Source organism: Nonlabens sp. Hel1_33_55 (assembly GCF_900101765.1).
Lineage (GTDB): Bacteria > Bacteroidota > Bacteroidia > Flavobacteriales > Flavobacteriaceae > Nonlabens.
Genome location: NZ_LT627735.1, coordinates 1,441,060 through 1,556,402 on the forward strand (window position 1 = coordinate 1,441,060; position 115,343 = coordinate 1,556,402).

Annotated in this window: 117 protein-coding genes (2 of these 117 only partly in view); 56 read left to right on the forward strand and 61 right to left on the reverse strand. The window is 39.5% G+C overall.

Features of this window, described 5'->3' with window-relative positions:
• From BLO34_RS06350 to BLO34_RS06405, 12 genes are all read right to left on the reverse strand, one after another.
• A protein-coding gene (locus BLO34_RS06350; protein ID WP_317039259.1) for a HAMP domain-containing sensor histidine kinase crosses the window boundary here: on the reverse strand, positions 1 to 1,173 show its 5' portion. 390 nt of this gene lie to the left of the window's left edge; 1,173 of the gene's 1,563 nt are visible here — the first part of the coding sequence; it begins with the start codon at positions 1,171 to 1,173; its stop codon lies beyond the left edge, outside the window.
• Positions 1,174 to 1,253: 80 nt separating this feature from the next.
• Positions 1,254 to 1,850: a dephospho-CoA kinase gene (coaE, locus tag BLO34_RS06355; RefSeq protein ID WP_090753614.1), complete on the reverse strand. Its 597-nt coding sequence runs from the start codon at positions 1,848 to 1,850 to the stop codon at positions 1,254 to 1,256.
• Entirely contained in the window at positions 1,847 to 2,782 is a 936-nt protein-coding gene (locus BLO34_RS06360) for a CdaR family protein (RefSeq protein ID WP_090753616.1), read from the reverse strand. Before BLO34_RS06360 ends, coaE begins: the two co-directional genes overlap by 4 nt.
• Positions 2,782 to 3,783 (reverse strand): glycosyltransferase, encoded by a 1,002-nt coding sequence (locus BLO34_RS06365; protein WP_090753619.1) that lies wholly within the window; start codon positions 3,781 to 3,783, stop codon positions 2,782 to 2,784. Before BLO34_RS06365 ends, BLO34_RS06360 begins: the two co-directional genes overlap by 1 nt.
• Before the next feature lie 57 nt (positions 3,784 to 3,840).
• Positions 3,841 to 4,647 (reverse strand): enoyl-ACP reductase, encoded by an 807-nt coding sequence (locus BLO34_RS06370; RefSeq protein WP_090753621.1) that lies wholly within the window; start codon positions 4,645 to 4,647, stop codon positions 3,841 to 3,843.
• Positions 4,648 to 4,679: 32 nt separating this feature from the next.
• Entirely contained in the window at positions 4,680 to 6,359 is a 1,680-nt protein-coding gene (gene recN, locus BLO34_RS06375; RefSeq protein ID WP_090753624.1) for a DNA repair protein RecN, read from the reverse strand.
• 85 nt (positions 6,360 to 6,444) lie between these two features.
• Positions 6,445 to 7,356 (reverse strand): DUF4835 family protein, encoded by a 912-nt coding sequence (locus tag BLO34_RS06380; RefSeq protein ID WP_231959580.1) that lies wholly within the window; start codon positions 7,354 to 7,356, stop codon positions 6,445 to 6,447.
• Positions 7,331 to 8,539, reverse strand: a complete 1,209-nt coding sequence (coaBC, locus tag BLO34_RS06385) for a bifunctional phosphopantothenoylcysteine decarboxylase/phosphopantothenate--cysteine ligase CoaBC (protein ID WP_090756504.1) — start codon at positions 8,537 to 8,539, stop codon at positions 7,331 to 7,333. Before coaBC ends, BLO34_RS06380 begins: the two co-directional genes overlap by 26 nt.
• 5 nt (positions 8,540 to 8,544) lie before the next feature.
• Entirely contained in the window at positions 8,545 to 8,868 is a 324-nt protein-coding gene (locus tag BLO34_RS06390; protein WP_090753627.1) for a DNA-directed RNA polymerase subunit omega, read from the reverse strand.
• A gap of 13 nt (positions 8,869 to 8,881) precedes the next feature.
• On the reverse strand, positions 8,882 to 9,679 hold the full coding sequence (locus BLO34_RS06395) for an outer membrane protein assembly factor BamD (RefSeq protein ID WP_090753630.1): 798 nt from the start codon (positions 9,677 to 9,679) through the stop codon (positions 8,882 to 8,884).
• Positions 9,680 to 9,749: 70 nt separating this feature from the next.
• A complete protein-coding gene (dapA, locus tag BLO34_RS06400; RefSeq protein WP_090753632.1) occupies positions 9,750 to 10,625 on the reverse strand; it encodes a 4-hydroxy-tetrahydrodipicolinate synthase in 876 nt (291 codons plus the stop codon).
• 1 nt (position 10,626) lies between these two features.
• On the reverse strand, positions 10,627 to 11,133 hold the full coding sequence (locus BLO34_RS06405; protein WP_090753635.1) for a DUF6913 domain-containing protein: 507 nt from the start codon (positions 11,131 to 11,133) through the stop codon (positions 10,627 to 10,629).
• Positions 11,134 to 11,170: 37 nt separating this feature from the next.
• On the opposite strand from BLO34_RS06405, the gene BLO34_RS06410 reads away from it, so the two are divergent.
• The 3 genes from BLO34_RS06410 to BLO34_RS06420 all read left to right on the forward strand — a co-directional run bounded on the left by BLO34_RS06410 (position 11,171) and on the right by BLO34_RS06420 (position 13,436).
• Complete coding sequence (locus BLO34_RS06410; RefSeq protein WP_090753638.1) at positions 11,171 to 11,953, forward strand: 5'-nucleotidase C-terminal domain-containing protein; 783 nt, start codon at positions 11,171 to 11,173, stop codon at positions 11,951 to 11,953.
• Between the two features lie 2 nt (positions 11,954 to 11,955).
• A complete protein-coding gene (locus BLO34_RS06415; RefSeq protein WP_090753641.1) occupies positions 11,956 to 12,885 on the forward strand; it encodes a bifunctional metallophosphatase/5'-nucleotidase in 930 nt (309 codons plus the stop codon).
• A 137-nt stretch (positions 12,886 to 13,022) separates the two neighbouring features.
• Positions 13,023 to 13,436: a hypothetical protein gene (locus BLO34_RS06420; RefSeq protein ID WP_090753643.1), complete on the forward strand. Its 414-nt coding sequence runs from the start codon at positions 13,023 to 13,025 to the stop codon at positions 13,434 to 13,436.
• Here BLO34_RS06420 and ligA read toward each other — a convergent pair.
• Genes ligA through BLO34_RS06445 form a run of 5 tightly spaced genes read right to left on the reverse strand, consistent with a single transcriptional unit; the run spans position 13,405 to position 17,530 of the window.
• Positions 13,405 to 15,492, reverse strand: coding sequence for an NAD-dependent DNA ligase LigA (gene ligA, locus BLO34_RS06425; RefSeq protein WP_090753645.1), 2,088 nt, complete (start codon positions 15,490 to 15,492; stop codon positions 13,405 to 13,407). The genes BLO34_RS06420 and ligA overlap by 32 nt on opposite strands.
• The gene (locus tag BLO34_RS06430) at positions 15,493 to 15,945 is read right to left on the reverse strand and encodes a PIN domain-containing protein (RefSeq protein WP_172823960.1); all 453 of its coding nucleotides are present in this window, start codon (positions 15,943 to 15,945) and stop codon (positions 15,493 to 15,495) included. It lies immediately after the preceding gene.
• Positions 15,899 to 16,135: a DUF6364 family protein gene (locus BLO34_RS06435; protein ID WP_090753650.1), complete on the reverse strand. Its 237-nt coding sequence runs from the start codon at positions 16,133 to 16,135 to the stop codon at positions 15,899 to 15,901. Before BLO34_RS06435 ends, BLO34_RS06430 begins: the two co-directional genes overlap by 47 nt.
• 53 nt (positions 16,136 to 16,188) lie before the next feature.
• A complete protein-coding gene (locus tag BLO34_RS06440; protein ID WP_090753652.1) occupies positions 16,189 to 17,049 on the reverse strand; it encodes a N5-glutamine methyltransferase family protein in 861 nt (286 codons plus the stop codon).
• The gene (locus BLO34_RS06445; RefSeq protein ID WP_090753654.1) at positions 17,039 to 17,530 is read right to left on the reverse strand and encodes a GNAT family N-acetyltransferase; all 492 of its coding nucleotides are present in this window, start codon (positions 17,528 to 17,530) and stop codon (positions 17,039 to 17,041) included. Before BLO34_RS06445 ends, BLO34_RS06440 begins: the two co-directional genes overlap by 11 nt.
• 90 nt (positions 17,531 to 17,620) lie before the next feature.
• Between BLO34_RS06445 and ribD the strand changes: the two genes are divergently transcribed.
• From ribD to BLO34_RS06460, 3 genes are read left to right on the forward strand one after another with little or no spacing between them, the layout of a single operon-like run.
• Positions 17,621 to 18,634 (forward strand): bifunctional diaminohydroxyphosphoribosylaminopyrimidine deaminase/5-amino-6-(5-phosphoribosylamino)uracil reductase RibD, encoded by a 1,014-nt coding sequence (ribD, locus tag BLO34_RS06450; RefSeq protein ID WP_090753657.1) that lies wholly within the window; start codon positions 17,621 to 17,623, stop codon positions 18,632 to 18,634.
• The gene (locus BLO34_RS06455) at positions 18,631 to 19,497 is read left to right on the forward strand and encodes a hypothetical protein (RefSeq protein ID WP_090753660.1); all 867 of its coding nucleotides are present in this window, start codon (positions 18,631 to 18,633) and stop codon (positions 19,495 to 19,497) included. Before ribD ends, BLO34_RS06455 begins: the two co-directional genes overlap by 4 nt.
• 5 nt (positions 19,498 to 19,502) lie before the next feature.
• The gene (locus BLO34_RS06460; RefSeq protein ID WP_090753662.1) at positions 19,503 to 20,102 is read left to right on the forward strand and encodes an IMPACT family protein; all 600 of its coding nucleotides are present in this window, start codon (positions 19,503 to 19,505) and stop codon (positions 20,100 to 20,102) included.
• On the opposite strand, the gene BLO34_RS06465 is transcribed toward BLO34_RS06460, so the two are convergent.
• Positions 20,099 to 20,647 (reverse strand): pyridoxamine 5'-phosphate oxidase family protein, encoded by a 549-nt coding sequence (locus BLO34_RS06465; protein WP_090753665.1) that lies wholly within the window; start codon positions 20,645 to 20,647, stop codon positions 20,099 to 20,101. The two genes, BLO34_RS06460 and BLO34_RS06465, sit on opposite strands and share 4 nt — an antisense overlap.
• A gap of 28 nt (positions 20,648 to 20,675) precedes the next feature.
• Complete coding sequence (locus BLO34_RS06470) at positions 20,676 to 21,080, reverse strand: acyl-CoA thioesterase (protein ID WP_090753667.1); 405 nt, start codon at positions 21,078 to 21,080, stop codon at positions 20,676 to 20,678.
• A 191-nt stretch (positions 21,081 to 21,271) separates the two neighbouring features.
• Between BLO34_RS06470 and dnaA the strand changes: the two genes are divergently transcribed.
• Together dnaA and BLO34_RS06480 are read left to right on the forward strand one after the other, a co-directional pair.
• Positions 21,272 to 22,699 (forward strand): chromosomal replication initiator protein DnaA, encoded by a 1,428-nt coding sequence (dnaA, locus tag BLO34_RS06475; RefSeq protein WP_090753669.1) that lies wholly within the window; start codon positions 21,272 to 21,274, stop codon positions 22,697 to 22,699.
• A gap of 1 nt (position 22,700) precedes the next feature.
• Positions 22,701 to 23,168 (forward strand): low molecular weight protein-tyrosine-phosphatase, encoded by a 468-nt coding sequence (locus BLO34_RS06480; RefSeq protein WP_231959581.1) that lies wholly within the window; start codon positions 22,701 to 22,703, stop codon positions 23,166 to 23,168.
• Between the two features lie 10 nt (positions 23,169 to 23,178).
• Here BLO34_RS06480 and BLO34_RS06485 read toward each other — a convergent pair whose 3' ends face one another.
• From BLO34_RS06485 to BLO34_RS06500, 4 genes are all read right to left on the reverse strand, one after another.
• Complete coding sequence (locus tag BLO34_RS06485; protein WP_090753670.1) at positions 23,179 to 24,234, reverse strand: AMP-binding protein; 1,056 nt, start codon at positions 24,232 to 24,234, stop codon at positions 23,179 to 23,181.
• 9 nt (positions 24,235 to 24,243) lie between these two features.
• Positions 24,244 to 25,194 (reverse strand): CPBP family intramembrane glutamic endopeptidase, encoded by a 951-nt coding sequence (locus tag BLO34_RS06490; protein ID WP_090753672.1) that lies wholly within the window; start codon positions 25,192 to 25,194, stop codon positions 24,244 to 24,246.
• 1 nt (position 25,195) lies between these two features.
• Positions 25,196 to 26,239 (reverse strand): o-succinylbenzoate synthase, encoded by a 1,044-nt coding sequence (locus tag BLO34_RS06495; RefSeq protein WP_090753674.1) that lies wholly within the window; start codon positions 26,237 to 26,239, stop codon positions 25,196 to 25,198.
• 63 nt (positions 26,240 to 26,302) lie between these two features.
• Positions 26,303 to 26,755, reverse strand: a complete 453-nt coding sequence (locus BLO34_RS06500) for a DUF4442 domain-containing protein (protein ID WP_090753677.1) — start codon at positions 26,753 to 26,755, stop codon at positions 26,303 to 26,305.
• Positions 26,756 to 27,518: 763 nt separating this feature from the next.
• Between BLO34_RS06500 and BLO34_RS06510 the strand changes: the two genes are divergently transcribed.
• The 4 genes from BLO34_RS06510 (at position 27,519) to BLO34_RS06525 (ending at position 30,998) form a co-directional block, all read left to right on the forward strand.
• Positions 27,519 to 28,016 carry a DUF4870 domain-containing protein gene (locus BLO34_RS06510; RefSeq protein ID WP_090753682.1) on the forward strand — a complete coding sequence of 166 codons (498 nt, stop codon included), beginning with the start codon at positions 27,519 to 27,521 and terminating at the stop codon, positions 28,014 to 28,016.
• Between the two features lies 1 nt (position 28,017).
• Entirely contained in the window at positions 28,018 to 28,359 is a 342-nt protein-coding gene (locus BLO34_RS06515; RefSeq protein WP_090753685.1) for a PadR family transcriptional regulator, read from the forward strand.
• Positions 28,356 to 30,065, forward strand: coding sequence for a PspC domain-containing protein (locus tag BLO34_RS06520; protein WP_090753688.1), 1,710 nt, complete (start codon positions 28,356 to 28,358; stop codon positions 30,063 to 30,065). Before BLO34_RS06515 ends, BLO34_RS06520 begins: the two co-directional genes overlap by 4 nt.
• A gap of 114 nt (positions 30,066 to 30,179) precedes the next feature.
• The gene (locus tag BLO34_RS06525; RefSeq protein WP_090753690.1) at positions 30,180 to 30,998 is read left to right on the forward strand and encodes a GIN domain-containing protein; all 819 of its coding nucleotides are present in this window, start codon (positions 30,180 to 30,182) and stop codon (positions 30,996 to 30,998) included.
• 126 nt (positions 30,999 to 31,124) lie between these two features.
• Here the strand turns inward: BLO34_RS06525 and trxB are convergent, their stop codons facing one another.
• Complete coding sequence (trxB, locus tag BLO34_RS06530) at positions 31,125 to 32,111, reverse strand: thioredoxin-disulfide reductase (RefSeq protein WP_090753692.1); 987 nt, start codon at positions 32,109 to 32,111, stop codon at positions 31,125 to 31,127.
• Between the two features lie 116 nt (positions 32,112 to 32,227).
• Between trxB and BLO34_RS06535 the strand changes: the two genes are divergently transcribed.
• The 12 genes from BLO34_RS06535 to BLO34_RS06595 all read left to right on the forward strand — a co-directional run bounded on the left by BLO34_RS06535 (position 32,228) and on the right by BLO34_RS06595 (position 41,716).
• On the forward strand, positions 32,228 to 32,779 hold the full coding sequence (locus BLO34_RS06535) for a cupin domain-containing protein (RefSeq protein ID WP_090753695.1): 552 nt from the start codon (positions 32,228 to 32,230) through the stop codon (positions 32,777 to 32,779).
• Positions 32,780 to 32,831: 52 nt separating this feature from the next.
• Positions 32,832 to 34,352, forward strand: coding sequence for a Na+/H+ antiporter NhaC (gene nhaC, locus BLO34_RS06540; protein WP_090753698.1), 1,521 nt, complete (start codon positions 32,832 to 32,834; stop codon positions 34,350 to 34,352).
• Between the two features lie 57 nt (positions 34,353 to 34,409).
• Entirely contained in the window at positions 34,410 to 34,712 is a 303-nt protein-coding gene (locus BLO34_RS06545) for a nucleotidyltransferase family protein (protein ID WP_090753701.1), read from the forward strand.
• The gene (locus BLO34_RS06550; RefSeq protein ID WP_090753704.1) at positions 34,702 to 35,043 is read left to right on the forward strand and encodes a DUF86 domain-containing protein; all 342 of its coding nucleotides are present in this window, start codon (positions 34,702 to 34,704) and stop codon (positions 35,041 to 35,043) included. Before BLO34_RS06545 ends, BLO34_RS06550 begins: the two co-directional genes overlap by 11 nt.
• 133 nt (positions 35,044 to 35,176) lie before the next feature.
• A complete protein-coding gene (locus BLO34_RS06555; RefSeq protein WP_090753706.1) occupies positions 35,177 to 36,460 on the forward strand; it encodes a PQQ-dependent sugar dehydrogenase in 1,284 nt (427 codons plus the stop codon).
• A gap of 47 nt (positions 36,461 to 36,507) precedes the next feature.
• Positions 36,508 to 36,897 carry a DUF6368 family protein gene (locus BLO34_RS06560; RefSeq protein WP_090753709.1) on the forward strand — a complete coding sequence of 130 codons (390 nt, stop codon included), beginning with the start codon at positions 36,508 to 36,510 and terminating at the stop codon, positions 36,895 to 36,897.
• Positions 36,898 to 37,174: 277 nt separating this feature from the next.
• Positions 37,175 to 37,693, forward strand: a complete 519-nt coding sequence (locus BLO34_RS06565) for a hypothetical protein (protein WP_090753711.1) — start codon at positions 37,175 to 37,177, stop codon at positions 37,691 to 37,693.
• Positions 37,694 to 38,326: 633 nt separating this feature from the next.
• Positions 38,327 to 39,211: an MBL fold metallo-hydrolase gene (locus tag BLO34_RS06575; protein WP_090753716.1), complete on the forward strand. Its 885-nt coding sequence runs from the start codon at positions 38,327 to 38,329 to the stop codon at positions 39,209 to 39,211.
• Between the two features lie 6 nt (positions 39,212 to 39,217).
• Entirely contained in the window at positions 39,218 to 40,132 is a 915-nt protein-coding gene (locus BLO34_RS06580) for a patatin family protein (RefSeq protein WP_090753717.1), read from the forward strand.
• Between the two features lie 136 nt (positions 40,133 to 40,268).
• Entirely contained in the window at positions 40,269 to 40,904 is a 636-nt protein-coding gene (locus BLO34_RS06585) for a peroxiredoxin (protein WP_090753720.1), read from the forward strand.
• Positions 40,905 to 41,175: 271 nt separating this feature from the next.
• Complete coding sequence (locus BLO34_RS06590) at positions 41,176 to 41,487, forward strand: thioredoxin family protein (protein WP_090753722.1); 312 nt, start codon at positions 41,176 to 41,178, stop codon at positions 41,485 to 41,487.
• Complete coding sequence (locus BLO34_RS06595; protein WP_090753724.1) at positions 41,468 to 41,716, forward strand: DUF6952 family protein; 249 nt, start codon at positions 41,468 to 41,470, stop codon at positions 41,714 to 41,716. Before BLO34_RS06590 ends, BLO34_RS06595 begins: the two co-directional genes overlap by 20 nt.
• Before the next feature lie 169 nt (positions 41,717 to 41,885).
• Here BLO34_RS06595 and BLO34_RS06600 read toward each other — a convergent pair whose 3' ends face one another.
• Positions 41,886 to 42,419 (reverse strand): hypothetical protein, encoded by a 534-nt coding sequence (locus BLO34_RS06600; protein WP_090753727.1) that lies wholly within the window; start codon positions 42,417 to 42,419, stop codon positions 41,886 to 41,888.
• A gap of 108 nt (positions 42,420 to 42,527) precedes the next feature.
• Here BLO34_RS06600 and BLO34_RS06605 point away from each other — a divergent pair, with 108 nt between their 5' ends.
• The gene (locus tag BLO34_RS06605) at positions 42,528 to 43,232 is read left to right on the forward strand and encodes a DUF4197 domain-containing protein (protein WP_090753730.1); all 705 of its coding nucleotides are present in this window, start codon (positions 42,528 to 42,530) and stop codon (positions 43,230 to 43,232) included.
• Positions 43,233 to 43,339: 107 nt separating this feature from the next.
• Complete coding sequence (locus BLO34_RS06610; RefSeq protein WP_090753732.1) at positions 43,340 to 43,534, forward strand: hypothetical protein; 195 nt, start codon at positions 43,340 to 43,342, stop codon at positions 43,532 to 43,534.
• Between the two features lie 8 nt (positions 43,535 to 43,542).
• Here the strand turns inward: BLO34_RS06610 and BLO34_RS06615 are convergent, their stop codons facing one another.
• From BLO34_RS06615 to BLO34_RS06640, 6 genes are read right to left on the reverse strand one after another with little or no spacing between them, the layout of a single operon-like run.
• Positions 43,543 to 44,877 carry a DUF58 domain-containing protein gene (locus tag BLO34_RS06615; RefSeq protein WP_172823961.1) on the reverse strand — a complete coding sequence of 445 codons (1,335 nt, stop codon included), beginning with the start codon at positions 44,875 to 44,877 and terminating at the stop codon, positions 43,543 to 43,545.
• Positions 44,877 to 46,007: an AAA family ATPase gene (locus BLO34_RS06620; RefSeq protein WP_090753740.1), complete on the reverse strand. Its 1,131-nt coding sequence runs from the start codon at positions 46,005 to 46,007 to the stop codon at positions 44,877 to 44,879. Before BLO34_RS06620 ends, BLO34_RS06615 begins: the two co-directional genes overlap by 1 nt.
• The gene (locus tag BLO34_RS06625; protein ID WP_090753742.1) at positions 46,004 to 47,317 is read right to left on the reverse strand and encodes a DUF4350 domain-containing protein; all 1,314 of its coding nucleotides are present in this window, start codon (positions 47,315 to 47,317) and stop codon (positions 46,004 to 46,006) included. Before BLO34_RS06625 ends, BLO34_RS06620 begins: the two co-directional genes overlap by 4 nt.
• Positions 47,317 to 48,075 (reverse strand): hypothetical protein, encoded by a 759-nt coding sequence (locus tag BLO34_RS06630; RefSeq protein WP_090753745.1) that lies wholly within the window; start codon positions 48,073 to 48,075, stop codon positions 47,317 to 47,319. Before BLO34_RS06630 ends, BLO34_RS06625 begins: the two co-directional genes overlap by 1 nt.
• Positions 48,072 to 49,004 carry a hypothetical protein gene (locus BLO34_RS06635; protein ID WP_090753747.1) on the reverse strand — a complete coding sequence of 311 codons (933 nt, stop codon included), beginning with the start codon at positions 49,002 to 49,004 and terminating at the stop codon, positions 48,072 to 48,074. Before BLO34_RS06635 ends, BLO34_RS06630 begins: the two co-directional genes overlap by 4 nt.
• A complete protein-coding gene (locus tag BLO34_RS06640) occupies positions 48,982 to 49,953 on the reverse strand; it encodes a stage II sporulation protein M (protein ID WP_090753749.1) in 972 nt (323 codons plus the stop codon). The genes BLO34_RS06635 and BLO34_RS06640 overlap by 23 nt, the downstream gene beginning before the upstream one ends.
• Before the next feature lie 38 nt (positions 49,954 to 49,991).
• Between BLO34_RS06640 and BLO34_RS06645 the strand changes: the two genes are divergently transcribed.
• Complete coding sequence (locus tag BLO34_RS06645; protein WP_090753752.1) at positions 49,992 to 50,723, forward strand: RDD family protein; 732 nt, start codon at positions 49,992 to 49,994, stop codon at positions 50,721 to 50,723.
• Positions 50,724 to 51,356 (forward strand): trimeric intracellular cation channel family protein, encoded by a 633-nt coding sequence (locus tag BLO34_RS06650; protein ID WP_090753755.1) that lies wholly within the window; start codon positions 50,724 to 50,726, stop codon positions 51,354 to 51,356. It begins immediately after the preceding gene.
• A 104-nt stretch (positions 51,357 to 51,460) separates the two neighbouring features.
• Here BLO34_RS06650 and BLO34_RS06655 read toward each other — a convergent pair whose 3' ends face one another.
• The 6 genes from BLO34_RS06655 to BLO34_RS06680 all read right to left on the reverse strand — a co-directional run bounded on the left by BLO34_RS06655 (position 51,461) and on the right by BLO34_RS06680 (position 57,423).
• Complete coding sequence (locus BLO34_RS06655) at positions 51,461 to 51,823, reverse strand: hypothetical protein (protein ID WP_090756508.1); 363 nt, start codon at positions 51,821 to 51,823, stop codon at positions 51,461 to 51,463.
• Positions 51,824 to 52,001: 178 nt separating this feature from the next.
• Positions 52,002 to 52,895 (reverse strand): rhomboid family intramembrane serine protease, encoded by an 894-nt coding sequence (locus BLO34_RS06660; protein ID WP_090753757.1) that lies wholly within the window; start codon positions 52,893 to 52,895, stop codon positions 52,002 to 52,004.
• Positions 52,895 to 53,587, reverse strand: a complete 693-nt coding sequence (locus tag BLO34_RS06665; protein WP_090753759.1) for a rhomboid family intramembrane serine protease — start codon at positions 53,585 to 53,587, stop codon at positions 52,895 to 52,897. Before BLO34_RS06665 ends, BLO34_RS06660 begins: the two co-directional genes overlap by 1 nt.
• 3 nt (positions 53,588 to 53,590) lie before the next feature.
• A complete protein-coding gene (gene mutL, locus BLO34_RS06670) occupies positions 53,591 to 55,429 on the reverse strand; it encodes a DNA mismatch repair endonuclease MutL (RefSeq protein ID WP_090753762.1) in 1,839 nt (612 codons plus the stop codon).
• A gap of 8 nt (positions 55,430 to 55,437) precedes the next feature.
• Positions 55,438 to 55,722 carry a riboflavin synthase subunit beta gene (locus BLO34_RS06675; protein ID WP_090753764.1) on the reverse strand — a complete coding sequence of 95 codons (285 nt, stop codon included), beginning with the start codon at positions 55,720 to 55,722 and terminating at the stop codon, positions 55,438 to 55,440.
• A gap of 81 nt (positions 55,723 to 55,803) precedes the next feature.
• Positions 55,804 to 57,423 (reverse strand): ABC-F family ATP-binding cassette domain-containing protein, encoded by a 1,620-nt coding sequence (locus tag BLO34_RS06680; RefSeq protein ID WP_090753767.1) that lies wholly within the window; start codon positions 57,421 to 57,423, stop codon positions 55,804 to 55,806.
• 148 nt (positions 57,424 to 57,571) lie between these two features.
• Here BLO34_RS06680 and BLO34_RS06685 point away from each other — a divergent pair, with 148 nt between their 5' ends.
• On the forward strand, positions 57,572 to 59,020 hold the full coding sequence (locus BLO34_RS06685; RefSeq protein ID WP_090753769.1) for a TlpA family protein disulfide reductase: 1,449 nt from the start codon (positions 57,572 to 57,574) through the stop codon (positions 59,018 to 59,020).
• A gap of 118 nt (positions 59,021 to 59,138) precedes the next feature.
• On the opposite strand, the gene fsa is transcribed toward BLO34_RS06685, so the two are convergent.
• The gene (gene fsa, locus BLO34_RS06690; RefSeq protein ID WP_090753772.1) at positions 59,139 to 59,795 is read right to left on the reverse strand and encodes a fructose-6-phosphate aldolase; all 657 of its coding nucleotides are present in this window, start codon (positions 59,793 to 59,795) and stop codon (positions 59,139 to 59,141) included.
• Positions 59,796 to 59,908: 113 nt separating this feature from the next.
• Between fsa and BLO34_RS06695 the strand changes: the two genes are divergently transcribed.
• The 11 genes from BLO34_RS06695 to BLO34_RS06745 all read left to right on the forward strand — a co-directional run bounded on the left by BLO34_RS06695 (position 59,909) and on the right by BLO34_RS06745 (position 75,384).
• On the forward strand, positions 59,909 to 60,718 hold the full coding sequence (locus tag BLO34_RS06695; RefSeq protein WP_090753775.1) for an SUMF1/EgtB/PvdO family nonheme iron enzyme: 810 nt from the start codon (positions 59,909 to 59,911) through the stop codon (positions 60,716 to 60,718).
• Positions 60,719 to 60,844: 126 nt separating this feature from the next.
• Positions 60,845 to 61,336 (forward strand): DUF421 domain-containing protein, encoded by a 492-nt coding sequence (locus tag BLO34_RS06700; RefSeq protein WP_231959582.1) that lies wholly within the window; start codon positions 60,845 to 60,847, stop codon positions 61,334 to 61,336.
• Positions 61,337 to 62,305 carry a calcium/sodium antiporter gene (locus tag BLO34_RS06705; RefSeq protein WP_090753780.1) on the forward strand — a complete coding sequence of 323 codons (969 nt, stop codon included), beginning with the start codon at positions 61,337 to 61,339 and terminating at the stop codon, positions 62,303 to 62,305.
• Positions 62,306 to 62,419: 114 nt separating this feature from the next.
• The gene (locus BLO34_RS06710) at positions 62,420 to 64,606 is read left to right on the forward strand and encodes a glutamine synthetase III (protein WP_090753783.1); all 2,187 of its coding nucleotides are present in this window, start codon (positions 62,420 to 62,422) and stop codon (positions 64,604 to 64,606) included.
• Positions 64,607 to 64,786: 180 nt separating this feature from the next.
• Positions 64,787 to 66,232: a T9SS type A sorting domain-containing protein gene (locus tag BLO34_RS06715; protein ID WP_090753785.1), complete on the forward strand. Its 1,446-nt coding sequence runs from the start codon at positions 64,787 to 64,789 to the stop codon at positions 66,230 to 66,232.
• 79 nt (positions 66,233 to 66,311) lie between these two features.
• Complete coding sequence (locus BLO34_RS06720) at positions 66,312 to 69,326, forward strand: SusC/RagA family TonB-linked outer membrane protein (RefSeq protein WP_090753788.1); 3,015 nt, start codon at positions 66,312 to 66,314, stop codon at positions 69,324 to 69,326.
• Positions 69,326 to 70,777, forward strand: a complete 1,452-nt coding sequence (locus BLO34_RS06725) for a RagB/SusD family nutrient uptake outer membrane protein (protein ID WP_090753790.1) — start codon at positions 69,326 to 69,328, stop codon at positions 70,775 to 70,777. Before BLO34_RS06720 ends, BLO34_RS06725 begins: the two co-directional genes overlap by 1 nt.
• Positions 70,764 to 72,254 carry a hypothetical protein gene (locus BLO34_RS06730; protein ID WP_090753792.1) on the forward strand — a complete coding sequence of 497 codons (1,491 nt, stop codon included), beginning with the start codon at positions 70,764 to 70,766 and terminating at the stop codon, positions 72,252 to 72,254. Before BLO34_RS06725 ends, BLO34_RS06730 begins: the two co-directional genes overlap by 14 nt.
• Before the next feature lie 63 nt (positions 72,255 to 72,317).
• Positions 72,318 to 73,484, forward strand: coding sequence for a cytochrome-c peroxidase (locus BLO34_RS06735; RefSeq protein ID WP_090753794.1), 1,167 nt, complete (start codon positions 72,318 to 72,320; stop codon positions 73,482 to 73,484).
• Positions 73,481 to 74,107: a hypothetical protein gene (locus tag BLO34_RS06740; RefSeq protein ID WP_090753797.1), complete on the forward strand. Its 627-nt coding sequence runs from the start codon at positions 73,481 to 73,483 to the stop codon at positions 74,105 to 74,107. The genes BLO34_RS06735 and BLO34_RS06740 overlap by 4 nt, the downstream gene beginning before the upstream one ends.
• A 98-nt stretch (positions 74,108 to 74,205) precedes the next feature.
• On the forward strand, positions 74,206 to 75,384 hold the full coding sequence (locus BLO34_RS06745) for an AIR synthase related protein (RefSeq protein WP_090753800.1): 1,179 nt from the start codon (positions 74,206 to 74,208) through the stop codon (positions 75,382 to 75,384).
• 28 nt (positions 75,385 to 75,412) lie between these two features.
• On the opposite strand, the gene BLO34_RS06750 is transcribed toward BLO34_RS06745, so the two are convergent.
• A complete protein-coding gene (locus tag BLO34_RS06750) occupies positions 75,413 to 75,883 on the reverse strand; it encodes a peptide-methionine (S)-S-oxide reductase (RefSeq protein ID WP_090753803.1) in 471 nt (156 codons plus the stop codon).
• A 6-nt stretch (positions 75,884 to 75,889) separates the two neighbouring features.
• A complete protein-coding gene (locus BLO34_RS06755) occupies positions 75,890 to 76,495 on the reverse strand; it encodes a hypothetical protein (RefSeq protein WP_157686707.1) in 606 nt (201 codons plus the stop codon).
• A gap of 90 nt (positions 76,496 to 76,585) precedes the next feature.
• On the opposite strand from BLO34_RS06755, the gene prfA reads away from it, so the two are divergent.
• The 4 genes from prfA (at position 76,586) to pyrF (ending at position 79,905) form a co-directional block, all read left to right on the forward strand.
• Entirely contained in the window at positions 76,586 to 77,662 is a 1,077-nt protein-coding gene (prfA, locus tag BLO34_RS06760) for a peptide chain release factor 1 (RefSeq protein ID WP_090753809.1), read from the forward strand.
• 156 nt (positions 77,663 to 77,818) lie between these two features.
• Positions 77,819 to 78,430 (forward strand): hypothetical protein, encoded by a 612-nt coding sequence (locus BLO34_RS06765; RefSeq protein ID WP_090753812.1) that lies wholly within the window; start codon positions 77,819 to 77,821, stop codon positions 78,428 to 78,430.
• A gap of 29 nt (positions 78,431 to 78,459) precedes the next feature.
• Complete coding sequence (locus BLO34_RS06770) at positions 78,460 to 79,089, forward strand: hypothetical protein (protein ID WP_090753814.1); 630 nt, start codon at positions 78,460 to 78,462, stop codon at positions 79,087 to 79,089.
• The gene (gene pyrF, locus BLO34_RS06775; protein ID WP_090753817.1) at positions 79,090 to 79,905 is read left to right on the forward strand and encodes an orotidine-5'-phosphate decarboxylase; all 816 of its coding nucleotides are present in this window, start codon (positions 79,090 to 79,092) and stop codon (positions 79,903 to 79,905) included.
• Here pyrF and BLO34_RS06780 read toward each other — a convergent pair.
• From BLO34_RS06780 to BLO34_RS14715, 3 genes are all read right to left on the reverse strand, one after another.
• The gene (locus tag BLO34_RS06780) at positions 79,902 to 81,899 is read right to left on the reverse strand and encodes a DUF3352 domain-containing protein (RefSeq protein ID WP_090753820.1); all 1,998 of its coding nucleotides are present in this window, start codon (positions 81,897 to 81,899) and stop codon (positions 79,902 to 79,904) included. The genes pyrF and BLO34_RS06780 overlap by 4 nt on opposite strands.
• A gap of 12 nt (positions 81,900 to 81,911) precedes the next feature.
• Positions 81,912 to 83,540, reverse strand: a complete 1,629-nt coding sequence (locus tag BLO34_RS06785) for an acyl-CoA carboxylase subunit beta (RefSeq protein ID WP_090753823.1) — start codon at positions 83,538 to 83,540, stop codon at positions 81,912 to 81,914.
• Between the two features lie 147 nt (positions 83,541 to 83,687).
• Positions 83,688 to 84,488, reverse strand: coding sequence for a M23 family metallopeptidase (locus BLO34_RS14715; protein ID WP_090753825.1), 801 nt, complete (start codon positions 84,486 to 84,488; stop codon positions 83,688 to 83,690).
• A 369-nt stretch (positions 84,489 to 84,857) separates the two neighbouring features.
• Here BLO34_RS14715 and BLO34_RS06795 point away from each other — a divergent pair, with 369 nt between their 5' ends.
• Both BLO34_RS06795 and BLO34_RS06800 read left to right on the forward strand, forming a co-directional pair.
• Positions 84,858 to 85,589 (forward strand): SIMPL domain-containing protein, encoded by a 732-nt coding sequence (locus tag BLO34_RS06795; protein ID WP_090756510.1) that lies wholly within the window; start codon positions 84,858 to 84,860, stop codon positions 85,587 to 85,589.
• Positions 85,576 to 86,787, forward strand: coding sequence for a retropepsin-like aspartic protease (locus BLO34_RS06800; RefSeq protein ID WP_090753829.1), 1,212 nt, complete (start codon positions 85,576 to 85,578; stop codon positions 86,785 to 86,787). The genes BLO34_RS06795 and BLO34_RS06800 overlap by 14 nt, the downstream gene beginning before the upstream one ends.
• 3 nt (positions 86,788 to 86,790) lie before the next feature.
• Here the strand turns inward: BLO34_RS06800 and BLO34_RS06805 are convergent, their stop codons facing one another.
• Positions 86,791 to 88,401 carry a SulP family inorganic anion transporter gene (locus BLO34_RS06805; RefSeq protein ID WP_090753831.1) on the reverse strand — a complete coding sequence of 537 codons (1,611 nt, stop codon included), beginning with the start codon at positions 88,399 to 88,401 and terminating at the stop codon, positions 86,791 to 86,793.
• A gap of 312 nt (positions 88,402 to 88,713) precedes the next feature.
• On the opposite strand from BLO34_RS06805, the gene BLO34_RS06810 reads away from it, so the two are divergent.
• The gene (locus BLO34_RS06810; protein ID WP_090753834.1) at positions 88,714 to 89,235 is read left to right on the forward strand and encodes a GNAT family N-acetyltransferase; all 522 of its coding nucleotides are present in this window, start codon (positions 88,714 to 88,716) and stop codon (positions 89,233 to 89,235) included.
• Positions 89,236 to 89,343: 108 nt separating this feature from the next.
• Here the strand turns inward: BLO34_RS06810 and BLO34_RS06815 are convergent, their stop codons facing one another.
• From BLO34_RS06815 to BLO34_RS06865, 11 genes are all read right to left on the reverse strand, one after another.
• The gene (locus BLO34_RS06815; protein ID WP_090753838.1) at positions 89,344 to 90,627 is read right to left on the reverse strand and encodes a DEAD/DEAH box helicase; all 1,284 of its coding nucleotides are present in this window, start codon (positions 90,625 to 90,627) and stop codon (positions 89,344 to 89,346) included.
• Between the two features lie 64 nt (positions 90,628 to 90,691).
• Positions 90,692 to 91,111: a hypothetical protein gene (locus BLO34_RS06820; RefSeq protein ID WP_090753840.1), complete on the reverse strand. Its 420-nt coding sequence runs from the start codon at positions 91,109 to 91,111 to the stop codon at positions 90,692 to 90,694.
• Positions 91,112 to 91,337: 226 nt separating this feature from the next.
• Positions 91,338 to 92,141 (reverse strand): TPM domain-containing protein, encoded by an 804-nt coding sequence (locus BLO34_RS06825; RefSeq protein ID WP_410503927.1) that lies wholly within the window; start codon positions 92,139 to 92,141, stop codon positions 91,338 to 91,340.
• Positions 92,138 to 92,578, reverse strand: a complete 441-nt coding sequence (locus tag BLO34_RS06830) for a TPM domain-containing protein (protein WP_090753846.1) — start codon at positions 92,576 to 92,578, stop codon at positions 92,138 to 92,140. The genes BLO34_RS06825 and BLO34_RS06830 overlap by 4 nt, the downstream gene beginning before the upstream one ends.
• Positions 92,579 to 92,581: 3 nt before the next feature.
• Positions 92,582 to 93,208 (reverse strand): LemA family protein, encoded by a 627-nt coding sequence (locus BLO34_RS06835; protein ID WP_090753848.1) that lies wholly within the window; start codon positions 93,206 to 93,208, stop codon positions 92,582 to 92,584.
• A 73-nt stretch (positions 93,209 to 93,281) separates the two neighbouring features.
• Positions 93,282 to 94,091, reverse strand: a complete 810-nt coding sequence (locus tag BLO34_RS06840; protein ID WP_090753851.1) for an ABC transporter substrate-binding protein — start codon at positions 94,089 to 94,091, stop codon at positions 93,282 to 93,284.
• The gene (locus tag BLO34_RS06845; protein ID WP_090753853.1) at positions 94,092 to 94,247 is read right to left on the reverse strand and encodes an SsrA-binding protein; all 156 of its coding nucleotides are present in this window, start codon (positions 94,245 to 94,247) and stop codon (positions 94,092 to 94,094) included. It abuts the gene before it with no gap.
• A gap of 104 nt (positions 94,248 to 94,351) precedes the next feature.
• Entirely contained in the window at positions 94,352 to 96,853 is a 2,502-nt protein-coding gene (locus BLO34_RS06850) for a M56 family metallopeptidase (protein WP_090753856.1), read from the reverse strand.
• A 2-nt stretch (positions 96,854 to 96,855) separates the two neighbouring features.
• Positions 96,856 to 97,215, reverse strand: a complete 360-nt coding sequence (locus BLO34_RS06855) for a BlaI/MecI/CopY family transcriptional regulator (RefSeq protein WP_090753858.1) — start codon at positions 97,213 to 97,215, stop codon at positions 96,856 to 96,858.
• Positions 97,216 to 97,456: 241 nt separating this feature from the next.
• Positions 97,457 to 99,040: a hypothetical protein gene (locus BLO34_RS06860; RefSeq protein WP_090753860.1), complete on the reverse strand. Its 1,584-nt coding sequence runs from the start codon at positions 99,038 to 99,040 to the stop codon at positions 97,457 to 97,459.
• Between the two features lie 77 nt (positions 99,041 to 99,117).
• Positions 99,118 to 100,323: a hypothetical protein gene (locus BLO34_RS06865; RefSeq protein WP_090753863.1), complete on the reverse strand. Its 1,206-nt coding sequence runs from the start codon at positions 100,321 to 100,323 to the stop codon at positions 99,118 to 99,120.
• 122 nt (positions 100,324 to 100,445) lie between these two features.
• Here BLO34_RS06865 and thrS point away from each other — a divergent pair, with 122 nt between their 5' ends.
• From thrS to BLO34_RS06890, 5 genes are all read left to right on the forward strand, one after another.
• Complete coding sequence (gene thrS / locus BLO34_RS06870) at positions 100,446 to 102,392, forward strand: threonine--tRNA ligase (RefSeq protein WP_090753866.1); 1,947 nt, start codon at positions 100,446 to 100,448, stop codon at positions 102,390 to 102,392.
• A gap of 58 nt (positions 102,393 to 102,450) precedes the next feature.
• The gene (infC, locus tag BLO34_RS06875) at positions 102,451 to 102,963 is read left to right on the forward strand and encodes a translation initiation factor IF-3 (protein WP_262491894.1); all 513 of its coding nucleotides are present in this window, start codon (positions 102,451 to 102,453) and stop codon (positions 102,961 to 102,963) included.
• A 220-nt stretch (positions 102,964 to 103,183) separates the two neighbouring features.
• Entirely contained in the window at positions 103,184 to 103,381 is a 198-nt protein-coding gene (gene rpmI / locus BLO34_RS06880) for a 50S ribosomal protein L35 (protein WP_041496324.1), read from the forward strand.
• A 102-nt stretch (positions 103,382 to 103,483) separates the two neighbouring features.
• Entirely contained in the window at positions 103,484 to 103,828 is a 345-nt protein-coding gene (gene rplT / locus BLO34_RS06885; protein ID WP_090753869.1) for a 50S ribosomal protein L20, read from the forward strand.
• A gap of 196 nt (positions 103,829 to 104,024) precedes the next feature.
• Positions 104,025 to 105,200, forward strand: coding sequence for an acyloxyacyl hydrolase (locus BLO34_RS06890; RefSeq protein WP_172823962.1), 1,176 nt, complete (start codon positions 104,025 to 104,027; stop codon positions 105,198 to 105,200).
• Between the two features lie 46 nt (positions 105,201 to 105,246).
• On the opposite strand, the gene BLO34_RS06895 is transcribed toward BLO34_RS06890, so the two are convergent.
• Positions 105,247 to 106,458 carry a hypothetical protein gene (locus BLO34_RS06895; protein ID WP_157686709.1) on the reverse strand — a complete coding sequence of 404 codons (1,212 nt, stop codon included), beginning with the start codon at positions 106,456 to 106,458 and terminating at the stop codon, positions 105,247 to 105,249.
• A gap of 211 nt (positions 106,459 to 106,669) precedes the next feature.
• Between BLO34_RS06895 and BLO34_RS06900 the strand changes: the two genes are divergently transcribed.
• Complete coding sequence (locus BLO34_RS06900) at positions 106,670 to 107,590, forward strand: 2-hydroxyacid dehydrogenase (protein ID WP_090753877.1); 921 nt, start codon at positions 106,670 to 106,672, stop codon at positions 107,588 to 107,590.
• Between the two features lie 123 nt (positions 107,591 to 107,713).
• Here BLO34_RS06900 and BLO34_RS06905 read toward each other — a convergent pair whose 3' ends face one another.
• The 3 genes from BLO34_RS06905 to BLO34_RS06915 all read right to left on the reverse strand — a co-directional run bounded on the left by BLO34_RS06905 (position 107,714) and on the right by BLO34_RS06915 (position 109,305).
• The gene (locus BLO34_RS06905; RefSeq protein WP_090753880.1) at positions 107,714 to 108,070 is read right to left on the reverse strand and encodes a hypothetical protein; all 357 of its coding nucleotides are present in this window, start codon (positions 108,068 to 108,070) and stop codon (positions 107,714 to 107,716) included.
• A gap of 180 nt (positions 108,071 to 108,250) precedes the next feature.
• The gene (locus BLO34_RS06910; protein WP_090753883.1) at positions 108,251 to 108,676 is read right to left on the reverse strand and encodes a hypothetical protein; all 426 of its coding nucleotides are present in this window, start codon (positions 108,674 to 108,676) and stop codon (positions 108,251 to 108,253) included.
• A 149-nt stretch (positions 108,677 to 108,825) separates the two neighbouring features.
• The gene (locus tag BLO34_RS06915) at positions 108,826 to 109,305 is read right to left on the reverse strand and encodes a hypothetical protein (protein WP_157686711.1); all 480 of its coding nucleotides are present in this window, start codon (positions 109,303 to 109,305) and stop codon (positions 108,826 to 108,828) included.
• 284 nt (positions 109,306 to 109,589) lie between these two features.
• Between BLO34_RS06915 and BLO34_RS06920 the strand changes: the two genes are divergently transcribed.
• Both BLO34_RS06920 and rluF read left to right on the forward strand, forming a co-directional pair.
• Positions 109,590 to 109,928 carry a single-stranded DNA-binding protein gene (locus tag BLO34_RS06920; protein ID WP_090753888.1) on the forward strand — a complete coding sequence of 113 codons (339 nt, stop codon included), beginning with the start codon at positions 109,590 to 109,592 and terminating at the stop codon, positions 109,926 to 109,928.
• Between the two features lie 583 nt (positions 109,929 to 110,511).
• Positions 110,512 to 111,264 carry a 23S rRNA pseudouridine(2604) synthase RluF gene (gene rluF, locus BLO34_RS06925; RefSeq protein WP_090753890.1) on the forward strand — a complete coding sequence of 251 codons (753 nt, stop codon included), beginning with the start codon at positions 110,512 to 110,514 and terminating at the stop codon, positions 111,262 to 111,264.
• 380 nt (positions 111,265 to 111,644) lie between these two features.
• On the opposite strand, the gene BLO34_RS06930 is transcribed toward rluF, so the two are convergent.
• Both BLO34_RS06930 and recG read right to left on the reverse strand, forming a co-directional pair.
• Positions 111,645 to 111,950: a GIY-YIG nuclease family protein gene (locus tag BLO34_RS06930; protein ID WP_090753893.1), complete on the reverse strand. Its 306-nt coding sequence runs from the start codon at positions 111,948 to 111,950 to the stop codon at positions 111,645 to 111,647.
• A 241-nt stretch (positions 111,951 to 112,191) separates the two neighbouring features.
• Positions 112,192 to 114,297, reverse strand: a complete 2,106-nt coding sequence (gene recG / locus BLO34_RS06935) for an ATP-dependent DNA helicase RecG (RefSeq protein ID WP_090753895.1) — start codon at positions 114,295 to 114,297, stop codon at positions 112,192 to 112,194.
• Between the two features lie 112 nt (positions 114,298 to 114,409).
• On the opposite strand from recG, the gene BLO34_RS06940 reads away from it, so the two are divergent.
• On the forward strand, positions 114,410 to 115,343 hold the start of the coding sequence (locus tag BLO34_RS06940; RefSeq protein ID WP_157686713.1) for a M1 family metallopeptidase. It continues 1,163 nt past the right edge of the window; 934 of the gene's 2,097 nt are visible here — the first part of the coding sequence; its start codon is at positions 114,410 to 114,412; the stop codon falls past the right edge of the window.

The following is a 115,343-nucleotide window of genomic DNA, read 5'->3' on the forward strand; positions in this document are numbered from 1 at the left end:
TTTCTCTTCAAGTAGTAATTGAACATGAGAAATACTTTCATCGATGAGCAAATTCATATCGATGCGCTCCTTTTCTATATTCAAATCATTTTTATCCAATTTCGAAATTTGCAGAACATTTTCTACTTGTCCATGCATACGCTTATTTTCCTCGCGTATCATTCTAAGATAATTCTTAACCTTTTCTGGGTCAGAGGCTATTTTTGGATGTTTTAAAGAGTCTAATGCCAGGTTTATGGTTGCGATAGGAGTTTTAAACTCATGGGTCATGTTATTGATAAAATCAGTCTTGATTTGTGAAATCTGTCGCTGTTTGAATATCTGACTCACCGCACTGGAATAAGCTACAACAATAACTGTTGTGAATATGAGAGACAATAAAGCCATACCCATAATTGATGACAAGATGAACTTCTTGCGGCCTGGAAGACTCAAATACAAATAATATGGTTCCACGCTATCATTTGAAGTTCTGAAGATTGGATAGTCCCATGTTCCTTCCGGTAAAAATTCAAAGTTCTCTGATTGTACTCTTGTCGCAAAACCATCTTGATAGATCGCAAACTCAAATTTTGATTCGATTTGCATTTTTTCAAGTTCTTCTGCAATGAGCCTAGAAACTTCTTCTGTAGTGACGCGCTGCGGTATGGGAAGTATACTATAATATTCACTTGCTCTCTCACCAGTAACTTTTCTAGCAAAATTGTCGAATTCGGAGTATTTGAATTGACTGTTTTCAAAAGTGTTCGTACTTCTGTTGGGCTCTATAAGACCATATTTGTTATCAAATAGCCTCCTGAAAGTAATGCTATCTAAATCAATATCAGTAAGCTGAGGATCTATCTTATAATCATCACTTAACGGATTATTATTAAGTCTAGAGTTTTCAAGTAGTGCTTTACTTTGCTGAGCCAGCATAATTTGTCTGAGCTGTGCATCATTGATATCGCCACCTAAAGTATCCTTTAAAGCTTGCTTTGCGATTTGGTAATTGGCAATCTCACGATTTTCCAAATCAGTTGCTACAGCCACCATAGTCTGTTTAACCAAAAATGAAAATTGCTCATCATTGTACTGGATACTATTCGTGATCCAATAGATTTGAACAACTATAATTCCGATTAGGGACAAACTCATTAAGCTTATGAGAATGTAGAGTAACTTTTTCTGCACCCTGCAAATTTAACATTTAGAAAAACTGTTAAATACGGTTTAACCCAATATTAACTTAGCTTAAAATGAATAAAACCATCTTATTTTAACATAATTTCTTGTATATTTTTTACAAACTGCTCAATTAATTGAATATCATCATTAATTATTATGAAATCTGCTTTACTCAAACGCTGATCATCATTCCATTGATTTTGTAGCCGTTGCCTTACTTCTGACTCTGTAACCTGATCTCTCTCAACTACTCTAGCAATTCTTTCCTCTTCTTTTGACCATACAACAAGTACTTTATCACAGAGCTCATCGCCTCCACTTTCAAATAAAATGGCTGCCTCATAAATAATGTAGTCGTGAGCTTGGTTTTCAACAAGCCACTTTTGTAAATCCTCTCTAACTAAGGGATGCAAAATGCCGTTAAGATCAACCAATAACTTTTTATCTGTAAACACCTTAGAAGCAATCCATTTTCTGTTAGGCACTTTATGCTGATCTTCATTTAAAACATAGGCAGACTCTCCAAGCAATGAAGTCACTTGGCTAATGGCATTGGGATGTTCTGAAAGAATTCTTTTTGAGGCTTCATCGGCAATATAAACAGGCACTCCTAACTTTTGAAAAGCGCGCGCTACGGTACTTTTACCACTACCTATACCGCCGGTAAGACCAATCACTCTCATTGAATGACTAGAATTTGTACAAATTGAGGTTGTACTCTTGCTGTATTAATTTTTTCATTATCATATTCAAGAATAGGAACTACGGTAGCCTCACCATTGTCTATTTCAGAAATATCTACAGATACTTTAAAATCATTTTTATTGATACTGTCGTAATCTACTAGCTTGCTAATAAACACAACCGTCACCATATCAGGGATGATTTTTACAGTTCCATCTATAGGCCTATTTTTTATGGTGACAGGGATTTTAAAACTTCCTTCAGTCATTTCAGCTGCTCTGACCGTATAAGTAACTTTATTGGGTTCAATTTTTAGATTGGGGTAAAGAGCATTTAAATCTACCTCTAAGGAAACAATACTATCGCTTACAGTAACATCATCCATATCAATAGCAAGAGCTTCTAATTCTTTAATGATCGCATTATTTCCAGTGATTTTAACCTGGTCAACATCAAAACTACTGGTTCCAAGCTCTTTATAGCTTCCCGTAAAATCAACTTTAAAATTCTTTTCAATTGGAACAATTTTAGAATCAAATCGTTGATACTCTAATGTTATTGGGTTTGCTTCAATTTCTAGGATATCTATACCATCACCCATCGCTCTATCTATTGCTGTTCGAGCAGATTCTGGATTAAAAACTAAAGCATTACTATTCGTATTAACCATAGTTTTAAAATCTAGAGGCACTTTCAAATCTTCATAGTGTAACCATAGTAATCTAAAACCGCTCGATCTAATTTTAATTGGGACTTTCACTTCCCTGGAAGAATCTGCCAGCTCCACATCTACTGGAACATTGCTCCATTCAATGGATACATCTGTATATTCTTCATAAGTGTTATTGTATCTAAACAAGAACCACAGTACCGCAGCGGCAATTGTAAATGCAATAAATAACAAGAAAGTACGGTAATTAGATCTAGCCATTATTTAAAAAATAAATTGGGAAAGGCATCACGTTCCTCTTTTTTCAAAATGCCAATTTGAATATAACTATTTAAAAATCCTAAACCATATCCCGTAAACTGAATCAACATGGCTGCAATGCTCATGCACCCAACTATAAATCCGTTTTTCAAAGTTGAAAAAGAAAAAATCAAAAGCACATATACAAGCAGCGGAACCATAAAAATCGAATTACCAAACAAAGCACATGTAAAGGAAAAGAACATATAAAGTACAAAAAGCGAAGGCAGCCAATAAGTGATCTTCTTGCTGGTAGGATGCCACTTATTTAAAATGACACGTACCTTTCCAAATTTATTTACCTGTTTATAAAACAAACTCCATGAGATACGACGTTCATGGTACACAAACGCGTTGCTAAACAGCGCCGTCTGGAAGCCTAATTCCCATAGTCGCAATGTGAGATCAGGATCTTCACCAGGATGAATTGTACTAAAACCGCCCGTAGTCTCAAAAGCCTTTTTGCTCAATCCCATATTAAAACTTCGTGGTTGGAATTTACCAGCCATCTCACCACCACCACGTATACCGCCTGTGGTTAATGTAGATGTCATGGAATAATTAATGGCTTTTTGAAGATTAGTAAAACTCTCGTGCGCCGCATCTGGACCTCCATAACAATCAACGAAATTGTTTTTTAGATGTCGGTGGACTTTTTCCAGAAGATCTGCTGGTACGATACAATCGCTATCCAGGATAATAAAATAGTTTCCGCTGGCTCGTTGCATGCCATAATTACGGCTATCTCCTGGGCCCGTATTTTGTTTACTTAGATATGTAATGTTTACGCTTTCGCGAAAGCGAGAACAAACAACATCGCTCTTTAAGGTGGAGCCATCCTCTATCACAACGACTTCAAATTCACGCGGGAATTGTACACGACTGAAACTTTGCAACAGTTTTTCTAACTCTGCAGGTCTATTGAAAACGGGAACGATAAAAGAAAAACGCAGCTCTTCCATAGAATTAAAAAAGGCTGTGTGAAACAGCCTTTGATTTATTAATATTCAATCGATGTACTAGAATTTCTCGATCACTTCTTGACTCACGCCGGTGTTTGAGAAACCACCATCGTGAAATAGATTTTGCATGGTGACTTTTTTAGTATAGTCTGAAAATAAAGTCATCGTGTATTCTGCACAGTCTTGAGCCGTAGCATTACCCAGCGGACTCATCTTTTCTGCATAGCTCAAGAATCCTTCAAATCCTTTGACACCGCTTCCTGCAGTTGTAGGAGTTGGTGATTGTGAAATAGTATTCACACGTACTTTTTTATCCTTCCCGAAGAAGTATCCAAAGCTGCGTGCAATACTTTCCAAATAGGCCTTATTATCTGCCATATCATTATAGTCTGGAAACGTGCGTTGTGCTGCCATGTAGGTCAACGCAACAATGCTGCCCCATTCATTCATCGCATCATTCTTGTGCAACGTCTGCATCACTTTATGAAAAGAAACAGCACTCACGTCCCATCCTTTTTCAGTCCAGGTATAGTTCTGATCTGTATAGTGCTTGCCTTTTCTAACATTGACAGACATACCAATGGAGTGCAGAACGAAGTCTAATTTCCCACCAAGAATCTCAACAGATTTTGTGACTAGGTTTTCAAGATCTTCAATACTTGTAGCATCTGCTGGGATGATCTCGCTTCCTGTTTCTTCAGCAAGTTTGTTGATTTCTCCCATGCGCATTGCTACTGGAGCATTTGTCAAAACGAAGGTCGCACCTTCATCATGAGCTAGTTTTGCTGTTTTCCAAGCGATGGAGTTTTCATCCAGTGCGCCAAAAATAATTCCGCGTTTTCCTTTAAGTAAGTTGTAAGCCATAAGTTGATTATATAGGACAAATATAAAATTATCTATTGAAGTAAGATGCGTGCATTTTCACGTGCCGCATCTGATATGCTGCCGCCACTCAACATCTGCGCAATCTCTTCTACTCTAGCGCTTTCACTGAGTCTCTCGATTACCGAAACGGTGCGGTCTTCTTGATTTCTTTTTCTAACGATCAAATGATCATCTCCAGCACTGGCAATTTGCGGTAGGTGCGTGATGGTAATCACCTGCATGGCTGTTGCCATTTGTTTCATGATGATGGCCATCTTCTCTGCAATCGAACCACTAACACCGGTGTCAATCTCGTCAAAAATGATGGTAGGCATTTGCTTGCATCGCGAGAGCAATGCTTTTATGGATAGCATCAATCGTGAAAGTTCTCCACCTGAAGCTGCTTTATCCAATGCCAGCAACGGAGTACCGCGGTTTGCCGTGAAGGCAAATTCCACTTGATCCTTACCATTATTATTAAATGTTTCTGTAGGCAATAAACGGACTTCAAATTGGGCATCTTTCATTCCCAGCGATCTTACCGTTTCGGCAATCTGTTCTTCTAATTCCGTTTTATGATTTGCTCTCAAGTCGTGTAGCTCTTTTGCTAATTGATCAAGCTCTTTGGTTTTGGAAGCTATTTGCGACTCCATGTTTTTAATCTTACCGTCAATGTTTTGAGAGGACAGTACTTTATCTGCGAGATCATCTCTCAATTTGATTAGGTCTTCAACACTATCCAATTGATGCTTGCGATACAAATTATCCAGCTGTGCCAGTTTTGTATTGATAAACTCCAAACGTTCTGGATCTAGTTCTACTTGATCTTTCAACGATTCCGCTTCTGTGGACATATCTTCCAACTCTACCAATACTGAAGTCAGTCGTTCGTTCAATTCTTGATATTTAGGTGAGAAACCTTTGATGGATTTTAGTTGGGTGTTCACCTCTCTCAATTCGTCTAGGATGCCATTATCTTCTTCACTTATCTTGTGTTCCAACATGCTTAGAGCTTCCGTTATTTGCTCTACATTACTAAGTTGCTCGTTTTCTTGCTCTAATTCTTCCTGATTGAGCCCGTCTATTTGAGCTTCTTCCAGTTCATTTAGCAAAAAGGTGTTGTAATCCAACTCTCTAGAGAGTTCGGCTTGATTGTCGCGCAGGGAAGTGAGCTGTTTAGTGAGTGCCTTATATTCTTTGAGTTGGTTTTGATAATTCTGTAGAACCACGTTTCCAGAACGATCGCTTTTTTTCGTTTGTTCATTAACAAAGGCATTCATCGTCTCCATCTGGAATTGGTCTGTTGCCAATTGTAGTGTTTGATGTTGGGAATGAATATCGATTAATTGTGAGCCAATTGTACTCACAACATTCAATGTTACCGGTGTATCATTTACAAAAGAACGACTCTTACCTGATGGCAGGATTTCTCGTCTTATGATGGTGATATCTTGATAATCCAAGTCTTCCTTAACAAAGAAATCTTTCAAGCCCAATCGCGAAATATCAAAGTGAACCTCAACCACACACTTTGTAGAAGTATCTCTTATCGCAGATAAATCGGCACGTTTACCAGTCACCAATCCTAAAGCTCCCAAAATTATGGATTTACCAGCACCGGTTTCTCCAGTGATCATGGTAAGTCCACGACTCATCTCGAGATCTAGCTGATCAATCAACGCGTAATTTTGTATGTGGATTTCTTTAAGCAATTAAAAAACAGCAGTTTAAAAAATTAAAAAGGCAACCTCAACGGTTGCCTAAATCTAGTGAAAATGGGTTCCTTGAACAAAGTGATTATACTTTAATCGTACGCCATTTTGTATTCTGGTTGGGCGCCAATTTCTGGAGCGATTCTTTGAGGTTTGCAATATTGACAGCCGGACCGTCACTGTAGATATCCTTTATCTCATCTGACTTGGCATCAAAAAAGGTACGTTGTAGTAAACTATTAGGCCTACGCTGATTCATGTCTTCAAATTTCAAGATATAGGTTTGAAGATTTTGCTTGGTTTCCTTAGCATTTAGTGCAAATTGATCCAATCCATTCAAATGATAGTCATACATGACCTCACGATATTCCTTGAAGGTATCTGAAAGTAAATCTGCATTCAATCGGTATCTGGAAACACGACCGTTTCCATCACCTGGATTCCAGCCTATGTTACGTGATGATTGGGCAAGATTGACAATATCTTGAGCCTTTTCATGGAACTCTTGACCACCTTTGAGTTCAAAGGTATCTGCATGGATTCCCAAAACAGTATATACATAGAATGTAATCAATGAATTGAGGTTGCTCTCAAATTGGTTCGCATTATAAAATAGTGGAGCATTTTCAATGTACTCAAAGTTGATATCGTTATCCTTATAATTGAAGATCGTTGAAGTATATGTTGAATTATAGACGGGTCTAGAAACCGACAATTGAAAATTCCCCTGAAATCTGTTGTTATCAAAGTTATTCACCACAAAGATCAAAGCGCCATCGATGCGCTCCTCATCTGCTACTTCACGGTCTGTCCATTTCGTATTGTTTATGAATTCCTGTAGCGAAGTCTCAAGGGTTCTAAAGATTGATCTATCCGGTTGCGCTATATTTTGAGCATTCACTTGAACGGTCATATTGAATTCTTGAGCACTGGCAGCAAAAGCTAAGAACAGCATCAAAAAAGTAAATAAACTAGGAAGTACGTTTGACAATTTCATCCACAATATCTTTAGCAACCAATGTTTTCGACTTTACCGGAAACTCTTGAGCGTTTCCCTGATTGTCGATAATGGTAATTTTATTAGTATCAATCCCAAATCCCGCTCCGTTATCGTTCATGGAGTTTAATATGAGTAAATCGGTGTTTTTCTTTTTCGCTTTCGCGAAAGCGTGCTCCATTTCATTTTCTGTCTCCAGTGCAAAACCAACCAAAAACGGATGACTTTCCATCGCGCCAACACTTGCCAAAATATCAGGGTTTTTGACCAGTTCCAAAGTTAACGTTTCAGAGCTCTTTTTTATTTTCTGATGGGCAGGAATCGCAGGTTTATAATCTGCAACGGCTGCGCTAAATATAGCGTAATCCTGATTGTTGATATTTGCATGAACAGCCTCATACATCTCTTGAGCACTAATAACATTTATACGCTCAATCAATACATTGTCTGTTTTGACCGAACTAGGCCCCATAATTAAAGTCACTAACACACCACGATTCGCTAGGTCAGTTGCAAGTGCCATGCCCATTTTACCAGTACTGTGATTACCTATAAATCTCACGGGATCGATTGACTCGTGTGTAGGTCCAGCTGTAATGAGACACTTTTTACCTCGCAGCGGCTGTTCTTTGAGAAGTTGCTGTTCTATGAAGGAGACAATTTCTTCAGGTTCTGCCATGCGTCCTTTTCCAGAAAGGCCACTGGCAAGCTCTCCATCACCGGCAGGTATCATGAAATTACCATAACTCGCTAACTTCTCAAAATTTTGAGTGGTAGATGGATGTTTGTACATATCCAGATCCATGGCCGGCGCAAAATAAACAGGACATTTTGCACTGGTATAAACCGCAAGTAGCAGGTTGTCTACCGTACCATTGACCATCTTGCTCATGGTATTTGCCGTGCACGGCGCAATGATCATCAAGTCAGCCCACAAACCCAAATCTACATGGTTATTCCACATATCATTATCATCATCTTCATTTGTGAAAGTCGATAAAACAGGATTCTTTGAAAGCGTACTCAAAGTAAGCGGCGTGACAAAATCTTTTGCAGACGGAGTCATAACCACCTTAACAGAAACGCCTGCTTTTACAAGCAGGCGTGTCAAATAAGTTGTTTTGTAAGCAGCAATACCACCAGTGATTCCCAGCAATACCTTTTTACCACTCAATATATTCATGGAATCTATTCTGAAATTCCAGTATCTCTGTGGTAGATCTTTCCATCCATCCATTCCTGTACGGCAATAGAATGTGGCTTAGGCAAACGCTCATAGAACTTAGAAACCTCAATTTGCTCCTTGTTCTCAAAAATCTCTTCAAGAGAATCGTTATAGGTAGCAAACTCTTCAAGTTTCTCAATCAATTCTTCCTTAATGTCAGTATTGATTTGCTCTGCGCGTTTAGCAATGATAGAAATCGCTTCATACATGTTACCTGTTGGAGCCGTCAAGAGGTCTCTATCATAGGTAATACTTGTATTGGGTGCTTTTAGATTTTTAGTATCCATAAATAATTGATTCTTAATTGTTATAACTGTTGATCTTCTCCATCAAATCATCAGCCTGTTCCTTGTATTCACTGTTTGGGAAACGGGTTGCAAAGGTATCATAATATTCTTTAGCAACCTCAAGTCTTTCAGGAATTAAGCTGCTGAAACTCTTAATAGCATAAGAATATTGAGAGTCAATAAGATGATAAGCCGCATCGTCTTGAAATTCAGATCCTGGATGGTCTACAATGAAGTTCTCAAAAGAAGCTATGGCAGCTGTGTAACCACCTCTGGAAAAAGGTGCACGCTTGAAATAATTCTCTGCGATTTCATAAGCCTTTTTGTCTAGCTTGAATTGCATCTCATCGACTAGCATGTTAGCTTCTGCTAGGTATTCTCCATTAGGATAGATGTTGATGTAATCCTGAAACTTTGCTAAAGCTTTTTCCGTTGGCTCTTGATCCTTGGAATAGATAGGCGCCATTTCATAAAGGCTTTTTCCTATCATGAAAGTGGCATATTCCCTATTGGGATCTGATACGTAGCTTTTTCTATATGTTTCAAACTGGTAACCACTTTCAGGATAACGGCCATCCTGATATAGTGCATTTGCATATTTCAAGGCAACTGGTGCAGCACTATCCGTACCTCTATATGCTGGCACGACTTGTTCCAGAAGGTTGATGGCTTTGGAATACTTTTCAGCAGCTAGTAAGGAATCTGCTGTGCGTACTTTAAGTTTTGCATCAGATGATTTCAGTGCTTTTTGATAATTAGAGCAACCTACTACCGCAAAGACGATTAATAAAAGAACCGTAATTTGTTTCATTATTATAATTTATACCGGCTAAAAGAAACGTTTTTCAACGTCCCTATTGCCTTTATTCTTAATTTAAAATTTAATAAGACTCTAAAAAAGCCTTCATTCTTTCGTTCAGATCCTCATCTGCAGCTACTAACGGTAATCTCACGTGAGGCTCACAGATACCCATTTGATGTAATAACGCTTTCACACCAGGTGGATTGCCTTGTTCAAAGATCATATCGATGGAAGGTGATATCTTATAATGTAATTCATATGCTTCAGCGACATCACCGTTAAGCGCATACCTGATCATATCACTAAAATCCTGAGCTATGGCTTGACCTATTACAGATATTACTCCAGCACCGCCGGCTAGTGTCATAGGTAACGCTATCGCGTCATCACCAGATATGACTAGAAAACCTGGAGGCGTATACTGCACCATTTTCATGGCTACGATCATATCGCCATCTGCCTCTTTAATTCCTACAATATTTTCAAAGTCGTGAGCCAATCTCACAATAGTATTAACGGTAACATATGTTCCCGTACGACTTGGTACGTTATAAACAATGATAGGTTTGTCCGTGGCCTCTGCTATGGCTTTGAAGTGCTGATAGATTCCTTCTTGAGAAGGTTTGTTATAGGCTGGAGAGACAGATAAAATCGCTACATAGTCTGATAGATCTGTGTTCTTGATTTGCTCCACCACTACTCTAGTATCATTACTAGCGATTCCTATAACCATAGGCAAGCGGTTATCATTACGCTTTTTGATAGCCTGGATCACTGATTTTTTCTCTTCGTCTGTCAGCGTGACGTTTTCACCTGTGGTTCCCATAATGACAAGATAATCTACACCATTGTCCACCTGGAAATCAACTAATCTATCCAACGCTGGATAGTCAACGCTTCCATCTGCCTTAAACGGAGTAATTAACGCGACTCCTGTTCCTATCAATTCCTGCATGCTACTTTGTTATAATATTTAGGTACTTGCTCAATTCTTTAATAAATAGTTCTTTTTGGCTTGGCTTCACATCTACTGCAATATCATAATGATCCTCTGGTTGTGAAGCTAGTCCTGCCTTTATTTTGGCATCCAATGCCAGTGCCATGTAAGATTTTAAATCATCCTTATTCTCAAAAAGGTTGATCTGTAAATCATAACTAGCTTCCAGCAACTGCTTCAAAGCAGAATCTGCAATGCCGCCAGACCACTTTATGCTTTTCATACTTATCAAAAGCTGATCATTGACAGCCTGCTTTTTAGGATCTGCCGTACAACCTACTACGCTGTATTTTTCTATTCCCAACTCTCGCGACCATTGTTCTATAAAAAGGGTCGATTTCTCAACATCTGCATCATAAATGATAATCATTGATGACAGCTTTGACGATGTGCCATTCCTGCGTCGTGCAGACAATTTTTCCTGCTGTTTGCGCAGCCATCGCTTCTTTAAAACGTCAAAAATCATTTACTTTTACTAAGCCGCAAAGGTATAACAATCGCCTATGAAAATACGTATGACCCTAGGTTGTAGGAAAGGTTTAATGGCTCTCGCTTTCGCGAAAGCGATACTAATCACAACATCCTGCAAGACAGAAAATTACACTGCTCAAAAGCTATCTGCTAGCCAGACCCAAATTAATTCTACCATCAATGGAGTTGCCAGCATACAGAGCTTTATCGCTCCCTACAAAGAAAGTCTGGACGAACAAATGGGAACGCCGCTGAGCTATAATCCCACAGACATGACCAAAACGGATACGCCGCTCAATACACGCATAGGAAATATGATGGCGGCGATCGCTCGCACCCAAGGAGCACCAATTTTCAAATCCAGAACCGGTAAAGAAATCGACATGGTTTTGCTGAATCATGGCGGCATAAGAGCTGGCATTCCTGCAGGTTATGTGACTACAAGAACTGCTTATGAAGTAATGCCTTTTGAGAACGAGATGGTGGTCGCAGAACTGGCACCGGAACAAATGAAAGAATTGACAGATTACCTCGTTGAAAAGCAACGCGCACATCCATTTGACGCTCTCAAAATCACTACCGCTGATGCAGATGTAGAATTATCACTGGAAGGTCAACCCATCACTTTTGACCGTAATTATTACATTCTTACCAATGATTACCTAATGACTGGCGGTGATAATATGGAATTCTTCAAGAAAGCTGTTAGCAGTACGGTACTTGATTATAAAATCAGAAATGCGATGATCGACTACTTCACTAAAACGGACACTTTAGGTTTCCAGGCAGACGACAGATTTACCAAAACAAACTAATCATGGAACGTAGAAAATTTATCCAAAATACTGCAACGGCCAGCCTGATCGCTGGTACTGGTTTGTGGAGTAATACAGCTTTGGCTTCTGGTCTTTTTCCATTAGATGATACCGTAGAGGATTTCAAGAAGATCACGATCCTGCATACTAACGACACGCACTCGCATATTGAGCCCATCAATGGCGGTAGAAATGATGGTCGCGGTGGCGTCGCTAGACGTGCTGCACTCATCAACAAGGTGCGCAAGGAAAACCCGAATACGATTCTGCTGGACTGCGGTGATATTTTTCAGGGAACTCCATACTTCAATTTTTATGGTGGTGAGCTGGAAATCAAGCTCATGAGCATGATGGGTTATGATGCGGCAACCATTGGTAACCATGATTTTGATAATGGTATCGACGGACTTTACGCTCAACTTCCCAATGCTGATTTTGACTTTGTTATCTCCAACTATGATTTTTCAAATACGATCATGGATGGACAAACCAAACCCTACAAGGTAATGATCAAGGATGGCGTGCGCATTGGAATGTTCGGGCTTGGGATTGAATTGGATGGACTGGTATCGCCGTTGATGTTTAAAGAAACCCAATATCAGGATCCATTGATGGTGGCTCAAGATATGGTGATCGCTTTACGCGAAAAAGAAAAATGTGATATCGTCATTTGCATGTCGCACCTAGGATATGCCTACGATGGCGGCAAAATCAGCGACATTTCATTAGCAAAACAGACTTCTGGAATTGATTTGATCATCGGTGGTCACACGCATACGTTTCTAGACAAACCAGAATTGGTTATGAATGCAGCTGGAGAAACCGTCATGGTCAATCAAGTGGGTTGCTATGGTATCAATGTGGGTCGCATTGATTTCTATATGAAACAAGGCAAGCTGGCTGGTGGTCGTGAAGTGGTTTATGAGGTATAGAAAATAAGAAACAAGAAGTAAGAAACTAGATCTTTTGATTGGTCGCTCATAAGGTGCGGAATTAATTCCGCACCTTGTGAAATTATAATTCTAGTAATGTTGATCATCTAAAAGCTTAACTTACCTAAAAATCAAACATGACCAACTCAACAATTTCCAAAGGATTTATCGCGGCAGGTTTGATGAACACGGTTGGACTTTTGATTTTCTCCAAGGGTTTTACCAACGAAGTGATCCCAGCTACAGATCCCAATGTCATGTCTTATTTTGGATTGATTATGATTACGGTTTGGGGACTAGGTTACATTGCGGTTGCTAAAACATTTATGAAAGTCAAGTGGCTCATTGGTGTATTTGTGATCGAGAAATTAGCTTATGTAATTGCCTATATTATATGGTTTAGCAATCACCAACTGAGCGATGTATATGATCAAGATTTGCTTGCGGGAATTTTCTACACACTCTATGGATGGAACGATTTCATTTTCATGATTTTCTTCGCCTACGTATTTTTTAAAATCAAACCATCGCCAGAAACTCCTGTTCGCTAATCATTTTGATTTCTAGCTTTTCTGCCTTTTCTAGTTTGGAAGGTCCCATATTCTCGCCACGAATCAGGTAATCTGTTTTTGAAGAAAGACTGCTGCTCACTTTGCCTCCATTGTCTTCAATCATCTTTTTTAGATCATTACGAGACATCTCAAAAACTCCCGAAATCACAAAACTCTTACCTGCTAATGCATCTGATGTATTGGAGAGTTGTTCTTCACTCAATGAAAACTGCAATCCTGCAGCTTTCAAGCGTTCTATTACTTCTAAGTGCAATGGATCTGTAATAAATTCTACGACTGACTCTGCGATGCGTTCCCCAATTTCTGGAATGGCGCTTAATTGTTGAAGCTTTTCCGCTTTCACACTTCGACTGCGCTCAGTGTTATTATCAGCGGACTCGTTGGAATCATTATTAAACAAATCCTGCTCTTGGTTTTCGAGTTCCGGCATCGTCATTAAGGCGTCCATAGACTTGTAATGACGAGCCAATTTTTTTGCAACCGTCTCACCTACATACCGAATTCCCAATCCAAACAATACTCTCTCAAACGGAATTTTTTTGCTCGCCTCAATACCAGCGATCATATTCTTAGCGCTTTTCTCTGCCATGCGCTCCAGCGGGATGATTTGTTCAAATTGTAAATCGTAAAGATCTGCGTAGTTCTTTATCAAACCAGCTTCCACTAGTTGATCCACCGTTTCTGAACCTATTCCGTCAATATCCATCGCCTTGCGGGAAATAAAATGCTGGATTCGTCCTTTCACTTGTGGTGGGCAACCCATGTCATTAGGACAATAGTGCTGTGCCTCGCCTTCTTTTCTAATTAATTCGGTTCCACATTCTGGGCAGTTGGTAGCATACACGGTTGGCTTTGAATTCTCTGGTCGCTTTAGAAGGTCAACGGCAACGATTTTAGGGATGATCTCGCCGCCTTTTTCAACGAAAACCTCATCGCCTTCTCTTATGTCCAGCTTTTCTATCTGATCTGCATTGTGTAGGCTGGCTCTTTTTACGGTGGTCCCAGAAATTTCTACGGGCTCAAGATTAGCTACTGGTGTAATTGCTCCTGTGCGACCTACTTGATAGGTGATCTCCTCAAGTCGCGTGGAAACCTGTTCTGCGCTAAATTTATAGGCCATGGCCCATCGTGGTGCTTTGGCTGTGAAGCCCAGTTCCTCTTGGTTTTGAAGTTTATTGACCTTGATAACGACACCATCGGTCTCATACGGCAGGTTTTTACGCTTCACATCCCAATGATTTACAAATTCCAAAACTCCATCGATTCCATCGACCAATTTTGATTGTGGTGGTACTTTAAAGCCCCATTTTCGGGCGGCTTCCAATCCATCAAACTGAGTTTTATAAGGCAAGTTTTCACCAGCCAATTGATACAGCAAACACTCCAAAGGTCTAGTGGCAACCACAGCACTATCCTGTAATTTTAAACTACCACTAGCCGTATTACGCGGATTGCGATACAACTCCAGTCCTTGCTCCTCACGCTCTTCATTCATTTTATGGAATCCGTCCCAAGGCAAAACGATTTCTCCGCGTATTTCAAATTTGGCAGGCACATCGTTGCCCTTTAATTGTAAGGGTACAGATTTAATCGTTCGAACGTTAGTCGTCACATCATCACCTTGTGTTCCATCACCACGAGTCACCGCTTGCACAAACTTTCCGTTCTCATAGTGCAGGCTGATGCTGGCACCATCATATTTAAGTTCGCAAACGTATTGAACTTCGCCATCAACAATTTTGTGCAGTCGTTTTTCCCAATCCTGAAGATCTTCTAAACTATAGGAATTATCCAGAGAGTACATCCTATTAATATGCTTGACTGTATTGAAATTTTTAGTCACTTCACCTCCAACTCTTACCGTCGGGCTTGATGCGTCGTAATATTCTGGATGAGCAGCTTCCAAAGTCTTGAGCTGCTCCAGTTTCTTGTCAAATTCAAAATCTGAGATACTGGAATCGTCCCTTACGTAGTAATTGTAATTGTGGTCTCGCAGTTCTGCTCGCAGGGATTCTATTTGTGTTTTGGGATCCATTTAGTTTTGAAATGGGTTGATGATTTGTAGGCCTTTAATCTTTTGGTTTGGTTGCATATCTTCTGAGTAAAAAATTGTGCAATGATTTTCTAATGCCGAAGCAAGCAATAGACTATCGTAGAAAGAATATTTGTATCGGCTTCTTAGTTGTAATCCTTTTAGGATTGTACTAATAGATACATCGAAAACTGGATATTCGCTCAATTCCAATAATATTTGAGAAATAGCCTCTTCTGGAAATTTCAACTTCCTCAAAGCGATATTGGTGAATTCCTTTGCCACTTGAGTTGATAAAACAATCTCTGAATTTCTGCTCAAATCATTTAAAAATGTGATTGCCGCTTTCTGTTTATCAGATTCTGATTTATCTATCATATAGATAAAAATATTAGAGTCGATAAAACATCTATCGCTCATGTCCATCTTCTCTTTTAAATTTATATCCTTTGCCATACACCGCATTTTCTTCAGCGATTTTAGTCAGTCGCTCCATGGGCGTTTCGTAATCGGCAGGCTTCTTCACACTTCCTTCCAGAAATTCGCGGATCATTTCGTTAAGGGATTTTCCTTGCTTTTTAGCATATTCCTTACTTGCTTCGATCAATTGATCAGATAATCGTATGGTGAGATTTTTAGTTGCCATGTTCTTGATTTTGCACAGATGCTGTGCAAATTACAATATTTTGTTCGATTAGTTTATCTCCAGCACTTCATCATACGCCAGTTACCGTTCAGGTCTTTGCGCAATTCCTGCTTAAATTTCATATCTGCCGCTAGCTTTTTCATCTCCTCTGGTAAATATTGATTAATCTCAAAGTACACCAGCGGATTTTCGTGGCTTTCAACCAGCTCCAATATCTTTCTATTAAACACCAGCGGATCTTCATCTGTTACGAATAATGCCGTTTCTGGCTCAAAATCCAGTACGTTTTTATGTAACTCCTTTTTCTCCAAATCACGCACGTATGGTGGATTGCTCGCCACGATGTCGTATTCTGCTATGGATGTTGTTTCTAAAATATTTCGATTTTCAAATGAAAAGTTAACGTCTGGCGCAATGGCTTCTGCATTGGATCGAGCCACTTGCAAGGCGTCTGTCGACACATCAAATAATTTGACATTGTGAGATGATTTTAAGGAGTTCGCTTTCGCGAAAGCGTGCCCCAAACTAATCCCTATACAACCACTGCCAGCTCCTATATCTAGAATGGAATTCACCGCACTATCCTTGTGATCATTAAGTATCCATTGAATCAATTCTTCGGTTTCCTGACGTGGTATCAACGTGTGCTTATTCACCTTGAATTCATGGCCATAAAAATGACCGATGCCAGTAATATGCTGCACTGGTGTTCCATTAAGTAAGGTCTCCAGTGACCTCAAGAAAATTTCTTCTTTTAAATGAGTCAGCGGCTCCTCACCACGTATCATGATATCTGATTTGCTCATTTGCAACAAATCCTCACAAATAAGACCGAAAATGGATACAATCTCATTCTCTGGATAAAGGTCCACCAACCTACTTACATAAATATTACGAATCTGTCTAAGCGTCATCTTCTTCCAGTTTTTTGATCATTTGAACCGGACAGCTGTAATGTCCCGTGTTGCCCAATGGTTGAATCAGTAATTCAAAACCGACTCTTTTATATAAACCTTGAGCATCATACATGTTGCCCATCGTTTCCAGATATACCTTTGAAAATTTAAAAGCACGAGCGGCTTTCAAACATTTTTCCATCAACTGCTTGCCGTAACCTTTACCGCGAACCTCTGGCATGAAATACATTTTTTGCAGCTCACAGATATTATCCGCATTGTTTGCCAAAGCTGCAACACCAGCACCACCACAAACTTTTCCATCAACTTCTACCACATAATAGACCGATCTAGGTTTTTGATATTCAAGATACATGGATTGTGTAGCTGCGTCACTATAGGCAGTACCTTCCTTAGGAGCGTTGTGCTCTAGAATGGTCTGCTGGATGATATCTCTTACCGCAGTATTATCATCTGGGTGAATTTTTCTTATCTGCATCTACCAAAGATACTATGGCAGCAAGGTCAAGCTTATTTAACTACTCTTAAAGTTATTTAAGGAAAGTCAACAAACCTTAAATTTGCGAACTTGACAACTCACGAAATTTACATACAACGCTGCCTGCAACTTGCCTTAAATGGTTTGGGGACCACGTATCCCAATCCGCTAGTGGGATCTGTGATTGTGAATGATGAAGGAAAGATTTTAGGTGAAGGCTTTCATTTGAAATCGGGAAAACCTCACGCCGAAGTCAATGCGATTGCAGATGCAGAAAAAAATGGCTTTTCCAGCGAAGACTTTAGAAAAGCAACTATTTACGTCAATCTCGAACCTTGCTCCCATCATGGTAAGACACCGCCATGTGCCTCTTTGATTATAGAGAAAGGATTTAAAAATGTAGTCGTAGGAACGCTTGATCCTCACGAGAAAGTAGCAGGTAAAGGAGTTGATTTATTACTTAATGCTGGTATTAAAGTAACCGCAGGTATTCTAGAAGCCGATTGTAACGAGCTTAACAAGCGCTTTTTCACCTATCACAAAAAAAGACGCCCTTTTATAATCCTAAAATGGGCAGAAACCGCTGACGGATTCATAGCACCAAAACAAAAAGACGAGAAAAAGCCTGTCTGGATCACCAATCCTTATTCAAGACAACTCGTGCATAAAATGCGCGCTCAAGAGCAAAGCATATTAATAGGTGCACAAACTGCGATGGACGATAATCCAAGCCTTACCGTGCGCGACTGGCATGGTGACAACCCTATCAGAATTATACTGGATGCGAAAAACAATTTGCCAGAAAACCTCAAGGTTTTTGACAACAACGCTGTTGTCCAGATTTTACAAAGAGCATCCAGCGAAAGCGATCTTATCGTAGAAGATCTTTATAATCTAGGTATTCAATCGGTTATTGTGGAAGGTGGTGCCAAGACGCTTCAAGGTTTTATTGACCACGATTTATGGGATGAGATCCATCAATTTATGGGAACTGAAGTTTATTTCAAAACTGGACTCACAGCTCCAAAACTGCCGTCAAGCGCTTATCTAAAAAGTAGGCAGATGATGAAAAATGATGTTCTCAAAACATTCGTGAACTCATGATCTGGCTCGTTTTAAGTGTCCTCACTTCTAGTTTGCTGTACGTGATTTTCAAGTACTTCAAGGTGTTTGAAGTCAATACATTGCACGCCATAGTCATTAATTATCTTGTAGCTGCCATAACTGGATTGCTGGTATATGAAGGTGAGATTTCCACGATTAAAATCTTTGACGGTGGTTGGTTCTGGTTTTCGGTAGTGTTAGGTGCATTATTTATTACCGTGTTCAATATTTTAGGTTTGACCAGTCAAAAAAACGGCTTGTCAGTTGCTGCTGTAGCTAGTAAAATGTCATTAATCATACCCGTTATTTTTGGGATCTGGATGTATAACGAGACATTGGGATGGCTAAAAATTACAGGAGTTTTCATTGCGTTGGCCTCAGTTTATCTGGCGTCGCTCAAGTCGAAAGATGGTCTCACTATCCACAAAAAGGAATTGTTGCTTCCTGCTTTGCTGTTTTTAGGCAGCGGTATTATTGACACGACAATCAAGTATGCAGAAAAGAATTTTGTGCCTGATGGTGATGAACCACTTTTTAGCGCCATCTGTTTCGTTTCTGCATTTGGTATTGGGATATTGATACTGATTTATGAAGCCATCCAGGGCCGGCGACTTCAATTTAAGTCCATTATTGCAGGAATTACCCTGGGAATTCCCAACTACTTTTCCATCTACTTTTTAATCAAAGCGCTCAAGAATGGCATGGAGAGCAGTGTTTTCTTTCCCATCAATCATGTGGGCACGGTACTTTTCACAACCCTGCTGGGCTACATATTATTCAAGGAACGATTGCTAATCAAGAATTACTGGGGCATTGCTCTTGCAGTGGTGGCTATAATCTGTATCGCTTTCGCGAAAGCGTAACAACCATGAAAGATCGTTACAAAACAATAGTCGTTAAGACAGCTGAGATCCTCTATAAGGAGCGAGGCAGCAAGTTTTATGCAACGGCTTTTCCCTTTACTGATGAGGCGCAGCTAGGAGAATTGATACAGAGTTTGCGCAACACACACCCAAAAGCTGGACATCACTGTTATGCATGGAAACTAGGTCCAACGGATGATTTATATCGGTCCAATGATGACGGCGAGCCCAATCATAGTGCCGGTGATCCCATATTATCTCAAATCAATGCTCTTGAAATGAGTGATGTTCTGGTAGTGGTGAGCAGAATTTTTGGAGGTACAAAACTGGGAGTTGGCGGTTTGATTCAAGCCTATCGTGAGGCCGCGAGTCTAGCGCTGAATCAAGCTCAGATAGTAGAAAGGATTATTACGAATGATATTGTAATCTCATTTGAATATCCCCAAATCAGCCAAGTCATGCGGTTTATCGATGAAAATGCATTGAGCATCAAAAATCAAGAATTGACGGAAACTTGCAAAATTACCGTCGGTGTGCCGCTCAATCAAGTTGAGCAGACTCTAGAGCAGCTCAACGCGATGTATCCTATTACTGCAAAAAGTTAAGGCACCAACCACTGACCTTTCCAATCTTCATTAGTGCGTTGATACAACGCCCGTAGATGATTAGGTCTCTTAAGCTGCAACAGCTCAATGGAGTTGGATACAAATCTGAGCGGTAAGAAATGATTTTCTGATCGCTCTACATATTCCACATGATCTGGATTTTTGATAGGTGATCCTGGTGGCAATTGGGTAGTGTAATCCTTTATAGATTTGGAAGAAACCTTCTGAAACAATCTTTTAATTTCCATTTCATCCGTAATAGGTTCTAACAATCCATCTACACGTATCTGTCGCAGACTTTTACTGTTATAGAACAAAAGACTTGCTTTTGGATTTTGAGAAAGCTGATGAACCTTAGTCGTTCTGGAATCTGTAAAAATAATGAGCTCCATGGATTCACTTATTTCTCTTATGACAACCGTTCTCGCTCGTGGTTGTAATTGTTCATCCACGGTGGTTAAATATCCATACTTAAATGGATGATTGCGCTTGCTCAACGCACCTCTTAAATCGTGTTTGAGTTCTTGGAAATAGTCTTCTAGCATGTCATCTTACTTTAATAGGTAGTCGAGATTAAAATAAGGTTTTACACTTCTCTAAAAATTCTGGAATTGGTTTTCTCGGTCTAAAGGTTTTTGCGTCAGTGAAGACTAGAGTTAGCTCTGCCTCTGCACAAATAGAACCGTCGTTTTTTGTGATTTCGTACTCAAAAATGACCCTCGTTGTAGGAACATTCTTAAGGGTTGTTACTACTTTAATTTCATCCCCAAATCTGATCGGATTTTTATACTTTATATCTATTTGATAAACAGGCAAAAGGACTCCAGACTCTTCCATTCTCTGATAGGAAAAGCCTAAAGTGTTCAACCAGTCCAATCGAGCTTGCTCCATGTAAATCAAATAGTTAGAATGATGTATTATTCCCATTTGATCAGATTCTGCATATCTGGGCATTATGTAAATGGTCGAATTTTTCATAGATATGTGTTCAAAAATTTGGTGGTTTGAAAACCGTAGTGCATGCAATTATATTTCATAAAAACCAACCCCTATTTTTATTTTTTTTAAGGTTTTTTATACACATATTTGTACCACTCTTGAGGTAGCCACTATGTGCTTTAATTTCCTCACTCATATAGAGTCGAATCTAACCAGATAAAAAACATTTTATGACATCGACGGCTGAATCGGTATGGGAAAATTGTCTAGAATTTATAAAGGACAATATCAATCCTCAAGCCTACAAAACTTGGTTTTTACCCATCAAGGCAGTAAAGCTAACTGATACCGCGTTGAGTATACAAGTTCCTAGCCGCTTTTTCTACGAATGGTTAGAGGAACATTATATCAAATTGCTTAAAACAGCCTTGACTAAAGAACTAGGTGAAGGAGCTAAATTGATCTATGCTATTAGAATGGAGAATACCTTAAAAGGTATGGAACCATTTACTGAAAAGATCCCTAGTAGCAACCGTACGTTTCAAAACTCACAGACTGTTGATGCGCCAGTGCGTAGCAAAAGTCCAGAGCTTAAGAATCCGTTTGTAATTCCTGGAATTCGCAATGTGAAGATTGAATCACAACTCAATCCATCTTATAACTTTGATACTTTTCTAGAAGGAGATTCCAACAGGTTGGCTCGTAGTGCTGGTATGGCGGTTTCTAACAAACCAGGTGGTACTTCTTTTAATCCGCTATTGATTTTTGGTGGCGTTGGATTAGGCAAAACGCATCTTGCTCACGCAATAGGCGTTGGTATTAAGGAGAACTACCCAGACAAAACAGTTCTATATATAAGCGCAGAGAAGTTTACACAGCAGTTTATAGAATCTGTGCGTAAGAATAATAGAAATGATTTCATTCACTTCTACCAAATTGTAGATGTATTGATCGTGGATGATATCCAGTTCTTTGCTGGTAAAGCTGGAACTCAAGATGTATTCTTCCACATTTTCAACCATTTGCATCAAAATGGTAAGCAGGTCATATTAACCAGTGATAAGAAACCAGTTGATATGCAAGATATCGAGCAGCGTTTACTTTCCAGGTTCAAATGGGGACTTAGTGCAGAGCTTAACCATCCTGATTATGAAACCAGAGTTTCCATTATAAAAAACAAACTGTATCGCGATGGTGTAGAAATGGAAGAAGATATCATCAACTATCTGGCTGATAATATCAAAACCAACATACGTGAACTAGAAGGTGCCATCATTTCCTTGATTGCACACTCATCCTTCAACCACAAGGACATCACCATTGAACTTGCTAAGAAGATTGTTGAGAACTATGTCAAGAATACGAAACGTGAAGTTAGCATCGATCAGATTCAGAAAGTTGTTAGTGATTATTTCCAGATGGATGTGGAGACACTTCAATCCAAAACTCGTAAACGTCACATCGTTCAGGCACGTCAGCTGGCCATGTACTTTTCCAAGAAAATGACTAAAGCTTCCCTTGCAAGCATTGGTTCCAAGATTGGAAAACGTGACCATGCCACTGTACTTCACGCTTGTAAAACGGTTGATAACCTTGCCTCGACTGATAAACAATTCAATAAGTACGTAGAAGATCTGCGTAAAAAGCTAGCCAACTAGTATGAAGGAACAGACCTCCATTTTGATGGTGTGTTTGGGAAACATCTGCCGCTCGCCATTAGCGGAAGGTTTGATGCGTTCCAAACTGAACTTCACAAAATATACCGTAGATAGCGCTGGAACTAGTGGTGGCCACAAAGGTGAGGCACCAGACAAACGTTCTATTGATGTTGCCAAAAAATATGGATTAGACATCTCTCAACAACTCAGTCGTAAATTGACGGTAGAAGATCTCGAAAACTTTGATTACATCTACGTCATGGATCGCTCCAATTACAATGATGTGACTGATCTTGCCCAGAACGATGAGCAACGCGCCAAAATCAAAAAGATTCTAGAGGTGCCATTTCCAGGCGACGATCTTGATGTTCCTGATCCTTACTATGGCGGTGATCAAGGCTTTGAAAACGTGTATAAGATGTTGGATCAAGCCACTGATGCCGTTGCCAAAAAACTGGAGAACAACTAGCTTTTCACCTCTACTTTCCTTGGTGATTTGCGATGATGACTTTCTTGTCGATTTTAGCCGTATGAGTTTCGGCAAATTGTTTTACGAAAATCACTTTGCGTGGTTTTTCAAATCGGTCTAGTTTCGCTTTCGCGAAAGCGGAATCCAAATCAACCTCATCGCCTTCCACATAAATTACTACCTGTTGACCCAAGTGCGGCTCTGATTCTGAAGCTATAAAAAAGCGTGAGTCTATAAATTTAGAAAGCTTGTTATGTACCGTTTCTGGATGAATCTTTATTCCTCCAGTATTGATAACATTGTCCGTTCTTCCCAAGATCTTAAACATTTTCTCATCCTTGATAATCCCTAAGTCGTTGGTGACGATAGGTTCATCTGCAAGATCTGGAGCATCCACAATGAGACAATCAGCACCGTTGAGACGTACTTTAATTCTGGGAAGCGCTGTAAAAAATTCCTCATAATTAGGATATAGTTCCCGTACGCCTACATGAGTACTAGTTTCAGTCATACCATAGGTGTGGTATGCTCTTGTGTGACGACCATTGAGGCTTTCAACAAGCGCTTCATCAACAGGTCCACCTCCAATGATGGTTTTGCGGCTTTTATAAAGGTGATTGAGAGAATGCTTTACCTGATAAGCAGTCAGCGCAGTAAAGTCATATCGTTTTGCAACCTTATCCAGCGGATTCTTTGATGGTGCCACCAAATCTATATGCCAGCCCAATTCAATAGCGCGTACCATCATCAACTTACCAGCGACATAACTTAAAGGCAAACATCCCAATACATCCATTCCAGCGCTTATTCTAAAACGCTCTCCAGTCATGCGGGCACTATTGATCATGTGCTGCTTTTCTAGTCGATACTCTTTGGGAGTTCCAGTGGAACCACTTGAGAAGACGGTATGATATGAGAAATCATCCATCCAGTTCAGCAGGAATTCACCTACCTGACGTTCCCACAGCTCACCTTCTTTGACATAGCTATAGGCAACGGTCATCAGACCCTTATGATCAAGTGAAACTCCATTTAACTGAAACTCTGGATGTACTTCTGGTGTCATTGTTTTGGTTTAAGGTTGTTGGTAATCGATAGTATCGGGTTCTGCAATTTTACGAACTTCTACTTTGCCAAAAAGTTTTTCTTTCCAATTCTTCCATTTATAAATCTTCCCAAGAATGATCAACAATATGGGATATCCTATAACTACGGGAATGATATCGATTGCTGCAAGTGCAGTAGGCTCTGCAATTCCTACGTATACGGAGTCTGTTTGAATCGCTGTCCACGACATCGTGAGCATCAATGCAATCACGATATTGTTAGCCGCATGAAACCCTAAAGCCAATTCAAGACCTTCATCTAGAAGCGTCATCGCACCTAGCACCAGACCAGTTCCTATATAAAATATCATCACCTCAAAGCCCAGCTTTTCTACCTCTGGATTTGCAGCATGCATCAATCCAAAAAGTACAGATGTAAGGATCCAAGCCACTGCTCTACTTTTAGTTGCGATACCTAAACCTTGCAAAAGCTGACCTCTAAAAAGGTACTCCTCAAAACTTGTTTGAAAAGGAAACATCAATAAAGAAATAACAAGTAGCGGCAGGAATTTTTGCCAGTCAAATTGTAAAATATAATCATCAGGCGCTAAATACACCGATAGTAAAATCATCCCAGCGGAAAATATTCCCCATAAGGTGAACATAAAAAATATGCGCTTCCAGTCAATTTTATCTCTAGAAGTCGTCAAACTTGTAATTGATCTGCCGTTTATGAATTTTGCCCAGATAAATATGGCAATGAGACCTACTACAAATATGGACAGATTCAATACCAGAAAGACATTCTTACCTACAGCATCAATCATTTGAGATATCATTTGCTCAGTAGACTGGTCTGTTTCATCAAGCATCATCATGGTAGCTACATAGTTGAAAGCCATGAAAACCATGAAAAGTCCAGGAATGATAAAGAAGCTCCATGCTCCTAACTTTCCTTTATAACCTTGTTCTATATACATTCTAAATATTTATTGGATTAGTGTTCCAGCCCGCAATATCGTTACAATACAAGGCACCTTTTTTAATCTCGAGTGGCGCTTCGATATTATTGGTATATAAGCCGCCAGTGCCTAAACCTTGTGGCATTGAAACCCCTAACGTATAAGTAAATTGAGCAATTGCATTAAGACCAATATTAGATTCCAGTGCGCTGGTGATCCACCAATCGATGTTGCGTTCGCCAGCTAGATTAATCCAGTCGCGCGAGTTTGCAAAACCACCAACCAACGCAGGTTTCAGGATTATAAATTGAGGCTTTATCTGATCCAGACAATCAGATCGTTTTTTTGAATCATATAATCCTATCAGTTCTTCATCCAGAGCGATTGGAACTGGCGTTTTCTCGCATAACTGCGCCATTTCTTGCCATTGACCTTGTTTGATGGGTTGCTCGATACTGTGAACTTTGTATTTTGAGATTTCCTCCAATTTTGCAAGAGCCTCGTTGGGTTGAAATGCACCATTGGCATCGACTCTTATGGTGACCTCGCTTTCGCGAAAGCGAGATCGTACCGACTTCAACAACTTCATTTCGGCATCAAAATCTATGGCGCCTATCTTCAATTTAATGCAGCTGAAGCCAGCTTCCAACTTATCTTCCAACTGCTTCATCATGAATTCCTGATCGCCCATCCATACCAGTCCATTAATAGGAATGGCGTCCTGACCTTGAGTAAATGGCGATGGGAACAAGGTAAATGGATCGCCGGACTGCAGGGATTTCATTGCCATTTCATAACCAAATAAAATGGATGGCCATTCCTGCAATTCCTGCATCATTTCGGCTGGTTTCATTCCTATGTGATCACAAACCCATTGTAATTTTTCTTCATAACCAGGTCGGTCATCACTGGATAATCCTTTAAATAGGTTGCACTCACCTATTCCTTTTTCGGTTTTGTTTTCTATGAGTAGGAAATAAGTGTCTTTATATTTGAGAACACCGCGCGAGGTTCCTGCGGGTTGTTTAAATTCTAGGGTATATTTTTGATAACTGGCTTTCATGGCGACAAGATACGCAATGAGCTGTGCGGCATTTGTTAGAAGTATTAGAAAACTAAAGGCTGGTTAACCTTTGCGTTTCACGGTCCACTCAAATCTGAACTTGCTCACTTGAATGCCATCTTGATTAATGCCGGTCGCTTCCATCCAGACGGTTTGACCTTGACCAGTAGTAACGGTTTTCTCTATCGCCTCTTTAATAGCAAGACCATCTGTGCAAGTGAACGTGATTTTGCCAGTGGCTTTTTTAGTAAAAGTGGCCTCGTTATTAGCAACAAGCATGCTTACTCTGGCATCAGACTCTTTTATGTAAGACATGACTAACGCACCTGTAGAAAGTTCTGCAGCCATAGCTTGTACGGCAAAGTACATACTGTTGAATGGATTCTGATTGAACCAACGATGTTTCACAGTTACCACACATTGTTCAGGAGTGATTTCTTGAACGCGAACACCACACCACCAACAGCTGGGTAACTTTAAGAAAGTAAACGCATTGATTTTTGCTGGTGTGATCATATTCAAATCTTTGGTCAGAGACAAATCTAACCGATTTACCATACAGTTGCATAACTGCCAGATATTATTACGCTTCTAGACATGAATAGCTTTCTCATCACAAGCTGCGGAATTAATTCCGCAGCTTGTGATGGATTGTGAAGGATCGCACGGGTAGAATTGATACTAATAGTTAAGAGTATAATGATTAATGATAATCGATTGAAATGATCTCTATAGTTTGTAAAAACAATTGTGCAGCTTCAACCACTCCTGAAGCGAAACTAGTTTCACTTCTGTCCTCGCCTAATTTTAGGCGAGGAATTCTTTGCTTTTGAAATTGCCTTAACTCATATATCAATTTACGATTGCCACATGTGTAAATGTCCATCACAAGCTGCGGAATTAATTCCGCAGCTTGTGATGGATTGTGCGGGTAAAATTGATTTTGCTAGTTGCATGAATTGTAGTGATCTCATGAATATTATTGAACATCATTTAATCAATTATAAATTTTATTCCGTTTGATCTTTCTGATCTTTTTCAGCTGAGAATACATTAGTATTTCTGCTTCTAAACACAATCGATTTCAATCCTCTAAGCTTTATTGTCAATTAATTTGTAAAATATATTCAAGCTATCAATTCTATGAAAAGGCTTGATTTTATTATGCTTTCGCGAAAGCGAACTCATATAAATGACCTACTAAAATAAAATTATATGGTACTTTGTATTGCATAATACTATCTTTTAGATATATATTTGCATAAGAAATTAATAGGTCATGGAAAAACAACAACAAAACAACCACAATAATATCGCGATGGGAATCCATCTGGCGACATTTGGAAAATGGATTTTCCCACTCGGGAATTTCATCTTGCCCATTCTCTTATGGATGGTCAATTCCAAAAAATCTGATTTTATAGACAGGCATGGTAAGCAAGCCATCAACTTCCAGTTAAGTATCACGCTATGGACGGTTATTCTCGCCTTTATTGGTGGTGGCGTCATCATAGGAAGTATGATTTCTGGAGGTCCAGATTTATGGGAAGCGATGGACGGTCCTAGGTTTCCGTTTGCTAATGATTTAGGGATCTTTTCCACCATTGTTGCCAGCGGTGTGATTTGCGGTACGCTCATACTGGCTTTAGGTATTGTGGATCTGGTCTGTACGATCAAGGCTGCGATTAAAGCACATGATGGACTGGACTACCGCTACCCGTTAACGATCAATTTTATTCCTGACACACCTGTGAAGGAAACACCTAATACGAACTAAAATGAAGATAGAAAACACAAAAGCGCAAATGCGCAAAGGCGTACTGGAGTACTGCATTCTATCGATCCTTAAGGAAGAAGATGCGTATGTCGCAGAGATCCTTGAGACGCTCAAAGATGCAAAACTCCTAGTTGTGGAAGGTACGATCTACCCATTACTAACGCGATTGAAGAATGCAGGACTACTCAACTACCGTTGGGAAGAAAGTACTGGTGGACCACCACGTAAGTACTATGGCCTGACAGAAACGGGAAAAATCTTCCTGACTGAACTCTCCAGCACTTGGGACGACCTCAAGAATGCCGTCAATATTGTTACCAAACCTAAAACCACGAAATCATGAACAAGACCATCAATATAAATTTAGCTGGGCTGTTCTTCCACATAGATGAAGATGCCTACAACAGATTGCAGCGATATCTCGCCGCTGTACGCAATTCGTTCTCTGAAACTACTGGTGCTGACGAGATCATGTCAGACATTGAATCTAGAATAGCAGAGCTGTTTCTGGAAAAGAGAGCTAACGAGCAACAAGTGATCTCTATCGTTCATGTAGAATCTGTGATTGACATCATGGGCCAACCTGAAGACTATGAAGTCGATGAGGATATTTTTACAGAAGCTGGACCGCGCACAAGACGCACAAATTTTGCTGCCAAAGGGAAACAACTCTTCAGAGATACCCAGAATGGTTATGTAGGTGGCGTGAGTGCAGGATTGAGTTACTATCTGGGTATGGACACTATTTGGATTAGGGTTTTATGGATCGTGGCGACATTTTTTAGTGCTGGATGGCTCATTCCTATATATATCCTCCTGTGGATTTTTGTTCCAGATGCAGTGACGACCAACCAGCGTCTTACCATGATGGGCAAGGAAGTCAACATCACAAACATCGAGGACAATTTCAAAGCGGGTTTTGAGCCCGTGGCCGATGGGCAGACCGACGCCGGCCACCGTATCGTAGGTCAGAAAGGAAAACGAGGAACCGTTCGATTTTTTGGCTTTCTAGGTAGGTTTATGGCAGGTATATTTAAGGCCATAGTCAAGATATTTGGCTTGATACTATTCCTTGCGACGACCATCGCGATAGTCGCATTGATCGTATCAACGATAACAGCAAGCGCCGTAGATATAGATGGATACAGTTTGTGGACCTTATTTGACTGGGTCGTACCCGCAGAGTATGCATCTTTCTGGTTAGTTCTTGCGATCATTCTGGCTGCTGGAATACCGTTGTTTTTGCTGGCTGTTTTAGGATTGAAACTTTTGGTAAGCAACTTGCGCACCTTAGGTTCAAAAGTCTATCTAGCACTCGCCGCCATATGGATTGTAGCCATTATTGCGTTAAGTATTATGATAGGTAAAATCGCTGCTAGCCAGGCCGTAGATGCAAGCGTACAAAAAACCGAAAAGTTTGCTATCAATTCATCACAACCTTTCTCGCTCAATCTTGACAGAGCAGAACGTGCACGTACCTTCAATCGTAATGGTAATAACTTTGAGTTTGCCGAGATGGATGGACAAGAGATTGTCAAGTACTACGATGTCAAGGTAGCAACTGGATCTACTACAGATTCTGTTGCGCGAGTTGAACTGTTCTTTAAATCAAAAGGCGCCAGCTTTGAAGAGGCAAAAGAAAGAGCAAAACTTATCCAGTTTGACTACAAGCTTACAGACTCGTCCTTTGTTGCGGCAGACTATTTTTATATGCCTAAAAATGGTGGCTTTGGAGATCACGATGTAGAAATCATGATTTATTTGCCAGAAGGCACCACTGCTAAATTCAATGAGCGATTTGGAGAGCGATACAGATCCTACATCAATCGCGATGCTTTTAGCTTGGGGAATAACATCGAGTATACCTACCAAATCAAGGATGGCAAGGCCGTATGTCTGGATTGTCCCATTATTGAAGAGAAGATGGAAGCATTGGATAACAGCACAGAAACAGATTCTATTTCCAACGACAGTATCGTCATTCCAGAAAATGATGGCAACTGGCAATATGATGGAAATGATGGTGTCGAGCAAAACAATTTACCATGATTACATTGATCTTTCACCTTATCGACCTGATCCTCTTATAAATAGCAATAGTTTAAGAATCGCTCCGCAGTTGTGGAGCGGTTTTTGGTTAATTTTGTATCTAAACTTTAAGAAATGAAAAATTTATTAGTTGCCTCTATGTTGTTGTTGAGTTTCGCTTTCGCGAAAGCGCAAAAAGTAAAAGGCAATAGAGAAGTAACCACCCAAATTATTAACGTCGAACCTTTCCAATCCATTAACATAGGTGAAGAGTTGGAAGTCACTTTATCTGAAGGTGTCACTCCCAAAATCGATATTGCTGCAGATTCCAATTTGCACCAATACATCGATGTATCTGTTATAGGTGGTGTTCTTAGCATCAAAACCACAGCAGATATAAGACGTAATAAGGAAATGAAAATCAACATCATTTATAATCCAGAACTAACTACAATCACTGCCTTTGCAGATGCACAATTAAGTACGCTTACTGATTTTAGATTATCAAATCTTACCATCAATGTGAAGGATAAAGCGCGTGTGTATTTCACAGGTCGCGTTGACGAGCTCGTATTTAATGGTATGTCAGATAGTAGATCAGAATGTAATCTAGGTGGTGGCAACGCTCAAATCAATCTGAATGGTAATTCCAATACAGAAGCATTGCTTAAATATGACCAGATTGATTTCACCATGACGGATAAAGCTGCTGCAAAAATTGAAGGTGATGCAAAATCGTCTACTATGGTGCTTGAAGGAAGAGCTGACCTAACTGCCGAAAAATTGGATCTTAAAGATTTACAACTAAGCATTACCCGTAATGCTAGCGCAAGTGTAAACGTGAACAACGATTTTGAGCTTAAAGCCAGCGGCGATGCCGAAGTAGAATTATACAACAATCCTAAAATCAACATGGCCGAATTCTCAGGAAAAGCCGTTTTGATGAAGAAGTAATTTCAAAATAATAAGAAAAAAAAATCCCTTGCTGGCTGCGCCAGCAAGGGATTTTTTTTTGATTCGAACTCCATTCAAGCCAATTTGCAATTCAAGTTTGACCTTTGGAATTTGATATTTGGAATTTTACTCTATACTATAATCACCAGCTTTCACTTCTTCTACTACGCCTATGTCGGCTAGGTAGCGTTCAGCATCTAGAGCTGCCATACAGCCTGTTCCTGCTGCGGTAATGGCTTGTCTGTAGACTTTATCTTGAACATCACCACTAGCAAAAACTCCAGGTAGATTAGTTTTAGTGGTATCTGGTACAGTTACAAGATAACCGTCTGCACCCATATCTAACTGACCTTTAAAAATGTCAGTGTTAGGTTTATGTCCTATAGCAATGAAAAGACCTGTGATTTCAATCTCGTGTTTCTCGCCTGTTTCGTTATTCTTAATGCGTAATCCATCCACAACTTGCTCACCTAAAACTTCGTCAACCTCACTATTGTAAAGAACTTCAATATTTTTGAGGTTATTAACACGATGTTGCATAGCCTTAGACGCTTTCATATAATCTTTACGCACAAGCATCGTCACTTTTTTACAGATGTTAGCTAAATAACTAGCTTCTTCTGCTGCGGTATCTCCAGCACCAACGATAGCTACTTCTTGATTGCGATAGAAGAATCCATCACAAACGGCACAGGCACTAACGCCGCCACCACGTAAGCGTTGCTCACTAGGCAATCCCAAATATTTAGCAGATGCTCCAGTGGAAATAATTACCGTATTAGCTTCCAGATGTGTTTTACCATCAACTACTACTTTATGGATGCCGCCTTTCTCACTGGCAAAATTCACTTCAGTCACCATCCCAAAACGGACTTCCGTTCCGAAACGTTCTGCTTGTTTTTGTAAATCAACCATCATGGCAGGTCCATCGATTCCATCAGGATAACCTGGGAAATTGTCAACTTCTGTAGTAGTAGTCAGCTGGCCGCCAGGCTCCATTCCTGTATACATAATAGGTTTCATATCCGCTCGCGCAGCATAGATCGCAGCCGTATATCCTGCTGGTCCTGATCCTATGATTAAACATTTTATTCTTTCTATTTGCTCTGACATGTTCTCAAATTTGGATAACAAAAATAAGATTAATACACGGCTCTTTTAGGGCTTTACCATTGGGATTTATTATCACTTTATCAAACAAATGGATATGGTAAACCCTAATTTTGAGCATGCCTGTCATCTATAGAAATCCTGTCACCCGCGAGAAAGCAACATTGCTGGAAACCAGCGCCAGTACAAACGGTGCCTATACCTATATAGAGGTTGAACTGCAACCTGATGGTGGTAATCCCATTCATTATCACAATCGATTTACTGAAGAGTTTGAACCTATAGAAGGTACTCTAGGCGTTCACTATCTAGGTAAAGAATTGCGATTGTCGCCTGGCGAGACCTTCAAGGTTCCCGTAATGGACAATCATAGATTTTACAATCCCAATCCAGAACCCATTGTTTTCAGAGCTCGATTAGAGCCTGGACAACCAGGTTTTGAGAACTTTATGGCGGTACTTTTTGGACTGGTAAGTGACGGCAAGACCTTTGGCAGTAATCAGATTCCGTATAATCCGTTTTATGCGGTCATCTTATTAAAATGGGGTGATACCCAAGTGGATAACTTGTTATTCAGACTGTTGCGTCCATTGCTGGATGTGATGTTCTCGCTTTCGCGAAAGCTGAACTACGACAAAAAGCTCATCGCAAAATATGTGCGGCATGAGTAGGTTTGCAACTCAAATCACAAAGTTGTAACATTACGTTTACCTAAAACGAAGCATGGAAAGCCAAAACATCAACCACGAGGACGAAAAGATTATTGAAAATAGAGAACTGAATATCTGGGAGGCGCTGATTCCAGTGATCGCTCTAATTGTGATGCTCGCTTTTAATGTGTTGGTAGTTTATGGTGACGATGCGCTGTCTGGTTCCAACCAATTCATTCTTTTGCTGGGCGCTGCCGTCGCTGGTATTGTGGGATATTTTAACAAGGTTTCTTATGAAACCATGATCGAGGAAGTTGCCCAAAACCTAAAATCTACCGCTGGTGCCATTCTTATCTTACTAATGGTAGGTGCACTTGCTGGTACATGGCTCATTAGCGGTATTATCCCAACGATGATCTATTACGGCCTCGATATTCTAAATCCTACTATTTTTCTAGCCGCTTGTGTGATTATTTGTGCCGTGATTTCTGTGGCAACCGGTAGCAGTTGGACCACAAGTGCAACGGTAGGTATTGCCTTAATAGGTATTGCTGGTGCGCTGGATATCAACGCTGGTATGACGGCTGGTGCAGTGCTGAGTGGCGCTTATTTTGGCGATAAGCTTTCACCTTTGAGTGACACAACTAACCTTGCTCCTGCCATGGCTGGAACAGATCTTTTCACGCACATCAAATACATGTTATTCACGACTGTACCGACTATCGTAGTAACCTTAATTGCTTTTATAATCATTGGGCTATCTATTGATACTTCTGGAAATGCAGATGTATCTGTATATCAAACAGCGATTGATAACACCTTCAACACATCAGCATGGTTGTTTTTAGTGCCTGTGCTGGTTATCGCGATGATCGTCAAAAAAGTATCACCATTGGTGGCTTTATTAGTAGGTACGTTATTAGCAGCCGTTGCCGCGTTGATTTTTCAGCCAGAGCTGGTGTTGACAAATAGCGGCTTAACCGAATGGAACTTCACGTCTGCCTACAAAGGTTTGATGAATGCGATCACGGTGGATACATCCATTGCTCCTATTACTGCGAATGAAGAAATAGGCACTAAACTAGCCGGCCTTTTTGAATCTGGCGGCATGGCAGGAATGCTGGGTACCATCTGGTTGATAATTTGCGCCATGGTATTCGGCGGAATCATGGATGCGATAGGTGCGCTGGCAACTATCAGTAAAGCCTTGCTGAATTTATTTGATTCGGTATTTGGGCTGTTTGCAAGTACAGTTGTGAGTTGTCTCGCAATCAATGTCACGGCTAGTGACCAATATCTTGCTATCGTCGTACCTGGAAAAATGTATGCCAATGCCTATCGTGATAAAGGCCTCGCTCCAGAAAACCTCTCTAGAACTCTGGAAGATTCTGGAACAGTAACATCGGTGCTTATCCCATGGAACACTTGTGGTGCTTATCAAAGTACAACGTTAGGCGTTGATGTCATCGCCTATTTGCCTTATGCGATATTCAACTGGCTATCGCCATTTATGACCTTGCTGTTTGCTGCCTTTAGCATTAAGATCAAGGAGCTTTCTGGTAAGGTTGCTAGTGATGGGCAGGTGGATTTGTAGAACAATACGAAAACTTAATTCTAATCAGTTGATGTCATATTTTCCTATATTAGAATTATGAAAATCAGTAAGGAACATTTAGAAACTATTAGAACGCTTTGTAAAGAGCATAGCGTTTCAACGTTCTCGGTTTTTGGGTCTGCCACAAGAGAAGACTTTGACGCTGATTCTGACATCGATTTTTCTGTAGATTTTAATGAAAAAGATCCATTCATTTATACAGATCTCTATTTCAACTTAAAGGAAAAATTAGAGAATTTACTCCAACGGCAAATTGATCTAATTGAAGAGCGCGCTATCAAAAATAGCTACTTCCAGAAAGAGTTAGATGAAACTAAGATCCTTATCTATGGATCGTAAAATAGGTACTTGGCTCGAAGATATTTCTAGATCCATAGATGAGATTTTTGAATTTCTTCCAGAGAAAAGAAACTTTTTTGAATATCAAAAGGATCTCAAGACCAAAAAAGCAGTCGAGAGAAATATCGAGATAATTGGTGAAGCTGTCAACCGTATTTCAAAGTATTCTGAAACAACTTTGGAAATCAACAATGCGAAGAAAATAATTGGTACTCGAAATAGAATCGTGCATGATTACGAAAATATTTCTGATGAAGTGATTTGGACGATTATACACAAAGAGTTACCGCTCCTTAAAATAGAAGTTGCAAAGCATCTCAAGCACATTTAAGGCGAATTCAAAATATCTTGCTTCCTGACTCTTGATTCTTGACTCTTATGATAGAGACTTCCCTAAAATCCCGTTAACCACCGCACGGTTCCAGCGCATACCTCCTATTTTTACGGCTTAACCTAAATAAGCTATGAACAAGTATTTATATCCGCTATTATTCTCTTTGCTATTTATTTCCTGCAAGTCTAAAGACCCAAAGGACAGCACGCCTAAGGAGATGAAAGAGCAAATGAGTGACAATCCTAACCAGACGGTGACGACAGCCATTGGCGACATCACCTTACCTGCGCCTTACGCAACTGAGTCTGAAGTATTGCAGAGCAACGTCGTTGGATGGAACGATGGTGCGGCTCCAATTGCACCAGAAGGTTTTAAGGTAAACGCTTTCGCGAAAGCGTTAAAACATCCACGCTGGACGTACGTTCACGATAACGGCGATGTTTTTGTTGCCGAATCCAACACCCGTAATAGTGCCAACCAAGTAACGATCCTGCGTGATACCAACAACGATGGTGTGGCAGATTACCAAAACGTTTTTGCAAGCGGATTGAATCAGCCGTTTGGGATGTTGATCATTGATGATACATTCTATATCGCAAATACCGACGGATTATATGCCTATGATTATACAGACGGCGCAAACCAACTTACTGGAACTGGAACTAAAATTCTTGACCTACCAGCTGGCGGCTACAACAACCACTGGACTCGTAATCTATTGACTAATGCCGACCAATCTAAGATCTACATTTCGGTAGGTTCTGGATCAAACGTAGGTGAAAACGGAATGGAATACGAAGTGCGTCGTGCAACGATCCTTGAAATCAATCCTGACGGATCTGGTGAAATTGAATATGCAACTGGACTAAGAAATCCTGTAGGAATGGACTGGAATCCTGTAACAGGCGAGCTTTGGACGGCTGTAAATGAAAGAGATAAATTGGGTAACAACTTAGTTCCTGATTACGCAACTAGCGTGAAAAAAGGCGGTTGGTACGGCTGGCCTTATTCTTATTATGGCCAAATCAACGACCCAAGATGGAGCGATGATCCACATCAAGAACTAGTAGATAAAGCCATTGTTCCAGATGTACCGCTAGGACCGCACACAGCCTCGCTAGGATTTGAGTTTTATACTAAAGATGCTTTCCCAGCAGCTTATAAAAATGGAGCTTTCATAGGCCAGCACGGTTCATGGAACCGCAAGCCATTAAGCGGATACAAAGTAGTTTTCATACCGTTTGACGCGGCAGGAAAACCACAACCACCACGTGATTTTTTGACTGGTTTTACCAAGAAAGGATCCGACAAAGATGTGTATGGTCGCCCTGTCGGAGTGACTGTTCACAACGATGGAAGTTTGTTGGTGAACGATGACGATAGTGGCGTGCTTTGGAGAGTGAGTGCTATTTAGGAAATTTGGAATCCTTAACTATCAATTAAGCAAATTCTAATAATATAATGTCTGGATTTACGATTCTTATTTATTTCAAAGAATATTTGTCTGACCCATCAATTGATCGAATAAAACAAATTATCGAATCCTATGGTACATTTAAATTAGAAGATGGCTTAAACTACGACATTGAAGTTGAACATGACCAGGTAATTTATTCCTTTCGAGTTTACTATTCAGATGCTGAAGCAGATGAAGATTTTGACCAAGAAACTAGAGCTGAATTTCTCAAAAAGACTGGTTTTGTTCCAAAATGCTATCTGGGATTTATGGCCTGGACGGATCGAAAATATAATTATGAATTTATTTCAGCGTTGATAAATCAGGTATTAGAAATTGAAGATGGTTTAGTAGATCTATGCGGTTCATCTAATCCGTTTTTGAACAAAACTTAGAAATATAAGTTTTACAATTTGTTGAAAAAAGGCCAAATTGGAATAGTAAACATAATGTAGACATGCATTCATTAAAAGAGATTTTTTGAGAAAATGGCTTTAACATGAACAGTTTTATTTGCCCAGTTAAAAGGTTCTGCTTGAAGTTTGACCAGCTTAAATCAACTGAACTAATCAACGGTCAAGCCTAATCAACAAAAAACAAATACCCGAATCCCATCAAGATTCGGGTATCCTTAATTTCAGACACTAATTGACGATATTCTAAAAACTGAGAATGCTTAGAAAATTATATGGTACAAACAAGCACGTAGATGATTTTACTAAGTCGTTAGTTAAAATAGAAACCTTTGATAGCGGCTGGAGCATCAAATATCTGGACGAAAAGAAAAACGAAACTTGGCTGAGATATGTAATCGACCTAGACAGAGGATATTTTTATAGTTTAATGTTGATTGAACCAAGGCTCAATACGGAAGAGTTAATTGAAATAGCTCTTAATTCTGAATATAACGACGAAGTTCATGCAAGTGCCGTACGGCTAATGCTTGATGAAAAAGAAAATTACTTACCTTATCGTCAACAGCTTATCGAGAGAGTTGAAGAATATACTATTCCAAAGCTGAAGAAAGGAGAAAAGAAAAGGATTAAAACAATTATTCAGTCAGCCGAACTAATCTCAGAATGGAATAGACGTGAAATCCTAGGGAAACACATTTCAGAAATCAATCAAGACGCGAAGTTTTTTAATCACATATCCTATAAAGCAAAGGAAATATTAGAAAAAATTAAATGATTTAGAAGCGGTCTCTTCAAATCGAGAAATACCCGTATCTGATCAAGACTCTAGTATTTTATTTTTTGAATTTAGCGTACATATTTTTGTACAATAGTTCTTATTATTGAATCCTGATTTCCAAATTATACCATATTGATTTTTGAGCATTTGTTTGTTGTTATTGCAAAACCCTATATTAAATTATGGAGCAAATACAAAAATTGGTGGGTTAGTGTTAGATACGGAATTACATTACTAATCCTTTGTAATATGCTCACGATAGCAGCAATCACCAAAGGAGATACACCTATAAATATATTAGCATTCATGCTGGTTTTTGGAGTGTTTTACCTGATCATTTCGTTGATATATCCAAAGTTGAACGATAAAGATTTTGTAAAGAATTATGAGATGGATGTTTTTTGGAAAAGAATAGCTGTTAGTTACATAATCGCATCGATCATACTATGTGTCTTGACCTTTTTAATCTTTATTGTTGGTTTATGACGTTATAGAATTACCAACTAGCAGTCTCCAGTAGCTTAAAATCTAGTGACTTCAAAAAATACTAAGTGCAAGAAAAAACAAATACCCAAATCCCATCAAGATTCGGGTATCTTTGGTTTACAACAATATGTAACTTGGACCTCAATGAAAAACAACTACTTCTTACTAATACTAGCGGGCCTACTATCAATGGCAGCAACAGCCCAAATGGATCCAGCAACAGTTACCATTATGACCACTGAGGTTACAGACGATGTCTACATGCTGGAAGGTCGTGGTGGTAATATCATGATAGTGGTTTCTGAAGACAAGACCTTGATGGTGGACTCCCAGTTTGCGCCACTTAGTGATAAGATCAAACAAACTATTGATTCCATAAGTTCTAATGATATCACTTATCTAGTCAACACGCACCACCACGGCGATCATACGGGCGGCAATGAGAATTTCAACAGCGAGGAGACAACGGTTGTGGCACAGAAAAATGTATTGGAACGATTGAAGTCAGAAGATAAAGCCACTGGCTATCTACCCGAATTAACGCTGGATGAGCAAATCAAACTCAAAATGCCCAATGATCCCAACATCATGGTGGTTCATGTTCACAACGCACATACCGATGGTGACAGCTTTGTTTATTTTGTAGATAAGAACGTTGTGCATATGGGCGATGTGTTTTTCAAGGATAAGTATCCATATATTGACTTAAATTCTGGTGGATCCATCAATGGATATATAGCTGCGCAGCAATTGATTCTTAAGACAATTAATGAGGATACGCATATCATACCAGGGCACGGAAAATTGGCTACCGTTCAGGATCTCAAAAACAGCATCAATATGTTGAAAGATTTGAGAGATGCTATAAGCCTGGCGATGAGTCGCGATCAAACTAAAGAAGAAATTTTAGCTAATGCCACCATTACCAAACGCTATGATGAACTCAACTATGGAGATGGTTTTGTCAATAGCGAGCGTATTAAGCAAACTATTTACAACAGCCTTAAAAACCCAAACACCGATAAGTAATTATCCATGAGAGCTTTAGTAATTTCTGGTGGTGGTAGTAAAGGTGCGTTTGCGGGTGGCGTTGCACAATACCTCATTCAAGAACTCAAATACGATTATGACCTCTACATAGGTACAAGTACCGGCAGTCTCTTAATCTCACATCTTGCCTTAAAAAAAATTGACAAGATCAAGGATGTGTACACGCACGTCAACCAGAAATCTATCTTCAGCGATTCGCCTTTTGTAATCAAAACTGACAAGCGTGGCGATAAAGAAATAAGCATCAATCACTGGAATATCGCAAAACGTTTTTTGAAGGGAAAAAAGACTTTTGGCGAGAGTAAAAACCTGCTCAAGCTCATAAAGGAAACGCTGACAATTGAAGAGTTTGAAGATCTCAAAACTTCTCACAAGGATATTGTTATTACGGTATCCAACTTGAGTTCTCACGAGACGCAGTACAAATCCATAAAGGATTTTTCATATGATGATTTTTGCGACTGGATCTGGATTTCCTGCAACTACGTACCATTTATGAGCATCGTTTATAAGGAAGGTTGTGAGTGGGCAGATGGTGGTTTTGGCAGCATGGTACCCATCAAGGAGGCCATCGATCGTGGTGCAACTAATGTGGATGTGATCGTGCTGGAGACTGAGGTCAATTATCTGAACAATCTTCCCTCAAAAAACGCCTTTTCCCTACTGACTAACCTTCATGGCTTCATGATGGATCGCATTGAAAAGCAGAATATAGCGATAGGCAAGTTCACCGCATCCAACAAGAATGCGATCATCAATTTATACTACACGCCCACGGTGCTCACGACCAACTCTCTGGTTTTCAACAAACACAAAATGACCAAATGGTGGGAAAGCGGTTTCAATTATGCCGCCCAAAAATACATGGATCAAAACGAGATCAAACCCCACGAGGATTAGTATAGTTTTTCGCTATTTATTTTTATCATTGTCATTGTTTTATCCTATAGTTTAATGGAGCAACTAGATTGTGATTAGTTCGCTTTCGCGAAAGCGGAAACTACTTTTGCACCATAACAAAAAAACAAAAATTGTAATGGCCATAGTAGGTAGAAAATTTCCAGACTTGAACGTAAACGCGATGAACGAAATGGGCGATACGTTCCAGATCAACGTGCTGGAAGAAGCAAAAAACAACAATAAAAAAGTACTATTATTCTGGTATCCAAAAGATTTCACTTTTGTATGCCCAACGGAATTGCACGCCTTTCAAGAAGCATTAGGTGAGTTCGAAAAAAGAAACACGCTCGTCATAGGTGCGTCCTGTGACACTGCAGAGGTTCACTTTGCATGGTTGAACACTGCAAAAGATGATGGCGGTATTGAAGGTGTAACGTATCCACTAATCGCTGATTCTAACCGTAACCTGTCCACGATGTTAGACATCCTAGATGCAGATGAGGAGTACAACGACGACCTTGAGGGATATTTATTGAAGGGCGATAATGTATCATTCCGTGCGACATATTTGATCGATGAGGAAGGAACCGTATTTCATGAAGGTGTGAATCACATGCCAGTAGGACGTAACGTGAACGAATTCTTGCGCATGATCGACGCTTACACACACGTGCAGAAAAACGGCGAGGTATGTCCAGCAAACTGGGAAGAAGGAAAAGACGCTATGAAAGCAGATCGTCTAGCAACTGCAGCGTATTTGTCTCAAAACTAAACTTCAGTAGTTAGTATGTAGTATTTAGTATGTAGACATTAATCCCATCTCCAAATCTTCCTAAAGGGAAGAGAGCTATAAAGTCCTTTCCCTTGGAAATGATTTAGGTAAGGATTTCAGTTTCTATGTGTTGTCTAATTATTACATACTAAGTACTAAATACTTAAAATATAAATTTCAGTAGATAGGTTTAGTGGCTGTCATTGAGGAAAACGCGAAGCTTTTACTCATTAGTCTAACTACCAAATACTAGGTACTAAATACTAAAAATATGCAAACATTAGAACAAGATAACCTACAAGAGATTGTAGCAGGAAATAAAAAAGTAGTGGTTCAATATATGGCGAGCTGGTGCGGTAACTGTCGTGTGATGAAGCCTAAGTTCAAGAAATTGGCTAGTGAAAATGACGACACGATCTTCATCCTAGCAGATGCCGAAAAGTTCCCAGAATCCAGAAAGCTAGCAACGGTAGATAACCTACCCACTTTTGCGACTTTCAAGGATGGAAGCTTTGTGAACCAAGTACAGACGAACAAATTTGAAAACCTAAAAGACCTCGTACATGAAGTTACCAGTAATTAGACATTTCCAAAAAGGATCAAATAAAGAGCAGCTGGAAACAACCCTCGAAGTCCTAGAGCATTTTACAGAACACAGATCTGTTACTGATGAGGAAATGGATGTCGTAGGTGAATTGATTACCAACATTTGCGGCGCCATTGAAGTTCACAATAACGTTGAGAACGGAATGAGCGGCGTTGAAGCTGCTAACGCTTTTGCACAAAAAGTGATAGGGTCAATTGATGCTTAGTTAGTAGTTAGTAAATAGTAAATTTCAAAAAGGTTCCGAAAAGCTCAGCTTTTCGGAACCTTTTTTATTTCTTGATTCTTTTTTCTTTTTTCTTTTTTCTCGATTCTTCAAACCTAATTCCTCAAACTGCATTCCTAATTCCTAATACTTAATACCTAATACCTAACAATCAATCCAACTTCGCATATCTCGCTGTTACCGTATCCCGATCACCACCAAAAAGAGATAGAAAATATACATATTCGGTCATTTTTCCTTGAACAAGTACCAGATTACCATCATTATCGTTTCCTAAAATAGTTTTAAGCTCTTTCTGATAATAAAATATAGGTAATGGGATCAAGGTCAATTTTCTATCGACCACAAAATATCCAGATCTTATCTTTCCCTTAAGTTCGATGGTGTCTTCAAGCCTACCTCTACGGTAAAGATTTGCCTTTAGTAATTTATCAGAAACCAATTCCAGTTCTACTTGGGTGAAATCGGCAATAAACGCCTGATCTTTGAAGGACTTATTCTTATAAAGGTCTTGCCACAAACTGTAATTACCTTCTTCTTCTGGCACAGCATTTTCATAAAGACCTTCGAAACTTTCCTTTTGAAATAAATTGGCTTTAAAATCAGATTTACGTTCCAGACTCTTTTGAGAAATACAAGAGGATGATAGAATCGCAAGAGCGACGAGGAGAATAAAGTTGCGCATGTTGATTGGTTAGATTTGGAAATGTTCATCAAGCATTATTCCGTTATTGAAAAACTAAAGAAATTTGATGAATGCATTTAAAAGGTATCTTTGGAAAAACCCGAATCCATGAAAAAGGTAATACTCCTATTTGTTGCATGTATCACACTTTCTAGCTGTGCAGAACTTCAATCCATCGCCAGCCAGCTACCACAAAGCGGTGCACTTTCTCAAGCCGATATAGGAAATGGTCTAAGACAAGCCCTGGACAAAGGCGTAACCCAAGAAGTAACCAAATTATCAGCCACCGATGGTTTTTTCAAGAATGAAGCAGTAAAGATTTTTCTACCACAAGAATTACAGGATGTAGACAGTGGTTTGAGAAAGATAGGATTAGGTAGTGTTGCAGATGAAGGTCTTAAACTATTAAATCGCGCTGCTGAGGAAGCTACTAAAGAAGCACTACCCATTTTTGTTGATGCAGTAAAGGACATCACCTTTGCCGATGCAAAAAATATTCTTTTAGGTGATCAGCGAGCAGCTACCAGCTATCTAGAATCCAAAACACAGCAAAGTCTCTACGATAAATTCTCTCCAGTAATCGACAAGAATCTAGGTGAGGTTGGAGCAACAAAATTGTGGACCGATGCTATTACTAGATACAATTCCATTCCGTTATTGAATGATGTCAATCCTGACCTAAGAGATTATGTCACACAAAAGGCGCTACAAGGTGTGTTTACCATGATTGCCCAAGAAGAAATTCAGATACGGGAATCAGTAAACGCAAGAACTACAGATTTGCTTAGAAGAGTATTTGCTCTTCAAGACTAGACTATTACCGTTGCATTTTGACATTTCATTAACTTAGATTATAATTTCTTTAAAAATGTTTTTCAGTTGAAATTTTATTTTTGCCTGTTGAATATTTTAAGAGTACCATGACTGATATTGAAATCGAACAAGCAGAAAAAACTTTAAACCAAAAAGAGAAAAGATATTGTAGCCTGATGCGCAAGTCTTTTGAAGTTTCTCTTAGAGATCGTGAGCGCGCTGCCAAAATTCATGATAAAGCAAAATCCCTCTATCAAGAAATCGTTTCTACACGCAAGGCGTTGAATATGGAATTTGCTTAGGAATAATTCTACAACAATCCTCTAGCCTTAATTTCTAAGTATTTATTGATCGTATTGACGGTCAATTCTTGAGGCTTTGTCAATATCGTTTGAATCCCAAATTTGTTAAGCTCATTTACGATGAGCTTTTTCTCATAAGCAAACTTTTCGGCGATCGTCTTAGTGAAGATTTCTTGAGTCGTTTCTGCCTTTTCTTTTAGCATGCTAGAAAGCTCTGTGTTTTCAAAGAAAATTACCACGAGCAAATGATTTTTTGCGATGGCCTGCAGGTAAGGCAATTGACGATGCAAAGCATCCAGCGTTTCAAAATTGGTGTACAATAGTAACAAACTACGTTGTGTGATCTTCCTCTTGATATCAATGTAGAGACGTGAGAAATCGCTTTCGCGAAAGTCGGTATCCAAATTATATAAAGTCTCCAAAATCAGATTCATTTGTGACGATCTTTTTTGCGCCATCACCTGATTATCCACCCGACTTGAAAAGCTAAACATTCCAGCCTTATCACCTTTCTTCAAAGCGATATTTGAAATAACAAGAGTTGCATTAATCGCGTAATCCACAAGCTTCAATTCTTCAAAAGGCATCTTCATCACTCGCCCTTTATCAATGACGCTATAAACCGGTTGTGATTTTTCATCCTGAAATTGGTTAATCATCAACTGATTGCGTTTTGCTGTCGCTTTCCAGTTGATATTGCGCACATCATCACCCAGAATGTAATCCTTGATTTGCTCAAACTCCATGGTATGACCTATACGCCTGATCTTTTTCATACCGTAATCCTTGAGCCTGTTGGTAAAAGCCATCAATTCATACTTGCGCATTTGTAAAAAAGATGGATAATTGGGCACCATCGCATCGTGGTCAAAAATGAATTTACGCCAGATCAAACCTATTCCTGATTGCACAAACACGTTGAGCGAACCAAAATGAAATTCACCACGCTCCACAGGTCTTGCCGTATAAGTCAAAGTTTTTGAAGCACCTTTACCTAGATCAGTTTCAATCTTGAAATCTCGTTTTTGAAATTGTATAGGTAACTCATCTATAATGCGTAAAAACGTTTTGAATCCGTAGGCATTGCGAACTTTGATCTCTACTGGGTTTTCATCACCATTGGAAAATTTATCAGGTAAGATTCTACTGGCGATAACACCAGCGCTTCTACCATAGATCAAGATCAGGTCTACTATTAGTAATCCCAATAGAATAAAAAAGCCAACCACCAGATAACCTATCAATCGCTCAAAGAAAAACGATACGATAAACAATACGATCAATGCAAGCAGTGCCTGAAAGAATCGTTTACTTAGAAATAAGGCTTTATAGATTTTCTTCACTATCGTGGTATCTCGATGGTTTCCAAAATTTGTGCTACAGCTCTATCTGCTGTAAATCCTTCCATCTCACGTTCTGGAGTAAGAATAATGCGGTGTCTCATTACTGCCTTAGCGATGTACTTGACATCATCTGGAGTTACAAAGTCACGGCCCATGATCGCTGCATAAGCTTTTGAACCATTCATAATCGCGATAGATGCTCGCGGCGATGCTCCTAGATATAAATTAGCATTATTACGAGTATTCAGTACGATCTCTGCGATGTATTTGATCAAATGATCCTCTACAACAATTCCCTTTACGGTTTCCTGATGCTGTACGATTTGGGCAGCGCTCATGATACCTTCAATCATGGATTCGGGATCTGAATTTTTACGGGCATGGTTGCCTTCCAATATCTTGATTTCCTCTTCCAGATTAGGATAGGCTACATTGATTTTGAATAGAAAACGGTCGAGTTGAGCTTCTGGTAATCGATAGGTTCCTTCCTGTTCAATTGGATTCTGAGTCGCAAAAACCAAAAATGGCTTTTCCATTGTATATTCTTTCCCATCAATAGTCACCTGACGTTCTGCCATCGCTTCAAATAAAGCAGCCTGTGTTTTTGCAGGGGCACGGTTGATCTCATCAATCAAAATAATATTGGAAAATATAGGTCCTTGCTTGAACTCAAACTCATTATTCTTCATGGAGAATACTGATGTTCCCAGAATATCACTTGGCATCAAGTCTGGCGTAAACTGGATTCTGGAAAAACCTACCTGCATGGTTTTGGCCAGTAATTTTGCGGTAACGGTTTTCGCAACTCCTGGAACTCCTTCAATTAAGGAGTGACCATTGGCTAGAATGGAAACGATCAAAAGATCCATCATTTCTTCTTGTCCAACGATAACTTTACGCAACTCGTTCTTTACTTTTTCTACAGCGCTGGACAGTTCCGTTAGATCGACACGATTATTGAATTTCAAATCACTACTTACAGCATCTTCTTGAACTGGTGCTTCATTTGCAACCACATTCTCTGATGCGACCGCATCTGTTTCATGAACATGCTGTTTTTGTGCAGGCTCTGGAAGATTTTGACTTTGATTCTGATCTTCTGGCGTTGGGTTGTTGTTTTCTTCCATCATTTATTGTCTATAAAAAACGCCTCAATTTGCTTATTGAGTTGCTTTAGTTCGTATTGATTGTGCAAGGGTTTTGCTCGCAGGTTATTGATCAACTGTATGAGTTCTTGAGTTTGGTCTTGCGGTTGGCCTGCTTTGGTAGCTAACTTCTTGATAAAGCTGCTGTCCAATTTTTCTGTATTGAGATAGTAGGTACTGCGAACTCGTTCCAGGAAAAAGGTGATCTTCTTATCAACGATGCTGGTGTAGTCGCCACTTTGATAATACAGGTTTCCTATGGTTTTAGTGAATTCTACGGTAGCATTTTGAAGTGGTTTAATCACGGGTACGATGCGTTGCTCGCGTTTGCTTACAAAGATCATATAGAGCAGTATTCCAGCAATCGCTAGATAATAAGCCCATCGCAAAGATTCCTGTGAGAGAATAAAACGTAAGGGTGATGACACCACGCGCCTACCTGATTTACCGTAATTATCAAAATAGATATGGTCGTTTTGAAGGTATGAAAAAGATTCTGCTACGTATTGCTCTTTTCCATTAAGCATATAGTAATTGCTATAAGCCAGCGGATTCAGATTATAATAAATAGCACCATCACCTATCGCCACTTCCACAAAATTGACTTGCGGAGTTTTTCTGGTTTTGATTTCCATCTCCTTCATGGACTTGAAGCTGTCTGGATCCTCAACGATATCTTCTAGATCTTCTTCGTCGTCCGTTTGAAATAAGGATTCTAGATAATCAGATTCTGGATTGAACGCTAGCACTTCTCCTAGAACTTTGGTTCTCAAGGTATCATAACTCTCAAAATAGCGGTAACTACCTTCACGGTGATATACATAACTGCGATCCTTAAAGGACTTGTTTACCAACCTTGTTCTTATGGTATCATTGCCTGTATCCATGTAATAACTACTAGAACTTGCCTCTAGTTGAAGCGTATCTGCCAGTGCGCCATAGGCACTGGAACTGGAGATAAAAACCTTGTTTCCTCTGGCCACAAAATCCAACAGGTAATCCGTTTCTACCTCGTCAAAATCAAGATAATTATTAAGAAATATATAGGTTGCACCTGTCAGATCTTGATGGTCACGCAAGAATTCCAATGGTACTTGCTCGACTGTTTCTATACTGGCATCGCCAAAAATCTCATCCAGATTATCATACAACACATAAGCACCCAGCGGTACCGTATCGCCACTGGTGTAACTAGGCCGCCAATTGATAGGTTTTGGACGATTGCTTTCAATTACAAAAAGCCCAATCAGGATGGCACCCAGCACGTATAATATGATCTTTGATCGCTTATCCATCAGGCTGCCTTTTTGTTGAGGAGTTCAAATTGCTGTTTCGCTTTCGCGAAAGCGGACTCATCAATAGCAAATTCACCATACCAGACATAGTCGTACAAATAAGAGACTTTCTGGAACTGTGTCTTGAGGTCCACATCCTTGATTTCCCGATAATAATCACTGTTGGTTTTCTGGAAATCCCAATCGATTTTACCAGCAGAACTCAACATTTTGAGTGAATTGAGGTACAAATACCTAACCGCATTGCGATAGTTACCGTTAGCAATGGCCTCATTTATAAATTTGTTCAAGTCCAGCTCCTGAATATGGGTTTCCTCAACCTTGATTTGGTTTTTATTATCTCCACCACGTGCCGTGATTCCACTGGCTTTCTCACCGGTAAGTAAACGAACTAAAAAGTAAATTGCGATCGCTCCAAAGAGCGCATAAACGGTCCATTTGATGATCTCTGCCCACAATGGACTGATCTCAATGCCAAACCAGCGGCCCAATGCACCAAACAACCAATCAAAGAAATCGGTTATAAAATTATCTGCCTCTTGGGTAGTTTCTTCATAGTCAAATTCGTCTCCTGAGTATTGCTCTGAAAGATCAGCAGGCAACTCACGTACCTCGAGAGTACGGTCATCATAATCACGACCTAGTGTATCTGTAATCTGTCGCGGTCGCTGTTCAATTTCAGGAACGAGATCTTGTAGATTTTGAGCTTTCGCGAAAGCGAAAAGCAACAGAAAAAGAACACCTATTCTCCACTTCATGCTTCTACTCCTATGTTGTCAATGCGCGAGCGCAAATAGACGTTGTGTTTGAACTCGTGTAAATTGAAATATAAAAAGCCGTTGATCACCTGTGAGATAAGCTGCATGAACATGATCATGATACAAAACAAAGTCACAATTAAAATGATCAATATATGGCTGAAGGTACTGTCAGTAAAGTCGCCAGAATTTTCAATGGCATGAAACGTAATGAGTCCAACGATGATTGCTGGACCTATCTGTAAAGCAAGAAGGCAGATCTGAACCAAAAATCCCAAAACAAAATTGACGCCTATGGTTTTCCAAAATCCACTAAAAAGCAGTTGCCATGCCTCACCAAACGCATCGAAAATATTATGGTTCTCATTATGAATGTAACTGAATATGGACAAACTAATCCAAGCATTAAAACCTAATCCAATAACTACAGAAGCTATCGTTCCAACGATAGGAATAAAAGCCAATACAATCTGACCTATAAAATAAATGAAGTACAGCACGACAGCACATAAACCCAATACAAAAACACCCCAAAATGCTTTCTTCGCTTTATTCCACACTTGCTTTTTAGGAAGATTATTGGTCTTTTCAGTCTCGTACAATGATAAATAACTACTTGATATGGAATAGTTGAAAATGGTAGCCAGCGCGATGAGCAGAATAAGAAAAACCAATGCAATCCCTATCATAAGCGATGCCGAATCTTTATCACCACCACCAACTCCATAAAGGGAACTTTCAAGAATTAGATATTCTACAATCCCTGTTATCATAAAGTAGACGCTAATCAAAAAAAGGATAAAGAAAATCCCATTATAACCGATAAAGACATTGATGAGTCCTTTAATATTGGCTTTCATGAAATTGAAAAAAGCCGTAACAATCCCACCAAAGTCACGGCGTAATCTAGGCTCTATATAATCGCTCATATTTTCTTTTAAGATATTGAGGATACACCACGTAGTATCCTATAATAATAGCTGCACTGACTCCAACTATTGAGTATTTAATTACCGCCGGCATAAATGCGTAACGTGTTACGAAACCTTCAATAAAACCTGCAACGATAAATAAAGGCACGGTACTTATTATTACTTTAATTCCGTTTTTTGCACCTCGTACAAAAGAAACTCGTCTTGCATAGGTTTTAGGAAAGAGTATTGCATTTCCCATGATCATTCCAGCAGCACCACAAATCACAATTACTGATAATTCTATTGTTCCGTGGAGCATAATGACGCTCCATGATTCAATACCAACATTCTCCAGCGCAAACATCGCAAAGAAGCTTCCTACCATAACACCATTGGAAAATAGAATATATCCAGCTCCTATGGAAGTTAATAAACCAGCTGCAAAACAAAGCATTCCCACACGTACGTTATTGATAGTTATCGCCAGAAACATCCCAAAAGCACCATCTTCCTGATAAACACCAGTTGGGTTTCCTTCTTTGATATTTTCCAACGTCATATTCACATATGAATCTCCCAAAATAAGCCTGGTAAAGGAATCATCATTGAAAGTACTTATCGCTCCTATGGCTACTGCAACCATGAAGATTAAAAACGCATACAGCATAGTCAGTTGATGATCTGCAAAAAATAAGGGGAATTCCGTTTTGAAAAATCTGAAAATCTTATTTCCCTTTTCTTTCTTATTGATATAGATCTTCTGGTGTGCCTGACTCGCAAGCGAGTTGAGATACAGCAATGTCTTACTTTCTTGATAATAGGTTTGAGCAAAAGAAAGATCATTGGTAAGCTGGATATAAAGCCCAGCAAGCCTATCAGCATTTATATTTGAATTAGCGTCAAGAGCCTTTTCAAATGCCATCCATTTTTCTTTATTTTGCTTAACAAAAGCCGCCTCGCGCATTCTGAGAATTTTGGCTAAAGATAAACACTAAAAATCCCATGTCAAACACTTCTATCAATACAGCGCAGAATGTAAATATTGACTATCATATATCCAGTTTGGGGTATAGGGTCACTGGTATTCTGGTAGACTTAATTATTATACTGATTTACCTCATCATATTGACCTACATTGAAGATGGAATGAGTCAGTTATTTGATGATTTTACCACTTTTGGATTGAGCCAATTGATGTTTCTTCCTGTTGCTTTTTATTCTTTATTTTTCAATATCATCTTCAATGGCCGTACACCAGGCAAGTTTGTAGTTGGAACTAAGGTTGTCAAAATCGATGGCTCGCCAGCCACATGGAGTGATTACCTCATCACATGGATGTTGCGATTAGTCGATATATGGATCACCGCACCAACCTTTGGCGGAGTTGGTATTCTTGCTATTATTTTTAGTGATAAAAATCAGCGATTGGGAGATATGGCATCTGACACGATTGTGATAGACACCCGTAAAAAAACTAAAATCAGCCACACAATTCTCGAAGATGTAAAGGAAGATTATGAACCTACATTTCTAACGGTAAATATGCTCAACGATAGAGACGTCAATGAGATCAAAGAAATCTATAGACTTGCTGGTGAAAGCCGTGATTATGAAACGCTCAAAATGTTACGCATAAAGATTGAAGGGTTACTTCAAACCAACTCTGACTTGCGTGATGGTATTTTTGTACGCACCGTTCTTAAGGATTACTCTTATTTAACTCAGGGAAACTAGATGAATTTTATTGAAATTATTGACCTGCTGGGAACGATTGCGTTTGCCATCTCTGGAGCGCTCGCGGCCTTTTCTAAACGGCTAGATCCCTTTGGGATTATCATTATCGCTTTCGTAACGGCTGCTGGTGGCGGTACGCTTCGGGATATTCTGATAGGCGTACGACCCGTAAGTTGGATGCTCAATATGGATCTGGTCTACACCATTTTGATTTGTGTGCTGGTTACCTTTATCTTCCGTAAATGGTTGCTGACGCTGCGCAAGACCTTGTTCCTTTTTGATACAATTGGGATAGGCTTGTACACTGTTGTGGGTATAGAAATGGGATTGACTGCTGGATTGCATCCGGTAATCTGCATCACCTTAGGTTGTATAACAGCCTGTTTTGGAGGCGTGATACGTGACATTTTAGTCAACGAGATTCCGGTGATTTTTAGAAAAAATATCTATGCAACCGCATGTATTGCTGGTGGCTCTGTCTATTTCCTTCTGGAAAAACTTAATTTTCTTGAGAATTGGGCCTTTATAATATCAGGTCTGACTGTGATTGTAATCCGCTTTTTAGCCGTCATGTTTGAATGGCAGCTTCCTAGTTTTTACGATACCGGCAATGAAGATCCTACAGTTTTCTAGTTGATGTTTTATACGTGCGGTCTGCCTGCCTAGATACGACAGGTAACTTTCGCCAAAGCATAACCAATTCCAAGCCTTCTACATATAACGAAAGAAATAGGAATTTATAACCTAACCAATTCACCGTTCTCCAACGCTTTCCCTATATCGACCTTAAGATATTTGTGACTGTTGAAAAACTTACTTCTTGTGGTTTTTTTGATGGTCGCAGTTGTTGAGCCATCGTCCTTTTTTTCTATGGAAGTAACTTCCACCTTTTCATTTTGTAGGCTACTATAGTTTACAATTCCGCCTTGTTTGATTATGAAGTTGGGTTTTGGTAATTCAATGGCTTTATAATCGTCTCCTTGAACTTTAGCAATTTTAAAAGTATCGCCCACCTTAATATTTTGAGAGTAGGTTTGTGAAAAACCTATAAATGAACAAATTAGCGTTGCAATAGTTAGGGAAAATAGTCGATTTCTCATTTTTAGCATATTTATTTTGACAATTCTCGAAAATAACATGCTTTAAAACATCACATCACTAACGAAGTGCGAAAAATTGTTAAATGAGTTTTAAAGTTTATAGCCTAGGCAAGTCGAGTTGGAATGCAACTCAAAATCTTAAAACTGCATGTAAATAGAATAAAGTAATCAGGAAATACTAATCCTTTCCAGCTTTGAAAAGAAAGTCTTTTTCTGCGCGGCTCAGGCTCTCATAACCACTCGCAGATATCTTATCAAGAATAGCATCAATACGCTGCTGGTGATCACTAGATTTTTTAACCGGTGCTGCCGTTTTGGTGGCATTGCGATACACGGTTTTCATGTTACGATTCTTCTTGGGAGCACTTTTTCTTGACTTGGATCTTTGAGCTGATTTAGATTTAAAAAGATTCACAAAACCATCTCCTATTCCTGCAAAACCTTCCAAAATATCAATTCCAGCCTTCATACGTGTAGCAGAATAATAACCAACAGCAGCACCGGCAAGATGAGCCACACTACCACCAGCATTTGTATTTGTCGCTATCGCAATCACGTCAAACACAATCAGGGCGATACCTAAATATTTGAGTTTTACATTGAGAATGAAAAACAATCGCACCTGCGTCTCTGGCATATAGCTACAAATGAAGAATAAGATGGCATAGACTCCTGCGCTCGCTCCTACCAGGACATTATTAGAAAAGAAACTCACAAAGATCTCACTGACCAATGTGAATGCTAAACCACCGGATATTACTCCAGTAAAAAACAACGTCAAAAACTGGCGACCACTAAAAAGGTTGAGCATCATCTGACCTGTAAAATATAAGATGAGCATATTGAAGAACAAATGGAGCAATCCACCATGCATGAAGCCGTAGGTCAACCAAGACCATGGTTGTAAGATAACGGGAACAAATCTAGATGGTAAAGCAAACCATCCATATATAGGCGGATACATCCAAGCCAGTAGCCAAAAAAGCAACGTTGCTAGTGTGATGACCGCAACCAGTTTTCCAACTACATTGAGAGTGGCGTACTTCAGTTTTATGTTATCCAGGATATCCATTAATCGATTCTATATTCATCCATATCGTTGCGCTTCCAGTACCATACCATAATGAACCCAAAGATAGCACCACCTAAATGGGCTGCGTGGCCAACGTTATCCTGTAGTCGTAGAATTCCAAATGTGCTTAAGGTTTCATACAACACATAAGCTCCAATCAACCATTTAGCCTTGATCTGAAACGGAATAAACAGAATCTGGAAAGGCATGTTGGGATACAGGTAAGCAAAACCCGCCATCAACCCAAATATACAGCCGCTAGCTCCTACCATGGGAACTGCAAGGTTGGTTCTGGTGAATATGGTTTGGCTAATTTCAGCCTCAGTTGCACCTTGACCTGAAAGTTCGTTTACGTAACCTATGTACTGGAAATAGTCAATTCCCGTAGTGAGCAAATAGGCACCTATACCGCAGGCGAGGTAAAAGAAAATGAAGCGGTTGCTACCCATCCAGCGTTCCAGCAGCGGTCCAAATAAAAACAGACCATACATATTGAAAAGAATATGCATAAAGCTACTTGAGTCATGCATAAACATGTGGGTAAAAATTTGCCACACTTGAAAATTGGGATTCATAAAAAACCAAAGACTCAAATCATCGTACAAGCCAGGCGCTATAAACACCGTACCTATGTAAATCGCAACGTTGAGTATGATAATATTTTTGACGACTGGTGTCAGGTTGTTGAACATGTACTAGTTAAATTTTGAATTCAGGTGGTCGCCTGTGAGATTGATAAATACTTTCTTGCCTTGGGCCGTCAGTTCTGGTTCCTTACACGCAAAAAGTTCGTCTATCATTTGTTCCATTTGCTGCTTATTGAGTGCGTCACCTGTTTTAATGGCCATTTTTGATGCCATTCTTGCTGCCAGTCTATCCACATGCGAGAAACTGCCATCTGGCAATTCTTCCTGCTGGAAAGCAATGATGGAATCCAGCAACGGCTCCACATCGGTTTCTTTCAAATCTAGCGGTAATCCTTCTATTTGAATGTTGGCGTTTTCCAAATTTTTGAAAAGAAAGCCTACACTTTCCAATTCGGTTTGAAGTTGTTTTAAAATTGTGACCTCTTCTGGTGGTCGATCCATGGTTATGGGAAACAGCAACTGCTGGCTCACACCATTCTGCACGGTAAGTTGTCGCAATAGTTGTTCATACAAAATGCGTTCATGAGCGCGGTTTTGGTTGATGACCAACAAACCACTTTGCAATGTGCTAATGACAAACTTGCGTTGCAGCTGGAAAATATTGGTGGTAGAATCGGTTTCTGTTGACGTGAATAAGGATTGTTCCGCTTTCGCGAAAGCGGACTCATCATCAATCATTGTGGAACTTTCATCAAGGCCGGTATACAAAGCTTCCCATGCTGGCGTCTTTTCTGGCCGGTACGCATTGGATTTATGCGCAGTACCGTTTCTGGAATCGGTTTGTTTGAACGGATTAAAATCTGGATCCACCTCTATGCGCGGTGCACTTGCGGTGCCTCGTGCCTTCTCATAAGGCAAATCAAGCTCTGTGTCCTTTTGAAAGTCAATGGAATCAATACTAAACTGCCCCAAAGCATGTTTCACACTCGCTCGAACAATCGCATAAATACTGTGCTCATCCTCGAATTTGACCTCAGTTTTTGTAGGGTGAATATTGATGTCAATACTATCTGGCGGCACATCTAGGTATAAAAAATAGCTAGGGTTTGCCTTATCTGGTAACAAACCCTCAAAAGCGCTCACCACCGCATGATGTAAATAGGAATGCTTGATGAATCTATCGTTTGCAAAAAAGTATTGAAGTCCTTTCGTCTTTCTAGCAAATTCTGGTTTGCCTATATAACCGTGAATGGTCAGTAATTCGGTTTCTTCTTTAATGGGAACGAGTTTATCATCTACTCTGGAACCCATAATATTCACGATACGCTGGCGATAGGTGCCGGCAGGTAAGTTGAACAACTCACTGTCGTTATTTATAAATTTAAAAGCTATTTGTGGATGGGCCATCGCCACGCGATGAAACTCGTTAGTAATGTTGCGCAGTTCCACATTATCTGACTTTAAAAACTTACGTCGTGCGGGAACGTTGTAAAATAAATTGCGGACGCTTATCATAGTTCCCGCTGGTGTTACTACTGGCTCCTGACCAGTGACCTTACTACCTTCAATATCCAGTTGAGTTCCCAAATCATCTTCTTCACGTCTAGTCTTGACGCTCACGTGAGCAATGGCCGCAACTGACGCCAGTGCTTCACCTCTAAAGCCTTTGGTTGCTAGTGCAAAAAGATCTTCGGCACTATTTATTTTTGATGTGGCGTGACGTTCAAATGCCATGCGGGCATCTGTTGTGCTCATACCTTTACCGTCGTCAATGACTTGCACCAGTGTCTTGCCGGCGTCCTTAATGATGAGGCTAATACCTTTCGCGGAAGCGTCAATAGCATTCTCCAGCAATTCCTTCACCACACTGGCTGGTCGCTGCACGACTTCTCCAGCGGCAATCTGGTTTGCTACATGGTCTGGTAATAAGCGTATGATGTCTGACATAAAGTCAATTAGAAACTAAAGATGGATAGGTCAAAATCGATGAACCAGAGGAATAGAAGTATCAATACAGCTGCGATGATATAAATACGTGTTCTGGCTTTTCTTTCTGTGCCTTCCTTGTAATCGCGCATCGCGTTGTTGAACTTAGATTTAAGCCCACGATTATCGATGGTAGACCGGTAATCATCAAACTTATGCCTGATCTCAAACGGATTGCCATCCTTGTCCTCGTTCTTATAGTAACGAGGCTCGTATGAATATTTCTTGTTTTTGCGACGTGATAGAACTCCCATAATATGTGCTCTTTACAAATTTAATTACAATATGCTTGAGTTAGAACAAAGATGGTGCCTATCTATCAACAACCAGGTTTGCTAGGAAGTGTACATTTTGTTGCGCAGTTCCTTGATGCTCTTATCATCCATATATTCTTCAAAAGTCGTATAGCGATCAATCGCGCCGCCAGGTGTCAATTCCACTACTCTATTACCAACGGTTTGCGCAAACTGATGGTCATGTGTGGTTAGCAACACAGTTCCTTTGAAGTTTTTCAAGCTGTTATTGAATGCCTGAATGGATTCCAGATCTAAGTGGTTTGTCGGTTCATCTACCATCAACACGTTTGCTCTTTTCATCATCATTCTGGAAAGCATACAACGCACTTTCTCACCACCTGAAAGTACTCGCGCACTTTTTAAGGCTTCTTCTCCAGAGAAGATCATCTTACCTAAGAATCCGCGTAAAAATACCTCTTCACGCTCTTCTTCTGTTTGTGCGTATTGACGTAGCCAGTCTACCAAGTTCATATCCACATTAAAGAATTCTGAGTTGTCAACCGGCAAATAACTTTGAGTTGTGGTCACACCCCATTGGAACGAACCAGAATCTGCATCTGTTTTGCCGTTGATGATGTCGTAATATAATGAACTAGCACGACTATCTTTTGAATAGATGATGACTTTATCGCCTTTGGCGAGATTAAGATCCACATCTTTGAAAAGAACTTCTCCATCAATGGATCCAGCCAATTTCTTAATGTTCAAAATCTGGTCACCAGCCTCACGGTCGCGATCAAAAATAATCGCAGGATAACGTCTGGAAGATGGCTTGATCTCTGAAATATCAAGTTTTTCGATCATCTTTTTACGTGACGTTGCTTGCTTGGATTTTGCAACGTTTGCGCTAAATCGAGCAATAAATTCTTGAAGTTCCTTTTTCTTTTCCTCGGCTTTTTGATTTGCTTTTTGGCGTTGTCTAGCAGCTAATTGAGAAGACTCATACCAGAACGTGTAATTACCGCTGTATTGATTCACCTTACCAAAATCGATATCTGCAATGTGTGTACAAACGGCATCCAGGAAGTGACGGTCATGCGATACAACGATCACTGTATTTTCATAGTTGGCTAGGAAATTCTCCAGCCAGTTAATAGTTTCATAATCCAGGTCATTGGTAGGCTCATCCATAATCAAAACATCTGGATTCCCAAAAAGCGCCTGCGCCAGTAGCACACGCACCTTCAATTTGTTATCCATATCCTGCATGAGCGTATAGTGGTATTCCTCACCTATACCTAGATTAGAAAGAAGTGATGCCGCACTGCTATCTGCATTCCAGCCATCCATTTCTTCAAACTTCACCTGTAGCTCGCCTATTTTTTCTGCGTTCTCATCTGTATAATCTGCATACAACGCATCAATTTGCGTTTTCAATTTATGAAGTGGCTTATTACCTTTAAGTACTGTTTCTAGGACCGTATCTTCATCGTGAGCATTGTGATCTTGCTCCAGCACACTCATTCTCTTACCGGCATCTAGGTGTACATGGCCGCTAGTCGCTTCCATTTTGCCCGTCATTATTTTTAAAAATGTAGATTTACCGGCACCATTGGCCCCAATAATTCCATAACAATTGCTCCCGCCAAATTTTGCGTTGACCTCGTCAAAAAGAACACGTTTTCCAAATTGGACCGATAGGTTTGAAACTGTTAGCATAGCTTGATTTTTAAGGCTGCAAAAGTACTGATTTCCTACACATTTTTGCTTAACAAAAGTGCTCTTATTTAACAGCCTATTAACTGATGTAGTCTAGGAGAACGGCTTTTTTTGTAAAAGGTAGAATGAAACATGAAGAATTTTCTATATGATTGAGATAATTACGCTTTCGCGAAAGCGAACTATTCTTTCTAGATTACTAGTTCTATCATTCATTTTGATACCATTTCTCCATTCTTGTGAAGAGGATGTCCCATTCACCACGTACATCGACGGAAAAGTCGTCAATCCCAAATCAGAGTTTGTCATCATCACAGATTATCTAGACGTAAGAGACACGTTGCTTCTTGATGAGAACGGTAATTTTGAAATCACTTATGAAAATCTAGAAGCTGGACTATTTAGCATCGCCTACCCTGGAGAATATCAATCTTTTTACCTGACTCCTGGTGATAGTGTTGGCCTGCGAGCAAATACCAAGGCTTTTGATGAGACCCTTGCATTTACAGGATCTCATTCTAGAGAAAACAACTTTTTGATTCAGCTATATATTGATATTGAAAAGTCTAATATGAGACTTCTAAAGTTTAAAAATGAATCTCCTGAAGTTTTCTATAAAAATGTGCTGCGTGTCAAGGAAGAGCGTCTGGAAAATTTAGATAAAGCGATTGCTAAATATGAATTTGGTGAGCACTTTTCAAAGCTCGCGAAATTTATTATCAGCCTGAATAGCTATTACGAATTAGAGCGTTATCCCATTCTAAATGATGGGAATCCCTATGAGGATGAAAATGTAATTTTTCCTGAAGAGTTTTTTGCTCATAGATCGAGACTAGATTTAAATCAGGCTAAGCTGCTCAACAACTATGCGTTTAGACCATTTATGAATGCGCTGGTTTCCAATATTGCGTTTAAAAAACTTTCAGTCAAGAATATTGACGAGGTAGACCTCAACAGTTATTACTATAATAAAGAGCGACTGGATATTATTGACAGTACGCTTACCAATGAAACGTTGAAAAATTATTTTGCTGCGAGCGAGATTCGCAATTTTATTAGACGCCGCAAAAATGCCACTGATATCAATGCACTTGTCACTGATTTCTTGAGTATGTCGACAGATGAAAAAATTAACGAAGAGATTGCTCAACTAGCATCTACTTATATCTCTCTTGATCCTGGAAATCCATTACCTAATTTTGAGTTACGAGACATCAATAATGAAACCGTGATGTTAGAGGATAAAGTCAAGCGTTTATCTGTTTTGTACTATTGGTCAATCCAAGACAAAAACTATGCATTAGGAGTCCACGATCAAGTAAAAGATCTACAACTCAAATATCCAGAAATTGAGTTCATAGGTATCAATATAGATGACATGGACTATGATGCATGGCAAGATGTAATCGCACAGTACGATTTTAGGGATTCAAGAGAGTTCCAAATCTACGGAAGGTCATCCATTGAGAGAGAACTCGCCTTACGCAACAGCAATCGTAGTATGGTTGTTGACCGTAATCTGATTATTATTGATCCCAACATAAATCTATTCTACTATAGAATTGAAACTACACTACTAGGCTACCTCAACAGGTAAAATCGAAAGGGCTCAAGATATAGGTCTTAAATGCCAACCAATTCAAGAAGCATTAAACGCAAAAAACCCGACATCCTATTTAGGATCTCGGGTTTTTAGATTTGATAAAAACTTCCTTTTAAGAGTTTCCTTTTTTATAATCGGCTAGGAATTTTGCTAGACCTATGTCAGTTAAAGGGTGTTTAAGCAATCCTTCAATGGAAGATAGTGGTCCAGTCATCACATCTGCACCTAGTTTTGCGCATTCTAGAATGTGCATGGTGTGTCTTACAGATGCCGCGAGGATTTGAGTTTCAAAACCGTAATTATCATAGATTAACCTGATCTCTGCAATGAGATTTAATCCATCAGTACTGATATCATCCAATCGTCCAATAAACGGAGAAACGTATGTTGCTCCAGCCTTAGCCGCTAGCAATGCCTGACCAGCACTAAAAACCAAAGTACAATTAGTCTTGATTCCTTTATCAGAAAAATATTTGATGGCTTTGATACCATCTTTGATCATGGGTACTTTCACAACAATCTGGCTGTTGAGAGCAGCGAGTTTTTCGCCTTCTTCCACCATACCGTCAAAGTCGGTTGAAATAACCTCTGCACTGACATCGCCATCAACGATCTCGCAGATTTTCTTGTAGTGATTGATGATGTTATCTGCTCCTGTGATACCTTCCTTAGCCATAAGACTAGGATTTGTAGTCACGCCATCCAGCACTCCCAGGTCTTGTGCGTCTGCAATTTGATCTAGATTTGCGGTGTCGATAAAGAATTTCATAAGATTACGGGCTTAAATTTCCAGTAAAAATACGAGTCTATTTGGGTTTGCGATCGGTTGATTGTACTATTTTTGATCAGAACTTATTAACGAACCGCTCCATACCATCTTTCATGAAATACTTCCAGAGCCGCTATCTACTGTTGATAATCTTCACCCTACTATTGATATCCTGCAACAGCAAAAAAAATCTAACACCTGAAGCATTAGAAGTAAACGCTATTGATGTACCACCTGGAACAATTAAAGTCAATGATACCTTATATGTAGATCGCGTGCCAGTGACTAATCTCATGTATAATGAGTTTCTTGACAACCTGGAGAATTACTGGAGCATGAAAAAGCATGAGCGTATGCAGTTTTATCCGCGTTATGACCTTTCCCAGGATACCGTATTTCAGCCGTGGACTGGCAACACCAGATTGTATATGGAAGCTACCTATGAGGATCCGAAGGCGACCGTCAACAAGCAGCTAAAACTAGGCGAATACAGTAAAAACCCTCGATACTCCTATCATCCGGTAATTAATATCTCAAAATTTCAAGCAGAATTATTCTGCCTGTGGAGATCTGATCTGTCCAATGCCGTATACGCCATACGCAGCAAGTCTGAAAATAAGAGAGCCCGTTTTCCCTTTAAGGTAAATTATCGTTTGCCAACGCAAGAAGAAATGTTGAGCGTTGAAAACGAATTGAAAGGTCGTGAGCGAGTACGGTATTATCAAGATGATATATACTCTGCAATGGCAAGCACGCTAACATTCAAGGAGCTTCAAGAAAATGGCAATATGATCATACTTGAGCTCAAAGAAATTGCTCAAAACGGCACCTATCTTCCGTTATTCAATGTACCGCTGCAATTCTATGATGAAGCCCAATTGAAAACAGGTTTCCGTTGTGTTTGTGAAGTGGATAAGAAGTAGTATTTTCCTGACAATTCTAATGTTTATTTTGTTTTCGCTTTCGCGAAAGCGAACTCATTTTTAACATCTAAACTATCAACTCACATGGACTTTAATTGGAAACTTTATACAGAAAAAATTGAGTTCATGCCTGAAGTCATTATAGGCACGATCTTCTTATACATTTTGCTCATCGTGTTTACGCGGCTTTTTGGCCTCAAGAGTTTTAGCAAGATGACCGGTTTTGATTTTCTAAATACGGTTGCCATAGGTAATCTACTTGCGATGAGCGCTGCGACCAGTTCACCTTCACTTTTTGTAGGCGCACTATTGATTGGAATGCTTTATTTGCTCAATTATCTTGTGACTTACGTCATGTTCAAAAGCAAAACCGCCAGATCCATGATCGATAATACGCCAACGCTTCTAATGAAAGATGGTAAAATGATTGAGGAAAACCTTAAAAAAACCAAGGTTACCAAAAACGAATTAAGAGGAAAACTGCGGGAAGCTAATGTGATCAGATTGAGTGAAGTGCGTGCTGTCGTATTGGAAACTACTGGTGATGTAAGCGTTCTACACACTAGTGGCGATGAAAAAATGGAAGACTTTATCATGGAAGACGTTGAAGGTTATTAAATGAGTGTTCTCTATATCATTTTGGGATTTGTATTGTTGGTGTTGGGTGGCGAGTTGCTGGTGCGATCGTCTGTAGGCCTTTCCCTAAAACTCAATCTATCCAGAATGATCATAGGTCTTACCGTAGTATCCTTTGCGACGAGCGCTCCAGAATTAATCGTAAGTATTCAAAGTGCACTCAATGGGCTTTCTGGCCTTGCTGTAGGCAATGTCATAGGTTCCAACATTGCTAACATTGGAATTGTCTTAGGCGCCACTGCTCTGGTGGCACCACTCGTCATGGATAAGGACTTTTTTAAGTTCAATTGGTTGTGGATGGTCGTTTTTAGCCTAATCTGTTTTGGTGTCTTATGGACTGAAAACAATATCACACGACTAGAAGGTATTCTACTTGTTGGTTTACTCATCGTATTTTTAGTGCTACTCATTAGAAGAGCGCGCAGGCAACCTGCAGCTGTGGACATTGATCTAGATGTAGATCTAGACGAACCTGATAAACAGAACAAATGGTGGAAGATTATCCTATTTCTCGTATTAGGTGGTGCAGCCTTATGGCTAGGATCTGAATGGTTGGTGAAAGGAGCTGTTCAAATTGCAACAGCCTTTGAAATTCCGGAAAGTGTGATCGCCGTTTCAATGATTGCGATAGGAACATCTGTTCCAGAACTTGCTGCATCTCTTATTGCGGCGCTCAAAAAAGAAAAAGCCATCTCGTTAGGGAATCTTGTGGGAAGTAATATTTTCAACATAGGGTCAGTTTTAGGTATTACAGCATTGATACAGCCCATAGAACTTCAAGGCGAGAATTTATCGTTACTCACTAACGACATTTTCTGGATGATAGGTTTTGCTGTTATTTTACTACCTCTGGCATTTATTCCTAAGCGTTATGTCATTTTTAGACTCAAAGGAATTGGATTATTAGCAATTTACGGGCTGTTTATTTATTATATCTTCAGTGCCCTGTAATCTTTAGGGCATATCATCCTTATTTTTTATCTTGTTAACATTAAACCCTCTTTTTTTTAGGGGTACTTTTCTTATTTTAATATTTTTACAGCACTAATTCAATTAAAAAATAATATGTCCACACTTAGATTTCAAGCAATCAAAGAGACGTTGAACCGCAAACCGGTTTCCGTTACAGAACCAGAACGTCGCAGCAGTATTTTTGGAAAGCATGTCTTTAACAAATCAGCGATGCGTCAACATTTGACAAAACAAGCTTACAAGAGCGTCATGTCAGCGATGGAGACAGGTACTAAAATAGATCGTGAAATTGCAGACCATATCTCTACAGGTATGAAAGATTGGGCAATTAATAACGGTGCGACCCACTATACTCACTGGTTCCAGCCACTTACTGGATCTACAGCAGAAAAGCACGATGCCTTTTTTGAGTTGGAAATGAGCGGTGAAGTCATGGAAAAATTTGACGGTGGTCAACTCGTTCAACAAGAGCCAGATGCATCTTCATTCCCTAATGGCGGAATCAGAAATACATTTGAAGCTCGTGGATATACGGCTTGGGATCCAACGTCGCCAGCGTTCATCATGGGTACCACTTTATGTATTCCTACCGTATTTGTTTCCTATACTGGTGAGGCACTTGACTTTAAAACACCATTGTTGAGATCACTTCAAACAATTGATCAAGCAGCGACAGAAGTTTGTAAATACTTTGATAAAAATGTAACTAAGGTGGTAGCTACACTAGGTTGGGAGCAGGAATATTTCCTAATTGATAGTGCATTAGCTTCATCAAGACCAGATCTTGATTTGTCAGGTCGTACGTTGTTGGGTCACGCTTCCGCGAAAGGGCAGCAATTGGATGATCATTACTTCGGCTCCATTCCAACGCGTGTTTTGAATTTTATGCGCGATATGGAAACCGAATGTATGTTATTAGGTATACCAGTTAAAACAAGACACAATGAGGTAGCGCCGAATCAATTTGAGCTTGCTCCTATATTTGAAGAAGCTAACCTTGCGGTGGACCACAATAGTTTATTGATGGATGTGATGCGCAAGACAGCAGCAAGACACCACTTTAAAGTATTGTTCCATGAGAAGCCATTTGCTGGCATCAATGGTAGTGGTAAACACAACAACTGGTCATTATCGACTAATACTGGAGTTAACCTATTAGGTCCAGGAAGCACACCAATGAAGAACCTACAATTTTTGACGTTCTTTATTAATACGATTAAGGCTGTACATGATCATGAAGAGCTTGTTCGTGCATCAATTGCTAGCGCATCCAACGATCACCGTCTAGGTGCAAATGAGGCGCCACCAGCTATTATTTCTGTATTTATTGGTTCACAGCTAACTAAGGTACTGGATCAGCTAGAAAAAGTTACCGACGGTAAATTAACACCAGAAGAAAAAACAGATCTTAAACTCAATGTTGTAGGTAAGATTCCAGAAGTAATTCTTGATAACACAGACCGTAACCGTACATCACCGTTTGCCTTTACCGGTAACAAATTTGAATTACGTGCTGTAGGTTCTACCGCCAACTGTGCTAACCCAATGACAGTTCTTAATGCTATCGTTGCAAAACAACTGATGGAATTTAAAGAAGAAGTTGATGCTTTGATTAAGGGTAAAAAACTTAAGAAAGATGAAGCCATCTTTAATGTATTAAGAGAATACATCAAAAAATCCAAGAAAATTAGATTTGAAGGTGATGGCTATGGTGATGCATGGGCAAAAGAAGCTGAAAAACGTGGATTGAGCAATAACAAAACCACTCCAACAGCCCTTAAAGCAAAAATCTCTAAAAAGTCTATAGCGTTATTTGAAGACCTTAATATCATGAGTAAGGTAGAGTCTGAGGCTAGATACGAAATAGAGATTGAAGAGTATGCAATGCGCATTCAGATTGAAGGACGTTTGTTAGGTGATATCGCTCGCAACCACGTTATTCCAACAGCCATTAAGTATCAGAATACACTTATCGAAAACGTACGTGGTTTGAAAGAAATCTATGGTAAAGACTTCAAAAAAATCGCCCATGAACAAATGGAGATTATTGAAGAAATCTCTGACCATATTGCTAATATCAATAAAGGTATTACTGATATGACAGATGCTCGTAAAAAGGCAAACAATGCCAAAGATGCCGTTGAGACCGCTCACCTCTACTGCGATGAAGTGAAGCCATTCTTTGAAGACATTAGATATCATTGTGATAAGCTGGAGATTCTAGTGGACGATGAGTTGTGGCCACTGACTAAATACAGAGAGTTATTATTTACTCGATAATGCAATTCAAGAAATCCTCAACATTTTGTTGGGGATTTTTTTAACCATAAAAAAGTTTCAAAATTTAAAGCCTCTAACATTCAATACTTTATGTTATATTATAAATCTAATTGATACATCCAATCTATTTGGAATAGGTCTAAATAATAATTAATTTTACCAATTCAAAAACTCTATCTCATGAAAAAAATTTACACTTTATTATCAACATTACTTATAACCGGAGCGGTTATGGCTCAGGCACCAACTTTAGTACTCGACATCAATGATGGATCGAGTGGGTCGAATCCTAGAAATATTATTGCTTATGACGGTCAACTTTTCTTTACAGCAGATGATTCATCTGGAATAAATTCTGGAGGCACCGATACTGGTACTGAACCTTGGAAATCTGATGGCACTGCGGCAGGAACTTCTATTGTTGCTGATATAGCCGTTGGTGATGGAGAGGCCTCAAACCCATTTAATGTATTCATATTCAATGATATGTTATACTTTACTGCTAATGATGGTGCAGCTGAACTTTGGACCTCAGACCTCACTGCGGCTGGAACAGTCAAAGTGGATCTATTTCCAGAAGTAACTGGAGATGTTCCCAACAACGCCGTTGTTTTGGGGAATACGGTATTCTTGACTGCAAACCTTCCAAGCGGGAATAATCAATTATCTGAATGGGATGGTACAAATGATGCGCAAGTAGCACTGAATTCTGCAGGAAATGAAATCATTACTACAGCAACAGAATTAACCACCTATAATGGTCTGATTTATGGTTATATAGAGAATAGCGTTGATGAAGCAACTGTAGGTAGAGAGCTATACTCTTATGATCCTATTTCTGATGTATATACTCTTGTAAAGGATATAGCAAGTGGAGATGCTAATTCAGGTATAAGCGGTTTTACTGTAGCTAATGGCCTTCTTTATTTCGAAGCACAAGGCAATTTATGGCAAAGTGACGGCACAAATACAAATACCATTGAAGTCCCACAAAACGACGCGCTTGGTATGAACGGTGTGAACAATATTTTCAATTTCAATGAGAATATTCTTTTTGAAGGAGACAATGGCGCAGGTGACCAGTTATGGAATTTGAATACCACTACTGGTACTATCACTCAAGTTAGTTCAAACACTGGAGACAATCCGGATCACGACCCAAGTGACTATGTGGTGTTTGGGGATTTCGTTTATTATAGTGCTGAGTCTAGCTCATCTACAGATAGTTTTTTATTTAGAACAGATGGTGTTGAAACTGTACAGCTAGATAATACAATCAAAGATGTAGATGATATAACATTATTGGACGGTTTCCTATACTTTGAGGGAGAAGATACTAATACTGATTTGGGAAATGAACTTTATGTATTCAACCCTGCGACAGCATCTATTTCAAGAGTTGAAAGAACTTCAGTCAACATGTATCCCAATCCGTCAACTAACGGAATAGTTAATTTCTCTGGCAACACAGTTTCCGACAATGGTTTTGAAATTAATGATTTGAGCGGTAGAATGGTACTCAAAGGAAATTTACAAAACAGTCAACTTAAACACGATCTAAAAACAGGAATCTATTTTGTGAATTTAGAGAATCAAGACAATGCTTTCAAATTAATAGTCGAATAAACAGCATGTTTTTATAAGTTATAAAAGCTGCTTCAATTTATATTAAAGCAGCTTTCTTTTAATAGCACACCTAATTACTATGTGTAAAACCCTTCCATTTCTATTCCTATTTGCATCCTTCTTAGTTATAGGTCAGAATACTCGTTCTATTTCAGGAAGTGTGACCAACGCGGCTGGAGAGCCTTTGTTTGGGGTGACTGTTCAGATCAAGGGTACAACGTTAGGAACAACTACAGATTTTGATGGAAAATTCAACTACATATTAAGAAATCAGGATAATACTTCTACAGTATTGGTGTTTGCTTATTTAGGTTACCTCCCAAAAGAGGTACAAATAGGCACTAAATCTGTGTTTAATATTCGATTGGATGAAGATGTAGAATCATTGGATGCTGTTGTCATTACTTCATCCTATGGTACTAAAAAGAGGCGTGAAGAAGTTGTAGGAAGCATCTCTTCTGTCAAGCCAGGCGAGCTTGCCATTGAACAACCAGCAACCAGTATTGATGAGCTATTACAGGGTCAAGTGGCAGGTGTATTTATCGAGACGAATCCTAATCTCGGTGAACCAGTCTCCATTAATATACGTGGTCAAGGATCTTTAACTCCATTGACTAACAATGCAGTAGGAACCAGCACCCAACCTCTAATAATAGTAGATGGCATTATATTAACAGAAGAATTAGGTATTGATGGAAGTGCATTCTTTGATGCAGGAACGAATGCTTTATCAGAGAACTTTCTAAACCCTCTAGCGAGAGTTGGTATTCAGGACATAGAATCTATCGAGGTACTCAAGGATGCGGCAGCTGTGGGTCTTTATGGAGCAGATGCTGCAAACGGAGTCATTTTAATCACCACTAAGAAAGGTACTGCTGGTCCCATCAAGTTTAATGCTAGTTTCCAAGGTGGAATTAGCGATTCCTTTAACGGAATCAAATATTTGAACGGTGAGCAATACACTGAATTGCGCAACATATATAACACCAATAACGGTGACTTAAACAATATTCGAGAATGGAATGGAGTGAATACCAATTGGTTTGACCTTTTAAATCAACAAGGTTCCTATTCAAGATACACCGTAGGTGCAAGTGGCGGCGGTGAATTTTTTCGCTTTCGCGGAAGCGTATCCTACCAAAACAGAACAGAAACTCAAATAGCAAATTCGTTTGAGCAGTTCAACACTGCACTCTCCACTAGTTATGTAAGCAAAAAACTTAATGCAACATTGAATTTATCTCCTTCTTGGATTGCAAAGAATAACCCTAATACTCTATATGCCTTTGCTGTGGATCCAACCATTCCAGTAAGAGATGCTGATGGAAATTTCACTCCGTTTGCAACATACGGTAACCCTCTGGCGGTGGCCCAACAAAATATTGCAGAAGCTAAGACATTTGCACTTTTGGGAAGCCTGAACATCAATTATAGGTTTACAGATTACTTGAATGCCACAGTTCTTTATGGAACAGATTACTCGAACAAGGATGAACAAAAATTCTTTTCTGGCCTCAATGGTTCTGGTATTTATAATACTTCAGGTCCTGGTAGACGTTTAATAAGAGATCGAGATACAAGATCATGGAATTTTAGCACTACAGTTGCTTATGATCAGTCATGGAATGAGGTTCACAACTTTGACGCCATCGCTGGCTTTGAAACTAGAGGTGAAAAAGTCAATTTATCATTTGTGAGAGCTCAAGGATTTCAAAACTTCACCTCGCCTCAACCCATTGAAAATGCAGAAGTGATTGATCAACGTGACGACACCTCAGAACGATATGGCAGGTCTGCCTTTACCCAATTAAATTACAACTTTGACAAAACGTACTTTTTGTTGGTGAATTTTAGAATTGATCAAAGTTCTGCTTTTGGTGATGATAATAATACTGCTTTCAACGGCGGCGCTGGAGCTAGCTGGGTTATATCAAATGAAAAATTCTTCAAAGAAAACACATTTACTGATTTTTTGAGATTACGTGCTAGTTATGGGACTACTGGAAACTCTCGAATAGGTAGTTATCGAGCACTGGGGCTTTACACAGTGGATAACAATGATCCTTTTGATGGATATACGGGTAATCCATCTGGGTCAGCTACATTGACTCAAGACGCACCTAATCCAAATTTAGGTTGGGAAAAGAACAACAAATTCAACCTAGGCCTTGATTGGAATATTTTCAACAAACTTAGAATGGTATTTGAAGTATTCAACGATAAGCGTAACGACCTGATTGTTTCTAGGCCGGTGATTCCTGAGTCAGGATACGCTAACATTCAAATTAATGGCGCCACCATGCGTAATAGAGGTATTGAATTTACCCTAGAGTCCAGCTGGGTTAAAAATGAAGATTTTGAATGGACCACATCCTTCAACATTGCCACGCTGGATAGCGAGATTCTTGATCTGGTAGGATCAAGCTCTTCCTTCTCTGCAGCAACTACTGCCAGAGCCCAACAAATAGGAAGCAGCACAACGGCAATTTATGGCTTTGAATCCTTGGGAATAGATCCCGCAACTGGAAGAGAATTGTTTCTTGTGGATGGACAGGTATATGATTCAGCCTATGTCCGGGAAAATTTTGATAACAGCGATTGGGTCGTTTTAGGAGATTCACAAGCAGATTTCTACGGCGGTTTGCGCAATAATTTTAGTTACAAAAGTTTCAATCTGGGAATCATCACCACTTATGCGTATGGCGCAGATCAATTAGTCAACAGAACATTGATTGACAGCTACAATACATTGACAAACAGAAATTTAAATGTGAATGCTTTTTATGAAGCCTGGAGAGCACCTGGTGATCTCGCTGGATATCCAGCGCCTACTAATTCAGTAAGTATCATCAATTCTTCCAGGTATATTTATGATACCTCAAACTTTCAGTTAAAGTCTGTTACACTTAGTTATGTCGCTCCAGTCGATAAGTGGAAGCTACCCGTCAAAACTCTATCCTTCAATTTTAACGGTTCTAATTTGTACACCTGGTATAAAGAAAAGAGTGCACCAGGAAGAAATGGAATAGCAGAATTTAAAAATACCTATCCAGAGCAGAGAACGTTCTCTATAGGAATCAATACTACATTCTAATGAAAAAGATCATTTATATCATGGCGCTCCTGCTAGCAACAGTAAGTTGTAGTGATTTTCTGGATGTAGAACCAGATGAACAAATATCCATTGACGAGCAACTATCTACAGCAGATGGCGCCCTTGCTGCGATCTCTGGAATTTACAATGATGTAGAAACCATCGTTTCATCAAAGGTCCATTTGTATCCAGGGATTCAAAGCGGCAACATGACATTTACACCTTCCTTGACCACTGGTGAAGTAAATGTCACCAGTGGTCTAGGCATCGAAGCCACCTATAACTTTGAGAACACTCCAGATGACTTGGAGTTTGACACTTTTTATAGTGATTGCTACAACACGATCAATCAAGCAAATTTGTTGTTAGAGCGACTTAATCAATTTGATTTTTTCACAGCAGCAGAGCGGCAACAAATACAAGCGAAATTACTAGCCATAAGAGCTTTTTGCCACTATCATATTTCTCTACTATTTTCTCAAAATATCAACTTCACCAGTGATGGCAGCCATCTGGGAATCGTTTATAACCAGCAGGTCATTCAAGCTGGTACTGATTTTCCTGCACGAGTATCCGTCGCGGAAACCTATGAGTTACTCCAGCAGGATCTTGACAACGCATTGTCTCTTTTTACCGATAATCAAATCATTCCAACAGGTAGCCCGGTCAACTTTTTTAATGAACTCACCACTAAGGCTCTTTATGCAAGAGTTGCATTGCAATACAATGACTGGGAAACAGCAGCTACTCTTGCAGGTGATGTCATCACAACCTCTGGATTGCAACTTACCCTTAACCAAAACTACTTAAGCGAGTGGTCTGGCATCAATGACCTGAGTGAAAGCATAATTGTTTTTGCAACCCCAAGAACTTCAGAAGGTGATGTGAGCTCCAGCATTGCTGCCTACTACGTTTACGCAGCCTCCAATAATTATGGAGATTTCGTCGCGAGTGGGGATTTACTGGATCTTTATAGCAGCAGTGATATACGCTCTCAATTATATATTCCACAGGAATTGTCAACTGCAACACCTAACGGTAGAGAAGATCAAACCTATTTTTTCTGTGAAAAATATCAGCCAGGCAATCAAACCCTATATATGCGCCTATCAGAAATGTATTTAACTCAAGCCGAAGCGCTGGAACGATTGACTCCTGGCAACCCAACATCTTTGAGACTGTTGAATGATATCAGGACAAGAGCAGGATTGGTCGCTGTAGATGACAGCGCAGATATTCTAGAAGAAATATTTCTCGAACGCAGACGGGAATTTGCATTTGAGGCCATGACTTTTTATGACATTATCAGATATCAAAAAGATATAGTAAGGAACCAAGGTTGTCTTGCAAACCCATGCAATCTGGAATATCCATCGCCGTTCTACATCTTACCCATTCCTAGAGCAAGTATTGTCAACAATGAAAATATGATACAGAATGAAGGTTACTAAATATTTATTGGCAGTACTAGTTCTAACTTTTATAGTTGCATGTGATAGCGATGATAATAGGTCATTTTCAAATGAGAACGGAAGGTTTGCACGCTTTTTCCTACAATTGGACGGAAATGATGATCCCATTGTATTTCCTAATGTCGAGCTAGGTAGATCAGCTACTGAATTCTATTCTAAAGACAATGTTAAGACTCTTAAAATTCCTGTAGCGCTGACATCAGAGCCGTTGAATGAAACGGTTACATTAAGCTACCGTGCAACTATTACAGGACTGGATAATGTAATACTAGAACCAACTGATGAGTTTACTTTTAGTGGAAATCAATTGGTCGATACGTTGTTTATAAGAGTTAATGAATTATGGGATTCTTCCTTAAATCCAACTATTGATCTCAAACTTTTAGAATCGAGCGATCCAGACATAACTATAGGCGCTCCTAATGACCAATTATCTAATGATGAGCTTCTTATCAACTTTTCAGATCTCTCATTGCAGTATTCGATTGTAGGTCCCAGTCGTGTGGATGTAACGGGAACGTCTGGAGAACAAGTAGCAATTGACGTTAATTTTCCAAATGGTTATATTCAAGACGACCTCGATAATTTTGAGTTTTTCACTGCTACACAAAGCAATTTCAACTTTAGATTAGAAAGACAGCAATTCATATCTGATGATCTAGTCAGATTGACCTTTACCATTGAAGAGGATTTCACTAATGACGATTTGCGATATAGAACAAATCTTGCCATAAACCCACTAGATGGTTATACACAAAACGGTTCACCTTTCTTCACAATAATTAGAGAGCCTCTTACTATCAGAGATAAATCAGTGAATACGGCAAGCCAATTCTATGATGCTGGTGATCCTTTTTACCGCACTTATGGTATTCATTGGTTTGACGATAATAATAGCGGTTTATGTGAATGGAGTAATTTCAATGCTTTTACAAATCCGGTAATAGTCTCGGCTGATGATCCTAACGCGATACTTGCTGATGACAATGGGACGACAGATCCTTCTGATGATATCTATTACCATGCTTTTAGAATATCCTTTAACACGTTTTTGGAAAATCGCACTACCAACCCATTCAATTTAAAAAGATGGTTCACTAACGAAGGTACCAATGGTGATACTTCTCCAGGTTTTAACATCATCCCAGCTTTAGAATTTTTTCCAGCAAATGGTACGAGTACGACGCAAGGAACTGTGCAGGTAATCGAACAAACCATACAAATAGGTACAACTCAAGCGAATGGAGGCATAACCGAATTTTTCAATATTGATGGTATAGGCACGTATCAAGAAATTTCTCCTGGCTTAATAGAAATCTCTGTTGATATCAACCTAACTAACAACAGACTTTTTGGTGGTACACGAACTGATACATATAGGATCTACAACTCAAGCAACTTTACAGATCCTGCAGATTTGATGATTGATTGCAAGGTGCCTATATCTTTGCAGTAGATTTGATTGAGCTCGCTTTCGCGAAAGCAGAATAATTCCTTATACCAATAAATTATAGTTGATTTGACGATTCTCAAAAACTTCAATAAATTCTTATATATCGCTTCTTGCGCTATTTTTTTAGTCAGTTGTAAACCATCTTCAAACGAAGATCAAGGATACACTGAAATTGATAAGCTCAGGGATCGATACAGCCAGCCCAATACCAAACTCTGGCCGGATCCAGAGCTAGATTCATTAATTGATAGGAAAGAGTTCAGGGACCTGGGCTTGCTACCTAAAATTAAGTATCCCATCAACAACCCATTTTCACTAGCAAAACGAGAATTGGGGAAAATGCTATTTTTTGACCCAAGACTTTCAGAATCTGGACAGATTGCCTGTGCATCGTGTCATAATCCCGAACTTGCATGGACTGATAACTTAACTAGATCGTTTGGACATGAGCGTCGAACAGGCAAGCGCAATGCTATGACCATAATGAATAGTGCATATGCTCATGACCTTTTCTGGGATGGTAGAGCTACCAGCCTTGAGGATCAAGCTCGTTTCCCCATTCCTGATAAAGTTGAAATGAATTCTAATTTAGACATAGCTGTAGAAAATATTAAAGCAATTGAGGGATATCAACCACTCTTTCACGATGCCTATGGAGATGAAGAAATTACTATTGATCATATTCTCAATGCCATAGCCACCTTTGAGCGCACCATCAAGAGCTCAAAAAGTAAGTTTGATAGATTCATTCAAGGGAATAAGGAACTTTATACAGATCAAGAAGTTCATGGTTTACACCTTTTCAGAACTAAAGCGCGATGTATAAATTGCCACAATTCACCCTACTTCAGTGATAATAAATTTCATAATGACGGTCAACATCTTTTTGGAACTAGGGATGAGGATCTAGGTCGATATTATGTAACAAACGATCTAGAAGATCTAGGAAAATTCAGGACACCTTCTCTGCGTGAAGTAGCTCGTACGGGACCATGGTTTCATCATGGTCATTTTCCTACCATGGTGGACGTTTTAGAATTTTACAATACAGGTAATCCTGCACCCATCCAAGATCGGTATGTAGGTGTAGGCCGTGATTCTCTAATACCAAAACCGTCTCCCTTGTTGAAACCCATAAATCTTACCAGAGAAGAGATAGACGCTGTTATTGCCTTCATGGAAACTTTGTCCTCTAAAACACAACGAGTTAACGTTAGAAATATACCGCAATGAAATACAAATTCAAACCTTTACCTATACTTTTCTTTCTAATTTTAGGGTTTGTTACCCAAGCACAAGTAGAAGATAAAGAGTCAGTAAAAATGAAAATCGAAGACAAATCTGTTGACTGGTTTGAATACGATTATAAATATCTTAATGAATTATATAGGATTAATGTGCCCAGTGATCTATTCAATAAATGGAACTCTAAATACCGCTACAAGGAAGGAAAAAATATGACCTACGCAGACTCTTTAAAAGTAGTTCTTAATGAGGAGTTAGAAAATGCAAGTCAAGTCAGAAAGGCAACTTTAGCACTAGCGTACACTTGGGATCGTGCCAGTTGGAGTATTTTACTTAATAAAAATGAAACCAAAGCAATCGCTGCTGATATGGGCTATACTTATCCCTACAAATTCATTAATGATTTGCGAGATCCTAAAATTAAAAATGAACAAAAAACTAAAATCTTAAAAGGTTTAAAAGAACGTTTACGCCAATTAAAAGTGGAAGGAGTTAAAGACAAATTAAACGCTCGAGAAATGATGAAGCTCAGTTTTCAATACAGCCCTGGACGACTCAAAGTTGTCGACAGCATTCTTGCCAGCCAAGGTTCATCAAGAAAAGTTGATTGATAATAAAAATTCTCTTACAATGAGATTTCCCATTCAGGCTGCCTCACATTCTTTATTTACTTATACATTGCTATAATCCTAAATAGTATTTTTGCCGCATGAGCAAAGAAATTTCCAAAAGATATGCCCAGCGAGGCGTTAGTGCCGGTAAGGAAGATGTACATAATGCTATCAAGAATGTGGACAAAGGCTTGTTCCCACAAGCTTTCTGTAAAATCGTTCCGGATTATTTGACTGGCTCTGAAGATCACTGTCTCATCATGCATGCAGATGGTGCAGGAACAAAATCCAGTCTAGCATATACCTACTGGAAAGAAACTGGAGATCTATCGGTTTGGAAGGGAATTGCACAAGATGCGTTGATCATGAATATTGACGACCTACTTTGTGTGGGCGCTACAGAAAACATTCTCTTGTCAAGTACTATAGGACGCAATAAAAACCTAATTCCTGGCGAAGTCATCAGTGCCATTATCAATGGAACTGAAGAACTCATTGCAGATCTCAAATCCCACGGCGTTGAAATTATTTCTACAGGCGGCGAGACGGCAGACGTCGGTGATCTAGTGCGTACAATTATTGTAGACTCCACGATAACCGCTAGAATGAAACGTAGCGATGTGATTGATAATGCCAACATTAAAGCTGGAGATGTAATTGTAGGCCTTACCAGTTACGGTCAAGCCAATTATGAATCTTCATACAATGGCGGCATGGGAAGCAATGGTCTTACCAGTGCGAGACATGATGTTTTCAATAAAGCAATAGCCCAAAAATATCCAGAGAGTTTTGACGCTGCAGTTCCTGAAGAACTCGTCTATTCTGGTTCTAAAAATTTGGTTGATCGAGTTGAAGGAAGTGAATTGGATGCTGGTAAACTGGTGCTCTCTCCTACACGCACCTATGCACCCATCATCAAAAAGATACTGAGTACCGTTGATAAAAATCAGCTACATGGGATGGTACACTGTAGTGGTGGTGCACAAACTAAAATTCTTCATTTTGTAGATCAGCTGCATATTATAAAAGACAATCTTTTTCAATTACCACCATTGTTCAAGATGATTCAAGAAGAGTCTAAAACCGACTGGAAGGAAATGTATCAAGTATTCAATATGGGACATCGTATGGAACTCTATGTTGATCCATCCATTGCACAAGAAATCATTGAAATATCAAAGTCCTTTAATGTTCCAGCTCAAATTGTAGGACGTGTCGAGGCGAGTGATTCTAAAAAACTGACTATCAAAAGTGAGTTTGGAACTTTTGAATATTGATGTACTAGTCGGCCGATTCGGTTTCTAGTTATTCCTCAAGTTTTTTGAGGATTTCCAGCTTAGGCTCGATGTATCTCTTACAAAATGGAGCATCAGGTCTGGTTCGATAATAATCTTGAATGGATGATCTCGACGCTTTAAATTCCACAAACTTTAAAATTTGCGTGATGTAGTTTTTATCTCGCTTTCGCGAAAGCGAGCTCATTACAACCTCTACCCTTTTCATCTGATTATCTTCCATCACGTAAACTGCGCTGCGATATTCTGAACGCCTCTGATGGTTTACCGTTGAGGAATGGGTTTCTAAATGTATGTCTATTAATTTCTCTAACGAGATTACTGCTAGATCTACATCTACGAGAATAGCCTCGCTCCAAGTATCATGTGGTGCGAGACTTTTTATATAACCCTGACGAACATTTGAAACGCCTTCAAGTTGCTGAAAAACTGCTTCTGTGCACCAATGGCAGCCACCACCAAGACCTATGATTTGTATAATATTATTTTATTTAAATCGATAGGAAATACCTGCTTGAAGCAGTAGACTCACATCCTCGCCAGCAGTTTGCCAGTTCCTTGTACCTTTAAATGAGTTTATTGGATCAGTCCAAAACACTCCCGTTTCAGCAATTAAACGTAATTGATCATGTAATCGTAACGAGAAAATACCATTTGCCGTTACGCTTACAAACCTATCTTCTAATGCTGGAATATTATTATTTTTTATCTGTACAAAGTCTTGTTGCGTGAACCCAAGACCCACATTGTAGCCAATGTTAAAGACCTTATCAGCTCTTAATCGCTCATAGAGAGCAGAGATCGTAAAAGACTCCACAGTTCCATCCAGTGGGCTGCGGGTTTGATAATCATCACCAACCACATTGACACTTGTATTTTGAAATCTCATTTTCATACCATCAAACCTATCTTTAAAATTATACTTTAGATCGAAGAAAATGGATGCTGGTGAGTCATAAGCTGTGTTCACACTATTATCGGCTTCCTCTATGAAATAATAGGCGCCAGTTCCTGCACCAGCACTTATTTCAAATGATTGACTGTTAGCATAAAGTGCAATAAAGAAAATACTACAGGTAAAGAATTTTATCATGGTCGTCATTTTTGTTAGGATATCGAACCAATTACTATGCCTTAAAATCACAGTCAATTTCCGTATTTTCGCAAGACTTGAGAAAAGAAGATGCTAGATAAATTAAACATAGTAAAAACGAGGTTTGACGAGGTCAATGATCTGATCATCCAGCCCGATATCATTCAGGACCAGAAGCGCTACGTCTCGCTGACAAAGGAATATAAGGATCTCAAAGATCTTATGGACAAGCGGGAAATCTATATGGAATTGACTGCAAATAAAACCGAAGCTGAGGAGATTATCGCAGATGGTAGCGATCCAGACATGGCCGAAATGGCTCAAATGCAGCTAGACGAAGCAAATGAAGCGATACCAAAACTGGAAGAGGAAATCAGAATGATGATGATCCCTAAAGATCCAGAAGATGCCAAAAATGCCGTGATGGAAATACGCGCAGGAACTGGTGGTGATGAAGCGAGTATTTTTGCGGGTGATCTTTACAGAATGTACGAGAAATACTGCTCCACTAAAGGTTGGAGCACCAATGTGGTAGATACAAGTCATGGAACCAGCGGCGGTTTCAAGGAAATTATTTTTGAAGTCAATGGCCCTGATGTTTACGGCACCCTAAAATTTGAAGCTGGTGTGCATCGTGTACAACGTGTGCCACAAACCGAAACTCAAGGTCGTGTTCATACCAGTGCAGCCACAGTAATGGTTTTACCAGAAGCGGAAGAGTTTGACGTACAACTTGATATGAGCGAGGTGCGTATTGAACGCACAACGTCAACTGGACCTGGTGGACAGTCTGTAAATACAACCTATTCTGCTATCAAATTACATCACGAACCTACGGGCATGATCGTGAGCTGTCAGGATGAAAAATCATCACATAAGAACCTTGAAAAAGCATTGAAAGTATTGCGTTCTCGATTGTATGAGATTGAGTTAGCAAAGAAAATGGAAGCCGATAGCGCCTTGCGTAAAACCATGGTAAGTTCTGGTGACCGTAGTGCAAAGATCAGAACCTACAATTACCCACAAGGTCGTGTGACTGATCACCGCATCAATCTAACGTTATATGATCTGGATAACATCATCAACGGTGACGTTCAAAAGATCATTGATGAGCTGCAACTAGTAGACAACACAGAGAAGATGCAAATGAATGATGATGGTATCTAAACCCGTTTGAAGTTTTACGATTTTTTCCATCAACAAAAGAAGTAATTAGATGAATGACGAAAAGCTATTAAATCAAATATAAGAATGCTTCTTATGAAATTAGTTTTCCCTGTTTAAATCGAAGGCTTAAGATTTTAATTAAATAAAATTGAACTATTGAATATTGTAAAAAGACTACTTATTTGCCTTTTTGTTTTTTATGGAATCACAGCCATTAGTCAAGACTATGTGACGTCTGAAAACTTCAAATTGAAATTAATCAAGGCAAAGAAAGCATCTGGTTCTACTTGGGAATACACGATAAAAACTTCAAAACAGACTAAAAAGGCTCAGGTAAGACTACGCCTTAAATCTTTAACAGGACAAAAAGAAAGTTTTGATCCCAACAAATTTTACTTAGTATCTAATGAAGCTAATGTCAGAGTACGACCGCTGGATGTAAGGTATAATTATGCAGCTGGCTGGATCTTTATACCCTTTAATAGACTAGCCTTCAATTCTATGGATGCTCAAAAAGTGAAAGATCTAGTATCCTACGATCCTGACATTAAAGACACTTTCCAGAATTATGACATCGACGGCTTTGAAAACATATCTCCCGATATCAACTTTGGAACTAAGAAAAAACCTAAAATCTTTCCATCTTATCTCGAACCAGAAGACCTGAAATCATGCAAATTAGATTTGTATTTTGCGTTGCCTAATGAGTTAAAAAACTTTGAGATCTATCATGGTGATGAGAAAATAGCTAACGTTACTCTCAAATAAATTATCGAGATACACCAACCTGCTACAGCATGCGAGAATCGAGTCTAACCATTCTATCTAGCGACTTTTTAAAAACTATAAAGTTTTTAGCAAGTCTGCTCCTTATCATTTTTACAACCGGTTGTGGAATTCAACAATCCAACAAACAGTTAGATTCTCAAAATAAGATTTTAGGCAACCCTGCTGATAACTTAAGGTATGACTATGCAGGAACTTTTGATCAGGATGATCTTACTTTTCTTCAAGAAACTTTTAGGTGGAATCAAGATCTTTTAGTCATCAACTACAATTTATCAGATGATGACTGCACGATCAAATTAAACAAACCAACAGACCCAAAAACCAGATACGATCGCTCCCGCAACTATTGGGAACCTTTTTACAATGACATCAATGTAATGGGTGCAAAAGTGGTTCATGTGGAAGCGAGCGAGCGATATGGTAAAGCATTTGGCTCCTACTCGAATCGCTATTATTGGGATGAAAAAGGGTTCTTGTTAGATCACTTTTTTAATAATGCCAGAGAATGTGAAAATGTTCTAGTTGTGAATAAAGAAGGTAAATTCTATCAGGAGAACCGCTCTTACAGTCAGGAGCAAGTTGCTTATTATATTGCGAAATTGAAAAGTCAATTACCAGAAGATCCTTTAGAAAACTAAATGAAGTCAAAAGAACTTACAAAACAGATTCAAGAAAAAAAATCCTTTCTATGTGTAGGTCTTGACGTGGATTTGGATAAGATCCCACCACATCTGTTGCAGGAAGAGGATCCTTTGTTCGCTTTCGCGAACGCGATAATAGATGCAACCCACGACCTATGCGTAGCCTATAAACCCAACACTGCATTCTTTGAAGCTTATGGAGTCAAAGGCTGGAGATCACTGGAAAAAACCATTAACTATCTTAACGAAAACTACCCCAACCACTTCACAATCGCAGATGCCAAACGCGGCGATATAGGCAATACCTCAACGCGATATGCCAAAGCTTTTTTTGAGGATCTCAACTTTGACAGCGTTACCATTGCGCCTTATATGGGAAAAGATAGTGTCGAACCATTTCTGGAATTTGAAAACAAGTTTGCGATACTTCTGGCACTTACTTCTAACGCAGGAGCTTTTGATTTTCAAACGCTTACATCAGAGAATAAACCGCTATATCAAAAGGTTTTAGAAACGGCTTCTCAATACAAAAACAGCGACCGATTAATGTACGTAGTTGGTGCTACCAAAGCAGAATACCTTAAAGAAATACGACAAATCGTACCAGATTCATTCCTGCTCGTGCCTGGTGTAGGTGCTCAAGGTGGCAGTCTTGAAGAAGTTTTCAAATATGGAGCAAACGACAAAGTTGGATTATTGGTAAATTCCTCTAGAGGAATATTGTACGCTTCCCAAAAAGAAGATTTTGCTGAAGCTGCTCGCTCTAAGGCACAGGAATTACAGGAGCAAATGGCCACACTCCTATCGGTCTAATATTTTCGTTTATAAAATAGCTTCCCATCACGGCCGTATACTTTCCATGTGCCGGTTTGTTCTCCTTTCTTGTAGCGACCAGAAATCTTAAGATCGCCGTTAGCGTAGTATTCTTTAAACACACCATCTGGTTTGCCGTCCTTTAGTGAAACTCTTGATTTAGTTTTACCATTCGAGTACTTGGTTTCATAACGGCTCGCGGTAAAATCATTCGGGAAAATGTCAATTCTGAAGATTGTTTCAGAATCAATTTCATCCTTGACTGTAATAAAATCCATGGGCTGATTCCTATATTTTTCTTCCAGTCGTATTGCATCCAGATCATATTCCTTATCATAATGTAGCGCCAGCTTTGAATCAAACCTATCTTCTACCGCGATTAATTCCACACCTATCTGTGTCAATTGTGAGAAAAACGGTTCTTCTTTAGCAAGTAATTCTTTAGACTCTGTTGTCAAGAATCCTTTTCCCGCGGCTAGTGCTAGATTGGTATTCACATAGAGAAACACATTACTACTGGAGTAAAATTCATCTTCAAAATCTATGAAATAATCATTTCTTGCCAGCGTTTTTCTTTCTTCATAAGAATCAATAAAGAGTTTCAATGTTTTAGGCGAGTTACTAAACACCACGTAATCATCGATGGTTGTGTAATAGGGTTTCTCGATACGCTCAAACATGCTTCCCAAAATCAGTTTGAAAAAGCCCTTGATTTCTAAATAATTGATCTGATAATCGCGATAGGTTACCGTCTTGAACTTGACCGGCGTGCGCTTTCTGATTTGCTTCTGGATCTTGTTCAAACTTGCAGTGCTCACGTCAACATCTTTTGACTTGAGCACGATAACCAGACCTTCTTGTTCTTCATCTCCATTCAGGAATTGCTTCCTGCCTGCCGGCAGGCAGGTCGCGAAAGCGATCTCATCATCTACCCATTCGTAAAAATCATGCTCTAGTGAAATGTCAAGAAACTTCTCTACACGCTTTTTACCATCTTCATAAGTCTTGAGCGTTTCAGGATTTGAGGTAGAAACTAAATCATAAAAATTGTCGTGCAAGTCCTTAAATTCCTCAAAAGCGAAGCTGACGAAAAATGCCGTACTTTCAGGAATCACCTCTGTAATATCACGAGTTGTCGTACCACTTTTCTCTAAGGCTCGTATTAAACTAATCGTCGTAGCGCCACTAGTCGTCGCACCTGTAGCGGTAAGTAACTTGTCATTCTTCTCATCAATACTCCATCCTGAAAAGGTAAAAGCATTGGTGAGCAGGTCTATATTTTCGCTAGGTTCATTGGAGAAAATACGGTAGTAGTCCTTGATCATTTTATGATTCAAGTAAAACCTTAAAAGATCATTTTGCTTAACCTGATGTTGTACCTCTAGGAATTGTAGATCACGACCTATGGTAGGGCTTTGATATTCGGTGATGCTTTTTTCTACTAGATTGCCGGTGTAGGATGCGATCATCTGGTTTTCTATAAACCCTATGGTTAAGGTCTCATAAGACTCCTGATCTGTGATTTCAGTCAGTTCCACGTTTTCAAAACTGCGTTTAGTTACTTTGAAACCATCGCTTAAAAACTGATTGATGTTTTTCTTAATCAAATTGAGTCTGGAAAGCTTACCTAGATCGACGATATATAGAAAACCATAATCATCGCGCTTGATCATGTGCGTACTCACAATTAAGTCACGATCACCAATGACCTCAAACAAATCAGTTTCTGACTGAAACATGGAGTCAATCGCATTGAGCGCTGCACTCATTTCATGAATCTGCTCATTAGTCTGGAAATGATCCCAGATCTCACTTTTGGAAAGTGTCTTTAGATTAGAAATAGGTTCATCCATCTCAAAAAAGAAAATCGCATCTGAAGGTATCAGATAAATGGAATTTATGTTGTCCTGCTTGACTATAAAAAACTGGATGGCTTGATATACTAGAAATCCTATTACTAAAAGGATTGTGATCCAGATGATTTTCTTTTTCATTTATCTATTTAATCACGTCTGTATCACCCCAAGATTAAAGTCCTTAGTAATAGGTGCATGATTAGCTGCCTCGATACCCATAGAAATCCATTTTCTGGTATCTATTGGGTCTATAACAGCATCTGTCCAGATTCTTGCGGCGGCGTAGTAAGGCGATACTTGATCGTCGTAGCGATCTTTTGTTTTGGCGAAAAGTTCTTTTTCCTCTTCTTCGCTTAATTTCTTTCCAGATTTCTCCATGGATGCCTTTTCGATTTGCATCAATACTTTGGCAGCACTATTACCGCTCATCACGGCTAGTTCTGCACTAGGCCACGCGACTATCAATCGTGGATCGTAAGCTTTACCACACATCGCATAGTTTCCTGCTCCGTAACTGTTACCTATCACAATCGTAAATTTTGGTACGACGCTATTAGAAACCGCACTCACCATTTTAGCACCATCTTTTATGATACCACCATGTTCACTTTTAGATCCTACCATAAAACCAGTAACATCCTGTAAAAAAACTAACGGTATTTTCTTTTGATTACAATTGGCTATGAATCTTGTCGATTTATCAGCACTATCACTGTAGATCACACCGCCGAATTGCATCTCACCTTTCTTAGTCTTTACAATTTTGCGTTGATTGGCAACGATTCCAACTGACCAGCCATTGATACGAGCATAACCATTAATAATGGTCTGGCCGTACCCAGCTTTGTACTCGTCAAAGGAATCTGCATCAATAATACGCTCAATGATTTCCATCATATCATATTGCGCGCTGCGCTCTCGTGGTAACACACCGTATATTTCTTGCGGATCCTTGGCAGGCTTTGTTGCCTTTATTTTATTGAATCCAGCTTTATCAAAATCGCCAATTTTACCCATCACGCTTTTGATTCTTTCAAGAGCATCTTTGTCGTCTTTGGCTTTATAATCAGTAACACCACTAATCTCACAGTGAGTGGTCGCGCCGCCTAGCGTTTCATTATCGATGGATTCTCCTATGGCTGCTTTTACTAAGTAGCTTCCTGCTAGAAAAATACTACCGGTTTTATCTACAATCATCGCCTCATCGCTCATGATAGGCAAATAGGCTCCACCAGCGACACAGCTTCCCATAACTGCAGCAATCTGGGTAATTCCCATACTGCTCATGACCGCATTATTTCTAAAAATGCGACCGAAGTGCTCCTTATCAGGAAAAATCTCATCCTGCATGGGCAGATAAACCCCAGCACTATCCACTAGATAGATGATGGGCAGCCTATTTTCCATAGCAATTTCCTGAGCACGCAAGTTTTTCTTACCAGTAATAGGGAACCACGCTCCAGCTTTTACCGTGGCGTCATTTGCCACAACAATTACCTGTTTTCCTGACACATGACCTATCTTGACCACAACGCCACCGCTGGGACAGCCGCCGTGTTCTGCGTACATTCCATCACCTGCAAAGGCTCCTATTTCCACCGCTTTGTCTTCATCATCTAATAAGTAGTTGATGCGCTCTCTGGCTGTCATTTTTCCTTTGGAATGGTGTTTTGCGATGCGCTTCTCACCACCGCCCAGGCGGACTTTGGCAAATCTTTGTCGTAAATCTGACACTAATAATTTATTGTGATCTTCGTTCTTGTTGAAGTCTAAGTCCATGCAGGGTGCTTTTTCTCAAAAATAATGTTTTTGGGATTCAAAAGATGCTTGAAATGAGTCCGCTTTCGCGAAAGCGGAACTTACATAAACACTATAACTAAATTTTAAGATTCCTACCCTAAATATCTCAAAGAACAAATGATTCTTTCACGGTTTGCGGTAGTATTGTTGCTCCTCAAGTTGATCCACAATCGTCACATTGTCCAACCTAAACCGGACGGGAATCGTATAGCTGCGGCTGTTGAAGCTAGGCTTGAAAACGGCAAAATGTAAATGAGGACCTGTGGACCATCCCGTATTGCCGCTGTAACCTATGTGCTGGTTGGGCTCCACGAGATCTCCTTTGGCCACTAGTGAACCGCCAAATCTTAGATGAGTATATTCTCCAATGGTTCCATCCTTATGCAATATGCGTATGTGGTTGCCATAGTCAAGGCATTCTGGCTGGGCACATCCTTTGCTATTAGAGGCAACAACCTCTAGAACGATGCCACCTCGAGAGGCGTGAATTGGTGTTTCTTCAGGCATTGAAAAATCAATGGCATACTTACCGCGATGGGTGCTTTTACCATCATAACCCTGCGAAACGCGATACGAACTATTGCGCGCATAAGGCAATTGATAAGCATAGTCATCAGGTTGCGTTGATTGATCACCTGGAATGTAAGAGGCGCTAGCACTATAACCGTAAGCCGCCGGGCGTTTCATACGTAACTCTAGGACCTTTAAATCTTTACTCTCTGGCGGAATAGTAAACTCGAGATCATCTCTACTGGTTTCTAAATTCTTCAATTTGAATTTGAGCAGAACCGTGATAGGGAAAGGTTCCCGGTTTGTCACCAGATAATCATAGCCATCTTCAACCGCAATGGCACCGCTGGAAACGTTTAGATCCTGACCCATTAGGAAATTGGTGAAAAAGAAAATAAAGGGTATCAAGTATCTCATAGAAAAGCAACGCAGCAAGTTGTGAGAGGATAACGTGAATCATTCCTATTCTAGTATGGACCGTCGATATGCTCTGGAAAGATTTTGTTTTTGGAAATTAATTTGAATGTTTTGAGCTGCGCTTTAGTCGTTATATCATCATCCATGCATTTTGCGATATGACTGTAGTTTGTATTTTGTTCCTGAATGCTATAGTTGACTAATTGATGAACAAATTAGGAACTACAAACATCAGTGATTTTTGAATTTTAGAAGCTATCAAAGTTGATGATTTTCAGTAGTTTATTTATTATTCCTACTCTTCTAAAATTTGACAGAACACGTTCCTTTGAGGATAAAATTACTAATTTTAGATTATACTTTGTTCCTATGAAAAATTCGGTTACCGCTATCATTTTTGCCATCGCCATCGTTATTGCTTCCATCGTATTGGGACATGCAGTGATCAATCGCAATCAAAAACAAGGAACTATTGAAGTGACTGGATTGGGAAGTCAGGATTTCGTATCTGATCTCATCGTTTGGGAAGGTCGCTTTACGGCAAGTAGTACCGTGTTGAGTGATGCTTATGCAAAACTTGCCGATAATAAGAATACCATAGAGAGCTACTTGAAAAACAAAGGGCTTTCTAGCGATATGCTGGTTTTTAGCGCGGTAAATACTTCTGAAAAAACGAACCCTATCTATGGAGCCAATGGTAATTATCAGGGAACCAATTTTGTGGGCTACGAATTGTCGCAAACGATAAGCGTTCAATCTACAGACGTTGAAAAAATCGAAAAGATTTCACGTGAGGTGACTGAGTTACTTAATCAAGGTGTTCAGTTCTACTCGCAATCACCTCGCTATTATTTTACAAAACTCGCAGATCTTAAAATCGAAATGATCTCTAAAGCCACAGAAGATGCCCGCATTAGAGCTGAGCAAATCGCAAAAAACTCTGGTGGATCCCTAGGTGATCTGGAATCTGCAGATATGGGCGTGTTTCAGATTACAGGCCAGAATAGTTCTGAAGATTATTCTTGGGGCGGCACCTACAACACCAGCTCAAAGGAAAAGACGGCATCCATTACCATGAAACTGGTTTATGAAGCAGAGTAGTTTATTTAGTTCGCTTTCGCGAAAGCGGTATCACATCAACCTCATCGTTCTGTTCATTATTTGTGGATTGCTAATCCGTTGTTCATCTGCTTTGAGTGTTTTTGGCAACGAGAGTGTTGATTATAATGAACCAATTACGACAATTCCTTTTGAGTATTATGATATGCCCATGGTCGAGGTAGTCATCAATTCAAAAACCTATAAATTTCTAGTCGATACTGGTGCACCTACATTGATTTCCAAAAAGATTTTCCAAGACTTGAAAATACAGAATGGGAAAAAAGCTCCATTGGGTGACTCCCAGGATGTCATTGAAAATCGAGAATTCATCATTATACCTGAAATGACCTTAGGCAGTTTATCCTATAAAAACATAGGAGCTGTGGTAACTGATTTTGATGGATCTTTTGAGATTGACTGCATTGGATATGATGGAATTTTGGGTGCCAATCAAATGTCAATTTCCATATGGAAATTTGATTACCAAAAAAAAGAGATTGAGATTGCAAAATCGATAGAAGATTTTAGTACTTCAGGTTTTAAGGTCATGGAATTTCATCCCATGCGTCCACAAATGACACCGCTGGTAAATGGCATAATCGATGGACAGCGCACAGAATATACATACGATACAGGATACAGCGGTGGATTGACCACATTACTGAACTCTGAAAGTCCAAACTCCTATCCTCACATAACTAAATACGGAAAAAGTAGCGCTGGAATTTATGGTGTAGGTAAAATTGAAGAGCGAGCTATCTTCAAGGTGGACACCCTAAATCTAGGTGGCATCTCTCTAAACAATGTGGTCATAGATAATGATGTTTCTGGTCTTATAGGCAATCAACTTATCGACAATTATATATCAATCATTGACTGGAAAACGCAGAAGATCTACTGGAAAGAAGTTTCAGAAAATGATCTGGTTAGTGAGAAAACCTTCGGGTTTGGATATAGGCTGAATACTATGAAAGCTATCGTGGCAAATCGTATTAAGGAAATAGATTTACCATTTGAAGTAGGCGATACCATTCTCTCTATAAATGAAACAAATTTTGAGAATCTGAATAGAGAAACTGCTTGTGCGTTAACCAACTTCAAAATCGAGGACAAACTTCAAGAAATGCAATTGCGTTATCTCAAAAATGGAGAAGTACAATCCATAGTTCTCAAAAAACAGGCATTGTTGAATGACTAATTATTAGATCTCTGAATCTGCTAGATCAATCGCAATATGATAACGTGGATCTTCAATGCTGGTTTCAATAACATCTGCAAATTCTGGATTGCGTCGTATCAATAGTTCCTGACATTCTGGACTTAGATGTGTGAGTTTGATTTGCTTCCCAAGGTCTAAATACTTGTTTCCAACATTACGTAAAGCTTCCACACCACTATGATCCTGAACTCTGGATTCCATGAAGTCGATCTCAATTTTATCAGGGTCGTTTTTAGGATCAAACTTTGCATTAAACGCAGTTACTGATCCAAAGAAAAGTGGTCCCCAAATTTCATAGACTTTAGTCCCGTCAGATTTTAGGCTTTTTCTGGCTCTAATGCGCTTGGCACTGTTCCAGGCAAAAACAAGCGCACTCATAATAACACCAGTCACAACTGCAATTGCAAGATCCAACCAAACCGTAATCGCACTCACAGCGATCAGTATGATTAAATCTGCTAGCGGGATTTTATTGATGATCCTAAAACTAGACCACGCAAAAGTTCCAATCACCACCATAAACATAACGCCTACCAAAGCCGCAATTGGGATTTGTTCTATTACTGGAGCGCCAAAAAGAATAAATATCAACAGGGCAATCGCTGCAACGACACCAGAGAGTCTACCACGACCACCAGAATTTACATTGATAATGGATTGACCTATCATCGCACAACCACCCATTCCACCGAATAGTCCGTTAACCAAGTTACCAGCACCTTGTGCAACACATTCACGGTTACCGCTACCGCGAGTTTCCGTCAAATCGTCAACAAGGTTCAAGGTCATTAAAGATTCTATCAAACCAACCGCTGCAATCGTGACCGCAGTACTAATTATGATCACCCAGTTTCCTTGTATCGTTTCAAACAAAGTAAAAATCTGGAACTGGAATTCTGGTAGCGATCCCTGCATTCCATTACCGCCACCATCTCTTATAAAAGAACCGACCGTGGCAACGTCAAGGTTACCAAAAATTGTTATTCCAGCCACTACTGCGATCGCAGCAAGAGCAGCAGGAATAGCCTTAGTAACTTTAGGAAGAAAATACATGATGGCCATAGTCAAGGCCACAAGCCCTAATAATATGTAAAGAGATGCACCTGATAACCATTCCTTGGCATCTCCAGTTCCTGTTTTGAAAAAATCAAGTTGCGCTAGGAATATCACAATAGCAAGACCATTCACAAATCCCATCATTACTGGATGCGGTATTAATCGTACGAACTTACCTAAACGTAGAAACCCAGCGGCCATTTGTATCACACCTACAATAAGAAGTGTTATAAACAACCATTGTAATCCAAGATTCTCATAAGGAGTATCCATGGCCATTCCTACCTCATTACCCGTTTTGATCAATAAAACCATTACGATAGCCGTTGCTCCTGTCGCTCCAGAAATCATTCCAGGACGACCACCAAATAGTGCGGTAATCAATCCCATCATAAAGGCTCCATACAATCCTACCATAGGATCCACACCAGCCACAAAAGCAAAAGCTACTGCCTCGGGAACTAATGCTAGTGCAACGGTCAAACCCGAAAGCACATCATTCTTAGGGTTTCCTACAAAGTTGTTAAAGAGTTTCATACAGGTATACTACTATGGATAAAACGTGCAAAAATAGGCTATTGTAACGTAGTGCTAAAAGGAGAACATCAATAAGTCAAGGATCTATTTTTGGCTTTCATTAGTCTATAAATAACATCCCAATCAAAATATTTAGGATCAAATTGCTCACAGAGCCAGACGAGAAGAAAATGAACCATGGGTGAAATATTATCCAATAGTACACTTCCGAAATTTAATTATAGGAGCATCATCCAGCACTGTTGAAATTGAAAAGTAATTACTCACCTAAATCAAATACCTCATCAGATTTCTATATTTGAAACTTCACACATGTCCATGAAGCACCTACTTAAAGACCTTACTTATCGCAAGGCAAAACCAAATGACCTTAACCTAGCTCTGGAACTTCTTAAAATAACAGCTCAAGATTTACAGGAACGAGATATCGACCAGTGGAACTATTGGCTTGATCCACCTCAGGAGCGATTGGACTGGTTACGGGAAGGATTTGAAAACGATGAATTCAACTTCTTCTTTAACAATAAAACGCTGGTAGCCATGTACCGTTTGATGAACATGGATCTTAAATATTGGGGACCTCAAGAAGAAAAAGCGTTTTACATTCACTCGCTGGTGGTTCATCCTAATTTAAAGGGTCATCATATAGGCCATCAAATTTTATTGGAAATAAAGAAGCTGGCTACATCTAATGAAATCGATCTACTTCGGTTGGATTGTGATAGTACCAACCAGCGATTGTGCAGGTATTATGAAGATTACGGGTTCAAAAAGGTAAGACAGAAACAAATGCCTAACTCACTGAACAATCTTTATGAATTACAATTGAAGTAACGTTTTCAATAATTCCGCTTTCGCGAAAGCGAACTATACCGCAACTAATTTCAAACAAAAAAAGCGACTCAGAGTCGCTTTTTAAAAATCAATGTATGGTATCACTGCTTAAGAGTTGGAACTGCGACTGCGGTCTCTACTCTTGTTACGGTTACCTGAATTTTTAGGTTTACCACCGGATGGTCTAGAGTTGCGGTTACTGCCGCGACCTCTATTTCCGCCTTGTTTTTTCAAGCTAGGCTCTGCAGCATCTTCCATTTTAAACTCAAATGGATGATCTTCTATCACAGGGATTTTAGTCTGGATCAGTTTCTCAATGTCCTTTAAAAATGGACGCTCTTCCAACATGCAAAAACTTGCTGCCATACCGCTCGCACCAGCTCTACCTGTACGGCCTATACGGTGTACATATGATTCTGAAACGTTGGGAAGATCGTAATTGATGACATAAGAAAGTTCATCAATATCGATACCGCGAGCTGCAATATCTGTGGCGACTAGCGCTTGTAATTTACCGTCTTTAAAATCACCTAAAGCACGTTGACGCGCGACTTGGGATTTGTTTCCATGAATAGCGGCACTTTTGATTCCCGCTTTTTCAAGGTCTTTTACGATCTTATTGGCTCCATGTTTTGTTCTTGAGAAAACTAAGGTCGAGTCATTCATATCAGTTTGAAGAAGGTGCACCAATAAATTGGTTTTATTCTTCTTATTGACGTGATAGATAACCTGCTCCACTTTCTCTGCGGTAGTTTTTTCTGGCTCGATGGTTACTCGCTCAAAATCTCCTAAAATCTGTCTGGATAGTTCAACAATCGCTTTAGGCATTGTTGCACTAAAGAATAATGACTGTCTTTGCTTAGGAAGTAATTTGAGTAGTTTCTTGATGTCGTGGATAAAGCCCATGTCCAGCATCTGGTCAGCTTCATCAAGCACGAAATATTCAATATCTGCTAGCGAAATATATTTCTGGCTTATAAGATCCAATAATCTTCCTGGCGTCGCGACTAGTACATCTACGCCTTGGTGTAGTGCATAGACTTGTTTGGTTTGTTTGACACCGCCGTAAATAACGGTATTCTTAATGTTAGTATATTTCGCGTAAGCGGTAAAATTCTCATCGATCTGGATCGCTAGCTCTCTGGTAGGTGTAACCACCAACGTTCTGACCTTACGTTTCTTTCTAGGTCCTTCACCTTCCAACAGCTGCTGGAGTATTGGGATGGAAAAAGCGGCAGTCTTACCGGTACCGGTCTGTGCAACGCCCAATAGGTCCTTGCCTTTTAATAAGATGGGAATGGATTGTGCTTGAATAGGTGTTGGATTCTCATATCCTTGGTCCTGTAAAGCTTTCAGGATGGACTCGTCGAGCCCCAATTCTTTAAATGTCATGTATTGTATTAAGCTGCAAAGGTACGGTTATTAAAAATGCAGCTGCAATCTATTGTTATATGTATTACCTGACGCTTAATGTGTAATCCCGTGAGGTAGAGTCTTCACAAAGCGTATCGCCGTCTTCAAGTATCCCGCCATCATCGTCTGTAAAGAAAACTGGTTCTACGGTCAAGAAAACGTTGATTCTAAAATCTCCACGATCTAATGGCGAACCAAAAATGAAAAGTCTGCGTCCTTCCCATTCATAATCCATTCCTCTAGGCAAGCCATTTACCGTGAAGTAATAGAAATAGCTGTCGTCTCTAGGCTCGTTGTCAACTTGAGCTCTAAAGCTGTGTTCATAATATTGACCTGCAACTGCTGTATTGAATATCGAATTAGGTAACTCTGGTCTCGTGGGAATGATGCAATCTGTCAACGGATCACACGCAGAAAACGAAAATGCAAGAAAGAGAAATGAGAGTAGGTAGAGATAGCGCATGATAGATGATTTTAAAAATCATATCAAGTATGCTGCCAAAATTTTATTTGAACCGTGTCGCATTATATGACAAGTCATTAAAAACTTGAATCTGAATCTCTAATCGTAGTTCTTGGAATTGGAGATTGGAGATTAGATATCTTAGAATTTAACCTTGGGATTAAAAGTAAAAGGTTAGAAGTTTGGAACTTGGAACTTGATTCTTGATTCTTGATTCTTAAAAAGATTACCATCCGCCACTGGCGCCACCGCCACCAAAACCGCCACCGCCGAAGCCGCCTCCAAATCCACCGCCACCGCCGAAACCGCCGCTCGATCCGCCACCAAAACTACCGCCGCCGCCAAAGCCGCCACGGCCTAAACTGCTTAAAACAATAATATCCAGTAGCGATGCACCAGATTTCCTGCCGCCGTTGTTGCCATTATTTTTATTCTTGATGCTCATGACAATCACCAAAATGATAAACCCTAGGAAAATTATGGCTTGAATAGGGATTCCAGAATCCTTTGAAAAATCGCGATCTTCTTTGAACTCACCATTAAGTGCAGAAAAAATGGCGTCTGCAGCTTTATCGAGTCCTGCGTAATAGTCACCACGTTTGAACTCTGGTATGATAACTCTATTAATGATGCGCTCTGACATTAAATCGGTCAGGCGGTACTCGATGCCGTAACCTGTTGATATGTCAACGCGCCTATCATCTCTAGCAAGTAAAATCAAAATACCGTTATCCTCATCTGCTTGACCTATTCCCCAAGTCTGGCCCCATTCTGCCGATACCATTGAAATATCCTGACCTTCTGTACTTGAGATAATGGCAACCACGATTTGAGTACTGGTGCTGTCTGCATACCTCACCAGCTTATTTGTCAACGCAGATTTTTGACCTTCATCCAATAGGTTGACATAGTCATAAACGGCTGTTTGAGCAGATCCAGAACTAGGTTTTGGCGGGATTTCAAATTGTGCAGATGCCATTCCTGAAAGGAAAAACATCACGCTACAGATATATAAGTGAAGCTGTTTCAACTGGTCGTTATCTCGTCTGGAAGTTCGTTAATATCATCCTTGTGCCACGGGAAATAGGCGGCTAGCTTCTGTCCTACTTGATGGATTCCTGTAATGAGGCCTTTGGTGAATTCGCTTTCGCGAAAGCGTGCTTCCATACCATCTTTTATGCTATTCCAAAAATTTTCTGGCACGACCTGATTGATACCACTGTCACCCAAAACCGCAAACTTGCGATCATCAACGGCCAGATAAAAAAGAATACCATTCGCATCTTTTGTATTGTCCATCTTGAGTTGATGGAACAATTCCTGAGCACGAGTATAGGCATTACCAGCACAGCTACTTTCCAGATGAACTCGTATCTCGCCGCTGGTGCGAAGCTCTGCCGCACGAATGGCTTCTACGATTTCCTCCTCTTGTTGCGCGCTTAGAAATGCCTCTACCTTGCTGGTCATGTTCTAGTTGCCAAATAGGTTATCCACATCTGGTGCGTTTTGTGCACCTTCATCTGCTTTGAAATATGGAGATTCATCAAAACCTAGGATGGAAGCAAATACGGATCCTGGGAATTTCTTTATCTGTAGATTGTAAACGCGTACGTTCTCGTTGTAGCGATTGCGTTCTACATTGATGCGATTTTCTGTACGTTCCAGTTCGTTGATGAGTTCCTTGAAGTTCTCGTTTGCTTTCAAATCTGGATAATTCTCATAAGTTGCAAGTAATCTGCCCAGACCGCTGGAAACTGCTCCTTGTGCCTCGCTAAACGCTTGAATATTTTCGGCAGTTAAGTTAGATGCATCAACATTGATGGAAGTCGCTTTTGCTCTTGCCTCGATAACGCCTGTAAGCGTTTCCTGCTCAAATTCTGCATACTGCTTTGCGGTGGCGACGATGTTAGGAATAAGATCAGATCTGCGTTGATAGCTACTTTCTACATTTGCCCATTGGGATTGAACGCTTTCGCTTTTTGCTACCGCACTGTTGTTCCATGAGATTCCCCATATAACTGCTATCACAATGATTGCTAGTGCTCCTATGCCTGCAAGTGCACCACATCCTAATCCTGCTATTTTACCGTTTGTCATTTTAATACTTTTTAGATATTGATTGGTATGATTTTAAAGCGGAAAGTTACAATGATTCACAAAGAAAATGGTTTTAACTCATTTGCAATTGCTCTCGTAATTTCCTGAAATAGGCTGGCGATTGTAGTAACCTGCTGCCGTACCATGAGAATGGCTCGCCATCCACTATTATGATGCGTTTTTGTGGTTGGTTCGCTTTCGCGAAAGCGGAATTCATATCATCTACATCGCTAGTTGTAAACGAATATGGTTCTGAAGAAAGTAGAATAACATCAGGCTTAAGGTTGATAATATCATTGAGTTTCAATTTTGGATACCTGACCTGATCATCCAGTACATTTTTAAAACCAGCATGAGACATCATTTCATTAATAAATGTGTCCTTGCCGGCGCTCATATAGGGCTTTTTCCAAATGAGATACAGAGCGCGCAGCTTGGATGGCAGATTTGCAAGTTTCTTGAACTCTACAGCGATATCGCTGGAAAGCTTCTGTGCTATTGTTGTGGTGCCGGTTAGTTTACCCAAATGATCAATCATTTCCAATGCATCAAAAAGTGTTGCAACATCAGAAACGTAGGTAGGACAGATGGATGAGCAAAAATCCACGATCTGTGGAGTGTTTTCTTCTTTATTGCAAATAATCAGATCTGGTTTGAGATCTCTAACCCGTTTTTCTACGATCTTTTTAGTACCGCCTAATACTATTTTATGTTCCAATGCCTGCTGCGGATGCACACAAAATCTAGTGATCCCAACGATGTGGTTTTCCAGACCTAGATCATATAGCAATTCAGTTTGTGATGGTACTAGAGAGATGATGCGTTTGGGAATCGCTTCTAGTTCTACAGTTCTTTGGCACTGATCATTTATTGAGATACTCACCTATCCCAGAGAATTTTTTGTTACCCAAGTTTTGTAGCCTATGAGCGCCATTTGGACTTTGGAAGCTTTGGCAAGGTCAAAATCTTCATCTTTACTATAGCTGGGTAGGATTTTTTTGTTGATTTTGGCTAGCGTTTTGAAAATGGATTTTTTCATGGGTTCTAAAATACTTAATTCCCTTAAAGCAAACTGCTAACAAAAACAAAAGAGGCCGCTGAAAAAAAATTCAGCGGCCTCCTTTATTTACAAGCTATTCTACATTACTTCATGTAGGATACAAATGGCTTGGCGCCTTGATCATCTATTTTGACCGTTAGACTTTTTATAGGTTTATTCATAGCATAAGTATAAGCAACTCCTTCTAAATCAAATTTTAGCTTAGTAAGCAATCCGTTAGATTTTCTAAATGTTCTTAGGTTAAAACTGAGATCATTATTTTCAAGTTCTTGTTTAAATTTCTTCATTTCTGCATCAGTAAAATTATCGATGGTAATGGAAAATGAAGTTGAGTTTAGAGCTACTGTTTTTGATTTTGAACCTTTGACTTTTGTCACTATAATGATGGCTCCGTCTTTTGCATCGATACCATAAAGTGCCGTTGCATTATCACCTTTCAACACGGTTACAGATTCAATCTTATTGGAATCAAGCGCGTCCATTTGCTCTTGCTTTGCCACAACACCATTAATGACTATGTAAGGAATCGCTCTAGGGTCTGAGTCGCTAATAAATCCTTTACCGTTAATCACGGTAACCCTATCCGTAGAATTCTTTTTCATTTCTTCTGGAGTTTTGAGGAAAATTTCAACAACACCATTTTTAGCCTTTTCTCCATATTTTGAAGTGTCAGCTTTATTCTTTAAAACATTTACGGACTTGATCTTCTGTGGATCTAAGGATTCCAACTCATCATAATCAACTGGTTGTCCATCAACTATTAGTAGAGGTTGTTTATCTTTGGAGATATTAGAAGGTGTCAACCGCTTGGTTTTCGGTGCATCATAGATTACGATATCTTCAAAACGTTTACCCAAACTATCCCTAAAAACAAATCTGTTGTTTGAATTGGAAGACATGCTATCCTTATTCATTCTTCTTATCTTGAGTCTAGAATTATTAAGAGAATTTCTAATGGAATCCATATTCATTTTACGCAATTCATATCTGGTCATTTTCAAGGATTCCCTTAGTGAATCCATATTCATCCTGTCCAATTCTATTTGCGCTCTTTTCAATTCGCCTTCTAAATTCTTCAAGTCAACATCATTCAATTGCAGTTGAAGATCTTTAAAATCTGCTCTCATGGCTTTATGAAGCGAGTCCATATTCATCTTTCTCATGCTGTACAACGAGTTCATTAAAGAATCTGTATCATAGGTAAAGCTGTTGGCGAATGAAAGCGAGTCTGGACTATATCTAATACTGCCTTTACCATTACTTGAATAACTCACGCTATTGTTTGACCTGCTCGAACCTTCACAATTCCCCATGTTCCATTGTTTGTAATTTCCTTCAAGAACTCCAGTGATGCAAATGGGACTAATCGGGTCATCACCTTTGATATTTTGAGAGCCTTTGAAGCCGCGGTTGTCGTCTAGTTCTATTTTGATTCTGATGATTTTACCGTCTTTATATTTTAGATTGCTGTAGTTGAAATCTACGTTGTGTTTTGTTTTCAATTCTTTCTTGAATTTTTCTAGACTTTCCTCTGTCGTAGTGGCTACGATTTTGAATTCTATGGTTTCTCGGGATACCGTTGTGTTTTCTTTACCGTTTCTTTCACCGTTCTTCACACTTTCATCCTGCAATGAGTTTTCTACTAGGGTTTTAATCTCATTCGACGATTCCTTTTCTGTCTTACTGTTTTCAATGGCAGACTTAATATACTCCGTTTTAGTAACCGTATTGAAACTATATAGGAATAGCACGATCACAGGAAGTATCAATGCATACTTGTAGGCATTCCAGGTTTTGGAGGTTTCTTTTTGTAACATTTGAATTCGTTTTTTAATGAATGGAGTGAAAAAATTGTTGGCTAGTGCTGGTTGCATGTGGCTGGCGGCGCTGGACAGTAATGTGCGCTCATAGCTTATGCCTGTGTTGTTTTCCACTTTGGCAGTAGCGTCTGCGATGAATTCTAGATTCTCGCCTATCTGTCGTTTAAGCAACCACGCCAGCGGATTGATCCAAAAAACCGCACAATATAAATGACTTAATAATAGATCCACACTATGCCATTCTCTGGCATGGACTTGCTCGTGTTTTAGTATCAAATCATTGTCCGCATTATTCTCGTCATTTTCAGAAAAGCAGATGTAATTGAAAAAGCTGAATGGAGTCACCTTTCGCGAAAGCGATATTCTTATAAATCCATCTTCCAACCTTTGTTTTCCTGATGCGATGAGTTTCCTTAAGGACAAAAGCTCTACGATCATTTTACTTATGAAAAAAAGACAAATGGCCAGATAAAGTATTCCTAAGAGTTGGCTTGTTTCAATAAGTGGCTCTGCAGCTGGTTCTTGCGATATCATTGACATGGCAGCAGCGATTTCATCTTGTGAGTAGATGGTTTGTGGTTGTTCTACATAAACGGTTTGGGTAATTTCAATAAGCGGAAATGTGATGCTCGCGAACAACCCAAATAGAAAAAAGACCCGGTTGGCTTTGAAGAAGGTAAGTCTGCGAAGCAGTAGGTGATAGATGATGACAAAAATGCTCAGTACACCAGCACTTTTTAATAAGTAGATAAATGCATCTTCCATGGCTAATCTTCTTTAGATTCAATCATTTCCAAAATCTCGCGCAGTTCCTGAGCACTTATTTTTTCCTCTTTGGCAAAAAACGAAACCATGTTTTTATAAGAGTTATTGAAATAACTGGTCATGGCGTTATTGACATATTTGTTGCGATAACTTTCTATATCGACTACGGGAAAATACTGATGGGTTTTACCATAAGCCTCATAACCTACAAAGCCTTTTTCCTCTAGTTTACGCACCACCGTTGAGATCGTATTATAGTGATTGGAACCTTCCAAATGAGGCACTATTTCTTTGACAAAGGCCTTCTTGAGTTGCCATAGCACCTGCATGACTTCTTCTTCCTTTTGTGTGAGTTTTTCCATTTGATTTAATTAAGATGTTACCACGATAAAACGTAGTCAGGCATTGGGTTATAATCTTCAAAATCGAGAAACGATTATTAAGGATCTCTACTTCTAGCTCTAACGCATTTCAAACATATAACTATTATTTTAGTTATCAAACTGTTTTTATAGTTATTCAACTAAATTTATCGTTTCATCATTTTATTAAATAAAAAAAGCACGCTAGAAGCGTGCTTTAATTTTATCATTTAAATGACTTTTACAGCAAGTTACCTTCTAAGTCGACCAACTCTCCTGCACCGTTCTGAAGCGTTATAATGTTATTCTTGAAATTAAATTTGTAGCGCAACCCATTAATTGTGGTCGTTCCTGTTACTGCTCGACCATCAAGCTCTGTAGGCAAGACGAGTACAGTACGCTCAGTAGCATCATAAATTAAGCTACGGTTTTTATAAACTTCATAATTATACTGCTGCGCGTTAATGAAAACATAGCCTTGATCTTTGACATCAGACTTTTTCACCTTGCGAGCCTCTTTTTCTTGAATCCTTTTAAGCTCGGCGATGGTTTGTTTCATACTAGCATCGTCATCCTGGACGGCCGCTAATTGTTGCTTTTCCTTGAAAGCCGTGCTTGCCTCTGCACTCATCTTCTTTTTATTTGGCACCACTAGATTATTCTCTAATTCACGCTCTGCAGCATCTGCTATATTTTGTAGCGAAACTTCATCCTCAATAATCATTTCGTTTTGAGCTAGATTAGCTTCAAGATCTTTGCCCTTTAGAATCTCCAGCTGCTGTTGTGCTTCCTTAGCAACCTTCTCTTTAGCTGCTGTATCTTTCATTTGTTGCTCTAGTTTGAGAGCTTCTGCCTTTTGAGCGGCAAGTTGCTGTTGAGCTTCCATCGAAGCAGATTCTTTATCTAATTTTTCTTGAGCGGCCTTTTCTATGGCAGCTACTTCAACTCTGGCTTGTTCATCTTTTAGGGCTTGAGCTTTTTGAGCGGCAAGTTGCTGTTGAGCTTGCATCGCAGCAGCTTCTTTATCTAACTTTTCTTGTGCGGCCTTTTCTCTGGCGGCTACCTCAATTCTAGCTTGTTCTTCTTTTAGGGCTTGGGCTTTTTGGGCGGCAAGTTGCTGTTGAGCTTCCATCGCAGCAGCTTCTTGATCTAACTTTTCTTGAGCTGCCCTTTCTCTGGCGGCTACCTCAACTCTAGCTAGTTCCTCTTTTAGGGCTTGGGCTTTTTGGGCGGCAAGTTGCTGTTGAGCTACACGTTCTTTCTCGGCATCTTGCTTCGCTTTTTCCGCTGCAGTGATTTCTTTAGGACCACTCATATCTACTTGCGACTTGTCAAGTGCGTCTGGATCAGTTACCGTTTCTGATTTGATACTGTAAGTTGATGTTTGAGCTGGCTTTGTTGCTATGACTTTTGGCTTATCTGCAGTAACATTTGCTGTTGCTTGATTGATGGAGTTACTTTCCATCACGCCAGCATAGACTAAATTATTAGTCGAGGTATCAATTCTTAAAACTTGACCTGATATACCTGATGGATCACTTGCCTTAATCGTTTTAGAACCATTAGAAGATGTAAATTCCAGTTCTATAGTCGTCAATCCCATGCGACCCAGTTCGTAATCCTTAAATGTGGTTGATATACCATAATCCTGTTTGATCATATTGATCTTTTTAAACAAAGATGTTCTATCGTCTTTTGATGTGATGGTAATCTCTTGGATTCCGTTTTGTGAAGTGGTTGTTGTGGATTGCGCTTTCGCGAAAGCGATACCCAGCAAAAACAATACAATACCCAAATAATGCGATTTCCCTACAAATGCATTCATATTCAATAAGTTTAGCAGTCAAAAATAGTCATTATTCTAGAAGAGCAACAGCCTGACTCATAGAATAATGTGTGTTCCTAATATTTATTTAGGGTCGCTAACGGCGCGCCATCTTGATTGACCAGATCGCCATTAGCATTCTTGATGGAGAGCACATCGCCAGAAAAGCTGTAGTCAAAAGTGTCTCCATTAATATTGAGCGTCCCAACCATAGGTGATGTGTTTAGTTCTTTATTGATGGTAAATAAAAAATTACCTTGATTCCCGTAGACAATCGTGTAACCTTCATAAACCTTATAAAGGCATTGCTCCATGGCAAATAATAAATAGCCCTGAGATTTGAAGTCATGGCCGTCATTTTCTCCCAGCATCGCTTTGCGGTAGGCTTTCAGACTTTCTGCGGTTTCTGATTTAAGACCTTGTTCTTCTATAATTTGCTGTTGCTTTTTAATCAGTTCATCGTTGATAATTTGTTGCGCGAGAGTTTCCTGAAGCAATCGCTGCTGACTATCCAGCTTTTCCTGCAATCTCAGCTGTTGATCTTGAAGGCTGTCTCTTTTTGCTCGCTCTCTTTTATTATTATAGGCGAGACTTTGGCGCTCTCGCGTGGAGCGGTTTACTTCGATCTGCAGTTTGCGTAGTTCTGCTTTGCGCAGTGCCTTTTCCCTTTTTATAGAATCTGTGTCGATAATCAAATCATTTTTGATTCCAGCCAGTTGATCATTTTGTAGTTCCTTTCTCTCTAGATCCTGTTGTTGATTTAGAGAAAGTCGTTCTTCTTTTGCAGCAACTGCGCCGGCTTTCAGGCTGTCTAGTTGCTCTTGGCGGGTTTTGGTTTTGTCAGCTGCTTTGACAACCTCCTGCGACGTGACGACATCCTGCCGTAACACTGGCGAGCGAGGTGTTATTATCTCCTTATCATCGCAGCTCTTGATATAATTTACAGCGCCATCTATCAAATTAATACATACTGATTTGATGCCTTGTTCTTTAACCGCATTGAACTCCATCCATTCACCATTCTCAGGCCTGAGTGCGATACCCAATTCCTTGACCTGATTCTCGCGGCGACTATAGGCTATTAATTTTACCTCAACTTGATGATCTGCTCGTATATCGTTAATAGTTTTGAAGAGTTGTTCCCTGCTGTCATTTTTTGTGAATGTATAGGAAGTATTAATGATGCTGGCAGAGTCTGTTTGTGAGTTCGCTTTCACGAAAGCGAATACCATAAAAACAACTAAACAAATTTTAGTCGTTTGGCTAGTTCCAAACAGTTTCATTTCAAGTGGTTTAAGTAGTTCAATGATACAAAAATACCCACTTAACTAAAACATTTGTTTATTCAAGGGACAGTTGTCAATCCTCTGAAAGGTTTTAACTTTGCCGCTCATATTTTGTAGTTATGATCAATATCACACTGCCTGATGGTAGCATAAAAGAGTTTGAAAGCGGCGCAACTCCTATGGATGTAGCGATGAGTATATCTCATGGACTTGCACGCAACGTTATAAGTGCCAGTTTCAATGGCGATAAAGTTGAAACTAAAACACCACTAGAAACTGACGGTAGTCTTATTCTTTACACCTTCAATGATAAAGAAGGAAAAGAGGCTTTCTGGCATTCATCTTCACACATTATGGCGCAGGCCGTGGAAGAATTGTTTCCAGGAGCAAAACTGACCATAGGTCCTGCCATAGAAAATGGATTTTATTACGATATCGATTTTGCAGGTCGCTCAATAACCGAAGCTGATATTCCAGCCATTGAGAAAAAAGCGATTGAAATTGCTCGCGGTAAACATGAATTTTCCATGCGGGAAGTCTCAAAAGCTGATGCTCTTCAAAAATATAAAGATGAAGAAAATCCTTTTAAGGTTGAATTGATCGAGAACTTGACTGATGGTGAGATCACCTTTTGTGATCACGATACGTTTACAGATCTATGTCGTGGTGGTCACATTCCCAATACCGGAATCGTCAAGGCTTTCAAAATTATGAGTATTGCCGGTGCTTACTGGCGAGGCGATGAAAAAAATCCGCAATTGACACGATTGTATGGTATTTCATTCCCTAAACAAAAAGATCTTACAGAATACCTAGAATTGCTGGAAGAAGCTAAAAAGCGAGATCACAGAAAATTAGGTAAAGAGCTGCAATTATTTACCTTCTCACAGCGAGTTGGCCAAGGTTTGCCATTGTGGTTACCTAAAGGTGCAGCGCTTAGAGAGCGTCTAGAAAATTTCCTGAAAGCTGCTCAGAAAAAAGCAGGTTACGAGATGGTAATGACACCGCACATAGGTTCTAAGGAACTTTATGTGACAAGTGGTCACTATGAAAAATATGGAGCCGATTCATTCCAGCCCATTCACACACCAGCTGAAGATGAAGAATTCCTATTAAAACCAATGAACTGCCCGCATCACTGTGAGATCTATAAAAGCATCCAGTGGTCGTATAGAGATTTACCTAAACGTTTTGCAGAATTTGGTACGGTTTACCGCTATGAGCAAAGTGGTGAATTGCACGGTTTGACCAGAGTACGTGGTTTTACTCAGGATGATGCTCACATATTTTGTACGCCAGACCAACTGGATAAGGAGTTCATGGATGTTATTGATTTGGTGCTTTATGTATTTGGATCTTTAGGATTTGAAAACTTTACCGCACAGGTAAGCATTAGAGATCCTAAAAAACCTGAGAAATACATAGGTGACCTTGACAACTGGGAAAAAGCAGAAAATGCTATTCTTAGAGCTGCAAAAGCAAAAGGTCTTGATTTTGTGGTAGAAGAAGGTGAAGCTGCATTTTACGGTCCTAAACTGGACTTTATGGTGAAGGATGCCTTGGGTCGCAGCTGGCAATTGGGAACTATTCAAGTGGATTACAATCTGCCAGAACGTTTTGACCTTTGGTACAAAGGTGCTGACAATGAGTCACACAGACCTGTCATGATTCACAGAGCGCCATTTGGAAGTATGGAACGATTTATCGCGATTTTACTAGAGCATACAGGCGGGAATTTCCCATTGTGGTTAATGCCTGAACAGTGTACCGTGCTGTCTTTGAGCGAGAAATACGAAAATTATGCAAAAAATATAGCGGATACCCTAGAAATTAACGAAATTCGTACTACAGTGGATAATCGAGCCGAAACGATGGGTAAGAAAATCCGCGAGGCAGAAATGGCCAAATTACCCTATATGTTAATTGTGGGTGAGCAAGAAGAAAAGGATGGCACTATTTCTGTACGTAAACATGGTGGAGACGATCTAGGAACCATGACTGCACAACAATTTGCAGAAATGATCCAAAAAGAAGTCGCCAGCAGTATAAAAACATTTGAAGTTTAATTAAAATTATTTAGCCATAGCAATACGAAGACGCAGAAGCCGCGGACCAGCGCGGATTATCAAGGAAGACAAGCACGCAATCAATGAGAAAATACGTGCTCGCAAACTACGACTGGTAGGAGAAGGTGTTGAACCACAAATTATCGACACCAGAGATGCCCTAGCCAAAGCTCAGGAAATGGAAATGGATCTCGTTGAGATCTCTCCAAATGCTGATCCACCAGTAGCAAAAATCATGGACTACAAAAAGTTTGTCTATGAGCAAAAGAAGCGCGAGAAAGCCATGAAGGCTAATGCTTCAAAAGTTGTGATCAAAGAAATCCGTTTTGGACCTAATACTGATGATCATGATTATGAATTCAAAAAGAATCACGCAGAGAAGTTTCTTAAAGAAGGCGCTAAGTTAAAAGCTTATGTGTTTTTCAAAGGACGTTCCATTATATATAAGGATCAAGGAGAAATTCTTCTACTGAGACTTGCCCAAGATCTTGAAGAACTAGGTAAAGTGGAACAAATGCCTAAAATGGAAGGGAAACGTATGAATATGTTTCTTGCTCCTAAGAAGAAATAATTAGTTGCGTTCTAGAGAATAAACCGCAACACTTACAGAAAATAGATGGAAGACTGTTTCAAATATGAAGCAGTCTTTTTGGTTTTTAATTATAGCCTAGCTATAGTCGTCAATTTTATTGCGAAAACATTGAGCTAAATAGAAATAAAACGATACTTTTGCAGTCCTTAATTCTGGAGTACTTTCAGTTTAAGGATGCGAGAATTTAAAAAAGGAACTTATGCCTAAGATGAAAACAAAATCCAGTGCCAAGAAGCGTTTCAAGCTTACCGGTACAGGGAAAATCAAAAGAAAGCACGCTTTTAAAAGTCACATCTTGACTAAAAAGAGCAAAAAACGTAAACTAGCTTTGACGCATGATACATTAGTGCACAAAGCAGACGAAGACAATATCAAGTTACAATTGCGTCTTAAGTAAGACCATTTTGTAAACCTTGATGGTTTATTAATTCATTACAAACCCAGTTACCAGGCTTACAAGAATTCAAATTGAATCGCCTATAACTAAAAAATTAAAATTATGCCTAGAGCAACAAACAGAGTGGCCTCAAGAGCCCGCAGAAAAAAAGTCCTAAAACAGGCAAAAGGTTATTTCGGACGTCGTAAAAACGTATGGACGGTAGCTAAAAACGCAGTAGAGAAAGCAATGTCTTACTCTTACCGCGATAGAAGAAACAAGAAAAGAACATTCCGTAGATTATGGATCACGCGTATCAACGCTGGTGCAAGAATGCATGGAATGAGCTACTCACAGTTTATGGGAGCTGTCAAAAAGAACAACATCGAATTGAATCGTAAAGTTCTTGCTGACCTTGCAATGAATCACCCAGACGCTTTTGAAGCAGTAGTAAACAAAGTAAAATAAAGGTGTAACAACCTCTCGCATTTAAGGAAAATCCCGATCAGCAATGGTCGGGATTTTTTTATGCTATTGAATGAGTCCGCTTTCGCGAAAGCGCAACAATCACACAAACCTCACATTTCCTGGTTACCTCTTTTAAAGTTATTTTTGAGCTTCTTGATTATTCCTATTGAAGACAAAACTTTTAAGCTCGTACCTTTTGCTATTTTCTCTTGTCGGTTATTCACAAACTGCCGAGGATGACTATCCATTTCTTTCAAAAACCTACGTGCAGTTCAATCTAGGAATGATCTTCAATGATTTTAATGAACGGCAATTGGAACCTGGATTTACCTTTGAAGACACCAGTCCCAATAGATTTTCTGGACGCATATTATTAGGGTATGAGTTTGCACCAGATTGGGCAGTTCAGTACGGAGTACTGCGTCCCGCGAGTTGGTTCGAATACAATAAAGTCAGCGGTACGAATCTTAGCAAATCTGTCTGGACAAATGTGTGGTCACTAACGGCAAAAAAAGATTTTCATTTCAACGATCGTTGGGGTGCATTTGTAGAAGCTGGACCTGCGACGGTGGCTCGTAAAGGATTCACCCTAGGAACTGAAACTGGTGTTGAGGACTATCGCTATTTATCTATTCTAGCTGCAGCCGGTGTTACCTACAAACTTTCAGATCAATGGGAACTGCTCGCTCATGCGGTTCACATTCCCAAGGATAAAGAAAATCAACCGTCCATTCAAAATTATAGTTTTGGCGTACAGTACAACCTCAGCGAGTTGGCTCCTAAGCCAACTGATGACGAGGCAAGTGACCGACCTTTTTTTCCAACGCATACCCTGCAAGTAGGTTATGGTAATGATTTTATAGGTTACGCGCCTAACAAAATCTTTTCCATGAATGCCAGAGTTGCTGGTACGGAAAGTCTTGGGATACCAGTCTTCTGGTATGGTGACGCCAAGGCATCCAATACTGTACTTGCCAACTATACTAAAACGGTATATGAATCCAAAAAGTTTTTTAGCATAGGATATGGAGCTAGCGTTACTGCTTTTGAAAACAGTATCGATAAAAAGTGGACTGGTGCGCTTTCTATTTATCCACATATCAACTTCTTCTTCTGGCGTCGCGATGGCTTTGATGCTTATGGAACCTATAGTGTTATAGGTCCTACATTCATTACTCGAGAAGACATTGATGGAGTAAAAACTGGACCCAAAGTGACCTATCAGGATTTCATGGCGGCAGGCGCCTATTTTGGTAAGGATCGCAAATGGAATGCAGAATTAAAGATCATCCACTACTCCAACGGTAATATCTTTCCTAGAAATGATGGCGTGGCGGTTCCTATTGTTTTTCAATTGGGTTATCAATGGTAAGCCTGTCGATATGGTGTTATGATATAAGAGCTTAAAGTTTTACCTATTACAACTTGAACCTCACTCCTATGCCGCTTTCCAGATCTGGTGCGTTGTTCACCTTTAGATCTTCCTTTACATACACAAAATATTGAATACGCTGTCGACCATGTGTAAAGTGAATGGTCCAACTACTCAAACTTTCAAATAATGTAGTGTAGGCATTGTGCCAGCCGGCGTTAATACTAGACCAATCGCCTTCTAGATACACATAATCTTCTTCAGCTTTTTTGCGATAACGAGTTTGTTCCTGATAATTTACTCCTATGCTGTTGTAGTTACCATTATTGGTTATATCAGTCCACTCTAACATGATTTCGCCAGATGCTAAATAGTCATTGTTTCCTAAATCCACATTTTGATCAAATTCTAAAACATTTTTTCTAAGCACACTTCCTCCTAGTCCCAATTTCCAGAAGTCACCATTCTTCACATTCCATTCTTTCAAAAGATTTGCACTAAAACCTATATCGATAGATCTATTGAATCGAGTGGTGTTCCAGCCGGAATGAAAAGAGACATTAGTAAAAACGTTTTTATTCTTCAGCCACTCAATTTCTGGATAATAATGATACGATGCTTCAATACCACCTAAGAATAGCTCACCTTGATCCATCGATAATTGACGGTCATTCGCATCTGTATATTCAAAATTCACTTGATTGAGACCATAAAACCTACGGCCAAAGGCGTCTTCACCACCAGCAACATTGCTATGAAACCATTCAATAGAACTATCACTTGAGAAATAAGAAAAAGGATAATTGCCTTTTACCGCAGTGAAACTACGTACACCTATTTGCAGCTCGCTTTTATCGCTCACGGGTATTTCCAGATCCACGCGATAAACCTTGAGAACCGCATCAAATTCAAATTCAAATATTTGAGTAGGTGTTGTTTCTTGATCTTGATAAGTAAATACTCTAAAAAACCATGTGGTATTTGAAAAGTCCTCGCGTACTGTAGGATTTTCTGGTAGATAGGCTGTTAACTGTGGTTGGAATACATTACCGCTTTGCTGTTGCAGACGCATCCTGATTTGACCCACAGCAGATTTCTTGAAATTTTGGGAAATTCGAGAAATATAAATACCAAATGGATGCGTACTCAAGAGGTTGAGTTTGTCAATACCAGATTTCCGCACAGTATCATTTTCTTGTGACTGTGCTCTGTAAATGCAGCACAGCATTAGCAGCAGAGCAATTATTGTTGACTTCAATTTGTGGTTGGTTGGTACTCGAAATTACTAATTTTATGTTAATGAAACGGCTAAAGTTCTTAATATTATGTTATAGCCTCGTTTATTTAATGTGTTGATGATCATGAATTCGCTTTCGCGAAAGCGAACTAGCCTTCAAACCATAAGTCCATATTAAAGACATAGCAATAGTCATTATTCTGGCTTAAATTGTAGGCCAAAACCAAGAACTGTGGCTATTTTATTGATAAGAAATGATGAGGATTATCAACCGTGGATCGATGCATTCCATAAGTTTGATCCTGCTATTGAAGTGGTGACCCCAGAATCCGCAAATGACACTTCAAAAGTAGAAATGGCAATGACGTGGAAAGCGCCCAACGGCAGTTTTAAAGGATTTGACAATCTTAAAGTAGTAGGCTCACTAGGTGCTGGTGTGGATCACTTATTTGCTGACCCATCGTTGCCACAAGACGTGAAACTGACTCGTGTCGTTGATGATAAGCTATCTGGCGACATGGAAGAATTTGTACTTGCGTTATGTTTGAACCACATCAAGAACTTGCACATCTATTCCCAACCAACTCACGAATGGAAGCCACTACCTTATTCCAGGGTTGAAAATGTTCATGTAGGTATATTGGGTTTTGGAACGCTGGGTCAAGCTGTAGGTAAAAAATTAAAAGCAGTAGGATTTCAGGTTTCTGGATGGTCCAATACGTTAAAAAACGCTGCTGGTATTGAAAGTTATAGTCATGATCAATTGGATGATTTCCTAGAAAATCTAAATATTATGGTGTGCTTATTGCCACTGACTGACAAAACAAGAAAGATTTTAAACACTAAGCTTTTTGATAAACTACCTAAGGATACTTATCTGATCAATGTAGCTCGCGGTGGTCATTTAAATGAGGAAGATTTGTTGAGTTCATTAGACAAAGGGCACTTATCAGGTGCATCGCTTGATGTGTTCAATCAAGAACCTTTACCAGAAGATCACCCTTTCTGGAAGCATCCCAAAATCCTGATTACACCGCACGTTGCGAGTAATAGCAATCCGCCAACGGTTGTGGAACAAATTGTTGAGAATTATCGCAGGATGAAAAATGGTGAGGAATTGAAGAATAGAGTTTCTAGGGAACGCAAGTATTAATTGCTACAGACGAAAAGATCTTGTATTTATTTGGCTGATTTGAAATACTATAGACGTTGCCAAGGAATTAAAATGTACCACAATTGATATTACATCATATAAGCCATGCTTTTGAAAGCTTAATTACTCCTCCATTTTTTTATAATCTACGCTGGCTTTTGCAATGCCTTTGGGATTGGGATCAAGGTATAGTTCATAGTCCTTTAAAAGTGTCACCTTTTTGCGCTCTCCTTTAAGAATAGGTATTTCTCTGATTACTTTTCCCTGTTGCTGGATTCTGATTGAGAATTCCCTTTTACCTATATTTTCAATGATGGCAAAACAATCTTTTCCTTCATATGGATTGATAGTAGCATCTTGACCAGGTCCTTTACCTGTCATGATCATGCTTTGGGAAGGTTCTAAAACGAATTCTGTTTGGGCAGTAACATCCAACTGAATTAATAATATTACTGCTATCGTTAAGATTAAGGTTTTCATGGCATATTTGATTTTAAGTTTGAGTTGAGTCCCTTCGTCCTGACATACTTGCGTATGATATTAATGCCCAGCTAAGAATCTGAAACATTGTATCAAATTTAAAAAAGTGCGAGGATTTTCAAATGTACGCGAGAACGGCGCCATTACTTATAGCCATTGTTGAGCTATCACTTCTTATTTTCAAATTTCCTCGGCCAAATTGCTGTCCAACATTTGAAGAAGAAAATCCGATTCAAAATTTTCTTTTATTTCTTTAACAATTGGTTTTAAATATTCAAAAATCAGTTGATTAAAATTCTCGTCTCCAAGTTCGTGGTCGTGAGTTTTTATAGACTCATTTATTTTAAATTCAGGATTGTCAGTTTCGTATTCGTCTTGCAATTCAGGTATTTCTAAAAGGTCAAACTTCACATACTCAAAATCAGGACAATTATTTTCCGTTTCAATACGCGATTTGTTCACGTTAAAGTTTATGGAAATCCATCCAGCCCAAGGACAGGAATAAATTCCGATTGAATTTAGTTTACTATTCTCCGATTGAAACCTGTCAATCGAAGTGTTCAAAAACTCATTAATTTTTTCTGTACTTTTATTTAAGTCAATCATTTTCTATTGTGACAGAAGTTTTGTGGAATAAATCATAACGGTCTCGTATAACCGTCAGTTACGGGTTTATATGCGTTAATTTTCGGTTTGACACTGATTTTAGCAATTCCGAGTGGATTCGGACGTAGTCGAATCCGCCGTAATTGCGGTTATACATTTTTGGCAACAGTATTTTTTAATTCAGTCGGTTTATTATTTATTCGTTTAATCATATATGAAATTAAAAGTCCGATTGAAAATGTTGTCAGGACTGTACAAACAACAAAAGCGATAATCGGTGGAATCATCATTAAAAATCTTTCTTCAGTAACAGTCAGTCCGATAATCAGACAAAAAGTCGTCCAGATTATTAAATTCACAACAGTTGAGTATTTAAAGGAAGTTAGAAGTAATGATTTTCCACTTTTAATATTCTGATATGCTAATTTTCCGCCAATCCATAGAGCAATCAGAAACGCAACTACAAGTCCGATTGTTGAAATTCCATATGTTCCAAGAATAACAATTGTCAAAAGACCTTCTCCAGTTAGCAATAAAGGAATCCAAATCGTAGCGATAACAGTCAAAATTCCGATTGGTGCTCCAATCAGATAAGAAGTCAGAATGCTGTGTTTTAATTTCTTTTCCATTCGTTTTGCGTTCAGTTTGGATATTGTTGCCAACTAGCATTTATCCGCACTTCCAAACTACAAATTAAATCCGACACTCATTTTAATTCAATTACACTTAATGATTGAAAAAACAAACTTTCTAATAAAAACAATGCATTAGCCGTATTTATCCGTTTACAAACGACAATAAACGAAAGCAACTGTTTAATATGCTTTACGGATTAGGATGTCGTCACATATTTGCACCGTCATCAACAACGATGGCTTTCAAACATTTTTTAATCCATACAAACTAATTTATTATGAGCAGCTTAAACAACAAAGTACAATTGATCGGTAACCTAGGCGCAGATCCAGAAATCATAAATCTTACAGACGGTAAGAAAATAGCCAAATTCTCCATCGCCACCACAGACCGCTACAAAAACAAGCAAGGTGAGTCCGTGAGCGATACACAATGGCACAATGTGGTAGCTTGGAACAAGACCGCTGAGATTATTGAGAAATACATTACCAAAGGCAACCAAATAGGAATAGAGGGAAAACTTACCACTCGCAAATGGGAAGATAAAGAAGGTAATAACCGCTACACAACTGAAGTCGTTTGCAGCGAGCTTCTCATGCTAGGCGGTAAAGCATAAAACATCAGAAAATTCTCTAGAACCGGCGTGATGCTAATATTCATCACGCCGGTTTTTTTATTATCAATCATTTATTTATTTCAGAATCTCATTTATCCTTCCTTCCTGTCACCCTGAATTCATTTCAGGGTCTCACTACTTCTTCCGCAACCTCTTCTCACGACGTATTTATACAAAAACGATGATCATCAAAACTCAATTCCAGAAGATGCTGAAACGAGTTCAGCTTGACAATAATTTTCTTGTCACCCTGAATTCATTTCAGGGTCTCAATACTTCTTCCGCAATCTCTTCTCACGACGTATTTATACAAAAACGATGATCATCAAAACTCAATTCCAGAAGATGCTGAAACGAGTTCAGCATGACAGTAATTTCCTTGTCACCCTGAATTCATTTCAGGGTCTCACTATTTCTTTCAAGCTGTCACCCTGAATTCATTTCAGGGCCTCCATACTTCTTCCCTTTTCCTGTCACCCTGAATTCATTTCAGGGCCTCCATACCTCCTCCCTTTTCCTGTCACCCTGAATTCATTTCAGGGTCTCCATACTCCACCCACGATCTATATATTACCTTTGCCGCATGTCAGAAACTGGTACCAGAATCAACAAATTTTTGAGCGAGCAAGGCTACTGCTCTCGTCGTGCTGCAGATAAACTTATCGAGCAAGAACGCGTTACGATCAACGGCAGCGTTCCAGAAATGGGGACCAAAGTCATGGCAGACGACATTGTCGCGGTAGATGGCGAACTCATTTCTAAAAAGAAAGAAAAGCTTGTCTATCTAGCGTTTAATAAACCCGTAGGCATTGTTTGCACCACAGATACCCGTGTGGAAAAGAACAACATCATTGATTTTATTAATTATCCCACGCGCATCTTTCCCATAGGTCGATTGGATAAACCCAGCGAAGGACTTATTCTTTTGACTAATGATGGCGATATCGTCAACAAAATCCTGCGTTCTCGTAATAATCACGGTAAGGAATACATCGTTACCGTCGATCATAGTATCAATGATCGTTTCATACAACGCATGTCCACTGGGATTCCTATTCTTGACACCGTTACTAAGGATTGTGAAGTAGAAGCCATAGGTCGCAAAACATTCCGCATTGTTTTGACCCAAGGTCTTAATAGGCAAATACGCCGCATGTGCGAGTTTTTGGATTACCGAGTCACAAAGTTGAAGCGCGTACGAATCATTAATATAGAGCTAGACGTTCCCGTTGGAGAATACCGTCACCTTACTGAAGATGAATTGACAGAACTCAAACGCCTTACTGCAAACAGCGACAAGGCCTATGTACCATCACCAGATGATGATATGGATTAATACTGGAATAATTCCGCTTTCGCGAAAGCGCAATAACATCATGCCTTATTAATTTTTAATTCACTTGTCAGCTAGAATTCATTTCAGGGTCTCAGTGCTCCTTTCTTCCTTGTCACTCTGAATTCATTTCAGGATCTCATTACTTTTTTATTCCTGTCACCCTAAATTCATTTCAGGGTCTCACTACTTCTTCCACCTTTTCTTCCCACGACATATCCACACAAAATAATGATCATCAAAACTCAAATTAACCAGATGCTGAAACGAGTTCAGCATGACAGTAATTTCTTTGTCACCCTGAATTCATTTCAGGGTCTCAATACTTGTCTTTTTCTGTCACCCTGAATTTATTTCAGGGTCTCCATACTTCTTCCTAAATCTTACAACACCCAATAATTAGCCAAATCCAACCACTCGGGATTTTCTGTTTCGATCAGATTAATCTTCCATTGTCGATGCCAGTTTTTCAACTGCTTTTCTCGCGCAATAGCATCGTTTATGTATTGGAATCCCTCAAAATATACGAGGAGATGTGCTTGATATTTCTTGGTGAATTTTGATCCTTCGCCAGATCGATGACGCCTTAATCGATCTTCTATTCCGCCAGTTACTCCTATGTAGAGAACACCGTTTTTCTTGTTGGATAAGATGTAAACTGTATAATTATGAAAAGATCTTTTCGGCATTAGTTAAACATAAACATTTTGGATCTCAATGAGCAGATGCTGAAACGAGTTCAGCATGACAGTAATTTCTTTGTCACCCTGAATTCATTTCAGGGTCTCCATACTTCTTCCGCAATCTGTTTCCTACGATCTATTCACACAAAATGATGATCATCAAAACTCAAAATAACCAGATGCTGAAAAAAAGTTCAGCATGACAGTAGACTGATTTTAATTATGGTCTAAATAAAATAGTTCGTCATTAACTTATATACTTCCACAATCCCTTTTTGTTCTGTAAAAAGTTCATAACACGGCGTACGTTGATGTTTTTCTCCATGCCTATCGATGGGTCTTCTTGTAAAAAGTTGATCGCTGCGTGTCTGGCTACCGCGAGCAGTTCATTATCCTTTACAATATCTGCAATGCGCAGTTCCATCACGCCGCTTTGTCGGGTTCCCATGATGTCACCAGGACCGCGTAGTTTGAGATCTACCTCAGCGATTTTGAAGCCGTCCGTGGTTTCTACCATGGTTTGAAGTCTAGTTTTTGCTTCAGTGCTCAGTTTATGACTGGTCATCAAAATACAGAAACTCTGGTCTGCGCCACGTCCTACTCTACCTCGCAACTGGTGTAGTTGAGACAAGCCAAAACGCTCTGCACTTTCAATAATCATCACACTGGCATTTGGTACATTCACACCTACCTCGATTACGGTTGTTGCTACCATGATCTGCGTTTTACCTTGAACAAAACGTTGCATCTCATAGTCCTTATCTTCTGGCTTCATCTGGCCGTGTACAATGCTTACCTGATAATCTGGATTTGGAAATTCCCGCACGATACTTTCATAACCATCCATTAGATCTTTGTAATCCAAAGTTTCCGACTCCTGAATCAGTGGATATACGATGTAAATCTGCCGGCCCTTTTTTATCTCATCTCTAATGAATTTAAAAACCGCCAATCTGTTCTTATCATAGCGATGTACGGTTTTAATTTCCTTTCGTCCTGGCGGTAATTCATCAATTACAGATATATCCAGATCACCATACAAACTCATCGCCAGCGTACGCGGTATAGGTGTTGCCGTCATGACGAGAACGTGTGGTGGTAATTTATTTTTCTTCCACAATTTGGCTCTTTGAGCAACGCCAAAGCGGTGCTGTTCATCTACAATCGCAACGCCTAGGTTTTGGAATTTGACTTTTGGCTCGATCAGTGCGTGCGTTCCTATCAGGATATCCAGACTGCCGTCCTCAAGCGCCTCATGAATGACTCGGCGTGCTTTTGTCTTTACAGATCCTGTGAGCAGTGCCACTTTCAAACCTGTAGGTGCCAGCAATTCTGAAACGCCTGCCATGTGTTGTTGAGCCAGGATTTCTGTTGGTGCCATAATACAGGCTTGGAAGCCATTGTCGATAGCGAGTAAACAGGTTAACACCGCTACGATAGTTTTTCCAGATCCTACATCACCTTGCAGCAACCGGTTCATGTGAGCACCAGTTGCCATATCTGCTCTTATTTCTTTGACTACTCGCTTTTGTGCGCCGGTCAATTCAAATGGTAAATTGAAATTGTAAAAATTATTGAAATGATCACCCACGATTTCAAAGGCAAAACTCTTGATCTGCGTTTTTCTGATTCGGTTTTGAAGTAGTAATTCCAGCTGAATGAAAAACAACTCTTCAAACTTTAATCGTTTCAATGCGGCTTGCAAACCTGCAGCGCTCGACGGGAAATGAATTTCCTGCATCGCTGCGTTTTTAGTAATCAATTGCTGCTCGCGCATCACATCATCTGGCAGCGTTTCTACAAAAGCAGTTTTGATCTCAGAAAAAAGCTTGCGCATCAAACCGATGAAGTATTTGTTGGTCAGTTGGCGCTTGGTAAGTGTTTCGGTAGATGGATATATGGGCGACATTGCCGCCTGTTGCCTGGACTTATATTCTTTGGCCAGCTCCATATCTGGATGCGGTATGCTGTACATCGAGCCATACCTGGAAACTTTCCCATAGACTACATAAACCTCGTTGACTTTGAGGTTTTCTCTAAAGTATTTTTGGCCTTTGAACCATACCAGTTCCATGCGACCAGTATCATCTGCAAACGTGGCAACCAGTCGCGTCGCTTTACCAGAACCAGCCGTAGTAATAGAGACCACTTTACCTAAAATCTGTACTTGAGCCGTTTCTGGCACCAGTTGGTTGATTTTGTAGAATTGGGTTCGATCAACATATCGATTAGGGAAAAAGTTAGCCAGATCGCCGTAGGTTTCAATACCCAATTCCTTGCGCAACAAGCTGGCACGAGCCTGCCCAACGCCGCTCAAGTAATCAATAGGAGTATTTAAAAAGTTAATGGGCACGATTCTGGATCTAGAATGTAAAGGTAGCATTGCCGCGAGGAATGGTCAAGACTAAACTTTAAGGCGACTTTTGCGTCCTATGTACCGCACGATATTTGTATTTTGGCAGCTTATGAGATTTCTATTTGTTCTATTGTTTTTCGCTTTTTTATCGACTCAAAATTATGCCCAAGGCATTGATCAACCCAACGTTGATTTTCTAAAGGCAACAGTCAACATTTCCATGGATCCTTCAGCCAAATCTGTGGATGGCAGCGTGACTTTTGATATCGACATTCTTTCGGCGGTTGACAAGATTCAGATTGATGCTAAAAATCTGGTAGAATTCACGGCAAGTTCCACCACGCATTCTGATTTAAAATATAGCCAGAATGATGCAGGGATTTTGCTGGAATCCCGCTTTCGCGAAAGCGAGAAAACCACCATCACCATTTCATTTAAAAGTGAGCCAAATAAGGCCATGTACTTTATTGACAGCGATGCCGATGGACGCTGGGAACAGGCGTGGACGCAAGGTCAAGGAAAATATACCAGCAACTGGCTGCCCAGTATTGACGATATGAACGAGAAGCTGGAATGGGATCTTACGGTAACTGCGCCAGATGACCTAAGCGTCATTTCCAACGGAATTCTGGTCAATAAAAATGGTGAAAAAGACCGCATGACGTGGAGTTATGATATGACGGAACCTATGTCGAGTTATCTGGTAGCTCTCGTGATTGGGAAGTATGCGATTGCGACGTCCCTTTCAGAAAGTGGCGTGCCGTTGGAAATGTATTATTATCCAAAAGATGAGCAAAAAGTTGAGAGTACTTATCAAAATTCCAAGCAGATTTTTGACTTTTTGGAAAACGAAATAGGTATCGCTTATCCATGGAAGAATTATAAGCAGATTCCTGTCAAGGATTTCTTATACGCGGGTATGGAAAATACGGGAACCACTATTTTTGACGACCAGTTTGTACAGGATAAGTTAGGCGCCGTCGATCGCAGCTATGTGACGGTGAATGCGCATGAATTAGCTCACCAATGGTTTGGCGACCTGG

Coding starts and splice junctions, on each gene's coding strand:
- coaE (WP_090753614.1), bottom strand. CDS start 1,850: ATGAGAGTGATTGGTCTTACCGGCGGTATAGGTAGTGGTAAAAGTACC.
- BLO34_RS06360 (WP_090753616.1), bottom strand. CDS start 2,782: ATGGCTAGATCTAATTACCGTACTTTCTTGTTATTTATTGCATTTACA.
- BLO34_RS06365 (WP_090753619.1), bottom strand. CDS start 3,783: ATGGAAGAGCTGCGTTTTTCTTTTATCGTTCCCGTTTTCAATAGACCT.
- BLO34_RS06370 (WP_090753621.1), bottom strand. CDS start 4,647: ATGGCTTACAACTTACTTAAAGGAAAACGCGGAATTATTTTTGGCGCA.
- BLO34_RS06380 (WP_231959580.1), bottom strand. CDS start 7,356: ATGAAATTGTCAAACGTACTTCCTAGTTTATTTACTTTTTTGATGCTG.
- coaBC (WP_090756504.1), bottom strand. CDS start 8,539: ATGAATATATTGAGTGGTAAAAAGGTATTGCTGGGAATCACTGGTGGT.
- BLO34_RS06390 (WP_090753627.1), bottom strand. CDS start 8,868: ATGGATACTAAAAATCTAAAAGCACCCAATACAAGTATTACCTATGAT.
- BLO34_RS06395 (WP_090753630.1), bottom strand. CDS start 9,679: ATGAAACAAATTACGGTTCTTTTATTAATCGTCTTTGCGGTAGTAGGT.
- dapA (WP_090753632.1), bottom strand. CDS start 10,625: ATGCAGGAATTGATAGGAACAGGAGTCGCGTTAATTACTCCGTTTAAG.
- BLO34_RS06405 (WP_090753635.1), bottom strand. CDS start 11,133: ATGATTTTTGACGTTTTAAAGAAGCGATGGCTGCGCAAACAGCAGGAA.
- BLO34_RS06410 (WP_090753638.1), top strand. CDS start 11,171: ATGAAAATACGTATGACCCTAGGTTGTAGGAAAGGTTTAATGGCTCTC.
- BLO34_RS06415 (WP_090753641.1), top strand. CDS start 11,956: ATGGAACGTAGAAAATTTATCCAAAATACTGCAACGGCCAGCCTGATC.
- BLO34_RS06420 (WP_090753643.1), top strand. CDS start 13,023: ATGACCAACTCAACAATTTCCAAAGGATTTATCGCGGCAGGTTTGATG.
- ligA (WP_090753645.1), bottom strand. CDS start 15,492: ATGGATCCCAAAACACAAATAGAATCCCTGCGAGCAGAACTGCGAGAC.
- BLO34_RS06430 (WP_172823960.1), bottom strand. CDS start 15,945: ATGGCAAAGGATATAAATTTAAAAGAGAAGATGGACATGAGCGATAGA.
- BLO34_RS06435 (WP_090753650.1), bottom strand. CDS start 16,135: ATGGCAACTAAAAATCTCACCATACGATTATCTGATCAATTGATCGAA.
- BLO34_RS06440 (WP_090753652.1), bottom strand. CDS start 17,049: ATGACGCTTAGACAGATTCGTAATATTTATGTAAGTAGGTTGGTGGAC.
- BLO34_RS06445 (WP_090753654.1), bottom strand. CDS start 17,530: ATGCAGATAAGAAAAATTCACCCAGATGATAATACTGCGGTAAGAGAT.
- BLO34_RS06455 (WP_090753660.1), top strand. CDS start 18,631: ATGATCTGGCTCGTTTTAAGTGTCCTCACTTCTAGTTTGCTGTACGTG.
- BLO34_RS06460 (WP_090753662.1), top strand. CDS start 19,503: ATGAAAGATCGTTACAAAACAATAGTCGTTAAGACAGCTGAGATCCTC.
- BLO34_RS06465 (WP_090753665.1), bottom strand. CDS start 20,647: ATGCTAGAAGACTATTTCCAAGAACTCAAACACGATTTAAGAGGTGCG.
- BLO34_RS06470 (WP_090753667.1), bottom strand. CDS start 21,080: ATGAAAAATTCGACCATTTACATAATGCCCAGATATGCAGAATCTGAT.
- dnaA (WP_090753669.1), top strand. CDS start 21,272: ATGACATCGACGGCTGAATCGGTATGGGAAAATTGTCTAGAATTTATA.
- BLO34_RS06480 (WP_231959581.1), top strand. CDS start 22,701: ATGAAGGAACAGACCTCCATTTTGATGGTGTGTTTGGGAAACATCTGC.
- BLO34_RS06485 (WP_090753670.1), bottom strand. CDS start 24,234: ATGACACCAGAAGTACATCCAGAGTTTCAGTTAAATGGAGTTTCACTT.
- BLO34_RS06490 (WP_090753672.1), bottom strand. CDS start 25,194: ATGTATATAGAACAAGGTTATAAAGGAAAGTTAGGAGCATGGAGCTTC.
- BLO34_RS06495 (WP_090753674.1), bottom strand. CDS start 26,239: ATGAAAGCCAGTTATCAAAAATATACCCTAGAATTTAAACAACCCGCA.
- BLO34_RS06500 (WP_090753677.1), bottom strand. CDS start 26,755: ATGATCACACCAGCAAAAATCAATGCGTTTACTTTCTTAAAGTTACCC.
- BLO34_RS06510 (WP_090753682.1), top strand. CDS start 27,519: ATGGAAAAACAACAACAAAACAACCACAATAATATCGCGATGGGAATC.
- BLO34_RS06515 (WP_090753685.1), top strand. CDS start 28,018: ATGAAGATAGAAAACACAAAAGCGCAAATGCGCAAAGGCGTACTGGAG.
- BLO34_RS06520 (WP_090753688.1), top strand. CDS start 28,356: ATGAACAAGACCATCAATATAAATTTAGCTGGGCTGTTCTTCCACATA.
- BLO34_RS06525 (WP_090753690.1), top strand. CDS start 30,180: ATGAAAAATTTATTAGTTGCCTCTATGTTGTTGTTGAGTTTCGCTTTC.
- trxB (WP_090753692.1), bottom strand. CDS start 32,111: ATGTCAGAGCAAATAGAAAGAATAAAATGTTTAATCATAGGATCAGGA.
- BLO34_RS06535 (WP_090753695.1), top strand. CDS start 32,228: ATGCCTGTCATCTATAGAAATCCTGTCACCCGCGAGAAAGCAACATTG.
- nhaC (WP_090753698.1), top strand. CDS start 32,832: ATGGAAAGCCAAAACATCAACCACGAGGACGAAAAGATTATTGAAAAT.
- BLO34_RS06545 (WP_090753701.1), top strand. CDS start 34,410: ATGAAAATCAGTAAGGAACATTTAGAAACTATTAGAACGCTTTGTAAA.
- BLO34_RS06550 (WP_090753704.1), top strand. CDS start 34,702: ATGGATCGTAAAATAGGTACTTGGCTCGAAGATATTTCTAGATCCATA.
- BLO34_RS06555 (WP_090753706.1), top strand. CDS start 35,177: ATGAACAAGTATTTATATCCGCTATTATTCTCTTTGCTATTTATTTCC.
- BLO34_RS06560 (WP_090753709.1), top strand. CDS start 36,508: ATGTCTGGATTTACGATTCTTATTTATTTCAAAGAATATTTGTCTGAC.
- BLO34_RS06565 (WP_090753711.1), top strand. CDS start 37,175: ATGCTTAGAAAATTATATGGTACAAACAAGCACGTAGATGATTTTACT.
- BLO34_RS06575 (WP_090753716.1), top strand. CDS start 38,327: ATGAAAAACAACTACTTCTTACTAATACTAGCGGGCCTACTATCAATG.
- BLO34_RS06580 (WP_090753717.1), top strand. CDS start 39,218: ATGAGAGCTTTAGTAATTTCTGGTGGTGGTAGTAAAGGTGCGTTTGCG.
- BLO34_RS06585 (WP_090753720.1), top strand. CDS start 40,269: ATGGCCATAGTAGGTAGAAAATTTCCAGACTTGAACGTAAACGCGATG.
- BLO34_RS06590 (WP_090753722.1), top strand. CDS start 41,176: ATGCAAACATTAGAACAAGATAACCTACAAGAGATTGTAGCAGGAAAT.
- BLO34_RS06595 (WP_090753724.1), top strand. CDS start 41,468: ATGAAGTTACCAGTAATTAGACATTTCCAAAAAGGATCAAATAAAGAG.
- BLO34_RS06600 (WP_090753727.1), bottom strand. CDS start 42,419: ATGCGCAACTTTATTCTCCTCGTCGCTCTTGCGATTCTATCATCCTCT.
- BLO34_RS06605 (WP_090753730.1), top strand. CDS start 42,528: ATGAAAAAGGTAATACTCCTATTTGTTGCATGTATCACACTTTCTAGC.
- BLO34_RS06610 (WP_090753732.1), top strand. CDS start 43,340: ATGACTGATATTGAAATCGAACAAGCAGAAAAAACTTTAAACCAAAAA.
- BLO34_RS06620 (WP_090753740.1), bottom strand. CDS start 46,007: ATGATGGAAGAAAACAACAACCCAACGCCAGAAGATCAGAATCAAAGT.
- BLO34_RS06625 (WP_090753742.1), bottom strand. CDS start 47,317: ATGGATAAGCGATCAAAGATCATATTATACGTGCTGGGTGCCATCCTG.
- BLO34_RS06630 (WP_090753745.1), bottom strand. CDS start 48,075: ATGAAGTGGAGAATAGGTGTTCTTTTTCTGTTGCTTTTCGCTTTCGCG.
- BLO34_RS06635 (WP_090753747.1), bottom strand. CDS start 49,004: ATGAGCGATTATATAGAGCCTAGATTACGCCGTGACTTTGGTGGGATT.
- BLO34_RS06640 (WP_090753749.1), bottom strand. CDS start 49,953: ATGCGCGAGGCGGCTTTTGTTAAGCAAAATAAAGAAAAATGGATGGCA.
- BLO34_RS06645 (WP_090753752.1), top strand. CDS start 49,992: ATGTCAAACACTTCTATCAATACAGCGCAGAATGTAAATATTGACTAT.
- BLO34_RS06650 (WP_090753755.1), top strand. CDS start 50,724: ATGAATTTTATTGAAATTATTGACCTGCTGGGAACGATTGCGTTTGCC.
- BLO34_RS06655 (WP_090756508.1), bottom strand. CDS start 51,823: ATGAGAAATCGACTATTTTCCCTAACTATTGCAACGCTAATTTGTTCA.
- BLO34_RS06660 (WP_090753757.1), bottom strand. CDS start 52,895: ATGGATATCCTGGATAACATAAAACTGAAGTACGCCACTCTCAATGTA.
- BLO34_RS06665 (WP_090753759.1), bottom strand. CDS start 53,587: ATGTTCAACAACCTGACACCAGTCGTCAAAAATATTATCATACTCAAC.
- mutL (WP_090753762.1), bottom strand. CDS start 55,429: ATGTCAGACATCATACGCTTATTACCAGACCATGTAGCAAACCAGATT.
- BLO34_RS06675 (WP_090753764.1), bottom strand. CDS start 55,722: ATGGGAGTTCTATCACGTCGCAAAAACAAGAAATATTCATACGAGCCT.
- BLO34_RS06680 (WP_090753767.1), bottom strand. CDS start 57,423: ATGCTAACAGTTTCAAACCTATCGGTCCAATTTGGAAAACGTGTTCTT.
- BLO34_RS06685 (WP_090753769.1), top strand. CDS start 57,572: ATGATTGAGATAATTACGCTTTCGCGAAAGCGAACTATTCTTTCTAGA.
- fsa (WP_090753772.1), bottom strand. CDS start 59,795: ATGAAATTCTTTATCGACACCGCAAATCTAGATCAAATTGCAGACGCA.
- BLO34_RS06695 (WP_090753775.1), top strand. CDS start 59,909: ATGAAATACTTCCAGAGCCGCTATCTACTGTTGATAATCTTCACCCTA.
- BLO34_RS06700 (WP_231959582.1), top strand. CDS start 60,845: ATGCCTGAAGTCATTATAGGCACGATCTTCTTATACATTTTGCTCATC.
- BLO34_RS06705 (WP_090753780.1), top strand. CDS start 61,337: ATGAGTGTTCTCTATATCATTTTGGGATTTGTATTGTTGGTGTTGGGT.
- BLO34_RS06710 (WP_090753783.1), top strand. CDS start 62,420: ATGTCCACACTTAGATTTCAAGCAATCAAAGAGACGTTGAACCGCAAA.
- BLO34_RS06715 (WP_090753785.1), top strand. CDS start 64,787: ATGAAAAAAATTTACACTTTATTATCAACATTACTTATAACCGGAGCG.
- BLO34_RS06720 (WP_090753788.1), top strand. CDS start 66,312: ATGTGTAAAACCCTTCCATTTCTATTCCTATTTGCATCCTTCTTAGTT.
- BLO34_RS06725 (WP_090753790.1), top strand. CDS start 69,326: ATGAAAAAGATCATTTATATCATGGCGCTCCTGCTAGCAACAGTAAGT.
- BLO34_RS06730 (WP_090753792.1), top strand. CDS start 70,764: ATGAAGGTTACTAAATATTTATTGGCAGTACTAGTTCTAACTTTTATA.
- BLO34_RS06740 (WP_090753797.1), top strand. CDS start 73,481: ATGAAATACAAATTCAAACCTTTACCTATACTTTTCTTTCTAATTTTA.
- BLO34_RS06745 (WP_090753800.1), top strand. CDS start 74,206: ATGAGCAAAGAAATTTCCAAAAGATATGCCCAGCGAGGCGTTAGTGCC.
- BLO34_RS06755 (WP_157686707.1), bottom strand. CDS start 76,495: ATGATAAAATTCTTTACCTGTAGTATTTTCTTTATTGCACTTTATGCT.
- prfA (WP_090753809.1), top strand. CDS start 76,586: ATGCTAGATAAATTAAACATAGTAAAAACGAGGTTTGACGAGGTCAAT.
- BLO34_RS06770 (WP_090753814.1), top strand. CDS start 78,460: ATGCGAGAATCGAGTCTAACCATTCTATCTAGCGACTTTTTAAAAACT.
- pyrF (WP_090753817.1), top strand. CDS start 79,090: ATGAAGTCAAAAGAACTTACAAAACAGATTCAAGAAAAAAAATCCTTT.
- BLO34_RS06780 (WP_090753820.1), bottom strand. CDS start 81,899: ATGAAAAAGAAAATCATCTGGATCACAATCCTTTTAGTAATAGGATTT.
- BLO34_RS06785 (WP_090753823.1), bottom strand. CDS start 83,540: ATGGACTTAGACTTCAACAAGAACGAAGATCACAATAAATTATTAGTG.
- BLO34_RS14715 (WP_090753825.1), bottom strand. CDS start 84,488: ATGAGATACTTGATACCCTTTATTTTCTTTTTCACCAATTTCCTAATG.
- BLO34_RS06795 (WP_090756510.1), top strand. CDS start 84,858: ATGAAAAATTCGGTTACCGCTATCATTTTTGCCATCGCCATCGTTATT.
- BLO34_RS06800 (WP_090753829.1), top strand. CDS start 85,576: ATGAAGCAGAGTAGTTTATTTAGTTCGCTTTCGCGAAAGCGGTATCAC.
- BLO34_RS06805 (WP_090753831.1), bottom strand. CDS start 88,401: ATGAAACTCTTTAACAACTTTGTAGGAAACCCTAAGAATGATGTGCTT.
- BLO34_RS06810 (WP_090753834.1), top strand. CDS start 88,714: ATGTCCATGAAGCACCTACTTAAAGACCTTACTTATCGCAAGGCAAAA.
- BLO34_RS06815 (WP_090753838.1), bottom strand. CDS start 90,627: ATGACATTTAAAGAATTGGGGCTCGACGAGTCCATCCTGAAAGCTTTA.
- BLO34_RS06820 (WP_090753840.1), bottom strand. CDS start 91,111: ATGCGCTATCTCTACCTACTCTCATTTCTCTTTCTTGCATTTTCGTTT.
- BLO34_RS06830 (WP_090753846.1), bottom strand. CDS start 92,578: ATGACCAGCAAGGTAGAGGCATTTCTAAGCGCGCAACAAGAGGAGGAA.
- BLO34_RS06835 (WP_090753848.1), bottom strand. CDS start 93,208: ATGACAAACGGTAAAATAGCAGGATTAGGATGTGGTGCACTTGCAGGC.
- BLO34_RS06845 (WP_090753853.1), bottom strand. CDS start 94,247: ATGAAAAAATCCATTTTCAAAACGCTAGCCAAAATCAACAAAAAAATC.
- BLO34_RS06850 (WP_090753856.1), bottom strand. CDS start 96,853: ATGGAAGATGCATTTATCTACTTATTAAAAAGTGCTGGTGTACTGAGC.
- BLO34_RS06855 (WP_090753858.1), bottom strand. CDS start 97,215: ATGGAAAAACTCACACAAAAGGAAGAAGAAGTCATGCAGGTGCTATGG.
- BLO34_RS06860 (WP_090753860.1), bottom strand. CDS start 99,040: ATGAATGCATTTGTAGGGAAATCGCATTATTTGGGTATTGTATTGTTT.
- BLO34_RS06865 (WP_090753863.1), bottom strand. CDS start 100,323: ATGAAACTGTTTGGAACTAGCCAAACGACTAAAATTTGTTTAGTTGTT.
- thrS (WP_090753866.1), top strand. CDS start 100,446: ATGATCAATATCACACTGCCTGATGGTAGCATAAAAGAGTTTGAAAGC.
- rpmI (WP_041496324.1), top strand. CDS start 103,184: ATGCCTAAGATGAAAACAAAATCCAGTGCCAAGAAGCGTTTCAAGCTT.
- rplT (WP_090753869.1), top strand. CDS start 103,484: ATGCCTAGAGCAACAAACAGAGTGGCCTCAAGAGCCCGCAGAAAAAAA.
- BLO34_RS06905 (WP_090753880.1), bottom strand. CDS start 108,070: ATGAAAACCTTAATCTTAACGATAGCAGTAATATTATTAATTCAGTTG.
- BLO34_RS06910 (WP_090753883.1), bottom strand. CDS start 108,676: ATGATTGACTTAAATAAAAGTACAGAAAAAATTAATGAGTTTTTGAAC.
- BLO34_RS06915 (WP_157686711.1), bottom strand. CDS start 109,305: ATGGAAAAGAAATTAAAACACAGCATTCTGACTTCTTATCTGATTGGA.
- BLO34_RS06920 (WP_090753888.1), top strand. CDS start 109,590: ATGAGCAGCTTAAACAACAAAGTACAATTGATCGGTAACCTAGGCGCA.
- rluF (WP_090753890.1), top strand. CDS start 110,512: ATGTCAGAAACTGGTACCAGAATCAACAAATTTTTGAGCGAGCAAGGC.
- BLO34_RS06930 (WP_090753893.1), bottom strand. CDS start 111,950: ATGCCGAAAAGATCTTTTCATAATTATACAGTTTACATCTTATCCAAC.